Here is a 115343-nt window from a genome sequence, read left to right on the forward strand (position 1 = left end):
TTCCTCTGAGCAATCAAGGTGTTCAATCTTCGCCAGTACATGCTTGTGCAGCTTGCCAAACACTTCAGCCACCTTGAGAGAGGTGGTACGCGGCTCATTGTTGATGATGGTGATGACGTCCTGCGGGACAAGAGAAAAAGAAGCAGCCATGATGGCCTCCTGTGTACGGATTTTGTTTTCCGCTTCCCGTCGCCAAACGGGTGGAGCGGAGCCGTGCAGGTTGGCGAACCGGACACAGGGCCGGCAGGTGCTCGCGCACCTCCCGCACGGCCCGCCCCATTGAGGACGCAGCCATGCTGCAGACACAAAAAAACCGCTCTCGCGGCGGTGTGTCCGCCTGTGAATCCGGGTCGCCAAACCCGGCCGCGCTATTGAACGCGACGGGGCAAAGATAGCCCGGAGCAGGGCAAACGTCAATTTCGAGGGGTGTGTAAGTGATGCCGTGACGCTGGATCAGGCATGGCATGGCTGTGCTGCTGCAGTCTATGTTGCAACAGAGGCGGTGGCTGTCATGAAATTGCGGAGCAAGCGCGATTTTGCGGAGCAAATGAAACGGGGCTTCCATTGCTGGAAGCCCCGTGCATACTGGTGCCGACTACCGGAATCGAACTGGTGACCTACTGATTACAAGGCAGTTGCTCTACCAACTGAGCTAAGTCGGCGATGAGTTGGAAATTATCACTCAAAAAACTCGTGGCGACAAATCATTTTTCGAATTTTGCCAAGAGTGCCAGAGGTAAGGGCTGGTATTTCAAGTGAATTCGTGAGAATGCATATGAATTGATGGCTGGATTGATTTCATGTACGTGTCCGAAGCATCTTGGAATGAAAAAGGCTGACGGTCACGTCAGCCTTTTTATCGGTAAATGCAGACGGCTCATCCTAGAAGCAAGGCATCGTCAGCAATTTTTTCACCCCGTGTCCGCTCGAACATGGCAAGGAGATCCGGTACGTCCATGCGTTGGCGCTCGTCACCTGAAACATCCAGCACGATCCGCCCTTGATGCAGCATGATGGTGCGTTCGCCGTGATCCAGGGCCTGGCGCATGGAGTGGGTCACCATCAGGGTGGTGAGTCCGTTTGCATTGACGATCTGGTCAGTCAGCTCCAGCACGAATGCTGCTGTCTTGGGATCCAGTGCTGCCGTGTGTTCGTCCAGCAGCAGTAACCGGGACGGGCGGAGCGAGGCCATCAGCAGGCTGACAGCCTGGCGTTGTCCTCCGGACAGCAGGCCCATGCGGTCGGTCAGGCGGTTTTCCAGACCCAGTTTCAGGATCGACAGCTTTTCACGGAAAATCTCGCGCAGGCCTGACGTAACCGCCGGGCGCAAATGCCGGCGTTCACCCCGCTGCCAGGCAAGGGCAAGGTTCTCCTCGATGCTGAGCCCTTCGCAGGTACCGGCCATCGGGTCCTGGAATACACGGGCCACCATGCCCGCACGTTGCCAGGCGCTCAGCCTGGTGACGTCTTTTCCATCGATGTGAATACTGCCGGTATCGACGATCAGGTCACCGGACAAGGCGTTCAGGAAAGTGGATTTCCCGGCGCCGTTACTGCCGATCACCGTCACGAACTGGCCGTTGGGAATGTGCAGGTCAATGCCGCGCAGGGCCGGGTTTTCGATCGGAGTACCTGGATTGAAAGTCTTGGTCAGACCCCGGGCCTTCATCATGATGCGGCTCCTTTGCGGGCTTTGAAACGTGCCTTGATCATCGGCAGCACCAAGGCGAAGCCGACCAGCAGCGCCGTAATCAGGTTCAGGTCCTGTGCGGCGAGAAAATCGGCCGACAAGGCCAGTGCGATCAGGAAACGGTAGAGCAGGGCACCGAATACGGTTGCCAGCGTAATGACCCACAGCGACCGGCTCGGCAAAAGCGTCTCGCCAATGATCACGGCAGCCAGGCCGATCACGATGGTTCCGATCCCCATGGAGATGTCGGCACCGCCCTGGGTCTGTACGTACAGGGCGCCACCAAGGGCAATCAGGGCATTGGACAGGGCCAGCCCGCTCAGGACAGCACGATTAGTGCTGACCCCTTGTGCACGTGCCATGCGCGGATTGGCGCCGGTGGCCCGCATGGCCAGTCCTGACTGGGAGGCAAAATAGGCGTCAAGCGCCAGTTTGGCTGCCACCACGATGGCGGCCAGTACGCCTGGCTGGATCCACATGGCGGCATCACTGGCCGGATCCATGAAAGGCTCGAATACCGTCGGTTCGCCCAGAAGAGGCACATTGGGTGCGCCCATGATGCGCAGGTTGATCGAGTACAGTGCCACCATCACCAGAATGCTGGCCAGAAGTTGCAGGATGTTCAGCCGCACGTTCAGCCAGGCCGTGACCCAACCGGCGGCAGCACCTGCCAGCATGGCTGCGATACAGGCAATCCAGGGATCGGTTCCGCCAACGATCAGTGTGGCCGCCACGGCACCACCCAGAGGAAAGCTGCCGTCTGCCGTCAGGTCGGGAAAATTCAGGATGCGGAAGGAAATCAGGACGCCCAAAGCAACCAGTGCAAAGATCAGGCCGATTTCCAGCGCCCCCAGGAGTGAAATCAGGGACATGTGAAACTACGCGTGAGGTGGGAGACGGACGGGCAGGCGCATGAAACGCCCTGCCCGCCGGGTAGGACAAGAATTACTTCAGGACCGTTTTGGCTTCCTGCTTGAGTGCATCGCTCAGCGGAGCACCCTGCTTCTGGGCTGAGGTCTGGTTCACGACCAGTGACAGCTTTTCACCCAGCTGCGGTGCAATGCTGTTGGTTTTTTCGCCCTTGAGGATGCGTACGACGATCTTGCCGGTCTGGCGGCCCATGTCGTAATAGCTCTGTCCCAGGGCTGCAATGGCGCCGCGCTCGACCGAATCGGTGTCCGAAGCGATCAGCGGGATACGGCTGACGTTGGCAACATTGGCCAGCGACTCATAGGTCGACACCACGTTGTTGTCAGTCGAGGTATACAGCGCATCCACCTTGCCGACGAGGCTCTTGGCGGCCGGGCCCACATCAACCGTACGCGGAGCCGGTGCTTCGACCAGCGTCATGCCTCGACGGCCCAGCTCGGCCTTGAGTTCCTTGGCAACCATCACCGAGTTGACTTCGCCCGGGCTGTAGACCATGCCGACCTTCTTGACGCCCGGCTTGACCTTCAGGATCAGGTCCACCTGCGGCGGAATCGCCAGCTTGTCGGACACACCGGTCACGTTGCCGTTGCCGGCATTCCAGCTCTTGACCAGCTTGGCTGCCACCGGATCTGTCACCGCAGCAAATACCACGGGAGTGGTGCCACGGCTGGCTGCAACCGCAGCCTGGGCGCTGGGTGTGGCGATGGCCACAATGGCATCAACCTTGTCGCCGACAAACTTGCGGGCAATCTGGCCGGCCGTGGCGGTATTGCCCTGGGCGCTCTGGAACTGGTACTTCAGGTTCTTGCCGGGGACGAAACCCTGGGCCTTGAGTTCGTCTTCCACGCCTTTGCGCACGTCATCAAGTGCCGGGTGGTCAACAATCGCCGTTACCCCGACGGATTTGACATCGTTGGCGTAACTAAGCGGAGCGAAAGCGGCCATCAGGCCGCAGGCGATAAGACTCAGAGCATTGCGTCGTTTCATAGCTGCCGTTCCAGAGATGTTTGTTGCTGAAATGTGCAAATAGACCGGATTTCATCTGGTTTAAGGTGATGTTATTGCAACAGGGTAAATCTTTTTGACAATCGATGGGTAAAAAATGTCCTGAAACTGGTCTTTTGTATTTTTCGATGCCTTTATCCTGATTGACGGGCCGAATTTGCAGCACAAATCGTTGCTGGAGTAATGGTTTCTACCAAATTGACCACCCTGCGATGCCTCGTTGCCTTTCTGCCAATAGAAGCAAAGGCCGGAATGGCATTCGGCCCGTACGAAGCGCGTGCTCCGTACGGGCCGAACATCCCGGGGCCGGGGTTGAAGGCGTCAGTCTGCCGGCGGGCAACGACCGGGCCCGGCGGTGCTGTCTCCGCCTTGCTGGCGGATGACCGACATGGCGGTGGCGACCAGGCCGGCGACGTCACCGGCATTGGCCGGCAGGATCAGGGTATTGCCCTTGCGGGCCAGTTGGGCGAAGGCATCGACGTACTGCTCGGCTACCTTGAGATTGACGGCCTCGATGCCTCCGGGCGTCTGTACCGCACCGGCTACGCGGGCGATGGCATCGGCCGTGGCATCTGCCACCAGCCGGATGGCTTCGGATTCGCCCTGGGCTGTGTTGATGCGGGCCTGTCGTTCGCCGGAGGACTGGTTGATGAGCGCCTGCATTTCACCTTCGGATTTCTTGATGGCAGCCTCACGCTCACCGGTGGCGATGTTGATCTGCTCCATCTTGCGGCCTTCGCTGGAAGCGATCAGGGCGCGCTTTTCCCGCTCGGCAGTGATTTGCTGCTGCATGGCATGCAGGATTTCCGTCGGGGGAACCAGGTCCTTGATTTCGTAGCGCAATACCTTGACACCCCAGGTCTGGGCTGCTTCGTCCAGTGCCGCCACGACGGCCCGGTTGATGTCGTCGCGCTCTTCGAAAGTCTTGTCCAGTTCCATCTTGCCGATCAGCGAGCGCAGGGTGGTCTGGGCCAGCTGGGAAATTGCCAGCACATAATCACTGGTGCCATAGCTGGCACGTTTGGCATCGGTCACGAGGAAATACAGGATGCCGTCGACCTTGAGCTGGGTATTGTCCTTGGTGATGCAGATCTGGCTTGGCACGTCGAGCGGGATTTCCTTGAGACTGTGGCGATAGGCTACGCGGTCAATGAACGGAATGATGACGTTCAGGCCCGGAGACAGGACGCTGTGAAAACGTCCCAGTCGTTCGACGACAAAGGCACTTTGCTGCGGTACCACGCGCAAGGCGCGGGCAACGACAATAAAGGCAAGGATCAGCAGGACAGCAGCGGTAGACAGCATGGGGGTCACTCCTCGACAGCACGGATGATCAGGGTATTGCCGTCCAGCCTGACTATCTCGAAATGACAGTCTGTTGCCGGACGGATTCTGGAGGAGAGCCGTGCATCCCATTCCGTGCCGCGATAGCGTACACGGGCGTGACGAGCATCCTGCCAGTAAAGTATTTCGACAGTGGCGCCTGCGTCGGCATCCAGCGGGGCCGGTGCTGAGGACAGCAGTTGCCGGCGACGGCGCAGCAGGAACAGCCAGCCGGCCAGCGTGATGGCGGCGGCACTGATGAAGTGCCATTCCGGCGCAAGACCCAGCCCGGCTGTGGCGGCAGCCGCCAGAAGCCCGATGGCCAGGACCAGAAGGTAAAAGGTTCCGCTGAACAGCTCGGCCACGAGGGCCAGCAATGCCAGAATCAGCCAGAGATAGGCATGGGACATGGCCGCTTTCCAATAGTCAGGCGCAACAGCACGCTGCATGATGGTACTGGCTGGGCCGGAAATCACAAAGGAACGTGCCCGCTGGTCGGAGCAGGTCTTGCCTTTGGTCAAACAGGGCAGGATCACCGCTTGGCTGCTGAAGCCATTTCAAGAAATGCTGCTTTTTTCGAGTCAAAGGATTTGACCATAAAATGTTGACTGTCTATTCCGATACTCATCACGAGCAGGCCGGCAAGGCGGAATTGATCAATGGCACCCTGATGCCGTGTTTTGAAAATCCTTCGCGGGCCGACATGGTGCGGGAGGCTGTGGATGCCGCAGGCTTTTCCCGCATCGGGCCAACCGACCATGGCAAGGAGCCGATCCTGGCCGTGCACCGCGAGAACTATGTCCGGTTCCTGGAAACCTTCTGGGAGCGCTGGAGTCGCCCAAGCCGCCGTTCGGCCACCGGTCGGGATTACGATGCCTTGCCGCTGATCTGGCCGACCCGCTGCTTCCGGCAGGTCGAACCGGAGGACATTGACGGGCAGCTCGGTTATTTCAGCATGGATGCCGGCACTCCGGTCACCAAGGGCACATGGACGGCCATCTATGGGTCGGCACAAACGGCCCTGACGGGAGCTGACCGGTTGCTGGCCGGTGAAAAGGGCGTGTTTGCCCTGTGCCGTCCGCCGGGACATCATGCCGCTGCGGATGTGTTTGGCGGCTACTGCTTCTTCAACAATGCGGCCATTGCTGCCCAGCACTTGCGTGACAAGGGGTGCAGCCGGGTCGCGGTTCTGGATGTCGACTATCACCACGGCAACGGTACCCAGAGCATTTTTTATGACCGTGCCGACGTGCTGTTTGCGTCCATTCATGGCGACCCGCGGACAGAGTTTCCGTTTTACCTCGGGTTTGCCGATGAAAGAGGAGAGGGCGCCGGGTTGGGTTTCAACCATAATTTTCCGCTGCCGGCCGGGAGCGATGTGCCTGCGTGGATGGGCGCACTGGCCGACGCATGCCGGGTGATCTCGGCATTCCGGCCTGATGCGCTGGTGGTGTCGCTCGGGCTTGATACATATCAGGGCGATCCGATTTCCACCTTCAAGCTGGATACCCCTGAGTTTGTGCGCATGGGCGAGCAACTGGGGCGGCTGGGGGTGCCAACCCTGTTCTGCCTGGAGGGCGGTTATGCCGTCGGGCCGATCGGCGCCAATGCGGTGGCGGTACTGTCCGGATATGACGGCACCGCGCACGGTTAGCGGTAAAAGCCGACCAGCTTGAGCAGGTAGATCAGGATGATGGCGCCCAGCACGCCGAAAATCAGCCCGGACAGTGAAAACCGGCCTGCGGCAAAGGCGCTGCCAATGCCCAGCAGGTCGGCAAAAATCCACTTGCCCAGTGCCGAACCCACAATGCCGACCAGTATGTTGGCGATGGTGCCCTGCTGGGCATCGGTTTTCATGATCAGGCTGGCGATCCAGCCGATCAGGGCGCCTACGATCAGGGTGATGATCCAGCCCATGGCATGCTCCTCCGGTGTGATGCTGGTGTGTAATGCGAGTCTAGTGCCTGCTGCCGGAGATTGCTGATCGTATGGTGGCGGGTGGTACAGGGATGGAGTCAGGTGGTACAAGCAACAAGGCCGGCGGAGATTTCTTGCCGGCCTTGTTGCTTGTACTGGCTGGCCGGGTCAGATCACGTTTTCCCAGATGATCCTGCAACCGGGGAACTGGAACGGTCGGACAGGTTCGCTGCTGTCACAGAACCTGACGCGCAGGATCGGCTCGTCAGCTTGCAGGTCGATGTCGAGAATCCGGCATCCGCTGCTGGCTAGCAGGGTGGCGGCCATGGCGGTCAATTTGCTGGCCTCGATAAAGGGCACAGCGCAACTTTCTATAGGCATATGGGACCTCTTTGAACTTCCTTGATTCAATAACCTAATATCTGCCAAAAGATGACAAAAAAATAGTATTGTCTGGCAAAAAAAATGATTTTTGCACAATATTATTTCTTTGGACAACAATTTTTACCTGGTTGGTTGTTATGACAATGTCTGCGCAGACAGTATTGGGCTCCGTGAATTACGGAAAAATCCATGACTTGTCGCTGGGGAAGTGACGCAAATCAAACCATAAGAATTAATAATGATAAATGCATTATTAAAGTTTGATTATTATTTCAAATAAATAAATTTCCGACCTTTTTTATTGCTGCCTCGCCATCCGCAAGCCAACAGTTAATGACAAGTATATTTACTTTGTTTCAATCGGAAACAATTTCCAAGGTTCCATTAACTGTTTTGCTTTCATAATCGCGCCGGCGCGGATGTTTGAAAAACTCGTTGCATCCGCTGAACCGGCGCTGGCAGAGGTCTCGTCGGCAGTCTGTATTGCTTTTGACGGAGAACCTGATGCGGTTTGTTCGCCCCCGGCGCCCTGAAACTGTCACCCTGTGGGTCACGCTGTACTTCTTGCTGTTCTGCAACATGGCGTTCTGGTCACGCCTGATCAGTATCCAGGCTCCCGACAGTGCAGGAGGATGGCTGTATATCGGTGCCGCCTTTGTCTTCATTGCACTGGTTTTCAACTTTGTCCTGACATTGCTGGCTGTCCGCTTCATCTTCAAGCCCGTGGTGACGGTCCTGCTGCTGATTACGCCGTTCGTGGTGTACTTCATGAACCAGTACGGGGTCTTCATCAACGATGACATGATCCGTAATACCTTCCAGACCGATCCACGGGAGGTGTTTGACCTGCTGTCTTTCAAACTGCTGCTTTATGTGCTGCTGCTGGGGGTGCTGCCGCTCTGGCTGCTGTGGCGTACGCCGGTCCGGTATCGTCCGTGGTTGCGTGAACTGGGCAGCAAGCTGGTCGTGATCCTGCTCAGCTTTGCCATCCTGGCCGGCATTGCCTACGGCTTTTACAAGGATTTTGCCTCGACGTTCCGCAACAATCGCGAGCTGGCGTATTTGCTGACGCCGATGAACTACATCAAGGCCAGTTCCAAATACCTGAAAGGGAACGCACGCCTGCAACCGGTGGTCATCCAGAAAATCGGTGAGGATGCACACCGGGAGGTTGGCCAGGGTGCCCGCAAGATGGTGACCGTGCTGGTGGTGGGTGAAACCGCGCGTGCAGCGAACTTCGGGCTGGACGGCTATGAACGTGACACCACGCCTGAGCTGGCCAAAGTGAAGGATCTGGTCAATTTCAGCCAGTTCACTTCGTGCGGAACCGATACGGCCGTTTCCGTGCCGTGCATGTTCTCGGGGCTGGAGCGCAAGAATTACGACGCCGATGCAGCCCGTCGGCATGAAGGGCTGCTGGATGTCGTGCAGCGTGCCGGGGTGCCCGTGTGGTGGCGTGACAACCAGTCGGGCTGCAAGGGCGCCTGCGACCGCGTGCCCAATGAAACCATGATCGCCACGCGTTTTGCCCAGGAAACTCCCGGACTGTGCGAGAGTGGTGAATGCCACGACGACATCCTGCTGGCCGGCCTGAAGGAATATATCGACGAACTCAAGGGGGACGGGCTGATCGTGCTGCACATGATGGGCAGCCACGGCCCGGCTTACTACAAGCGCTATCCCAAGGCGTTCGAGATTTACACGCCGGTGTGCAATACCAACCAGCTCGACAAGTGCGAGAGCCAGGCCATCGTCAATGTCTATGACAACACGATCCGTTATACCGACCATGTGCTGGCAAAGCTGATTGCCTTGCTGCAAAAAGAGGAAGGACGGGCGGATACGGCCATGTGGTATCTGTCTGATCATGGCGAATCGCTGGGAGAGCATGGCCTGTACCTGCATGGCACGCCATACATGCTGGCGCCCTCGGGCCAGACGCACGTACCGTCGGTCCTGTGGACGTCTGCCGGTTACCGGCAGCAGCTGGGGCTGGAGCAGCAGTGCCTGCAGGAAGTGGCCGGCAAGCCGGCAAGCCAGGACAACCTGTTCCATTCCATGCTCGGACTCTTGCAGGTCAAGACGAAGGTTTATAATCCGGCCCTTGATCTTTTCGCAGCTTGCCGGCGTCCGGGCTGACAGGCTGATGGGCCGGACTTGTTCCGGAGGGAGCGGGCGGTGGATCGAGGAGCCGTCCGCTTTTTGTTGTCGCAACAGAAGCTGACATGATGTCTACTGCCACCGCATCCGAATCCGAAATCAAGCGCCAGGCCGCCAAGCGCTCCACGATGGTCAGCGTATGGGTCAACCTGTTCCTGACCATCCTGCAAATCATCGTCGGCATCTTTGCCAAATCCCAGTCACTGGTCGCCGACGGCATCCACTCGCTCTCCGACCTGCTGGCGGATTTTGTCGTGCTGGCAGCGAACCGGATCAGCCACCGGGATGCCGATGATGATCACCCTTACGGGCATGCCCGCATCGAGACAGCGGCTTCACTGGTGCTGGGGATGCTGCTGCTGGCTGTCGGGGCCGGCATGCTCTGGAGTGCAGGGGTCAAGATCACCGAACCGGAAAGCATCCCCGATGTCAGTCCGATTGCCTTGTGGGTGGCGCTTTTTACGCTGGTGAGCAAGGAAGGGTTGTTCCGCTACATGCTGAAGATCGCCCAGCGCGTGAAGTCCAGCATGCTGGTCGCCAATGCCTGGCATGCGCGCTCTGATGCTGCCAGCTCGCTGGTGGTGGCGATGGGTATCGCCGGTAACCTGATGGGATACACCTTCCTTGATCCGCTGGCGGCTGCACTGGTGGGCTTCATGGTGATGCGCATGGGGGGCAAGTTCAGCTGGGACGCCATCTCCGACCTGATTGACCGGGGGCTGGAAGAACAGGAAGTGCAGGCGATCCGCGAAACGTTGAGCGCGATTCCCGGTGTGCGTGATGTCCACGACATGCGTACCCGCCGCATGGGTGACTATGCACTGGTGGATGTCCACTTGCTGGTGGACGGACGCATCAGCGTATCCGAGGGGCACCACATCGCGGCTACTGCCCGTCGACGGGTCATGGAGCAGCACCGGACGCTCGACGTGCTGGTGCACATCGACCCGGAAGACGACCATGGACACGCAACGCATACTTGCGCCCTGCCGCCGCGGGACCGGCTGATGACGGTATTGCAGGAGATGATGGGGCAGGACCTGTCGGCGCGTATCCAGGTACAGCTGCACTATCTCAACGGTTCGATCGAGCTTGAGGCCACTTTGGACCCTGCCAGTGCCCGCAGTCCCGAAGAGCGGCAGCTGATCGAGCAGCAACTGGTCGACATCATCGACCATGTACGTGAAATCCGGTCCGTACGCATTCTCGAATCCCGTTTGCTGGTCGAGCGCGAAGACCCGCGAGATTTGCCGCCACCGCACGCCTGATCCTGCTGCAAGTGGCGGTGGCGCCGGGCGGGACCGGATATGCCACCGTCCAGCAGGCGGATTGATATTTTTTGAGATGGATCGTTATTTTCTGATTGCAAAAATGCCGTGGGCATTGCTAAATCACGACTGCATTTCGGCTTGATGACATAACGTACCGCTGTGCCCAGGCTGCCCATACTGTATCCGCTGATTGAAAGATGGTCTTGCCTCCAGTCCTGTTTCGCCTTGTGCGGCAGCCGTGGCTGTTGCTTCTGCCTTTCGTGGTTCTGGCAGCGTTGACGCTTTACTGGGTCGATCTGCTCAAAAGCCATGAAGAGCTCCGGCACAATGCACATGCCCAGGCCGGACTGCGTGCAGTCCAGGTGGCCAACGCCATGTCACAGCAGGTCAGTACCCTGGTGCAGGGCATCGACTATGCGCTTCTGGACATGGGGGCAGACTACAGCCGCTCGGGCTACCAGACGTTTGAGGAGTCGGTCGAGCGTTTTGTCGGCAGTTATCCGCGGGACACCATCCTGCAAGTCTCGCTGACCGATGCTGCCGGGCGCGTCATCTACTCCAGCCTGACCGAGCGCCCCAAGGCCATTTCCATTGCCGATCGCGAGCATTTTCTGGTGCACCTCGACCAGGAAGTATCCAGCCTGTACATCAGCAAGCCGGTATTCGGACGCCTGTCCCAGGCCTGGAGCATCCAGTTTTCCCGCCAGGTCCGGCGGCATGGAAAATTTGCCGGTGTTCTGGTGGCATCGGTATCGCCCAGCTACTTTTCTTCGCTGTTCCACGAGGTCTCGGCCGGAGACAGGGACGTTGTATTCCTGTTCAACCAGAACCTGGACTATCTGGCCCGTACACGGATGCAGGACGAAGTCATGGGGCGGCAACTGCCGGAATCCTATCGCTGGATCACCGAGCTGACCTCCAACCGTTTTGACAGCCGGGCCGGTCCCGATGGTCTGGCCCGCGTCTACGGCATTCACTCCGTGGCCCGTTGGCCGCTGTATGTCGGGGTCGGCATCGAACTGCAATCCATCATGGCGCCGGTTGACGAGGCGATTGAAAGCAGCCTGTTCGGCAACCTGCTTGGTTCGTTGCTGATCCTCCTGGCGGTTGGCTGGATTTACTGGCTGCTTTACCGCCAGTGGCGGCAGCAAAGCCTGCTGAAGGCCATTTACGATGTCCTGCCGATCGGCATCCTCCAGGCCGATGAAAACGGTACGGTCCAGGAAGGCAATGCCAGTGCCGCCAGACTGCTGGGGCTGCCGGAAAGCGGACTGCGTGGCACCTCTTTGAAAAACAACCCGGCGACCGCACAGCCGCTGGTCCACATGCAGGCCATGCCCGCAGGCAAACAGTTGCCGCTGGCGGAAGCCTGGTCCCGGATTGCGGCCGGTGACAGCCTGCACAACCAGGAGATCCGGCTGCAACCGCGTCCCGGCCAGTTGCATTATCTGGTGGTCAATGCCGTACCGGCTCCCACGGCAGAAGGTGGTTCTGTTGCTGCACTGGTCGATGTCACGCAGCGCTGCGTAGCCGAGGCCCGGCTGGCCTTGCGTGAACAACAGCTGGACATGGCCCTGCGCGGAGCCGAGCTGGAACTGTGGGACTGGAACCTTGAAAGCGGCAACCTTGAGCTGCTGCATCCCCGCCAGGCCGATCCTGTTTGCCTGCCTTCCTGGCAGGCCCTGATCCACAGTGACGACTGGGCTCGGGTCAAACTGATTTTTGACATGCACCTGGTCGGCCACAGCCCGATGATCGAAGTTGAATACCGGGTGCGGGATGATGAACGCTGGCGCTGGGTACAGTGTCGTGGCCGGGTCATGGACCGGGACGAGCAGAATCGCCCAGTGCGGGCACTGGGAACGCACCTCGACGTAACCCAGCGCAAGCTCAGTGAATCCGAGCGGCGGGCCACGCAGCGCAAGCTGGAAAAACTGACGGCACAACTGCCCAGCGTGGTGTTCCAGCTGCGCCGCCGGGCCGACGGACTGTATGCCATGCCCTATGCCAATCCGGCCCTGGGTACCCTGTGCGGCGTGGACCCTCTGGCGGTCAGGGACCAGGCCGATGCCTTCTTTGCCGTCATCGTGCCGGCTGACCGGGAAGAGTGTCTGGCCTCGCTTGAGCACTCCTCCTGTCATCTGCAAAGCTGGCGCATGGAATTCCGCATCGTCAATCCGCTGGGGGAGATCCGCTGGATGCTGGGACATGCCAGCCCGGAAAAGGATCTGGATGGCAGCGTGCTCTGGCATGGCTACCTGAACGACATCAGCGAGCGCAAGGCACATGAAGATGACCTCGTGAAGCAGGCCAGTACTGACGGGTTGACCGGGCTGGCCAACCGCCGCAGCTGGCTGGTTCATGCCAACCGCGAGCTGACCCGTTGCCGGCGTTATCCTGACGAAGCTGATTGTGCGGTAGTGATGCTGGACATTGATCATTTCAAGCGGGTGAACGATTCGCACGGACATGCTGTCGGCGATCAGGTCCTGCAAGAGCTGGCGCGCCGCATGCAGGCAGGCCTGCGCGAAACCGACTGTCTGGGCCGCATGGGCGGGGAGGAGTTTGCCATCCTGTTGCCGCAAACCAGCCAGGACGGTGCCTGCCTGTTTGCCGAGCGCCTGTGCCGGAAGATTGCCGGCGTGCCCTTTGCGACCGAGGCCGGCGCACTGGTCGTGACCATCAGCCTGGGGGTCAGCCAGATGCAGTCCGACGATGCCAGCGTGGATTGCGCGCTGGCGCGGGCTGACGGAGCGCTGTATGCGGCAAAGTCCGGCGGGCGCAACCGGGTGGAGGCTGCGGTCAGGCCGGTTGTCGCCGGTTTGCAGCCTGCATGACGGAAGGCTCTGGTCAGAGACAACCCGGTGGTATTTCGTAGCGGTCAGTCCGGCCGTGAATGACAAGGCCATCGTGTACGGAGACGCTGTACTGGATAAGCTTGCACAGCAAAATGTGCTACCCGTCCACATCACTGGCAGGCATCAGACCTCGAAATACCCTGTTAGAGGGTACTGAGTGCGGTCAATCGTTACGGTCGTAGCCTGAGCGATGTGGAGTCGCTTGTATCGTTGCAAATCACGTCGGTTCCGGGGTGGTTGGCGAGCCGTGTACCTCATTGGAGAATGATCGGCTGCATCTTGGGATACCTGTCAGCCAGAAAAAACAGCAGCCCGCGAAGGGCTGCTGTCTTGTCGGCCAGAAGGAGGATCAGGCGCAGCGCGACTGGATATGCGCCAGGGCTTCTTCAACCTGATCCACCAGAATCAGGCACAAGTCTCCTGGAGTCAGGCGGGCCAGGGCCGTGTCGATGGCCAGGAACTCGCCCTGGATTTCATCAATCTGGCGGGTGCGCGGAGCGCCTTCCAGACCCTCGCGCAGCAAGGCCACCACTTCACCATCGGCCCGTCCACGCTGGCAGGCATCCTGGTACAGCACGACTTCGTCAAATGCCGTACCCAGAATCCGGGTCTGACGCCGGATGTCTTCGTCACGCCGGTCTCCTGCGCCGCTGATCACGACGATGCGGCGCTGACCGGGCAGGGTTTCCACAGCCTGTACCAGTGCCTGCATGGCGTCCGGATTGTGGCCGTAGTCGGCAATCAGGGTAGCCCCACGGTAATCGAACAGGTTGAAGCGGCCCGGTGCGGTAGCCGCGTCACTGACAAAAGAGGCCAGCCCGGCGGCGATCTGTTCCTGGGCAATGCCGAGCGCCCAGGCAGCACCGACAGCGCCCATGCTGTTTTCGATCTGGAAGGCAATCCGGCCGCCGGCCGTCAGCGGCACCTGCGCCAGATCAAACGTCATGCGCACGTCTCCGCCTTCGGCACACACGATCTGCCCGTCTTCGACATAGATCACGCGCCGGCCTTGTGCCCGGTGGGCGTTGATGACCGGATGGTGGCCGTCGTGGGCAAAGAAGGTCACGCTGCCCGGGCAGCTGGCAGCCATCCGCGCCACCATCGGGTCGGCAGCGTTCAGGACTGCCATGCCGGAAGGGGAAACATTCTGCACCACGATGCTTTTCAGTACCGCCAGCTCGTCAAGGGTGTAGATGTAGTTGAGGCCGAGATGGTCGCCTTCGCCGACATTGGTGACGACAGCCACATCACAGCGGTCAAATCCCAGCCCTTCGCGCAGCATGCCGCCGCGGGCAGTTTCAAAAACCGCTGCATCGACATCCGGATGCATCAGCACATTGCGCGCACTGCGCGGGCCCGAGCAGTCACCACTGTCGATCTGGCGGCCATTGACGTATACGCCGTCGGTTACGGTCATGCCCATGCGCTTGCCGGTCTGGGCGATCAGGTGGGCGCTCAGGCGCACCGTGGTCGTCTTGCCGTTGGTGCCGGAAACCGCCACCACCGGAATGCGGCCATTGTCGTCGCCGGCAAACATGTTGCCGATGATGGCTGCACCGACGTCCCGACCTTTGCCGAACGAAGGTTGCAGGTGCATGCGCAGGCCGGGGGCCGCGTTGACTTCCACGATGCCGCCGCCCTGGTCTTCCAGTGACCGGCGCACGGTTTCACACACGATGTCGACGCCGCAGATGTCCAGTCCGACCATCTGGGCGGCTGCCACGGCGCTGGCGGCGAGATCCGGGTGGACGTCATCGGTAACGTCGGTGGCTGAGCCACCGGTGCTGAGGTTGGCGTTGTTGCGCAGCACGACCCGCTGTCCGAGTACCGGCACCGTGCCGGCATCCAGCCCCTGGGCGGCCAGCGTGGCTTTGGCGATGTCGTCAAAGCGGATCTTGGTCAGCGAGGTGGCATGCCCTTCGCCGCGGCGTGGATCCCGGTTGACTTCTTCGACCAGTTCGCGGATGGAGTGCACGCCGTCGCCGATCACCAGAGGCGGTTCGCGCCGGGCGGCAGCGACCATTTTGTCGCCCACTACCAGCACGCGGTAATCCTGACCGGGCAGATAACGCTCGACGATGACGTCGGAACAGATGTCGCAGGCGACCGCAAATGCGGCCAGGACTTCGTCTCGCGAAGTCAGGTTGACTGCCACGCCCTTGCCCTGGTTGCCGTCGCGCGGCTTGATCACCACCGGCAGGCCGATGGCTTCGGCTGCGGTCCAGGCCGCGTCACCATCCGAGACGATGCGGCCTTCCGGTACCGGCACGCCGGCCGCGGCCAGCAGCTCCTTGGTCAGGTCCTTGTCCTGCGCAATGGCTTCGGCGATGGCGCTGGACATATCGGTTTCTGCCGCCTGGATGCGGCGCTGCTTGCTGCCCCAGCCGAACTGCACGAGGCTGCCGCCGGTCAGGCGGCGGAACGGAACATCACGCGCAACGGCGGCATCCACGATTGATCCGGTTGACGGTCCCAGACGGACGTCTTCATCTAGGTCGCGCAGCCGTGCCAGTGCAGCGGCGGCGTCAAACGGGGTGTCGTTGAGCGTGGCGGAGATGATCTCTTCGGCCAGTTCCAGTGCCAGCCGGCCGACGTCTTCTTCGCTGTATTGCGCCACGATCTGGTACACCCCGCGCTCAAGCGTCGGCACCGTGCGGCTGAATGTCACTGGGCAGCCGGCCTGGATCTGCAGGTGCAGGGCGACGCTTTCGAGGGCATGGGCCAGGGAAATGCGGCTGTCGCCACAGGCGGTGGGCAACAGGGCGCCGGCCATCGGGAAACGGGCTCGCAGGCGGGTTTCGAAACCGGGCAGGGCATGAATGTCTTCTTCATGGGGAAGGCAGCTGACAATGGCCTGGATGGCGGTCTGGCGACTCCAGAGATTGGGGCCACGCAATGCACGAACGCGGGAGACTTCCATGATGGGTTGAATCCTGTTTTTATCTTTTTGAATCAATTGCCTGGTTGCGAAGCAACACCTTGGCGAGCCTTGTGGAAAATGCCTTCTCGATGGCTGTACAGATGATGTTCACACGATGGTAACACGCACGTTTGATCGTATTGTTTGGGGTTGTACACGGAATGTACCAAGGTGGAACCGGGCTTCAGAAGCCTGTTTTTGCAGGGTTTTTTGCAACTGGCAGGCCACAAAAAAGCCCGTCCGGTTGAGGCCGGCGGGCTTTTCGGGATGTGTCGTCAGTGCTGGCCGTAGGCTTCCAGCCCGGCGCGGATCAGCTCCGGTGCCAGCCCCAGTGCCCAGGCGCCGGCCACGGTGGCCAGTACGCTCTCCAGCGGTTCGGCCAGCGGTGACAGCCGGTCCACTGCCATCAGCACTTCACGCTGCGTGCCGGTTGCCAGTTCGATCAGCCCGGCACGTACGATGACGGCCCGGCCGTTGCGGGCCAGATGGGCGGTCAGGACTTCCGGTTCGCCAAGGCTGTAGAACATGACCTCACCGTCAGCGAGCGATGCCATGTCGGCTACCAGCGGATCGTCGGCATTGAGTACGGCGACACCGCGCTTGAGGACGACATCGACCTGGGTGCGCATCACGCGGTAGAGCTGGTCACTGTTCAGGACCTCCAGGTCTTCGAGCGTGTAGTCAGGCTCAAGGGAGGTCACCACGCCGATCTGGCAGCGGTCGTACGGAAGGCCTTCGGCCGCCAGGGTGCGCGGAGGCGTTTCGAACACGCCGGCTTCTACCTGGCGGTTGAGCAGGATCTTGTGGCCCGAGGCAAAGTCGGTGGCATCGCGCGACTGGAAACGGCGACCGTTGTAATACAGGCCATCGGCGCAGGCGAGGCCGACATGGCGGCCGGAGAACTGCACCAGCTGGGCCAGCATGCGGGCCACCGGCGTGGTGTTGCGGGTGCCGGTAATGCCGATCAGGGGGATGCGGCCGTCAGCATCGTGCGGGAACAGGTGTTCGACGATGGCCCGGCCGACGGCTCGCGGCTTGCCCGAGGCCGGGCGCAGGTGCATGAGCAGGCCTGGGCCGGCGTTGACTTCGACGATGGCGCCACGCTGTTCTTCCAGCGGACGGGAGATGTCTTCGCATACGAGGTCGATGCCGGCGATGTCGAGGCCGACCACGCGGGCGGCGAGCGACACGGCGGCGGCAACATCCGGGTGGACTTCGTCAGTGCAGTCAAAGGCCACGTTGCCGTTGCGCTGGATCAGGACCGGTTCGCCGGCCGGTGGCACGGAGTCGCCGGTATAACCCTTGCGGGCCAGTTCAAGGCGGGCTGCGGTATCGAGGCGGGCGAAGTTGAGCGGGTGGTCTTCGGTGCTGCCGCGGCGCGGGTCGGTGTTGATCTGGCTGGCGATCAGTTCGTAGATCGTCGACTTGCCGTCGCCGGTCACCCAGGCTTCTTCGCCGCGGGCTGCTGCCACCAGCTTGCCACCGACCACCAGCAGGCGGTGTTCGATGCCGGTGACGAAGCGTTCGACGATGACGCCGCTGCCTTCTTCGATGGCTACGCCGTAGGCCTGCATGACTTCGTCGCGGGTATGCAGGTTGGTGAACACGCCGCGGCCGTGGTTGCCGTCGTAGGGTTTGACGACAACCGGCAGGCCGATGTCTTCAGCGGCTTCCCAGGCTTCTTCGGCGTTCTTGACGTAGCGGCCTTCCGGTACCGGAACGCCGCAGGCAGACAGCAGCTGTTTGGTCAGGTCCTTGTCACGCGAAATGCCTTCGGCAATGGCGCTGGTCTGGTCGGTTTCCGCTGTCCAGATGCGGCGCAGTGCGCGCCCGTAACCGAACTGCACCAGGTTGCCGGAGTTCAGGCGGATATAGGGGATGTCGCGGTCGTCTGCCGCATCGACGATGCTGGCGGTCGAAGGGCCGAGGCAGTGGTCGTCCACCATGTCGCGCAGGCGCTGGACCGTGGCAGCCACGTCAAACGGGCGGTCTTCCATGGCGGCGAGCACCAGCTCCCGGGCGGCAAACAGGGCTTCGCGGGTGACGTCTTCATGCCAGGCCCGCACGATGACCTTGTACTGGCCTCGTTTGGAGAGTTCACGGGCCTTGCCGAATCCACCCGGCATGCCAGCGAGGTTTTGCAGCTCGAGGGTGACGTGTTCGAGGATGTGCCCGGGCCAGGTGCCTTCTTTCAGGCGGCGCAGGAATCCGCCGCGCTCTTCATAGCTGCAACGGTGTTCGATGAGGGTCGGCAGCCATGACGACAGCCTTTCGTAGAAACCCGGGATGGTGTTGGACGGACAGTCTTCCAGATCGCCGATATCGATCCATGCTTCAAGAACCGGGCGATAGGTCCACATGTTCGGACCACGCAGCGACTGGATGCGAAGAAATTTGATGTCTTTCATGCTTTGAGATCTGACCGTCGCAATGGACGGAACATTCCTTTGCAGTGTTGGCCCGAAACCTGAAACGGCAAAGCCGGATTCCGGTTTTGAGGCGCGGGGTAAATGCCGGTCTGCAATAAATACCCGCTGTCAGTCTTTTGGAATTCCTGATTGCGGTTTTGTCGGGAAGGTCGTGAATTAAAGTGTCAGAACACTTGCCTGTATACCTGTCCGACGGGGGCTACTATACACGGCCTGTGCTAGCAATTAAACTGTGCGAACCTGATGGTCAGGTGAGTCTTTTCAGGCAACTAAACCCTTGTTTGGTCAAGCTCCAAATGGATTCCCCTGCCATCTGAAAACAATTCATTACAATTCATTGCAAATTGCTACGAGACAAGATGCCTGAATTGTAAGGACGTGCAACGATTGTCAGGTATTTTGTTCCGGCGGGGGTTTTATTCGTTCGCCCGGATTAAGCAATATGGTGTAAGTCAAGTCCAGAAAAACAAATTGCCATATCACAAAGACCCGGTTTAATCGCAAATTGACCGGGCGGGAATTGAGAAACGGATTTTCATGGCCGATTTAAAAGTGGATCCGAGCGATAACGGTCTGACGCAATTGCCGCCGGAATGGCGCGACCAGGTGCAGGCCCTGCTGGCGGCTGGTGAACAGGTCATCAGCTGGCTGCCGGTCGATCTGGACGAACGCCTGCGTTTTGCCCAAAGCCTGGTTTTTTTGAGCAATCAACGCCTTGTGGCTTTTGCCGGCACGGAAGGCTGGCAGTCATGGCCATTCCGGAGCGGGCTGGTCTTGCAGCTTTCCGATCATGCAGGTGCCGGCATGCTGGAACTGGTGGATGACCGGCACCGGCTGGGCGTCTGGCGTTTCACCCTCGGCCACAATCCCGTAGCCCAGCGCCTGATCGACACCTTCGTCCGGCAGCAAGACCGCGTGCTGCTGGGGGTCGAGCCCGAGGCTGACGAGCACGAGGCCGTTTGTCCCAGCTGCCACCTGCCATTGCCGGAAGGCGAAGACGAATGCCCGGTCTGCACGCACATCGAGGGCAAGCCGCCCTCCACCTGGACGCTGTTCCGGCTGTGGCGATTTGCCAGACCCTACTATCCGCAGCTGCTGCTGGGATTCATCCTGACCCTGGCCAGCACGGCTGCCACGCTGGTGCCGCCTTACCTCACCATGCCGCTGATGGACAAGGTGCTGATCCCTTACCAGAACGGCGTACCGATCGATACGCATCTGGTTTCCCTCTATCTGGGCGGGCTGCTGGCCTCTGCGGTCCTCGCCTGGATACTGGGCTGGGGACGTACCTATATCCTCGCACTGGTTTCCGAACGCATCGGTGCTGACCTGCGTACCACCACGTACGAGCACCTGCTCAAGCTGTCGCTGCAATACTTCGGCGGCAAGCGCACTGGTGACCTGATGGCGCGGATCGGCTCGGAAACCGACCGCATCAACGTGTTCCTCTCGCTGCACCTGCTGGATTTTGCCACCGACATCCTGATGATCGGCATGACGTCGCTGATCCTGTTCTCGATCAATCCGTGGCTGGCACTGGTGACCCTGCTGCCCTTGCCGTTCATCGGCTGGATGATCCATGCCGTACGTGACCACCTGCGCCACGGCTTTGAAAAAGTGGACCGCATCTGGTCCGAGGTCACCAACGTGCTGGCCGATACCATTCCCGGCATCCGGGTGGTCAAGGCCTTTGCGCAGGAAAAGCGCGAAGCCCAGCGTTTCCGCGAAGCCAACCGGCACAACCTCATGGTCAATGACCGGGTCAACCGGGTCTGGTCGCTGTTTTCACCCACGGTCACCCTGTTGACCGAGGTCGGCATTCTGGTGGTATGGGCCTTCGGCATCTGGCAGATTTCGCAAAACCAGATCACTGTCGGTGTGCTGACTGCTTTCCTGGCTTACATCGGCCGTTTTTATACGCGTCTGGATTCGATGAGCCGCATCGTATCGGTCACGCAAAAGGCTGCGGCGGGTGCCAAACGGATTTTCGACATCCTTGACCATGTGTCCAATGTACCGGAGCCGGCAAAGCCGGTAGCCATCCGCACGGTCAAGGGCGCCATCGAGCTGCGCCAGGTCGGCTTTCGCTACGGCAGCCGCCAGGTCAGCCGCGGCATTGACCTGACCATCCGGCCAGGCGAGATGATCGGCCTTGTCGGCCACAGCGGTTCGGGCAAGAGCACGCTGGTCAACCTGATCTGCCGTTTTTACGATGTGAGCGAGGGTGCCATCCTGCTCGACGGGGTGGACATCCGCTCGCTGGCCATCGCCGATTACCGCCAGCATATCGGACTGGTATTGCAGGAGCCGTTCCTGTTCTTTGGCACCATTGCCGACAACATTGCCTATGGCAAGCCCGGCGCCACCCGTGCCGAAATCATCGCGGCCGCCCGTGCCGCGCACGCGCACGAATTCATCCTGCGCCTGCCGCACGGTTACGACTCGCTGGTGGGAGAGCGCGGTCAGGCCCTGTCCGGTGGTGAACGCCAGCGCATCTCGATTGCGCGTGCACTTTTGATTGATCCGAAAATCCTGATTCTGGACGAAGCCACGGCATCGGTGGATACCGAGACGGAAAAGGAAATCCAGAAGGCACTCGACAACCTGGTCAAGGGCCGTACCACGATTGCCATTGCCCACCGGCTGTCGACCTTGCAAAAGGCCGACCGTCTGGTGGTGCTGGACCGTGGCCGTGTTGTCGAGGTGGGCAGTCATGACGAGCTGATGGAAGAAGAGGGCGCCTATTACCGGCTTTACCAGGCCCAGCAGCGTCTGAGTGACCACGAGTTGCCCAGCCCGACCAACCACGCCGTTGCCGCAGCCTGAATGGATACGCCAGCATGATGAATCCCGATCTGTCCCTGAATCCGTTTGGCCGGCTGGTGCTGGTGACGCCTGATGGTACCAGCCATGAGGGCGTGACGCCGGTCCGGGCTTTTCCCGTTGCCGCGCCGGAAGAAGGCATTGCCCTGGTGTCGCCCGACGGGCGCGAACTGGCCTGGATCGACAGGCTGGCCGACCTGCCGGCCGCCACGCGGCTACTGGTGGAGAACGCCCTAGCAGGCCGCGAGTTCATGCCTGAAATCCGGCGTATCGAAGCGGTCTCCGGTTACGTCTGTCCCTGCCAGTGGGAGGTGGAAACCGACCGCGGCATGACGCGCCTGACCCTCAAGGGCGAAGAAGACATCCGCCGGCTGGCTCCGCCGACGCTGCTGATTACCGACAGTCACGGTATCCATTTCCTGATCCGTGATCCGGAGGCGCTGGACCGCATCAGCCGCAAGATTCTCGACCGTTTCCTGTAATGTTTTCGCACTGGCCAGCGTGATGTTTCAGCGTTGGCAATGGTGGAAGTGCGAGCAGGTTGTCAGGTGTTTGCCGGATGGTTTGCAACAGCCTGTCATGAGCCGGAGCGGGCTCGTGACAGGCTGTTGGTCATGTGGCGCGGCGATGACTGACGAATCCGGTTTCAAGTGCACTGCCCCAGTCCTCCCGGCCATTTTGCCGGGCCATTGCCGCAGCGGCATGCCAGTCATAGGCAACCGCCAGCAGTCTGGCTGACCATCCCCGTGCCGTGCGTTCCAGCATGGCGTAGCGTGCATGCGGCGAGCCGGTTTCCATGCGGTGGAGAAAAGGGTGGCTGTCTTCGTATGCCTGCAATCCCGTACTGCCGGGGTTGACGATCAGGCGTCCGTCATCCAGCTGCATGACCCGTGGACAATGCGTGTGGCCACACAGGATCAGCGATGCCGGTGTGTTGCCAGCCAGCCGTGCAGCTTCGTCTTGCCGGGCCGGCCGGCTTCCCGAGGCGGTGATGACTTCGAGGAAGTATTCCAGGTCGCTGCCGGGAGTGCCGTGTACCAGAAGCACCTCGTCAGACAGCCATAGCTGTTCAGGCAGGCTGGCGATCCAGTGGCGCTGTTCTGCCGTGATGTTTGCGTCGGCAAATGCATCGGAGGCTCCCATGCTGCTGCGATCAGCCTCGAGGATCTGTCTTTCGTGATTGCCCCTGATGGTCGGCAGATCCAGTGCCATCAGGCGGCTGGCAGTCTCGCGCGGTTGCAGCGGGCCGGACAGGATGTCACCCAGATTGACGATGAGGTCCGCTCCGCGCTGGCGGATGTCGGCAAGCACGGCATCCAGTGCAGCAAGGTTGCCGTGGATATCGGAGATGGCTGCAATTTTCATGACTGCATCGTAATCCAAGGGTACGGGCCGCATCTGCTTTTCCGGTACCGGCTGACCCTGGTCTGGCATGCATCCGGTGGATGCATACGCATCCGCGTGCCCGGCCGCACACCGCGGGTATTGCGCAGCAGGCATGAAATGAAAAAGCCACTCCGGGAGGAGTGGCTTTATGAGGGCTGGAACGGGTTTACTGACCGCCACCCACCACGTCGGCGATTTCCCACTGGCCGTTGCGTACCTGGTAGATGGTCACGGCGCCGTTCTTGCGGTTGCCGGCTTCGTCGAATTCGACCAGACCGGTGGCACCGTTGAACTTCGATTGCTGCACGGCCGGCAGATACTTGGCCGGATCAACCGAGTCGGCGCGCTTCATGGCATCGACCAGCACACGGGCAGCGTCATAGGCATAGGTGGAGTACAGCACGACACCGGCACCGGTCTTGGCCTTCAGCTTTTCCTCAAACGAGGTGTAGCCCGGCAGCTTGTCGCGCGGAGCGCCCGGCTGGCTGGAGTACTGGCCTTCGCCGGCATCACCGGAAAGCTGGAGGAATACCGGCGTATAGAGGCCGTCGCTGCCGAAGAGCTTGGCCTTGATGCCGAGTTTCTGCATCTGGCGGGCCATCGGTCCGGCCTGGGCGTCCATGCCGCCGTAGTAGATGGCATCAGGGTTGGCGGCCTTGATGGCCGTCAGGATGGCGGTAAAGTCCGTGGCCTTGTCATTGGTGAATTCGCGTTTGACGATTTCGGCACCGGCAGCCTTGGCGGCTTTTTCGAATTCGTCAGCCACGCCCTGGCCATAGGCCGTGCGGTCGTCGACCACGGCGATCTTCTTGATGCCTTGCTTGTTGACCACGAATTCGGCCATGGCCTGGCCTTGCTGCACGTCATCGGCAATCATGCGGAAGACGTTTTTGTAACCTTGCGAAGTCACTTGCGGGCTGGTGGCCGACGGGGTGATCTGCGGGATGCCGGCTTCGGCGTAGATCTTCGATGCGGTGATGGTCGGACCCGAGGTCAGGTGGCCCACCAGGCCGACAATCTTGTCGTCGACAAAGCGCTGGGCAACCTGGGTAGCGGTTTTCGGATCGCCGGCATCGTCGGCGCTGACCAGTTCGAACTTGACCTTCTGGCCGCCGATGACCAGACCTTCTGCATTGGCTTCATCCAGGGCGATGGCCACCCCGTTATCTGCATCCTTGCCCATATGGGCAACCGGGCCCGACAGCGGTGCGGCATGACCGATCTTGACCACTACTTCACCCGGCTCGGCAGTGGCGGCCTGGGTCGGTGCGGCTTCTTTCTGGCCGCATGCAGCCAGGGCGAGGGTCACGGCAGAAACTAACAACAGCTTTTGGGCATGCATGGATAACGCTCCCTGGTTCACGGTTTTTCAGAAATGACATGACGGGGGCGGATGCCGGCAGAAAGAAAGTCCTCCTCAAGCATGGCATTCGCTCATGACTGGCGAGTATCGTGATGGTATTTATTTATGTCAAAGCGAATGACAGTAAAAAAATGTGCGCATTTAATTGTATGCGGATGTAAATGCTGACAATACCGGAAAAGGCGGGGGAAGCTGCCGGTTTTGGCAGGAAAGACGAATGGCCTCTGTCTTTTTTGCCAGATGCCGGAATGCACGCCTTGCGTCGGGCCGGAAAACACATGGCATGCACGCGCCGAGGCGGAGGGTATAATCAGGCACCTACTGCAAGGGACTGATCAAAAAGATGGAATTTTTAAGCCACATGACTGAAGAGCAGTTTACCAATCTGTCGATGATTGTGCTGCTTGGCGGTCTGATCTGCTTTATGGCATTCATTATCTGGGACCTGGGAAAAAAGTCCGGTGCAGGGCGTTTTGGCACGTTCGTGCTGTTTCTGGCCTTGTTTGTCGGTGTATTGGGATTTGTCCTGAAAAACGTGCTGGTGGAATTTTTCCTGCTCGGTTGAGTAGTCTGGCAGACACAAGAACACGGCTCCGGAAATCCGGAGCCGTGTTTTTTACGGACGGCAGGATCGGGTCGGCTGTTCAGATGGGCTCCACCCGGGCAGCTCCGGCGCCGGAAAGCACCTGGACGCGTTGCCCCGGCTGGATGTTGACGTTGGCGTTCTGCACGATGTTCACGAGACGGCCGCTGTCCAGACGCACGGTAATCGACAGGCCGGGCTGGGTACCGCCACTGGATTGCAGCGCATTGGCTGCCGTACCACCCAGCATGGCACCTGCCACGGCACCGGCCACCGAGCCGGTGCCACGACCGATGGTACTGCCGGCCAGTCCGCCCAGCACCGTGCCGCCCAGGGTGTAAAGCTCGTTGCTTTTGCCCTGGATCTGCACGCTGCGCACGGCCTCGACCGTTCCGAGCTCGACAGACTGGACCTGCTGGACCTGCCCGGCCTGATACACGTCAGGCGAGTAGGTTGCACAACCGGTCAAGGTGACGGCGCCCAGTACCAAAAGGGCGAGAGGACGGAGATAGGACATGGTAAAGCTCCGGAAAAACGATTAAGCACTTACCACCATACCGTGCGACCGGCCGGCTGGCCACCCGAAATCACCGGCCTCAGGGCTGCCTGGGCGAGGTATCGGACCGAAGGGCTGCGGGAGCGGCCTCTGCCGCACTGTCAGTGGCCTGTTCCGGTGCAACGCCCTGCGGCTGATCGGGTTCATCCAGCGAAATGGCCAACTCGCCCGGGGCGACGGTTGCCGGAGCGCCCTCTGCGGCTGCCGGGTCGCCGGCAGTCTCCGGAGCCTCTGCGGTAACCGGCACGACGCGCTTGAACACGCGCTTGTCCGGATTCTGTTCGTAGTAGTACTGGCAGGCATCGGCCACGTCGCCGATCAGTCCAGGTCCCCGGAAGACCAGTCCGCTGTAGACCTGTACCAGCGTGGCACCAGCTTCCAGCTTGTTCCAGGCATCGGTGCCGCGGGTGATGCCGCCCACGCCGATGACCGGCAGGCGACCGGCCAGTGCCGTCGACAGCTCCGTGATGACTTCGGTCGAGCGGCTGACCAGTGGCGCACCGGACAATCCCCCCAGCTCGACCGCGCCCGGCAGGTGCAACACGCCGTTGCGCGAGATGGTGGTGTTGGTGGCGATCACGGCATCCATGCGGTGATAGGCCAGGAGGTCGGCAATCTCGCCGATCATGCCCGGCTCAAGGTCCGGAGCAATCTTGATGGCAACCGGCACGTAGCGGTCATGCTGGTCGGCCAGCTCCAGTTGCCGCATGCGCAGCGCACTCAGCAAGGAATTCAGTGCATCGCCCGATTGCAGGTCGCGCAGGTTTTTGGTGTTGGGCGACGAAATGTTGACGGCGATATAGCTTGCGTGTTCGTAGACCCGGTTGAGGCAGTACAGATAATCATCAATCGCCTTGTCGTTGGGCGTGGTGGCATTCTTGCCGATATTGATGCCGAGGATGCCGCGATAGCGGGCGCGCCGTACATTGGCGACCAGCGTGTCCACGCCTTCGTTGTTGAAGCCCATGCGGTTGATCAGTGCCTCGGCCGCCGGCAGGCGGAACATCCGCGGTCTGGGATTGCCACCCTGCGGCCGGGGCGTGACGGTGCCGATTTCGATGAAACCGAAACCCATGGCCGCCAGTGCATCGATGTAATCACCGTTCTTGTCCAGACCGGCAGCCAGACCGACCGGATTGGGGAACTTGAGTCCCATGACCTCGACCGGGCACTCGGCCACGCGTTTGTGGATAAAGCCGTCCAGTCCCCAGTTGTTCAGCGTGCGCAGAGTGTTGAGAGTCAGGTGATGGGTGTTTTCAGGATCGAGCTTGAAAAGCAGCGGTCGCACGAGAGCGTAGGGCATGATGGACGGTGTCGCCGGCATGAATGAACAGGATGTGCATTATATCCTGTCATGCCGTCCGGCCGTTTTGGCGATCTTGCCAGGATGCGTCCCATTGTGCGGCGAATGCCTCGGGCTGGCTGACAGGCTGCATCCCGAGGCCCCGGCCCAGGGCCGGCAAGGTAGGCGCCGGCAGCTCGTCCAGCGATTGCAGGCGCGGATCGGCCAGCACCCGTTCCGGCGGGCCGTCCGCCACCAGCCGGTGCTCTGCCAGATGCAGCACGCGTGACGCATGGCGGGCCACGAAATCAAGGTCATGGCTGATCATCAGCACGGCCTGCCCCTGATGCCTGGCGTGCTCCAGCCAGCGCTCGAACCGGGCCAGCCAGACCGCATCCAGATCGCGGGTCGGCTCGTCCAGCAGCAAAAGTCCGGGCGCCTGTGCGATCAGGCTGGCCAGCGTCACCATGCGGCGCGCGCCGGCGTCCAGGTCCAGCGGATGTGCCCGGGCCATGGCTTCCAGTCCGGTCAGGGCCAGTGCCTCGTCCACCCGGCGGCGGATGTCTGCTGCCGTTCTACCGGCAAGACGCGGGGCAAAGCCGACTTCCAGATCCACCCGGGCGTGACAGATCTGCCGCTCCGGCTCCTGGAACATCAGCCCGGCCAGCCGGGCCAGTGCCGGCGGGCGGGCCTCGCGCGTATCCACACCCGCCAGGCGCACCCGGCCGGAACCAGGGCGCAGCAGGCCGCACGCCAGCCGGAGCAGGGTGGATTTGCCCGCGCCGTTGGCCCCGACCAGGGCCGCGCATTCACCGGCGGCCAGCGTAAGGGAAATGTCTTGCAGCTGCCGGCTGCCGTCCGGCCAGTCAAAGCCGGCCTGTTCCAATTCCAGCATGTGTCGGGACTTCCTTTCCGGTCCCCCGGCAGGGGGATGATCCATGACCTGCAAGCCAGGCCCGGCGATGATGACGGCAAGCCCGGGCTTGCCGGAGTTCATTTCTGGGCCGCAAATGCCTGCAAAGCTTCCAGTGGCGTGACGGGGGCCGGAATGTCCGGGCACCAGTGTCCGGCAGCGCGGGCAGCCTGTGCCGCACGCAGGGCATCGCAGGCGGTGACATGCTGCAAGGCCGTATCCATCACCTCGCGCGGCGTGCCGCTGGCCACCTGCCGGCCGGCCTGCAACACGACGGCCCGGTCAGCGTAGCGGGCGGCGAGGTCAAAGTGTGATTCCAGCAGCACCAGCGCCAAGCCTTGCCCGCGCACCTGCCGGTGCAAGGTATCGAGACAGCTGCGGGCAGCGGCCGGCGTCAGGCGGCTGAATGCCTGGTCCAGCACCAGCAGGCGCGGCTGCATCGCCAGCGCGGCGGCCAGCACCACCCGCTGGGTTTCCCCGCCCGAGAGGCTGGCCGGATGCCGGTGGGCCAGATGGCCGGCATCACAGAGCGCAAGGCTGGTGTTGACCACCTGGCGGATGGCGTCCGGTGACTGGCCCAGGTTCTCGGGGCCGAACGCTACTTCTTCGGCCACGCTGAAGGCACAGCCGGTCAGGTGGCTGGCCGGTGTGCTGCCGACATACTGGATGTCGGTCGCCCAGTCGGCCGGCCGCCGGCCGGTCAGCGGCATACCGTCAAAGGTGGCCGTTCCTTCGGTGCTGGCCGCCAGCAGTTCCGGCACCCAGCCGGCCAGCCAGTGCGCCAGTGTGGTCTTGCCGCTGCCGTTGCCGCCCCAGACCGCCAGTGTTTCTCCGGCAGGAACGGAAAACGCCAGTCCTGCCAGGGCTGGTGCGGAGGCACCGCTGCGGGTGAGAGAAGCGTCGGCCAGGTGGATCAGTGCCATAACCAGCTCCCGGCCAGAATGATGGTTGCCAGCCCAGCGGCCTGCTGCAAGCGGCGGTCGGCCAGCTTGCTGGCAGGAGCATCAAGCGTGGTGCGATGCCGTTGCCGGCGGAAGGCGCGCGACTCCAGTGCCGCGGCCCGGTGGCTGACATCGGCCAGCGTCCAGCTGATCAGCGGAGCGGCCAGCGAAACCAGATGCCCGAGGCGTCGCCACCAGCCCGCGCGCGGGTCAAGCCCGCGTGCAGTCTGGGCTTCAATGATGGCCGCCAGCCGGCTCTTGAGCTGCTCGGACAGCAGCAGCGGGCTGGCCAGCAGGTAGGCCAGACCGGCCGGCAAACGACTGGCCAGCAGGGCACGGGTCAGCCTGGCTGGTGTCGTACCGGACAGCCACAGCAGAGTGCCGGCCAGAACCGTGCCGACGCGCAGCCACAGCAGCAGCGCCGGTTGCAGAATGGCCATCCGGTCGCTGGCCGGCGGTTGGCCCAGCCAGCCGTTCAGCCATTGGCCATGCACCAGCAGCAGCCCCAGTCCCAGCGGCAGCATCACCCACAGCCAGGCCTTGCGGCGCGGTCGTGCCGCAGGCCACAGCAGCAGTGCTGCCAGCAGACCGGCCAGCAACAGGCCCAGCCACAGCGGGCCGGACAGGCGCAGCGTTGCCAGCAGCAGCGGCAACAGCCAGACCAGACCGGTAAACGGATGCATCAGCGTACCGCGGCGGCCAGCGGAAACTGGCTGCGGGTCCGCTCGGCCAGCCCGCGCACGATCAGCCAGGCGATCAGGGCGCTGATGACCTTGTCGGCCAGGTTGACGCCCAGCACGGTAATGGCGACCGATTCGAGCAGTTTGCTGCCCATGGCGTTGAAATAGGCCACCACGAAGTCGGCACCGCTGCCGGTGGCACCGCCAAAGAGGTAGGCGCGGATCGGCGTGGCCACCAGCACCACTGCCAAGGTGATGACGAGGCTGGACAGCAGGACGCGCGGCAGGCTGCGAAAGCCGCCCATGCGCGCCAGCACGCCGGCCACCAGACCGATCACGGCGGCTACCGGCGCAAAGGCCGCGGCCACCGGGCTGGTGATCAGGCCCCAGATCAGGTTGGTGACCAGACCGGTGGTCATGGCGGCCAGCGGTCCGGCCAGCAGGGCCACCAGCAGGGTGCCGATGGAATCGAGGAAAACCGGCAGCTTGAGCATGGATGCGAGCTGGCCGATGACCATGTTGATGGCGATGCCGGCCGACATCAGTGTCAGCGTGCGGGTAGAAAAGACAGGTTTCATGCGGTCAGGGTCGGTGAGGGGGAAAAGGCCGGCGCTTCGATCACCAGCTCGTCGTAGCCGGATTGCGGGCAGGGGCGGCGGGCAAAGGCCAGTCCGTCCAGTGCGCCGATCACCAGTTCGCAGGTGGTGCGGATGATCGAGCCCGGCATGGCGTGTCCTCCGGTCATGTGACCGTGGCGGTCGGATACGGCCAGATGCAGGTGGGCGCCACCCGGTTCCAGCGTGCCGGACAGCTGGATGATTTCAAACGCGCCGGTCAGCACCGTGGTGTCCGGCTCACCGGCAAAACGCAGGCTGGCCACCGACAGGCTGCCGACCGCGCCGGCGATCCAGGCGGCGCGCAACTGGTGATGGCAGACGATGCGGTCCAGTGTGGCGAGCAATTCTTCGCCTGGCAGCAGGCGCACCACCAGAAAACGGGCAGAAGTCAGCATGGGATGAAAAAACCGAATGCCCGCACAGGCGGGCATTAATGATCGAAACGGGCGGCGATTCTAATGAACATCCGTCCGTGAACTCAAGCCTGCCTGGCCGCAGTGCTGCCAGGCGGTGTGCGTCGGGCCGGCGGACCACGGCCGGTTTGCGGTCAGATGATGCGGCAGGTGTCCTGGAACGCCGGTCGCGGACTGCGCGGGTGCAGCAGCGCGGCGTCACCGTAACCGAGGTTGACGAGGAAATTGGAGCGGTAGCGGCTTTCGGCAAAAAACTCGGCATCGACAGCGGTATTGTCAAAGCCCGACATCGGACCGCAGTCCAGCCCCAGTGCCCGGGCGGCCATGATCAGGTAAGCACCTTGCAGGCTGCCGTTGCGGAATGCCGTGGCTTCGATCAGGGCCTCGTTGCCGGCAAACCAGCTGCGGGCATCGGTATGCGGAAACAGCAACGGCAACTGCTCGTAGAACTCGAGGTCGTAGGCCACGATCACCGTCACCGGCGCCTGCATGGTCTGCTCCACATTGCCGGGCGCAAGGCAGGAGCGCAGCCGGACCTTGGCCTCGGGTGACTTGACGAACACGAACCGGCCCGGCTGGCAGTTGGCGCTGGTGGGTGCCATGCGCAGCAGGTCGTAGAGCTGCTCGAGCACAAAATCCGGCACCTCGCGCGGCTGCCAGGCGTGATGGGTGCGGGCGGCGAGAAAGAGCTGTTCAAGGGCGCTTTCGGCAATCGGGGTCATGACCTTGTCTCCTCGGAGCGAACGGTGTGTCTGTTATAGCCCCCGCATCCAGTCGGCGTCATCGAGTTCACCGAATACCCGCCGCAGCCCCTCGCCCCATTGCCGGCGCAGCTGCCGGTAATACGGTTGTTCGGCGTCGATGCGCTGCTGGACCGGCTGCCGGCTGTCACGCGGCAGCACCAGCGTGTCGATCGGCAGGCCGACCGACAGGTTGCTGCGGATGGTCGAATCAAACGAGATCAGCACGCACTTGAGCGCTTCGGCCAGCGGGGTGGCGAGGGTGATGACCCGGTCAAGGATCGGCTTGCCGTACTTGGCTTCACCGATCTGGAAATAAGGCGTGTCAGGCGAGGATTCGATGAAGTTGCCCTGCGGATAGACATGGAAAAGCCGGGGAATGTCACCGGCAATCTGGCCGCCCACGATCAGGCTGGCGCCGAAATCAATACCGCTGCCGCAGTCCTGTCCCCCGCTTTCCTGCCGGATGACCTCGCGCAGCGTCTGGCCCAGCTCACCGGCAATGTCGTAAAAGCAGCTGTGGTTGCCGACATGCTGCCCGGCCTCGTCCTGGCGTCGCCGGGCGAGATTGAGCACCGACTGGGTGGTGGCCAGGTTGCCGGCGTTGAGTACCACCACCGTTCTTTCCTGCGTGGCAACCAGCACGGTCAGCTTGCGGAACGAGGCGATGTGGTCGACGCCGGCATTGGTGCGGGTATCGGCTGCGAATACCAGGCCAGCGTCAAGGTTGAGGGCAACGCAGTAGGTCATGGCGGGGCCTTGTCGTCATTGCTGCTGTTGCTGGAGGGACTGTCCGACCCATGCGTCGCTGTCGAGGCGCTCTCCGCCGCCCCCGATGCGCACACCGCGTACCGGGCAGGCGTCCAGATAATCCATGCCGACGGCGAGCTTGAGGTAGCGGCCGTCGGCCCGGCAACCATTGGACGGATCCAGACCGTGCCAGTCGTCGCCGATGCGGACTTCGGCCCAGGCGTGGCTGGCCACTTCCGGCTGGTCTTCGGCATAGAGATAGCCGCTGACATAGCGGGCCGGCACACCCAGCGAGCGGCAGGCGGCGACGTACACCTGCGCGTGGTCCTGGCAGACGCCGGCACCGGCTGCGAAGGCTGCGGCAGCCGGAGTGGTGGCATCGGTCCGGCCCGGCAGGTAGGGCATGGCATCCAGAAGGGCATGCAGCATGGCCTCCAGCCCGGTGGCAGGCTCCCTGCCGACCAGTTCGGCAAACGGAGCGGCAAACTGCCGGATGGCACGGTCCGGCATGGTCAGCGGCGTGTGGCGCAGGTAGGGCAGAGGCGAAGCCGGGTCGGTTTCGATGGCCGGTCCGTCGCGGGTTTCAACCGTGCCGTTGGCCTGGATCAGGATTTCGTGGTGCGGATGATCCAGCGTCAGGGTGTGCAGCCAGTTGCCGAAGGCATCCCGGCTGCGGACGGCGCGGGCCGGCAGGCCCAGCTGCCAGTCGAGCACATGCTGGCGGGCCGAGTCGGCCGGTGTCAGCCGCAGGTACTGGGTGCTGTGGGCGACGCGTTCGTCGTAACGGTAAACCGTGCGGTGCTGGACCAGCAGTTTCATAGCGCCTCCAGGTATGCGTGCTGGATGCCGGTGTCGAGCTGGTGCAGCTCGTCCAGAAATCCGGCCAGATAGTGTGGCAGTCCTTCTGCCAGTACGTCGTCGATGTCCCCCCACGTCAGCATGGCCTCCAGCTCGGCCACCCGCCGCCGGACCTGGGGCACCTGCCGTCCGCCTGCCGGCAGCAAGACGGAGATTTCGTCGAGACAGCTTTTGAGGCTGCGGGGCAGGTCGGGTCGCAGGACCAGCAGTTCAGCCGCCCGCCGCAGGGTCAGGCTGTCGCGGTAGCAGCTCTGGTATGCCTCGATGGCGCTGACCGAGCGCAGCAGCGCCAGCAGCGGGTAATAGGCGTCGGCACCCCGCTCGCGGACGGCGGCATGGGCGCACAGCAGGCGGGCGGTGTTGTCGGCCCGCTCGACGAATGTACCGAGCCGCAGGAAATTGAACGCGTCGTTGCGCAGGCTGGTGCCGAACACGATGCCGCGAAAGAGGTGCGAGCGGTCCTTGACCCAGTCGGAGAATGCTCCGGGATCAATGTCCGGTGCGGCCAGCCGCGCCCTCAGTTCCAGCCAGGTGGTGTTGAGGGTTTCCCAGGTATCGGCGGTGATGCTGCCCCGCACCGCATGGGCATTTTCGCGCGCCCGCTTCAGGCAGCAGGCGATCGAGGCCGGTTCGTCCAGCGAAAAGCCCAGGGTCTGCCACAGGCCGGCAGGGGTGATGTCGCGGTGAACGGCCAGAAAGGCTGCCCGTGTGCCGGTCAGGGCCAGCGGGATGGCGATGTCCTCCTTGAGGTCGCGTCCCTGCGGCAGCAGGGCCAGTTCGCGGCTGACGTCCAGTGCCCGCGCCAGGTTTTCGGCCCGCTCCAGATAGCGGCTCATCCAGTAGAGATGCGATGCGGTACGCGACAGCATGATTACTCCTCCAGAACCCAGGTGTCCTTGGTGCCGCCGCCTTGCGACGAGTTCACCACCAGCGATCCCTCTGCCAGCGCCACGCGGGTCAGGCCGCCGGCCACCATGCGCGTCTGGCGGCCGGACAGCACGAACGGGCGCAGGTCGATATGACGCGGGGCGATGCCGGCCTCGACAAAGGTAGGGCAGGACGACAGGCACAGCGTCGGCTGGGCGATGTAGTTGTCCGGCCGGGCCAGGATGCGGGCGCGGAAGTTTTCCAGCTCGGCTCCGCTGGCCGCCGGCCCGACCAGCATGCCGTAACCGCCGGCACCGTGGACTTCCTTGACCACCAGCTCGGGCAAGTGCGCCAGCACATGGGCCAGGTCTTCATCGCGGCGCAGCTGCCAGGTCGGTACGTTGTCCAGCAGCGGTTCTTCGCCGAGGTAAAAGCGGATCATGTCGGGCACGAAGGGATACACCGACTTGTCGTCGGCCACGCCGGTGCCGATGGCGTTGGACAGCACCACGTTGCCCTTGCGGTAGACCGACAGCAGGCCCGGCACGCCGAGAAGCGAGTCGCTGCGAAAGGCCAGCGGGTCGAGAAAGGCGTCGTCCACCCGGCGGTAGATCACGTCCACCCGCTGCGGCCCGGCGGTGGTGCGCATCCAGACATGCTCGTTCTTGACGAAAAGATCGGGGCCTTCGACCAGCTCCACGCCCATCTGGCGGGCCAGGAAGGCGTGCTCGAAATAGGCCGAGTTGTGCGGGCCGGGAGTCAGGACCACGATGGCGGGTTGTTCGACCTCGGTGGATTCGCGCAGGGTTTGCAGCAGCAGGTCGGGGTAGTGCTCGACCGGCGCGACCGGTTGCCGGGCAAACAGCTCCGGAAACAGCCGCATCATGATCTTGCGGTTTTCCAGCATGTACGACACCCCGGACGGCACGCGCAGGTTGTCCTCCAGCACGTAAAAACGCCCGTCGGCATGGCGGATGATGTCGATGCCGGCAATGTGGGCGTATGTCCGGTTGGGCAGGCCCACGCCCTGCATGGCCATCTGGAACTGGGTGTTGGTCAGCAGCAGCCCGGCCGGAATGATGCCGGCAGCAATGATGGCCTGCTCGTGGTAGAGGTCGTGCAGGAAGGCATTGAGGGCGGCCACGCGCTGCGTCAGCCCGCGTTCCAGCAGGCGCCAGTCTGCTGCGGGCAGGATGCGCGGAACGGCGTCGAACGGAATCAGCCGCTCGGCGCCGGCTTCGTCACCGTATACGGCGAAGGTGATGCCTCCGCGGAAGAACAGCCCGTCTGCTTCACGGCGACGCGCGGCCAGCCAGTCGTCGTCACGGCCGGCCAGCCAGGCCAGATAGGGCCGGTAGTGCTCACGGGCTTGTCCGTCTGCCAGCAGCATTTCGTCGAAATGCCCGGCTGGCGGCGAATGCAGGTTCGGCATGATGCACGGCTCCGTCAGGGATCATGCCGGATGCTGTTGCAAGCACCATGCCAGCCTTGCGGACCGGCACGCGGGGTATCCAGGAGCGGTTGCAGCCAGGGCAAGGCAACGATGCGCACCATGATGGTGCCCAGGCCGGCGGAGGGCATGCCGGCGGGCAACAGGCCGGGGCAGGTGCCTGGCACGGGCCTTTACCGTGTTGCGCCACGCGGTGTTTTGGGGCAGGCCAGCCGGAAGTGTTCATGCTGCTCCTGGGCATGTTTCCACGACCCGAAGGAGATACCGCGCGGCACAATGGAACCGGCAGGGCGTGATGGCGAGTACAGAAGCCGTCTGGCCGTGCAAGGCGGAGCCGGTAGCCGGCAGGGATGGCCGTTGCTGCCGTTACGCCGGACTGATATGGCGGGCAAGGCTGGCCCGACCGGACTGGCCATCATCGGGAATGCAGGTCCTGCTGCCAGCCGGGGCAGCGGGCCGGGTGAAGGTTTGTAGCGGAGCGGGCCGGTGGTGATTCAGGCAGTTACGGAAAAAGCCCGACCGGCCCCCGCTCGCTGACCGGTCCGGGCAGGCCCGATGCTGCGGTCCGGTGTACTGCCGGCGGCAGGATCAGTCGTCCCAGTCATGGTAGCGGCGATACCGGTGATGGCGTTTGCGGTACTGTTTTTCGTGGTAGTAATGGCGCGGAGCCGGCCGGTAGTGGCGCTCGCGCGGTACAGCGATGGCAGCCCCGGCGGCACCGCCGAGCGCGCCACCGATGACGGCTCCGTCACGACCGCCAAACTGGTGGCCGAGGGCAGCGCCGACACCGCCGCCAATGGCGCCTCCCAGGAGGGCGTCCCCCTGTCCGCTGGCAAAGGCCGCCGGCAGGGCCAACAGTCCGGCCAGGCCCAGAACGGAAAATGTGTGCAGGATTTTCATGGTCAGACACGTCAGCTGGAATGACTGCCAGTATGCGGCAAGCCTGGCTGCGCGCGTGTAAGCGCATGTCGCAAAATGTAGAGAACCCGGGTGATGCATGCCGCCGGTTGTCCGGCCGGAGGAGCGGGTTGCCCCGAAACTGCAACGGGGTTGATACTATCGATAAAAAATGCGTGGCATGTCGCCCCGTCACCTTGCGAATGTGCAGTCTTTACCCAGGGAGTGAAACCATGTCGACCGAATTGCTGGACCAGCTGGAAACCCGGATTGGCGCCCTGACCGACCAGGTCATGCTGATGAAAATGGAGATCGACGAACTCAAGGCCCAGCACACCATGCTGAACGAGGAAAACCAGAAGCTGCGTGATGAACGCAAGCAATGGTCCGAGCGTTTGCAATCCCTCCTGGGCAAGCTCGAACAGATCGAAGCCTGAGCGCCTGACGCAGTCCGGCCCCCGCCGCGCCTGTCCGGTGCCGCGGGGGTTTTGTCGTCAAAAAGGTCAGCCGGCTTGCAGGAATGGCCGAGTCGGACGACGATTGGCTCCTTGTTTGTTGCCAGCCCGGGCTGGCAGGTGTCAGGAGCCGATTCATGAAATTCAGTTTTGCCAACCCGTCCCGTATCGTTTTTGGCCAGGGGCAGATTGCTGCCCTGGCCGGTCTGGTGCCCGCCGGCGCCCGAGTCCTCCTGATGTACGGAGGCGGTTCCATCAAGCGCAACGGCGTCTGGGAGCAGGTGCGCACTGCCCTGGGCGAGCGTGTTGTGGTGGAGTTTGCCGGGGTGGAAGTCAATCCCGATGTCTCGACGCTGGACCGCGCAGTGGCCCTGGCCAAGGCCGAAGGTCTGGACTATGTGCTGGCCGTCGGTGGCGGTTCGGTGATTGACGGTGCCAAATACGTGGCCGCTGCCGCCTGCTACGACGGCGAAGGCTGGGACATCCTGACGCACCGCCACGTACCGCAGGCCGCGCTGCCGCTGGGCGTGGTGCTGACCCTGGCCGCCACCGGGTCGGAATCCAATGTCAATTCGGTCGTCAGCCGGCGCGCCACGGGCGAGAAACTGGCATTTGCCAGCGAGCATGTCTATCCGCACTTTGCCGTGCTTGACCCTTCGGTGCTGGCCAGTCTGCCGGACCGCCAGCTGGTCAACGGACTGGCCGATGCCTTTGTGCATGTCTGCGAGCAGTATCTGACCCGGCCCGGCCAGACCCCGGTACAGACCGGCTACGCCGAAGTGCTGCTGAATACGCTGCACGACCTGGCTCAGCGCTTTGACATGCGCCGCGAGCCTGAATGGCTGGAGTCGCTGATGTGGAGTGCCAACCAGGCGCTGAACGGGTTGATTGGCCAGGGCGTGGTCCAGGACTGGGCCACGCACCGGATCGGGCACGAATTCACCGCCCGCTACGGCCTTGACCACGCACGCACTCTTACCCTGGTGCAACCGGCCCTGCTGCGCGAAACCCTGCCGGAAAAGCAGGCGCGGCTGGAGCGGATGGGCGCCCGGGTGTTTGGCCTGACCGGTGAAGGCGAACAGCTGGCGCGCGGCACCATCGTGGCGCTGGAGGCGTTTTACCGTGCGCTGGGCCTGCCGGTGTGCCTGCGTGATACCGACATTGAAGATGTTGATTGCGCCAGCCACATTCTTGAGGCACTGAAACAGCACAATATGCTGCCATTGGGTGAATCCGGCTGTATTGATGCCGAACGCGCTGCCAGGATTCTGGCCGACGCCTGCCGCTGATCAGCTGCAAACCATTCGTCAGCCCCTGTGGTTCAGTCCGCAGGGGCTGTTTTCTCATGTGCCAGGACCCTCCTGTTAAAAACTTCACAATCCTGGCGTGTCTGGCCGGAAAAAACAGCGTTTTCAGGGAACGGTCCGGAAAAATCGCCAAAAAGCTGCCGAAATATGCCGATGTCAGGCAGATTGTGGCGCGCAGATATTTATCCTGCTGTTTTGTCAGGATAAAAACAGGGATTTATGGCTGCAATACCGAATATTTATTCTTAAAACCGATAATGACTTTGTATATAGTCTACGGAACTTCTCCGGGTCAGTGATTCATTCCGCAAAACGGAAGGCTTCCCGGAGGCGATCGGAGTTGGAACCGGAACCCAGAACGACCGCGCGTCACAAACGCGGCGGTCGCGGCAAGTTTCCGCTCACCCACAGTCGGGAGAGTTCCGTGCATGCAGGCCATGCGCTCAGCTCCACTTTCGCCGCACGGCCGCCAGCCTGAAGCTGGCTGTGGCCGTGCTCTGCCAATCCGATTGATTCAGACTGTTTACATGGCTCGTTCACAATGGGGCTCTCGCCTCGGTTTCATTCTTGCTGCTGCCGGCTCGGCCATCGGCCTTGGCGCCATCTGGAAATTTCCCTACGTCGCTGCCCAGAACGGTGGCGGTGCCTTCCTGCTGATTTTCCTTGCGTTCGTGTTCACGCTCGGGGTGACGCTGATGATGGCCGAGATGGCCATGGGCCGTGCTGCGCATGACAGCGCCGTCGGCACTTTCCGCAAGCTCGGCGGCAAGCCGTGGTCGGTGGTCGGCTATATCTGTGTGCTGGTCGGCTTCCTGATCCTGTCGTTCTACAGCGTGGTCGGTGGCTGGACCATCGCCTATCTGGTCAAGTCGATCGGCGGCACTGCGCTGTCGAGCGACCCGAAGGCGCTGGGCGAGGCATTCGGCCGGTTCATCGCCAACCCGACCGAACCCTTGTGGTATCACGCCGGCTTCATGGCGCTGACCGTCGGCGTGGTGCTGGGCGGTGTGCAGCACGGCATTGAAAAACTGTCCAAGTTCCTGATGCCGGCGCTGTTCATCCTCATGCTGGGCCTGATCGTGCGCGGCCTGACCCTGCCGGGCGCGATGGAAGGGGTGGCGTATTTCCTGACGCCGGATTTCTCGCGGGTGACGGCTTCGACCGTGATCGATGCACTGGGCCTAGCTTTCTTCTCGCTGTCCCTCGGCATGGGCGCCATGATCACCTACGGTTCGTACGTGCAGTCGAGCACGTCGATTCCAGGCTCAGCCATGTGGGTGGTGACGCTGACGACGCTGGTGTGCTTCCTCGCGGGCCTGATGGTCTTGCCGGCAGTGTTTGCCTTCGGTTTTGACCCGTCCGCCGGCCCGGGGCTGACCTTCATCACCATGCCTGCCGTGTTCTCGCACATGGTCGGCGGCCAGTTCTTTGCCATTGCCTTTTTCACCCTGCTGCTGGTGGCTGCGCTGACCTCGTCGGTGTCGCTGATGGAGGTGGTGACGAGCTTCATGATCGATGAATTCGGCATGAAGCGGGTGCCGGCTGCCATCGTGATGGCGCTGCTGATGTTTGCCCTCGGTGTGCCGGCCTCGCTGTCGCTGGGCATCTGGGCGGATTACACCGTGTTCGGCAAAGGCGTGTTCGACCTGCTGGACTATGCAACGTCCAATCTGCTGATGCCGCTGGGGGGCGTGTTTACCGCCATCCTGGCCGGCTGGAAGGTGTGGGACGTGGTCTCGGCCCAGCTGATCGCCAACAGCCGTTTTGCCCCGCTGCTGCCGGCCATGAAGATTACCTGCCGCTACTTCGCACCGGTCCTGATCGGCTGGGTGCTGGTCAAGAACCTCTGACCCGGTCCGCAGCAATGCAGTTTCCGACGCCCCGGCCTTGCCGGGGCGTTGTTTTTTCAGGCTGGCCGGTCCTGGGGCGGACGGGCCGGTGCGGCATACCAGTTGGCTGGCGGCACGACCTGCAATTCGGCCGGATCGCCCTCGTAGTGGGGCGAAGTGATCTGCACGCCGTATTCGTTGAAGACATCGAGAATATGGCTGTTGAGCTCGTCGAGGATCCGGGCGCGCTGGGCCGGTTCGTCCAGCGAGACGCGCAGGCTGTATTCAACGTAGAAATCGCTGAGGGCAGTCTGGAACACGAAGGGCGCCGGCTCCTGCCGCACGCCGCGGGTGCGGTGCGCAGCCTCCAGCAGCATGGCTTCCACCTGGCGCCAGGGGGTGGCGTAACCGATGGTGAGCTGGACGCTGCTGATGACGCCGCCGCCCGCTGCCAGCCGCGAGTAGTTCTTGACACTCTGGCTGACCAGCACCGAATTGGGGATGCTGATTTCTTCGCGCATGTTGGTGTGGATGCGGGTGGCAAAGAGGCCGATGGCCTGCACCGTGCCTTCCTCGCCGGCCACGCTGACGTATTCGCCGACCTTGAGCGAGCGCGAATAGATCAGGATCAACCCGCTGGCAAACTGGCTGACCACGCCGGATGCACCCAGCGACACCATCAGGCCCAGTACGACCGACAGACCCTTGAAAGCCTCGGTGTTGGACCCCGGCAGATACGGGTAAATCATGGCCAGGGCGAACAGCCAGAGCAGCACGGTCAGCAGCTTGCGGGTGGTGCCGGCCGTGTCCTGGTCGAAAAACGGCAGCTCCAGCTCGCCTTTTTCCACCCGGGACAGCACGTAGCCCAGCAGGCGGACCGTGATGCGGGTCAGGACCAGTATGGCGATGACCACGCCGAGGCCGGGCAGGGCTTCGACCAGTGCATCGCCAAACCGGAACAGCAGGTCCAGCAGGTACTGGTTCAGCGCCTCGCCCCAGGCGCGGGTCAGCGGGAACACCGACAGCAGCAGGCTGAGGCTGGTGTAGAGCAGTGCCAGCACCCACAGGGCATGGACCAGATGGGTAAAGCGGTAGGCCGAACGCAGCCAGAGTGGCCCGGCCAGCCAGCTCACTTCGCGTGGCCAGTGGTTGTCGATCCAGTGCACGCACCAGCGACGGATGCGGATGCCGAAATTGATCAGCAGGGCGGTGATCAGGATGATCAGTGCCGCTTTCAGCAGTGCCAGTGCCAGCTGGCCGGGACCGGCCAGCTCGTTTCGTTCGCGGATGATCAGGTTGAGGGTGTCGACTGCATGTTGTGCCACCTGCTCCTGGGTTTCTGCCGTCAGCGGGTTGGCATCACCAGGCTGGACGGTGAAGAGGTAGCGGCCGTCCATCTCGATGTAGTAATTCTGGCCGGCCCGCTGCATGGTGACCGGGCGGGTTGCACCGGCAGACAGCATGTTGCGGATGCGCTCGGTGGCAATGGAGGCCCGGTCGGCGGGCGGATAGCCGAGCAGCGGCACCCGGAAAGTCATCACGTCGCGCTGGTCGATCGTCAGGACAGCGCTGGCAGGTACGGCAGCCGGCACTGGCGGAGGTGTCTGCGCCCACGCCGGAGCAACCGTCCACCACAGACAAAACCACAGGATGCGCACGACAGACCACATGACAGGATTCCAGACCATTCAGGATGTATTCAATGTAGTGCCTGAATCGCCGGACCAGAAAAAACCCGCCGGAATGGCGGGTGGCGGGCAAGGTATCAATTGCGGGTTTTCAGAACACCAGCACGCCTTCGGCTTCCACCAGGGCGCCGCGCGGCAGCGAGGCCACGCCGACGGCTGCGCGGGCCGGGAACGGTTCGCTGACGTACTGGCTCATGATTTCGTTGACCCTGGCAAAGTGAGAGAGGTCCGTCAGGTAGACATTCAGCTTGACGAGGTCATTGAGCGATCCGCCGGCGGCTTCGCAGACTGCCGACAGGTTCTTGAACACCTGGTGGATCTGCGCTTCGATGCCGTCCACCAGCTGCATGGTGGCCGGATCAAGCGGGATCTGGCCCGACAGGTAGACGGTGTCGCCTGCGCGCACGGCTTGCGAATAGGCACCGATGGCTGCCGGGGCCCGGTCGGTGTGGATGATGGTTTTGGCCATGTCAAGTCTCCGTAGCATAAGGCGCGGCCTGGCCGGCATCGCGCAAGAACAGGGTCAGAAGGTCGTTGAGGAAGCGTTGCCCCTGGGGCGTGGGTGCCAGCCGGGCCGGATCGGCATCCAGCAGACCCTGCCGGACGGCCTCGGCCAGCTCGCGGCTGATGCGGGCCAGCGGTACGCCGGTGCGTTCGCTGAAAAGGGGCGTTGGCACGCCGCCGGTCAGGCGCAGCGCATTCATCATGAATTCGAACGGCCGGTCGACCACGGCAATTTCGTGCTCGTTTTGGACCGCCTGCCCACGGGCGACGGCCTCCAGGTAGGCCTGCGGCTGCTTGTGCTTCATCTGCCGCACGATGCGGTCGGCAAAGCTGATCTTGCCATGGGCACCGGCACCGATACCCAGGTAGTCGCCAAACGTCCAGTAATTGAGGTTGTGGCGGCTTTCGAATCCGGGGCGGGCAAAGGCCGAGGTTTCGTAGTGGCAAAAGCCGGCTTCGGCCAGCCTGGCTTCGATGGCTTCCTGCATGTCGGCCGAGGTGTCATCGTCCGGCAGCCCGGCCGGGGGCGCGGCAGCAAACAGCGTGTTCGGTTCCAGCGTCAGGTGATAGCAGGAAAGATGCGTGGGACGGTGCGCCACGGCCGCCGTGACGTCGGCCTGAGCCTCGGCCAGGGTCTGGCCGGGCAGGGCATACATCAGGTCAAGATTGAAGGTATCGAAAGTGTCGGCCGCCAGATCAGCCGCCAGGTGGGCCTCCTTGCCATCGTGGACGCGGCCGAGCGCATGCAGGAAGCGGTCGTCAAAACTCTGGATGCCGATCGACAGCCGGTTGATGCCGGCGGCCCGGTATTCGCGGAAGCGGCCCGCCTCGGCAGTGCTGGGGTTGGCTTCCAGCGTGATCTCGGCCTGCGGGTCGAGCTTCAGGCGCGCACGCACGCCTGACAACAGGCGGTCGAATGCTTCGGCAGACAGCAGGCTCGGCGTGCCGCCACCGATGAACACCGTTTTCAGTGACCGGCCCCAGACCAGCGGCAGTGACTGGTCCAGATCAGCGAGCAGGGCATCGATGTAGCCGGCCTCGTCCACCGGTCCGCGCACGCCGTGCGAATTGAAGTCGCAGTACGGGCATTTTTTCAGGCACCACGGCACATGCACGTAGAGCGACAACGGGGGCAGGACGGTCAGCTCCCCGGCTTTCTGCGGGGTGGCGATCAGACTGGGGCCCATGTCAGCGCAGGGCCTCAAGCTTGCTGACCAGCTGGCGCAGGGCCTGGCCGCGGTGGCTGTCACGGTTTTTGGTGGCCGGGTCCAGTTCGGCGACCGAGCACTGGTGGTCCGGCAGCCAGAACAGCGGGTCGTAGCCGAATCCGCCGTCACCGCGCGGGGCGGTCAGGATTTCGCCTGGCCACATGGCATCGGCCACGATCGGCTGCGGATCGTCCTCCGAGCGGACCAGCACCAGCACGCAGTAGTAATGTCCCCGGCGGCGGGTGTTGCCGGCCAGTCTTTCCAGCAGGTAGGCATTGTTGCGGGCATCCGATTTCGGCTCGCCGGCAAAGCGTGCCGACAGCACGCCTGGCGCACCGCCCAGGGTATCGACGCACAGGCCGGAATCATCGGCCAGTGCCGGCAGGCCGGTCAGGCGGCTGGCATGACGGGCCTTGGTCAGGGCATTTTCCAGAAAGGTGCCGTAGGGTTCTTCGGCCTCGGGAACATTCAGGGCGCGCTGCGGCAGGACTTCGTCAACGCCGAGCGGAGCCAGGAGCGCGCTGAATTCGCGCAGTTTGCCGGCGTTGTTGGAAGCCAGGACCAGACGGGAAAACATGGGGCAATCGCTTTGTCGGTAGTGAAGGTTGATTGCCGGCATTTTAACAGCGTGTTCCGGACGGCGACGCGGCAACTGCAACAGCCGGGGCTTTTCGGGTTGCAAATGCACGGCGGCAACAGGTGCCCCTCTATAATGGCGTCGTTATTGCCGGATGCGATGCCCAATGTCCTTGAAAAAACTGTTTAGTATGGCTCTGTGCAGTCTGGCCTGCGTGTTGCCGCTGGTGACCCAGGCCGCATCCGCCAATGCCGAGCGCCCGCGCATCGGTCTGGTACTGGGGGGCGGCGGCGCGCGAGGCTTTGCCCACCTGGGGGTGCTGGAGGAGCTGGAACGCCTGCGCATCCCGATCGACTGTCTGGCTGGTGCTTCGGCCGGTGCGCTGATCGGTGGTTTCTATGCTGCCGGGCGGCCGGTGGCCGAATTGCAGCAGCAGTTTGCTGATGCCGACTGGGATGCCATGCTGGCCGGGCGGGCTGCCCGCTCCAACGTGCCGTTTACCGTCAAGCGCGACGATTTCCTCAACTATTTCGATTTTGCCGTCGGCGTGCGCGATGGCAGTTTGCAACTGCCGCGAGGTGCGATCAATTCACAGGAAATCGACCTCTTCATCCGTGATCTGGCGCGCAACGTACACCGGGACAGCTTTGATGCCCTGCCGATCCCGTTTCAGGCCATGGCGACAGACCTGACCACCGGCGAGCCGGTGACCTTCCGTAGCGGAGACCTGGCCACGGCCTTGCGAGCCAGCATGGCGGTGCCGGGCCTGTTTGATCCGGTGCCCTACGGCGACAGCCTGCTGGTCGATGGTGGCCTGGCCCGCCAGCTGCCGATCCAGAACCTGAAAAACCAGTGTGCCGACATCCTGATCGTGGTGGATGTCGGTACGCCGTCGCTCAAGCCGGGCGCCATCCGCTCGGTGCTTGACGTGGTAGCGCAGGCCACCAACATCGGCGTGCAGCAGAACGTACGCCAGCAAATGCGCTATCTCGACAAGCGGGATATTTTCATCCGGCCGGATCTGGGTAACTACACCAGCGCCAGCTTCAGTGCCAGCCCGCAGCTGGCCGAGCTGGGGCGGAAGGCCATTCGCCAGCATGCCGAAGCCCTGTCGGCGTTGTCGCTGGACGAAGATGACTACCGGGCATGGCAACAGAGGCACCAGCAGGTCGAGGAACGCCAGCCGGAAGTCAGCCGGATTACGGTCGCCGAAACCCGCTACGTATCGCCCGAGGCGCTGCGTCAGCCACTGGAGCGGCTGGAAGGCCAGCCACTGGATACCGGAGAGCTGCACCGGACACTGCGCGAAGCCTATGCCAGCGGCGATTACGAGCGCTTGAATTACGGCTTGAGGGATGAGGCAGACGGCCGGGTGGCCATTGACGTACAGGCCGAGGATCGCTCCATCGCGCCCAACTATCTACGGTTCGGGATGACGTTTGCCTCGGAAACCAGCGGGGAATCCACCTTTAACCTGAATTTCGGCTACACCCGGCGCTGGCTGAATGCCGCCGGAGCCGAGTGGCGTAATGTAGTCCGCTTTGGGCAGAAGGATGCCTTCGGTACCGAGTGGTACCAGCCGCTGTCGGTCGGCAACCCGTGGTTTGGTTACGCCGCTGCCGGTTACAGCCAGCGCCCCTTTACCCTGTTCAACCGGGAGGGTGAACAGATTGCCCGTTTTGACATCAGCTCTCCGCGGCTGTCGGTCGGTGGCGGCCGGTCGCTGGGCAATTACGGTGAGGTCCGTGTTGGGCTGACGCACGGGCATGATGAAACCAGGCTGAGTCTTGGTGATCCGGGTGTATTCGGACGTGAAGGCCGGCGTAATCCGGTCGGCGGGATCGAGGCTTCACTGGTGGTCGACCAGTTCGACAGTCCCAGACTGCCGCGCAGCGGATATCTGGCGACGCTGCATGCTTACCAGGGCATCCGGGGGCTGGGGGATGACGATGAAACCCGGCGCTTGCTGATGAGTCTGGACAAGGCGTATCCCTTTGATGCCAATACCGTATTGCGTGTGACCTTCAAGGGCTCGGCACTGTTGCAGTCTGACAGCCTGCAAGTGGACGAGTTTTCGACCCTGGGCGGATTCCTGAACCTGTCGGGTTACAAGGCTGACCAGCTGGTTGGCGAAAAGGTTGCGCTGGTACGGCTGATGGGATACCGGCGGGTGGCCAGCCTGCCTTCGGCGCTGGGCAGCGGCCTGTATCTGGGCGGCTCGCTGGAGGCGGGGCGGGTCTGGGGTGTGCCGGACGGTTACGCGCAAAAAACCGGCTGGATTCCGGCAGGTTCGCTGTTTGCGGCAGCCGACAGTCTGCTGGGGCCGCTGTTTCTGGGTGTGGGCTATGCGGAGGGCGGCAAACTGACGGCTTATCTGACTTTGGGCATGGATTACTGAACCGGCTCACGTAAGATGGGCAGGCAACTGCGTCAGGTATTGAAAGGCTGGTCATGAATCCGTCAATTTGCCTCTTTTCCTATGTGTGCCCGATTCCGGTGTACGACGAGCCACGCGAGGATCGCCGGGTCAGCGGTCAGCCGCGCCGGACGACCTGGAACCATTACGACAGTGATGACGGCGTGGTGTCCGCTGGTGTGTGGGCCTGCGAAACCGGCCGCTGGCGCATTGCGTTTGCTGCGGACAAGGAGGAGTTCTTTGCCGTGCTGGAGGGCCGGGTACGGCTGTGGGACGCCGACGGTGTGGCTGTCGAAGTGCGGGCCGGGGACGCTGCCGTGATTCCGGCAGGTTTTCGTGGCGAGTTCGAAGTCTGCGAGCCGGTACGCAAGTTTTACGTGGTGGTATCGCGTAACGGCGGAAAGGCACGATGAAGACCGGCCGGCATGGCGGCATGCGCCGGCTGCTGGTGGCCGGGGTGGCGGTTGTCCTGCTTGCGGGCTGCGCCACTTCCCGGCTGACCAGCGCCAACTATGCCCGGATCAATGACGGCATGGACCGGGCTGATGTAGTGGCCATCCTGGGGGAGCCGGCTGAAATGGTCAGCGGCTCGCTGCTGGGGGAAGGCGGTGGTGGTGCCGTGTGGCGGCAGGGGGATACGGTGATCGTCATCCAGTTTGCCGGTGACCGGGTGGCCGGCAAGCAGATCGTCAAGGGGCGTGCCGTCGGCCTGCTGGACTGGCTGGAATGAGCTTTTCCTCCATGAACAAAGGCGACCCTGCGGGTCGCCTTTTTGCCGTCATGCCTCGCCGTGCCGGGCAGGCAGGGCCCGCTGGGCGCGTTCTTCGCGCGGCGTGATGCCGAAGTGGTTGCGGTAGGTGCTGGAAAAGTGCGGACCGCTGGAAAATCCGCACGACAGGCCGATCTGCACGATGGACTTGCTGGTCTGCTGCAACAGCTGTCGGGCGCGGTTAAGGCGCAGCTCCAGGTAATAGCGTGACGGCACCGTGTTGAGGTACTGCTTGAACAGGCGCTCGAGCTGCCGCCGCGATACCCCGACGTAGAACGCGATGTCGTCGGTCGACAACGGCTCTTCGATGTTGGCTTCCATCAGGCTGACAGCTTCGGTGAGCTTGGGCTGGCTGCCGCCGATGCGGGTGGCCAGCGGGATGCGCTGGCGCTCGCTGCCCGGACGGATGCGCTCAAGGCTGAAACGCTCGGAAATCTCGGCGGCAAACTCGTTGCCGTGCTGCTGGCCGATCAGCGTCAGCATGAAATCCAGCGTTGCAGCCCCGCCGGCGCAGCTGGCCCGCTGGCGGTCAATTTCGAAGAGGTTCGACGATACGATTACGTCATCAAATGCTTCGGAAAAGCGTGCCATTTCTTCCCAGTGGATGGTGGCGCGGTATCCCGACAACAGGCCGATCCGGGCCAGCAGGAAACTGGCGGTTTCCATGCCGGCAATCAGGCAGCCTTCCTGGGCAAACGGCATCAGTTGCTGGGCCAGCAGGTCGCAGTCGAAGTCGACGTTCAGGTCGTCGGCAAACACGAAAATGCCATCGAGCTTGGGAGCGAATTCGGGTGCCAGGTCGGCTGCCAGGTCAATGCCGTTGGCCGCACGCACCCGGCCACCGTCCAGCGACAGCGTCAGGGTGTCGTAGAGCTTGCGTTCGGCACGGTCGTTGGCCGCGGCAAGCACGTCCATTGCCAGTGCGTAGCTCGACAGCGAGAAACGCGGCAGCAGCAGGAAGCCATAACGCCTGAGCGTTGGCGGCGCAGAGTCGGCGTGGAGTCGTTTGCGGAGCGGAATGGGCACGATAAGCAGCCAATCAAGCGAACCTGCACAGCATTCGCCGGGTGAGAGTAAACGGGACGGCAACCTATAGAAGTTTAACCTGAAATACCGATTTATGCGGAATTGTTCACAATACTCTGTTATGGCGCAAATTCATCCTTAATGATTGAGCATCGGAAACAGCCGGTACAGCCCGTTGACAATGACTTCTACCGACACGGCCGCCAGCACCATGCCCATCACCCGGTTGACAATGTTGATGCCGGTCTGGCCAAGCATGCGGCTGATGGGTGTGGCGGCGCGCAAGGCTACGTAGCAGGTCACGGCGATCAGGCCGCAGGCCAGCAGCAGCATCACAAGTTCTATCCAGTCGTGCGAGGTGCTGGCATAGATGATGATGGTGGACATGGTGCCCGGACCGGTCATCAGCGGAATGGCCAGCGGCACGACGGCAATGTTGGTCTTGAACTCGGCTTCTTCCTGTTCCTGGCGCGTGGTCTTGGTCGGCGTCTGCTTGGCGTTCATCATGGCAATGGCGATCAGCATCATCAGGATGCCGCCGCCGACCTGGAACGACCCGACGCTGATGTTCAGGAATTTCAGGATGGTTTCGCCCAACAGGGCAAAGGTGACCGTGACGATGGCCACCGCTTTGGATGTGGTCAGCGCAATGCGCTGGCGCTCTTCTGCCGTCGAGTTGGGGGTCAGGCTGATGAAGATCGGAATGGCCCCGATCGGGTTGACCAGCACGAGAAGCGCAATGAATATCTTGAAGACTTCCATGGTTATCCGGAATTTCGCACAAACAAAAAAGCCCGCTGTCAGCGGGCCAGAAGGGATGCCAGTGTCCGCCGGTATATCTCTGACAGTTTTGGCACATCCTCCACTGCCACGCACTCGTTGACTTTGTGAATGGTGGCGTTGAGAGGGCCGAATTCAACGACTTCGCGGCACACATCCTTGATGAAGCGCCCGTCGGACGTGCCGCCGCTGGTATTGAGCTCCGGCATGATGCCGGTGACGTCTTTCACGGCTGTTTCAATGGCAGCAATCAGGTCACCGGTGGCGGTCAGGAACGGGTTGCCTGACAGGTTCCATTCAAGTTCGTAGTCCAGACCATGCCGGTCCAGCAAGGAATGAACTGCATTTTTCAGGCCGTCGGCAGTCTGTTCGGTCGAAAAGCGGAAATTGAACTGCACTTCGACCGTACCGGGGATGATGTTGGTGGCACCCGTGCCACCATGGATGTTGGATGCCTGCCAGCTGGTCGGCGGGAAATGGGCGTTGCCTTCGTCCCAGCGGATGGCCGCCAGCTCGGCCAGTGCCGGAGCCAGCAGGTGGACCGGGTTCCGGGCCAGATGCGGATAGGCGATATGGCCCTGCACGCCCTTGACAGTCAGCTTGCCGGACAGCGAGCCGCGACGGCCGTTCTTGATGGTGTCTCCGAACTGTCGGGCCGAAGTGGGTTCGCCCACGATGCACCAGTCGAAGGTTTCGCCACGGGCTGCCAGGGTTTCGACAACGGCACGTGTGCCGTGTACGGCCACGCCTTCTTCGTCGGAGGTCACCAGCAGGGCGATCGAACCTTTGTGGTCCGGATGTCCGGCAACAAAATCCTCGATGGCGGTCACGAATGCGGCCAGCGAGGCCTTCATGTCGGCTGCGCCCCGGCCGAACAGGTGGCCGTCCCGCTCGACGGGCTCGAACGGATCGGAATGCCAGGCGGTCAGCGGGCCGGTCGGTACCACGTCGGTATGGCCGGCAAAGCACAGTGTCGGGCTGTCGGAGCCGCGGCGGGCCCAGAAATTGTCCACTTCGCCAAAACGCATGCGCTCGACCGTGAAGCCGATGCGTTCCAGGCGCGCGATCATCAGCTCTTGGCAGCCGGCATCGTCCGGTGTGGTGGAGTTGCGGCGGATCAGCTCGCAGGCGAGTTCGAGAGTCGGGTTCATGCGCCGAAGCTTTCGGTGTAACGGGTTTCGTCAAAGCCGACCAGCAGGCTGCTGCCGGTTTCCACGACGGGACGCTTGATGAGCGAGGGATATTGCTGCATCAGGCCGATGGCACCGTCGCGGCTTGCTGCGCGAGCCTTGTCGGCATCGCTCAGGCCACGCCATGTGGTGCCTTTGCGGTTGACCAGCGTATCGACCGGTACCTGGTCAAGCCAGCTTTCCAGTCTGGCGGTGTCGATGCCGGTTTTTTTGAAGTCATGGAAGCGGTAGTCGATGCCGTGGTTTTCGAGCCAGAGGCGGGCTTTCTTGACGCTGCCGCAGTTGGGGATGCCGTAGAGGCTGAGCATGATCGGGTCGGTTCGGGTTGAGCTGCCGGGCGGCAGCGGAAAGTGGGCGACTATAGCATGCAGACTTGTCGTTGTTATGTCGCTACGGCGGCGTGACAGACAAGAAAACGGCCATGTGCAACACATGGCCGGGATGCCCGGAAATGCCGGAGGGCGCGGCTCAGGCGGTGGTTTCGTCCCTGAGGGCGCGGCGCAGGATCTTGCCGACGTTGGTCTTGGGCAGTTCGTTACGGAATTCTACGAATTTTGGAACTTTGTAACCGGTCAGGTTGGCCTTGCAGTGTTCGATGATGTCGCGCTCGGTCAGGTTCGGGTCCTTGCGGACGACGAATACCTTGACGACTTCGCCCGACTTGTCGTCCGGCAGGCCGATGCAGGCTACTTCGAGCACGCCCGGGTGCATGGCGACCACGTCCTCGATTTCGTTCGGGTAAACGTTGAAACCCGAAACCAGGATCATGTCCTTTTTGCGGTCGACCAGCTTGACGAAGCCGTCGGGAGTAATGACCGCCATGTCGCCGGTAGCCAGAAAGCCGTCCTGTCCCAGAACCTTGGCGGTTTCTTCCGGCCGGTTCCAGTAGCCTTTCATGACCTGCGGACCCTTGATGAACAGTTCACCGGCTTCGCCCATGGCAACTTCTCGGCCTTCTAGGTCACGTATCTGGATGTCGGTGGAAGGAACGGGCAGGCCGATGCAGCCGTTGTAGGCGGGCAGGGTCAGCGGGTTGATGCAGGCGGCCGGGCTGGTTTCGGTCAGGCCGTAGGCTTCGATCAGTGGAATGCCGGTGACCTGTTTCCATTTGTCTGCCACGGCTTTCTGGACCGCCATGCCGCCACCCAGCACGACCCTCCAGCTGGAAAAGTCGAGTCTGGAAAAGTCGGGGTGGTTGACCAAAGCGTTGAACAGGGTGTTGACGCCGGTCATGGCGGTGACCTTGTACTTGCCCATCTCCTTGATGAAGCCCGGAATGTCGCGCGGGTTGGTGATCAGGATGTTGAGGGCGCCGGAACGGGTGAAGACCATCAGGTTGGCCGTCAGCGAGAAGATGTGGTAGAGCGGCAGGGCCGTAACGATGATTTCCTGTCCGGGGCGGACCTGGTTTTTCACCCATTCGGCAGCCTGCTGCATGTTGGCCACGATATTGCCGTGGGTGAGCATGGCGCCTTTGGAGACGCCGGTGGTGCCGCCGGTGTACTGGAGGAAGGCAATGTCGTCGTGCGTCAGCGCAGCATCCTCGCAGCTGGCCTGCCGTCCGGCGGCCAGCGCATCAAGGAAGCGGACATGGCCCGGCAGCCGGTAGGGCGGTACCATCTTCTTCACCTTGCGCAGCACGAAGTTGACGATGGTCCGCTTGGGGAAGCCCAGCAGGTCGCCCACGCCGGTAACGATGACCTGCGTGACCGGGGTGCGGCGGATGACCTGCTCCAGCACGCTGGCAAAATTCTCGACGATCACGATGGCGTCGGTGCCTGCATCCTTGAGCTGGTGTTCGAGTTCGCGCGGAGTGTAGAGCGGGTTAACGTTGACCACGGTATAGCCGGCTCGCAGGATGCCGAACACCGCAACCGGATATTGCAGCAGGTTGGGCATCATGACGGCCACGCGGCTGCCGCGGGCAAGCCTGAGCGTGTTTTGCAGGTAGGAGCCGAATTCGCGGCTGAGGACATCCAGTTCGCCGTAGCTCAGCACCTTGTCCATGTTGGCCATGGCTGGCCGGTCACGGAACTGTCCGACGGCCTGACGGAAGACGTCCGGGATCGAGGCAAACTCGTTGGTGTCGACTTCATGACGCACGCCCGGCTCGTAGTTCTTGAACCAGATCTTTTCCATGGGTGTCTCTCCTCGGTTGGGCTGCTGTGGCGCAGGTCTTGTATGTCTGCCTGGTGTGGTCATGCAAAAAGGATGGTTGACATGACGAGCCAAACGGTCGTTTGATTTTGAGGGACTTTAGCCCAGTTATCTGCATGTCGTAAAGGGAGGCGCGCAAGCCGGAGTGCGTGCCCTCCGGCAAAGATAAGGCAGGCCGCGGTTTTCTTCCGGTGAAAAAGCGGGTAAAATCTGATTGTTTAGGGATGGGCGTTTCGCCCATTTTTTATTTGCGGAACGAAACTGAATGGATGTCCGTACGTTGTTGGAAACCACCCTGTCCGGGTTGGGTTATGAGCTGGTCGATTTCGAACTCGGGCATGGCGGCCTGATGCGCGTGTTCATCGACGCGCCGGCAGGAATTGCACTGGATGATTGCGTCAAGGTGAGCAACCACCTGACGCGGCTTTTTACTGTGGAAAACATCGATTATGACCGGCTGGAAGTCAGCTCGCCCGGTCTTGACCGTCCGTTGACGCGCGAAGCGGATTATGCGCGCTTTGCCGGGGAGCGGGTGCGCATCAAGACGCGCCTGCCGATCGGTGAACGCAAGAAATTTGCCGGCACGCTGGTCGGGCTGGCAGACGGACAGGTCGAACTCGATATCGATGGCGAGCGCGTGGCGATTCCGCTTGCCAGCATCGACAAGGCCCGGCTTGACCCGCAGTTTTAAGCGGGCAAACGGGGACAGCCGACTGCGGCGATAGCCCACAGGATGTGTGGGTGCAAGAATTCGGAGGAATCATGAGTCGCGAAATTCTGTTGCTGGTGGATGCACTGGCACGTGAAAAAAACGTCAGCAAGGACATTGTTTTCGGTGCCCTTGAGCTGGCTCTGGCTTCGGCCACCAAAAAGAAAATCAGCCAGGATACCAATCAGGACGAGATCGACGTGCGAGTGTCGATCGACCGGCATACTGGCGCCTATGAAACCTTCCGCCGCTGGACCGTGGTGGAAGACAACGACCATGAATTCCCCAGCCGCCAGATCGCCATGTCTGACGCAGCCGAACACGAAGTCGAAGCCGTTGTCGGGACCATCAAGGAAGAACCGGTCGAGGCCATCGAATTCGGCCGTATCGGCGCCCAGACGGCCAAGCAGGTCATCCTGCAGAAAATCCGTGATGCCGAGCGCGAGCAGGTGCTCAACGATTTTCTGGACCGTAATGAAAAGCTGGTGTCCGGGACCATCAAGCGCATCGAACGCGGCAACGTGATCATCGATCTTGGCAAGCTCGAAGCCTTGCTGCCGCGCGAACAGCAGATTCCCAAGGAAAACCTGCGTGTCGGTGACCGGGTCAAGGCCTACCTGCTGCGCGTGGACCGCATGGGCCGCGGGCCGCAGATCATCCTGTCGCGCATTGCGCCGCAGTTCATTACCGAGCTCTTCCGTCAGGAAGTGCCGGAAATCGACGACGGCATGCTTGAAATCAAGGGCTGCGCCCGTGATGCAGGCAGCCGCGCCAAGATTGCCGTCAAGGCCAATGACCCGCGTCTTGATCCGCAAGGCACCTGCATCGGTATGCGCGGTTCGCGCGTGCAGGCCGTGACCAACGAGCTGGGCGGCGAGCGTGTCGACATCGTGCTGTGGGCTGGTGACATCGTGCAGTACGTCATCAATGCCCTGTCGCCGGCCGAGGTGCAGCGCATCCTGATCGACGAAGACAAGCACGCCATGGATGTCGTCGTCGACGAAGACCAGCTGGCGCTGGCTATCGGCCGTGGCGGCCAGAACGTGCGTCTGGCTTCCGAGCTGACCGGTTGGGTGCTCAACATCATGACCGTGGCTGAAGCCGAGGAAAAGCACGAAGCCGAAGATGCTGCCATGAAACAGCTCTTCATGGATGCCCTGGATGTCGACCAGGACGTGGCCGACGTGTTGGCCAGCGAAGGCTTTACCACGCTGGAAGAAATTGCCTACGTACCGCTCGAGGAAATGCTGCAGATCAGCTATTTCGACGCTGAAACCGTCAACGAGCTGCGCAGCCGTGCCCGTGAAGCCCTGCTGACCCAGGCAATTGCATCAGAAGAAAAGATGAACAGCGTCGAAGATGCCCTGCGCGAACTGCCGGGCATGACGCAGGACGTCTTGGTCAAGCTGGCTGAAAACGGCGTCACCACCCGTGACGACCTGGCCGACCTCGCCGTCGATGAACTGGCCGACATGACCAACATCACCGAAGACGAGGCCCGCGCGCTGATCATGAAGGCGCGCGAGCACTGGTTTGAACAGAAGTAACGCCCGGCGAACCGGACGAGAAGCATGGAACAGGAAACCGCATGCAAGAAATGAATGTCAAACAGTTCGCCGGCGAGTTGAAGATGCAGCCCGAGCATTTGCTCGAACAGCTCAAATCCGCCGGTGTCAACAAAACCTCCATCAATGATGCATTGAGTCACGCTGACAAGGAACGCCTCCTTGACTTCCTGCGGCAAGGCCGCAACGAAGGCGGGCGTGTCACGCTCAAGCGCAAGGAAACCTCTGAAGTGCGTGCCAACGACGCTTCCGGTCGCTCGCGTACCATCCAGGTCGAAGTGCGCAAGAAGCGCGTGCTGGAGCGCCCGGCCGAAGCCGCCCGTCCGGCAGCAGCGCCTGCTGTAGCCCAGGAAGCTCCGGCTGCCGAAATGCGCGAACCGGAAGCCCGTCCGCAGGCTCCTGCCGCTGAACCGGCCCTCAAGCCGGCTGACCGTGTAGGTGCTCCGGCCGTGCGCACCGAACGCAAGCCGGAACCGAAACCCGAGCCTGCCAAGGCAGAACCCGCTCGTGCTGCCAAGCCGGAACCGAAGCCGGAGCCTGTCAAGGCTGAGCCGGCCAAGGCTGTTGCCGAGCCGGCTCCGGCTGCCGAAGCCACACAGCCGGCCGCTGCACCTGCACGTCCGGTGTCGATCCTGAGTGCCGAAGAAATCGCCTCACGTGAAGCCGAAGAGCGTCGCCAGGCCGAACTGCGTGCCCGTCAGGAAGCACTGATCCGCGAACGCCAGGAGCGTGAAGCCCGCCGCATGGCTGCCAAACTGGCTGCCCAGCAAAAGGCCCAGGAAGCCGCCAATCCGAAACCGGCAGCCGAAAAGCCCGCTGAATCGCGTCCGGCCAGGCCGGCCGAAGGTCGCAGTGGTGCCCGTCCGGCTCCGGCCGCCCGCCCGGCGGCCGGCGGTGCCCGTCCGGCTCCGGCAGCAGGTGCGCCGGCAGGCGCTGCCCGCCCGGCTGGCAGTGGTGCGGATGACCGTCGTGGTGCCGGCAAGAAAACCGGTGGCGGCAATACCGATCGCGATGGCGGCAAGAAGCGCGGCGGCCTGAAAACCCGCGGCGGTGATGCCTCCTCGGGCTGGAAGAGCGGCTCCCGCAAGGGCAAGCGTCAGCATCAGGACAACCAGCACGCCTTCCAGGCACCGGCCGAGCCGATCGTGCATGAAGTCATGGTGCCGGAAACCATCACGGTGGCCGATCTGGCCCACAAGATGGCCGTGAAGGCTGCCGAAGTGATCAAGGCGCTCATGAAGATGGGCATGATGGTCACCATCAACCAGGTGCTTGACCAGGAAACCGCCCTGATCGTGGTCGAAGAACTCGGCCACATCGGCAAGGCTGCCAAGACTGATGATCCGGAGGCCTATCTGGACGTCGAAGACGGCAATGTCGTCGAAGCCAAGCTGGAACACCGCGCGCCGGTCGTGACCGTGATGGGTCACGTCGACCACGGCAAGACCTCGCTGCTGGACCGCATCCGCAAGGCCAAGGTGGCAGCAGGTGAAGCCGGCGGCATTACCCAGCACATCGGTGCCTACCACGTGGATACCCCGCGCGGCATGATCACCTTCCTCGATACTCCGGGCCACGAAGCGTTTACTGCCATGCGTGCCCGTGGTGCCAAGGCGACCGACATCGTCGTGCTGGTGGTGGCTGCTGACGATGGCGTGATGCCGCAAACCATCGAGGCCATCCACCATGCCAAGGCAGCCGGTGTACCGATCGTGGTGGCCGTCAACAAGATTGACAAGCAGGGTGCCAACCCCGAGCGCATCCGTCAGGAACTGGTCGCCCAGGAAGTGGTGCCGGAAGACTGGGGTGGCGACACTCAGTTTGTCGAAGTATCGGCCAAGCAAGGCCTCAACATTGACGGACTGCTGGAAGCCATCCTGCTTCAGGCCGAAGTGCTGGAACTGACCGCTCCGGTCGATGCGCCGGCCAAGGGCATCATCGTCGAAGCCCGTCTGGACAAGGGTCGTGGCTCGGTGGCAACGCTGCTGGTGCAGTCGGGTACCCTGCGCAAGGGTGACGTGCTGCTGGCCGGTACCGCATTCGGCCGCGTGCGTGCCATGCTGGACGAAGACGGCAAGCAGATCGAAGAAGCCGGTCCGTCGATTCCGGTGGAAATCCTCGGCCTGTCGGATGTGCCGGGTGCCGGTGAAGACGCCATGGTGCTGGCTGACGAGAAGAAGGCGCGTGAAATCGCCAACTTCCGCGCCGGCAAGTACCGCGACGTTCGCCTTGCCAAGCAGCAGGCCGCCAAGCTGGAAAACATGTTTGCCCAGATGGCAGAAGGCGAAGTCCGTTCCCTGCCGCTGATCATCAAGGCCGACGTGCAAGGTTCGTACGAAGCCTTGGCCGGCAGCCTGCAAAAGCTGTCGACCGACGAAGTGCGCGTGCAGATCCTGCACTCGGGCGTCGGTGGCATTACCGAATCGGACGTCAACCTGGCAGCGGCTTCCAATGCGGTCATCATCGGCTTCAACACCCGTGCCGATGCCACTGCCCGCAAGGTGGCCGAAGCCAACGGCGTGGACATCCGTTACTACAACGTGATCTACGATGCAATCGACGAAGTGAAGTCGGCGCTGTCGGGCATGTTGGCACCGGAGAAGAAGGAAGAAATCACCGGTACTGCCGAAGTGCGTCAGCTCTTCGTGGTGTCCAAGGTTGGTACGATTGCCGGCTGCATGGTCATCGATGGCATGATCAAGCGGACCTCGCGCATTCGTGTCATCCGCAACCACGTGGTGGTGCACGACGGCGAGCTCGACTCCCTCAAGCGTTTCAAGGACGACGTCAAGGAAGTCAAACAGGGCTACGACTGCGGCATCATGCTCAAGGGGTTCAACGATCTGCTCGAAGGCGACCAGCTGGAAGCCTACGAAATCGTCGAAGTTGCCCGCTCGCTGTAACCGGGTTGCATGACAGGGCGGCGGGGCGATACCCGCCGCCTTTTTGTTTCAGGAGACAGAATCATGGCTCGCAAAAAGGGATTTTCCCGTGCCGACCGGGTGGCCGACCAGATCCAGCGTGATCTGGCCGAGCTGATCCGGGTCGAGCTGAAAGACCCGCGCATCGGTTTCATCACCCTGACCGGGGTGGAAGTCACGCGCGATTATTCGCATGCCAAAGTGTTTTATACCGTGCTGAACAGTGAAGACCTGTCGGAAACCCAGTCCACGCTGGAGAGGGCGTCTGGCTGGCTGCGCAGTGAAATTGCCCGTGGCATCCGGCTCTTTACCGTGCCGGAACTGCATTTCGTGTACGACGAATCGGTCGAGCGCGGCATGTACATGGACCGTCTGCTGGATCAGGTAGCAGAAGCTGACGCGCAATTGCCGCGTGACGACGACAAGCAGGACTGAAGCATCGGTATGGCGCAACAGAAACCCCGCATTGAGCGCCGTCCGCTGGATGGCGTGCTGTTACTGGACAAGCCGTGCGGCATGACCAGCAACACGGCCCTGCAACGGGCCCGCTGGATGTTCCGTGCGCAGAAGGGAGGACATACCGGTGTGCTGGATCCGCTGGCGACCGGTTTGCTGCCCCTGTGCTTTGGTGAAGCCACCAAGTTTTCGGCCTTTCTGCTGGATGCCGACAAAGGTTACCGGGCCACGCTGCGTTTCGGGGCGGTCAGCTCGACGCTGGACAGGGAAGGCGAGATTACTCCGGTGGCACCGCCGGCGTTTGACCGGGAGCAACTGGATGCGGTCATCCGGGATTTCACGGGTGTAATCGACCAGGTGCCGCCGATGTATTCCGCCCTCAAGTTCCAGGGCAAGGCGCTCTATGAGTATGCCCGTGCCGGGGTCGAGATCGAGCGCAAGGTGCGGCAGGTCACGATTCACCGGATTGACCTGCTGGCATTCGATGGCGAAACGGCGGTTATGGACGTGGCGTGCAGCAAGGGCACCTATATCCGTACGCTGGCCGCCGATATCGGCGAGCGTCTGGGGTGTGGTGCTTATCTGACCGACCTGCGGCGTACGACCACGGCGGGTTTCCGGCTGGAGCAGACCGTGACGCTGGAGCAGCTGGAGGCGCTGGACGAATCCGGTCGCGACGGGCTGTTGCTGCCGGCGGACATCCTGGTCAGCCACTTGCCCAAGGTCGTGGTGGACGAGGCAGATTTCCAGCGCATGACGCATGGCCAGCCGGCTGCCGTTGATCCGGAAAAAGCCGTGCAGAGGGATGAGAAAGCTGCGACAATCTCGCGCTTGCGCCTGTACGCAGAAGACGGGCGCTTTTTCGGCCTTGGCGAAATCCGTGCAGACGGCAGGCTGTGGCCGGATCGCATGCTGGCAAAAGCCCGCGAGGACTGATGCCGGTATTTGGGAGTACGGAAGGGTTGCGGCTCACCGTACTTGTCTCGGGACTCGCGTCCCTGCTTTTTGAAAATGGAAACAAAAAATGGCCATCTCGACCGAACTGAAAGCGGAAATCGTCAAGGATTACCAGCGCGCTGAAGGCGATACCGGTTCCCCGGAAGTGCAAGTTGCACTGCTGACCGCCCGCATCAATGACCTGACCCCGCACTTCAAGGCCAACACCAAGGACCACCACAGCCGTCGTGGCCTCCTGAAGATGGTGAGCCGTCGTCGCAAGCTGCTTGACTACCTCAAGCGCACCGACGCCGAAGCCTATCGCGCCCTGATCACCCGTCTGGGCCTGCGCAAGTAAGCTTCGTATCACGGAGAGGTCGCAGACTCAGGTTTGCGACCTCTTTGTTTATGGGTTGCAGCAGATTGTTTATGCTGTGACCGGCAGTACCGCAGCATCATACTGTTTCGCAACGGGGGGAGCCTCTACCTATCGTGGTCAGCTTGTCGCGACGATAGGTAGGGGTTCCCGTTGCAGCCCGCCACCCGCGGGGTGGCTCAAGCCTCAAGGAAAACCTCAGTGTTCAACAAATTCAGCAAGACCTTCCAGTACGGTCGTCACACCGTCAAGCTCGAAACCGGTGAAATCGCCCGCCAGGCCTCCGGTAGCGTGCTGGTAAGCATGGACGATACCGTCGTGCTGGTTGCCGTGACCGTCAACAAGGACGTGAAGCCGGGCCAGGACTTTTTCCCCCTGACCGTCGATTACTACGAACGCACCTACGCTGCCGGCAAGATCCCCGGCGGCTTCTTCAAGCGCGAAGGCAAGCAGAGCGAAAAGGAAATCCTGACCTGCCGCCTGATCGACCGTCCGATCCGCCCGCTGTTCCCGGCCGGCTTCTACCACGACGTGCAGGTTGTGGCGACCGTGATGTCGCTCAATCCTGAAGTCGACGCCGACATCCCGGCCATGATCGGTGCTTCGGCTGCCATGGTGCTGGCCGGCGTGCCGTTCATGGGCCCGATCGGTGCTGCCCGCGTGGGTTACGCCAACGGCGAATACATCCTCAACCCGACCAAGACCGAACTCACGACCAGCCAGCTGGATCTCGTGGTGGCCGGTACCGAGTCGGCCGTGCTGATGGTCGAATCCGAAGCCCAGCAACTGCCGGAAGCAGTCATGCTCGGCGCCGTAGTGTACGGCCACGAGCAGATGCAGGCCGCCATCAAGGCCATCAACGAACTGGCCGACGAAGTCAACCCGGTGATCTTCGAATGGGCTCCGGCCGCTGAAGACACCGAGCTGGTTGCCCAGGTCAAGGCGCTGGCTGAAGCCGATGTGGCAGCCGCATTCAAGATCCGCCAGAAGCAGGCCCGCAGCCAGGCGCTGGGTGAAGCATGGAGCAAGGTCAAGGCTGCACTGATCACCGAAGAAACCGAGACCCTGCGCGCCAACCACATCAAGAGCCTGTTCAAGGAACTGGAAGCCAACGTTGTGCGCGGCCAGATTCTTGCCGGCGAGCCGCGCATCGACGGCCGCGATACCCGTACCGTGCGCCCGATTGCCATCCGTACCGGCGTGCTGCCGCGTGCCCACGGCTCGGTGCTGTTCACCCGAGGCGAAACCCAGGCGCTGGTGTCCACCACGCTGGGTACCAAGCAGGACGAGCAGATCATTGATGCGCTGGCCGGCGAATACACCGACCGCTTCATGCTGCACTACAACTTCCCGCCGTACTCCACCGGTGAAACCGGCCGCATGGGTCCGCCCAAGCGCCGTGAGATCGGCCACGGCCGTCTGGCCAAGCGCGCGCTGATCGCCGTGCTGCCCAAGCAGGAAGACTTCAGCTACTCGATGCGCGTGGTTTCGGAAATCACCGAATCCAACGGCTCGTCGTCGATGGCCTCGGTCTGCGGTGGCTGCCTGAGCCTGATGAACGCCGGTGTGCCGCTGTCTGCCCACGTGGCCGGCATCGCCATGGGCCTGATCCTTGAAGACAACCGCTTTGCCGTCCTGACCGACATCCTGGGTGACGAAGACCACCTCGGCGACATGGACTTCAAGGTTGCCGGTACCGAAAACGGCGTGACTGCGTTGCAGATGGACATCAAGATCCAGGGCATCACCAAGGAAATCATGCAGGTGGCGCTGGACCAGGCCAAGGAAGGCCGTCTGCACATCCTCGGCATCATGAAGAGCGCCATCGACGCTCCGCAGGAACTGTCGACCCACGCTCCGCGCCTGTACACCCTGCGCATCAATCCGGACAAGATCCGTGACGTGATCGGCAAGGGTGGCTCGGTAATCCGTGCCCTGACCGAAGAAACCGGTACCAGCATCGATATCGCCGAAGACGGCCTGATCACCATCGCTTCGGTTTCGGCCGAAGGTGCGGAAGAAGCCAAGCGCCGTATCGAAGAGATCACGGCTGAAGTGGAAATCGGCAAGATCTACGAAGGTACCGTGGTCAAGATCCTCGACAAGAACGTCGGTGCGATCGTGCAGATCATGCCGGGTCGTGACGGTCTGGTGCACATCAGCCAGATTGCCAATGAACGGATTGCCAACGTGGCCGATCACCTCCAGGAAGGCCAGCAAGTGCGCGTCAAGGTGCTGGAAACCGACGAGCGCGGCCGCATCCGCCTGTCGATCAAGGCCGCTCTGGCTGACGCTCCGCAGGTCTGATCCTGTACTGATGCCAGTCATGTCCCGGTGGGCAGGCTGGATGAAAAAAGCCGGGCAGTTTGCCCGGCTTTTTGTTTGTCCTACTTGTCCATCGCTTTGCCCGGCAGAAACATGCAGCAACGTGACGGTCGTTCAGACGAAAGGATTTTACCGCATGGGGACCATCTGGACCGGCAGGCTCGGATGCGGCAGACGGGCCGGTGCTACCTGCGGAAGTGGCGTGCTGGCGAGGGGCTGGGTGATGGTGTGGGACAGGTACTGTTTGTGCTGGATGAAGAATATCCAGATGCAGAAAATGGTGGCGACCAGCATGGCACTGGCAATCGTGATGTTGAGTGTGCGTTGCATGCCGGTCAGTGCCGCGTTATAGCGCCGCGACCGGAACCACAGTTCCTTTTCAAGACTGTCGATCTTGTTTTCCAGCCGCTCGATGCGTTTGGTCAGTCCGGCATCTTCTCCATCCTGGAGGTTTTCTGCCGAGGGTCTCCGTTCCGGAGAGTGTTTTGAGGACAACATGCTTGATTCTGGAGGTCATAAAAAAATAGGCAGGTTGAATGATGAGCCAGTTCCGGAAGAAAGAAAATGCGCCAAGTCCATGATCCATCAACAAACACTGCAGATACTTTAAGTGCATTTGAGTCGTTGATGAGGATTGTTCATGGACAATGCATGGAAGCGGCTGCGGCCCTGCGCCTGATGGAACCCGCCAGCAATGGTTGTTGCCTGCCGGACGGGATTCTGGCTGTTTGCCGGCAGGGGTTTGCCCGACAGCAAAATCCTTGCTGGCCGGCTTGTCATGCCGCTTCATGATCAGGTCAACCAGTGATGTGGATTGGTGCACATGTTCCGAGTGACCTTTGAGTCGTTACATTTGCCGGCCCCGCGCACTTTGTCCGTGCCCGCAGGCACCCTGCTGATCGATGTCATCAGGAGCGAGGGATTGCCGCTCTGGTGGCGATGCGGTCACGGAACCTGTGGTGCCTGTGCCGTGACGCTTTGCCATGCCGGGCAGCCGGTGCCGGTGCAGCTGACCAAAAAAGAGCGCAATGTCCTGATCCGGCATGGATTCCTGCCGTCCTCTGCAGTGACCGGCTCGCTGTTTGAAGATGACCCGGCACAAGTCCGGCTCGCGTGCCATGTAGCCGTGATGCAGGATATGACCGTTCGTTTCTGAATTCCGTCAGGAAATGACTCGGCTGCTATAACAGGCGAGCAACATTTGATTGGAGACTGAAATGGAACTCGGCATGATCGGGCTGGGACGCATGGGCAGCAATATGACGCGCCGTCTGATTCGCGGCGGGCATCATGTGTATGTCAATGATGTGAACCTGGCCGCCAGCGATGCGCTGGCCGAGTGTGGTGCGCATGTCATGATCGATCCGGCCGACATGTGTGCCCGGCTGCCTTCGCCCAGGGTGATCTGGATGATGCTGCCGGTGGGGCGCATTGATCTGGTCCTGAGTGAAATCCTGCCATATCTCGACCCGGGCGACATCATCGTCGATGGCGGCAATGCCTTCTACCAGGACACCCAGGCCCGCGCGCGCCAGTGCGACGTACGGGGCGTGCATTATCTGGATGTCGGCGTATCTGGCGGTATCTGGGGGCTGGAACGTGGCTATTGCCTGATGATCGGTGGCGATCCGGTTGCCGCAAAACGTCTGGAGCCTGTCTTCATGGCGCTGGCACCCAGCACTCCTCCCGAAGCCGCAGGGGCCGAGCGCGGATTCCTGTTCTGCGGACAGTCCGGCTCGGGCCACTTTGTCAAAATGGTTCATAACGGCATCGAATACGGCATGATGGCCGCGCTGGCCGAAGGCTTCAACCTGCTGGAGCACGCCGACTTTGCCAGTCATTTTCCTCCGCAGCCGGGTGTGGACCCGGATCATTATTCCTACACGCTGCCCTTGGCAGACATTGCCGAGCTGTGGCGGCACGGCAGCGTGATTTCCAGCTGGCTGCTGGACCTGGCTTCCATGTCCCTGCTGCTTGACCCGGCGCTGGAGCAGTTTTCTCCGCAGGTCGCCGACTCGGGTGAAGGGCGCTGGACCGTGCGGGCGGCGGTGGATTCCGGTGTGCCGTGTCCTGTGCTGACAGCTGCCCTGTTCGGGCGTTACAGCTCGCGCGGTCAGGATGATTTTGCCAACCGCCTGCTGTCAGCATTGCGCTACCAGTTCGGTGGTCACATGAATCCTGCACCTGCCACATCCAGGGCATGACTCCGGTCCGTTGTGATGCGCTGGTGCTGTTCGGCATCAGCGGGGATCTGGCCTTCCGCAAGATCCTGCCAGCGGTCTACAGCCTGTTTGCCCGGCAGCAGCTTGACCTGCCGGTCATCGGTGTTGCCCGCGGTGAATTTGATCTGCCGCGACTGATCGCCCGGTTGCGCGAATCATTGCAACAGGCGCACCTGAAGGTTGATCCTGCGGCCTGCGCGCACCTGGAGGCGCGGCTGGCCTTCGTGCAGGGCGATTACCATGACAGTGCTGCTTATGTGCGCCTGCGGGAGACTCTGGCCGGCTGCCAGCACCCGCTGTACTACCTGGCCATCCCGCCTTCGCTGTTTCCGGTGGTGATTGGCGGACTGGATCATGCCGGGGCTGCGCGCGGGGCGCGCGTGGTTGTGGAAAAGCCGTTCGGAAGGGATCTGGCCGGCAGCCGGGCGCTCAACCGGGTCTTGCACGGGGTTTTCCGCGAGCGGGACGTGTTCAGGATCGATCATTATCTGGGCAAGGAAGCTGTCCAGAACCTGCTGTATTTCCGGTTTGCCAACAGTTTTCTGGAGCCGGTCTGGAACCGTCATTACATCGACAATATCCAGGTCACGCTGGCCGAAAAATCCGGTGTCGGCAGTCGTGGACACTTCTATGAAGAGGCCGGCGCAATACGCGACGTGATCCAGAATCACCTGCTGCAAGTACTGGCATGCCTGACCATGGAAGCGCCGACAGGCGATGACATCGAGGCCGTGCGGGACGAAAAGGCCAAGCTGTTGCGGGCCGTGCGACCGCTGGAAGCCAGAAATGTCGTATGCGGACAGTACCGTGGTTACCGGCAGGAGGCCGGGGTGGCACCTGAATCCCGTGTGGAAACCTATGCCGCTGTCCGGCTGGAAATCCACAACTGGCGCTGGGCTGGCGTGCCGGTCTACCTGCGATCGGGTAAAAACCTGCCCATGTCGGCTACTGAAGTGATGGTGGAGTTCCGGCGTCCGCCACAGGCCATGTTTAGCGAGCATCATCTGGGCTACAGCAATTACCTGCGTTTTCGGCTGTCGCCGGATGTTGCCATTGCCATGGGGGCGCGGGTCAAGGCTCCTGGGGAGGGCATGCGCGGAGAAACCGTCGAGCTGTTTGCCATGCATCAGCATCCGGAGGAAGCTGGGCCGTACGAACGCCTGCTGCTGGATGCGGTGCACGGTGACCCGGGGCTGTTCGCCCGGGAGGACGAGGTAGATGCGGCCTGGCGCATTGTTGATCCGGTGCTGGCCGAGTCCATGCCGGTATACGACTATGTCGCTGGCAGCTGGGGTCCGGAGGAGGCGGGCTATTTCGTCAACCGGCCGGGAGGATGGCATCCATTGCGCATGGATAGCGTAAATAGAGCCATTTTTTAGCGGTTTGTGCCATCGGTGTTTTCCTACTGTCGCCGGAAGTGATAAGTTCGGGCTGATATGCCATTTCATGTGGCAAAGACAAGGGTTCCAGAGGCTTAACCAGAATTTCAATCATCAAAGCCATGGATGCCGGAGAATTGTTTTCAGGGGAATACAAGATGTCGCTGACTGTTACGCGTGCCACATTTGATGAAGTGATGGTGCCGAATTACGCACCCGCCGGATTTGTTCCGGTCAAAGGGCTGGGTGCCCGGCTCTGGGATCAGGATGGCCGGGAATATCTGGATTTTGCCGGTGGCATCGCAGTCAATTCCCTGGGGCATTGCCATCCGCAGCTTGTCGAGGCCTTGACCGAACAGGCCGGGAAACTCTGGCATGTTTCCAATGCCATGACCAACGAACCGGTATTGCGGCTGGCCATAAAGCTGACGGCCGCCACATTCGCCGAGCGGGTGTTTTTCTGCAATTCCGGCGCAGAAGCCAATGAAGCCAGCTTCAAGCTGGCCCGCAAATACGCCATGGATAACCATGGTGCAGGCAAGAACGTCATCGTGGCGACCCGCAACAGCTTTCATGGCCGGACGCTGTTTACGGTCTCGGTCGGCGGGCAGCCGAAATACGTGGAAGGTTTTGCGCCGGCACCGGCCGGTATCCGCCATTGCGATTACAACGACATTGCCTCGCTGGAAGCCGCCATGGGCGAGGACGTGGCCGCCATCGTGCTGGAGCCTATCCAGGGGGAAGGCGGGGTCTTCCCGGCTGATCCGGAGTTTTTGCGTGCAGCACGCGAACTGGCCGACCGCTACCATGCCTTGCTCATTTTTGATGAGGTGCAGACCGGCGCCGGCCGTACGGGCTCCCTGTATGCCTACATGCACTACGGTGTGGTGCCGGACATCCTGTCCAGCGCCAAATCGCTGGGCGGCGGTTTCCCGATCGGCGCGATGCTGACCACGGCCAAAGTCGCCGCCAGTTTCTCGGTAGGCACGCATGGTTCGACCTACGGCGGCAACCCGCTGGCGACGGCAGTAGCCGAGCGCGTGATCGATATTGTCAATACACCGGCTGTGCTGGATGGCGTAAAAGCCAAGGGCGAGCGGCTGGCCGCAGGGTTGCGGGCCATCGGTGAAGAGTTCGGGCTTTTTTCCGAAGTGCGCGGCATGGGGCTGTTGCTCGGAGCCGTCATGGCGCCGGCCTATGGCGGTCGGGCCAAGGATGTGGTCAAGGCTGCCGAGCAGCAGGGGCTGATGGTGCTGGTGGCCGGGGCCAACGTGGTGCGGCTGGCACCGAGCCTGGTCATTGATGATGCAGACCTCGACGAGGGTCTGGCCCGCTTGCGCCAGGCTGCCGTCCAGATGGCCCGACTGTAATCACGACTCAGGAGAAACGCATGCTACAGGTTCGTCCTGTCCGGGTGTCCGATTTGCCGGCACTGGAATGTTTTGCCGAGCAGAGCGGGGTCGGGATGACGAGCCTGCCAAGTGACCGGGAGCGGCTGTTCGGCCGCATCCGGCGCTCGATGGCTTCGTTTGCCAGTGATGCTGGCCGGCAGGGAGACGAAATTTATGTCTTCATGCTGGAGGATGAAGGTGAGGCCCTGGGGACTGCTGCCATTGTGGCAAGTGCCGGCCTGAACGAGCCGTTTTACAACTACCGCAACGAAACCCTGGTCCACGCAAGCCCGAGCCTGCAGGTCAATAACCGCATTCACGCACTCAACATGTGCCATGACCTGACCGGAGCGACCCAGCTGGATGGCTGCTTCGTGCCGTTTCCGGTTGCGGCCACGGTGAATTTCCTGTCCCGGGCCCGTCTTTTGTTCATTGCCTGCCAGCCCGAGCGGTTTGCGCCGCAAATGGTGGCTGAATTTCCCGGCTGGTGTGACGAGCAGGACCAGTCGCCGTTCTGGGAGGCGATCGGTCGCCGCTTCTTCAAGATGAGTTATGTGGAAGCCGAACACCTGATTTCCACCAAGAGCAAGACTTTCGTCGCCGAACTGATGCCGACGTATCCGGTTTACGTTCCGCTGCTGCCGGGGGCGGCCCAGCAGGTCATGGGACAGATCCACCCCCAGAGCGAGCTGCCGTTTGCAGCCCTGCTGCACGAGGGGTTTGAAGCCGAACGCTATATCGACATCTTTGATGGCGGTGCCGTGCTGACCGCTGATGCCCGCAATGTGGCCACGATTGCCGGCAGCCGGCGCTGGCCGGTGGTGATCTCTGCCAGCATGCCGACCAATCCGCATGTCTGGCTGGTCGCCAATGGCAAATCAGTGGATTTCCGGGTCGTGCAGACTCCGGCCTGCCTGTGGCATGGCCAGTTGTGGATTACGCCTGAGGTGGCAGAAACCTTGCTGGTCAGTACGTCTGACCTGGTATGTGCCATCCGTGAGGAGGTTGCAGCATGATGCTGATTCGTCCGGTCGAGCCTGGCGATCTTGATGCGCTGGTCGAGCTGTCCCGGGTCGCTGATGCCGGGCGCAGCATGTTGCAATCCAACATTGAACAGCTGTTTGTCCTGATCCAGCGTTCATGCCAGTCATTCGCCGGTGAGCTGGAGCTGGCTGACCGCCGCTATGTCTTTGCGCTTGAAGATGGCCAGACCGGCAAGCTGGCCGGTATTTCCGGGATCGAGGCTGCCCTGGGTCTGCGCGAACCTTGGTACAACTACCGGGTCGGTACCATCGTGCATGCTTCGAAGGAACTGGGAATCTATTCCCGACACGCCACGCTGTTTCTGTCCAACGATCACACCGGCTACAGCGAGCTGACGTCCCTGTTCCTGCATCCGGATTATCTGTCGGCGGACAGTAACAACCTGCTGTCAAAAGCCCGCTTTTTGTTCATTGCCCAATATCCGGAGCTGTTTGGCCCGGTGGTAACCGCTGAAATGCGGGGGTATCTGGACGCTGATGGGCGCTCCCCTTTCTGGGAGGCGCTGGGCCGGCATTTCTTCGGGCTGGATTTTGCGTACGCAGATTCTCTGACCAATGCCGGAGAAAAGGCTTTCGTGGCGGAACTGATGCCCAAGTATCCGGTGTATACCGATTTCCTGCCGCCCGAAGCCCAGTCCGTGATTGCCCGTACGCACGAAAACAGCCGGGCGGCCCGGGCCCAGTTTGAAAGTGAAGGGCTGCGGTTTGAAGGATATGTCGACATTTTTGATGCCGGCCCGACGGTACAGGCTCATGTCCAGGAGATTCGCGCAGTGCGTGAAAGCCGGGAGGTAAAAGTTAAATTTGTTGACTCTTTACCGGCCGGTGCCGTGTGCGACAAATGGCTGGTTGCCAATCATTTGCGGGAACAGTTCCGGGCAATCCTGATTGAAGCGCCGTTACCGGACTTCGGAGAGCTTCTGCTGTTGCCGGAGCAGGCTGCCCGCTTGCAGGTCAATGAAGGAAATCCGGTACGGATCGTGGCCTGCCAGCCTCGCTGGCCCTGATTTTTCGTCATTCCGGATTTTCGGTTTGCCGGCTGTTTGCATGTTCATGCCCTTTACGGGCATGTCTGTAAATACGCCGGCATTTTCATGTCCGCCACCCCTGTCTTTATTGCGGTGAAAATGCTTTTTTAGGTAAATATACTCATTGGTGGCAACCGTCCTTTGGGCAATATAATTGTCGGTCAATTTGTGGACATGCAGAATATCCACCTGACTCATCAGGTAAGTAGATATTTCATGCGCTAAATTGGTGCGTTTACGGCATGTCTATGCACGAAAACAGTTCATGTATTGGATTAAAGCACTTTAAAAGCGTTGTTATTTGGTAAATAGTGCTGTGAATAGTGTCATAATCCACAAAAATGCGCATAAAATCATCTTTGTTTCGTTGACAGTCAAGTATGGCCTCGGGATAATTCGCGGCGTTTCTGTCTGCAATAGACAGTAATCGCATATAACAAACGGTAGCGTTAATGGTTACGGCATCGCTATCGCGTCAGAGGAGAATCCTGTGGACATTCTGCTGCAACAAATACTGAACGGCCTCGTGCTGGGCAGTATCTATGCACTGATCGCCCTGGGCTACACGATGGTTTACGGCATCATGGGCCTGATTAACTTCGCCCACGGTGAAGTGACCATGATCGGAGCCATGGTCACCATCAGTGTGCTGGGTGTTTTTTCAAGCATGGGGCTGGCCTTGCCTGGTCCGGTGCTGGTGCTGATGGCATTGATGGTGGCGGTGCCCACCTGCATGCTGGTCGGTTTCCTGATCGAACGGGTTGCTTACCGGCCCTTGCGCAATGCGCCGCGTCTGGCACCGCTGATCACGGCCATCGGCCTGTCGATCGTGCTGCAAAACGTGGCCATCCTGATCTGGGGCCGGAACTACATCCCGTTCCCGTCGCTGCTGCCGCACAACCCGATTGATGTATTCGGTGCCAGCATCACCGACCTCCAGGTCGTCATCATCGTGCTGGCCATTGCCATCATGGCCGGCTTGCTGCTCATGACCGAAAAAACCAAGCTTGGCCGCGCCATGCGTGCGACCAGCCAGAATCCGGCCGTGGCCGGACTGATGGGTGTCAACGTCAACTCGGTCATTTCCGCCACCTTCGTGATCGGTGCCGGGCTGGGCGCGATTGCCGGCGTGATGGTGGCTGCCAACTATGACCAGGCGCACTCGCACATGGGCTTCATCATCGGCCTCAAAGCCTTTACCGCTGCCGTACTCGGCGGTATCGGCAACCTCGGTGGTGCAGTGGTCGGCGGCATCCTGCTCGGCGTGATCGAATCACTGGGTGCGGGCTATATCGGCAGCCTGACCGGTGGCTTCCTCGGATCGCACTATCAGGACATCTTTGCCTTTGCCGTGCTCATCCTGGTTCTGGTGTTCCGCCCGTCCGGCCTGATGGGCGAGCGTGTCGCCGAGCGCGCCTGATTCCGGAGACCCTTTCATGATGACTCTTTCCCGCAAGGCGCAGATCGCGCTGTTCATCCTCTGCGGCATCCTGCTGGCGGTCCTGCCGTTCCTGGTCGGCAAGACGCTGGGCAACTCTTGGGTGCGCACGCTCGATTTCGCGCTGCTCTACATCATGCTGGCGCTGGGCCTCAACATCGTGGTGGGCTTTGCCGGCCTGCTTGACCTGGGCTACATCGCTTTTTATGCCGTGGGTGCCTACACCTATGCGCTGCTCAACTCCCCGCACTTCGACATTTTCTGGGCGTGGTGGATGATCCTGCCGGTCGGCGCATTCCTGGCTGCCGTTTTCGGCATCATGCTGGGGACACCGGTGCTCAAGCTGCGGGGCGACTATCTCGCCATCGTGACGCTGGGCTTTGGTGAAATCATCCGGATCTTCCTCAACAACCTGAACGCTCCGGTCAACATCACCAACGGGCCTCAGGGGATCAACATGATCCGCCCGGTCGAAGTGGCTGGCGTGTCGTTGGGCAAGTCGCTCACTGTCATGGGCGTGACAGTCAATAGCGTTTACCTCTATTACTACCTGTTCCTGATCCTGACCATCCTGACTGTCGTGGTGTGCTCGCGCCTGCAGCATTCCCGTATTGGTCGTGCCTGGGTGGCCCTGCGTGAAGACGACATCGCAGCCAGCGCCATGGGGCTCAACATCCGCAACATCAAGCTGCTGGCGTTTGCCCTCGGGGCCACGTTCGGCGGTGTGGCCGGCGGACTGTTCTCGAGCTTCCAGGGTTTCGTGTCGCCCGAATCGTTCGGCCTGCTCGAGTCGATCATGGTGCTGTCCATGGTAGTGCTGGGCGGGATGGGGCATATCCCGGGGGTGATCCTTGGGGCCGTGTTGCTGACCGTGACGCCGGAAATCCTGCGTGACGTCATCGGCCCGGTGCAGATGATGGCGTTCGGCAAGATGCTGATCGACCCTGAAAACGCCCGCATGCTGCTGTTCGGTCTTGCCCTGATCCTCGTCATGCTGTTGCGTCCGGAAGGCCTGTGGCCGAACAAGCGGCGCAAGGCAGAATTCCACGACGCGATCGATGATGAAGTGCCTGCGGTGGATTCGCAGGCCGCTGATGGACTCAAGGGGTAAGCCATGGCGGAAACGCTGCTCAAAATCGAAGGCATCACCAAACGCTTTGGCGGCCTCGTGGCCCTGAATGAAGTGGGCCTCACGATCAACAAAGGCGAGATTTACGGTCTGATCGGCCCGAACGGTGCCGGCAAGACCACGCTGTTCAACGTACTGACCGGCCTGTACCAGCCGGACGAGGGCTCATTCACCTTCAACGGCCGGGATCTCTTTCGCAAGAAACCGCACGTGGTGGTGGAGGCCGGTATTGCCCGTACGTTCCAGAACATCCGTCTGTTTGGCGAGATGACGGCACTGGAAAACGTCATGGTCGGCCGGCATGTCCGGACGAAGGCCGGTGCCTTGGGCGCCATCCTGCGCGACCGTCGGACCATGGCCGAAGAAAAGGCCATTCGCCAGCGCTCGATCGAGCTTCTGGACTTCGTCGGCATCCGCAATGTCGCCAGCGAGCGGGCCAAGAACCTCAGTTACGGTCACCAGCGCCGGCTGGAAATTGCCCGGGCGCTGGCCACTGATCCGACGCTCCTGGCGCTGGACGAGCCGGCAGCAGGGATGAACCCGAAAGAGACCGAGGCGTTGCAGTTCCTGATGGAAAAAATCCGTAATCAGGGTGTGACACTGTTGTTGATCGAGCATGACGTCAAATTGATGATGACGCTCTGTGACCGCATTGCGGTGCTGGATTATGGCAAGAAAATTGCCGAAGGCCTGCCGGCCGAGGTGAAGAGCAACCCGCGCGTTATCGAAGCGTATCTGGGAGCGGCCCACGCATGAGTCTCTTGGAAGTCAAGAATCTGGAAGTGGCCTACGGCGGCATTCAGGCAGTCAAGGGCATCGATTTTCACATCGACCGGGGCGAACTGGTGACGCTGATCGGCGCCAACGGCGCCGGCAAGACCACGACGCTGAAAACGCTGGTCGGCATGGTCAAGCCGCGCAGCGGATCGATCCATTACGATGGTCACGACATCGCCAAAGTGCCGGTGTACGAATTCGTCAAACGGGGCCTGTCGCTGGTGCCGGAAGGGCGCGGCGTGTTTTCCCGGCTGACGGTCGAGGAAAACCTGCTGATGGGGGCGTATTACCGCTCCAAGGAGCCGACCCTGCAAGCGGAAATGGATAACGTCTACCAGTTGTTCCCGCGGCTGAAAGAACGCTACAAGCAACTGGCCGGCACCTTGTCCGGTGGCGAGCAGCAGATGCTGGCCATCGGCCGCGCCATGCTGGCCAAGCCCAAACTGCTGTTGCTGGACGAACCCTCGATGGGTCTGGCGCCGATCGTGGTGCAGAAAATCTTTGAAATCATCCGCATGATTTCCGAGCAGGGAGTCACCATCCTGCTGGTCGAGCAAAACGCCAAACTGGCGCTGGAGCATTCCGACCGGGGCTATGTGATGGAGTCGGGCCGCATCACCATGTCCGGTCCGGCAGACGAGCTGCTGGCCAGTGACGCCGTACGGGCTGCCTATCTGGGCGAATAACTGCCAGAAAGCACCAAAGCCGACGCCGCCAGTCAAATGGCGGCGTCGGCTTTGGCATGTGGGTAAAGCCGGGTGGCTTACTGGCGGCCGGTAGAACCGAAGCCGCCACTGCCGCGGCTGCTGGAAGTGAAGTCATCCACCACGCGGAAATCCACCTGCACGACCGGTACGATCACCATCTGTGCAATGCGGTCCAGCGGAGCAAGGCGGAAGGTTTCGTGGCCACGGTTCCATACCGAGACAAAAACCTGTCCCTGGTAGTCCGAGTCGATCAGGCCCACGAGATTGCCCAGTACGATGCCGTGCTTGTGGCCGAGTCCTGAGCGCGGAAGGATCATGGCCGCGTATCTCGGATCTTCCAGGTGGAGTGCAATCCCGGTCGGGATCAGTCGGGTTTCTCCTGGCCGGATTTCGGTTTCGGCATCGATGGCTGCGCGCAGGTCGAGCCCGGCAGAGCCGGGGGTGGCGTAAGCAGGTTGCTGGTCGGCAAGACGGGCATCAAGGATTTTCAGGTCAACAGTAGGCATGCAGGACGGTCCGGAATCAAAAAGACGGCCAGTTGCTCAGGATCAGAGCAGACGGGCCAGATGGGAGACAATGGCACGGGCAACATCGGGTTTGCCCATGCGAGGAAGGGGATGCTGGCCGCTGTCATCCAGCAGCACGACTTCGTTGTCGTCTGCTCCCATGGCACTTTGTGCCAGGTTGGCAACCAGCAGCGGCACGTTCTTGCGGCGGCGTTTTTCGTCGGCATAGCCCAGTACATCACGGCTTTCTGCGGCAAAGCCGACGCAGAACGGCGCATCGGAGCGGGCAGCCACCGTGGCAAGGATGTCGGGGTTTTCGGTCAGTGCAATCGAGGGCAGTCCGCCTTCGGTTTTTTTCAGCTTGTGTTCGCTGGTCACTTGAGGGCGATAGTCGGCAACGGCCGCCACGCTGATGAACACGTCCGCCATGGCGACATGCGCTTCGACTGCGGCCAGCATGTCGCGGGCTGACCGGACATTGAGGCATTGCATGCCATACGGCGTGCGCAGGGCTGTCGGGCCGCTGACCAGCGTCACCTCGGCTCCGGCATCCCGGCAGGCACGAGCCAGTGCGTAACCCATTTTGCCGCTGGAGATGTTGGTCAGCCCCCGGACCGGATCAATGGCTTCGAAGGTGGGTCCGGCAGTCAAAAGCACCCGGCGTCCGGCCAGCAGCTTGCTGGCAAAAAATCCCTGCAACAGGTCGAACAGGTCTTCCGGCTCCAGCATCCGGCCATCCCCGGTTTCGCCACAGGCCTGGGCGCCACTGCCGGGGCCGAACACGGTAACGCCGTCAGCCTGCAAGCGGGTCACGTTCCGCTGGTTGGGCGGGTTGTCCCACATCTGCTTGTTCATGGCCGGCGCCACGATCAGCGGGCAGGTACGGGCGGCAGCCAGTGTACTGACCAGATCGTCACACAGGCCGTGGGCCAGTTTGGCCAGCATGTCTGCCGTGGCCGGGGCAATCAGGAACGCATCTGCCCGGCGTGTCAGCTCGATATGGGCCATGGCATTACTGGGGCGCTCATCCCACTGGCTGAGGAAAACCGGCCGCCCGGAGAGAGCCTGAAAGGTGGTCGGACCGACAAAGCGGGTGGCCGCTTCGGTCATGACCACGTCGACGGTATGACCTGCCTTGACCAGCAGGCGCACCAGTTCGCAGGTTTTGTAAGCGGCTACGCCGCCCGTGACGCCAACAAGAAAGTGTCGCTGCATGAGATCAAAAGGTCCTGTTGCATTTTCGGTCGCGAGTGTAGCAGCCTGCCGGTACATCCGGCGACCCGCTACGCCGGCCGTTTTTCAGATTAATGACAAATGAATTAATCTGTCGGCCACCATTGACTGCGGATCCATTCATGAAAATCACCGACTGGCCGGCCTCCGAGCGGCCACGCGAAAAACTGCTGGCGCGCGGTCCTGAGGCACTGTCGGATGCCGAGCTGCTGGCCATCCTGTTGCGTACCGGCATGGCCGGCAAGACGGTACTGGATGTGGCCCGGCAATTGCTGCTGGAGGCCGGGTCGCTGGGCCGGCTGCTGTCGCGTCCGGTGACCGAGCTGGTGTCCAGTCCGGGGCTGGGGCCGGCCAAGGCTTGCGAGCTGGCTGTGGTGGCCGAACTGGCACGCCGGCTGCTCGCCGAAAAACTGCCGGTAGCCGATGCCCTGACCAGCCCGCAGGCCGTACATGACTACCTGCGGCTGGCATACGGCATGCGCGTGCAGGAGGTCGTGCTGTTGCTGTGTCTGGATGCCCGGAACCGCTTGCTGGCAGTAGAAGAAGTGGCGCACGGTACGCTGACCGAGTCCCGTGTCTATCCGCGTGAAGTCGTCAAGGCCGCGCTGCGCCAGCATGCCGTAGCGGTGATCCTGGCGCACAATCATCCGTCTGGCGACAGCGGTCCCAGTCTGGCAGACCGGGAGCTGACCGAAGCACTGGGCCGGGCACTGGCGCTGGTGGATGTGCGCCTGCTGGACCATTTGGTCATCAGCCGGCAGGGCTGCACTTCGTTTGCCGAGTGCGGCTGGCTGCCGGCCTGACGGCCGGATCTATTCCTGCTCGGTAACGTGGTCCATGCCCAGCTCCTGCACCTTGCGGGTAAGGGTATTGCGGCCGAGTCCCAGAAGATGTGCGGCTTCCACCCGGCGTCCCCCGGTGTGCGCCAGCGCCGTCCGGATCAGTGTGGTTTCGAATTCCCGTGTCAGGTCGTCAATGATGCCGGTTTCGCCCTGCCTGAGCCGCTGAGCAGCCACTTCGGCCAGCTGGCGGGTCCAGCTGCCGGTTCCGCTGGCCATGGACGGGGCGACCGTCCCTTGGGGAACGACCCCGGATTCGGCAGGAGGGATAGGGGTGACTGCGGTGTTGCGCCCGTGCAGCTCCGGCGGCAAGTCCACTGGCTCGACGGTCTGGCCGGGCGCCATGACCGTCAGCCAGTGACAGAGGTTTTCCAGTTCGCGTACATTGCCGGGAAAACCGTAGGCCACCAGTCCGCCCATGGCAGCCTCGGACAGGCGTTTGGCTTCGACGCCCAGGCTGGCCGCGCTTTTGGCGAGGAAATGCCGCATCAGCAGCGGAATGTCTTCGCGTCGCTCGCGCAGGGGGGGCAGGCGCAGGCGGATCACGTTCAGGCGGTGGAACAGGTCTTCACGGAACAGTCCCTGGCGCACCCGTTCTTCCAGGTTCTGGTGGGTGGCCGCAATCACGCGCACGTTGGCCTTGATCGGAGCATGGCCACCCACGCGGTAAAACTGTCCGTCGGACAAGACCCGCAGCAGGCGGGTCTGCAACTCGGTCGGCATGTCACCGATTTCGTCCAGGAACAGCGTGCCGCCCTCGGCCTCTTCAAACCGGCCGCGACGCTGGGCCTGGGCGCCGGTAAAAGATCCGCGCTCGTGGCCGAACAGCTCGCTTTCCAGCAGGTCGCGCGGAATGGCGGCGGTATTGATGGCGATAAAGGGTTTGGCCGCGCGGGACGAATGACGGTGCAGGGCCTGGGCAACCAGCTCTTTGCCCGAGCCCGATTCACCGGTGATCAGGACCGTGACGCTTGACTGGCTCAGGCGGCCGATGGCGCGAAAGACATCCTGCATGGCCGGAGCCTGCCCCAGCAATACCGGCAGGGGCTCGGGCGCATCGGGGGGCAGGTTGCCGCGGTTGGCTTCTTCGAGGGCGCGACGCACCAGCGTGACGGCCTGGTCGATGTCAAAGGGCTTGGGCAAATATTCAAAGGCACCGCCCTGAAAAGCCGATACGGCGCTGTCGAGGTCCGAATGGGCCGTCATGACGATGACCGGCAGCCCCGGATGCTGGCTTTTGATGCGGGCGAGGAACTTGAGCCCGTCGGTGCCCGGCATGCGGATGTCGCTGATCACCACCTGCGGCGTCACGTCATACATGGCGTTCAGGGCGTCGTCTGCGCTGACAAAGCTCTCGAATCCGATGCCGGCGCGCGACAGGGCTTTTTCCAGTACCCAGCGGATCGATTTGTCGTCGTCGATGATCCAGACGGGGGCATGGTTCATGGGGTTTTCTCCGCAAGGGGCTCCAGCGGCAGGCGGACGGTAAAGCAGGTCCGGCCCGGTCGGGAATCAAAATCAATGCTGCCTTGGTGTTGGTGAACGAATGTCTGGGCCAGCGTCAGTCCCAGTCCGGTGCCTTCGGCGCGGCCGGTGACCAGCGGATAGAACACATGGTCGCGGATGTCCGGCGGAATGCCGGGGCCGGTGTCGATGATTTGCAGTTCCAGCGCCAGTGCATGGCGGCGACGGGCCAGGGTGACCTGGCGTGCCACGCGGGTTTTCAGGGTGATTTCGCCCAGGCCGTGCATGGCCTGTACGGCATTGCGGGCAATGTTGAGCACGACCTGGATCAGTTGCTCGCGGTCGGCCGTCAGCAGCGGCAGGCTGATGTCGTAATCCCGGCGGATGACAAGTCCCTCGGGGTATTCGGCCTGCAGCACGCTGCGGACCCGCTCGAGGATCTCGTGGATGTTGACGTTGCTCTGGACATGACGCTGGTTGGGAGCCAGCAGGCGGTCAACCAGGTGTTGCAGCCGCAGGGCTTCATGCTTGATGACTTCAAGGTATTCGGCCAGTTCCGGCCGGTCGTCCAGTTCCAGGGCCAGCAACTGGGCTGCACCACGGATGCCGCCCAGCGGATTCTTGATCTCGTGGGCAAGGTTGCGGATCAGCTCGCGGTTGGCCTGCTGCTGGATCAGCAGGCGCTCTTCGTTGGCAATGCGGACCTGCTGGTCGATCGGCCGCAGTTCCAGCAGGGCGGCACAGCCGGCAACGTCAATCGGCGTAATGGCGCAGTACACATGCAGGTGCTGCTGGTTGACGGTGTCCAGGGACAGGTCGTGTTCGGCAAAACTGACATCCTGGCCGAGGGCTGCATCCAGTCCGCGCATCAGGGCTTCGGCCCGGCTGAACAGGCTCGGCAGCGTATGGCGCACCAGCTCGCGGCTGCCGAGTGCCAGCAGGTTTTCCGCTGCCGGATTGGCATAGCGTATGGCTCCCTGCCGGTCCACCGCCAGCAGGGCAGTATCAAGCAGGGCAAGACCGGCAAGAGCGGGATCGGACATGGGGTCGGAAACAGGGTTCAGGTGGCCATGACGGCAAGCAAGATGTTTGCCACCTTTGACTTTAACTGCCAAGTTCCTGGCGCAGCGCATGCAGGTTTTTCTCCCGTTCGGTGACTTGTGCTTCCAGCTCCCGCAGTTCGGCCGCAGGCAGTCCGGTACGCTGGCGTGCCTGTTGCAACTGCTGGCGGGCGTTGTCCAGTGCCCGGCTTTCATTGGCGAATTCTTCATTGAGGATGCGCCGGCGCTGCTGGTCCCGTGTCGACAGCGTCTGTTGCTGGCTGACCGGGCGGGATGCTGCTGCCGTGCCGTCGCCCCTGGGTGTGACCGGTGTCCGCGCCCTGGGCGCTGCGGGTGCCAGCCGGATGATCTGGCGGTCATTGGCCGGCGTGTTGGTATAGGTGACCTGTCCGTCAGTGTCGATATGCTTGTAGATCGGTGCCGCATGGGTGGTCCATGTCATGGTCATCAAAAGCAGGACGGGAAGGGCGGAATGCAACATGGCTGACAAGGCGGGCGATGGCAATGCCGGGATGATACGTGAGCCGCTGGTGCTGCGCCCATGCATCCATATGGTGCATGCCACAGGGGGGGCCCGGCTGGCAACGGTCACGCGGCTGGGCTAACACGGGAATCAGTCATACCGAAAATGCGTCTGCCGGCAAATCGTCATGTCCGACCCCTCTGCTTTTGTTGCGCCTGCCTCCATTCCCGTGCGGGAAGCCCCGCACGGTATCCGTTTTGATTTCAACCACGGCGCCCGGGTGCATCTGCCTCCCGGAGACTGGCAGGTGCGCCTGTCCGACGCCCGGACCCACAACACCCTGTTTGACACCCGGCTGGCCGAAGGCTGGGTCACCAGCAGCAAGCGCTATTTCGTACCGTTCCGGATCGAGGTGTGGCAGGCCGGACAGCTGGTATTCACGCACCGGCTCGATCTGGCCGGACAGGACGTACTGGTGCAGTTTCCGGTCGGTACGCTCGGAGACGTGCTGGGCTGGTTTCCTTATGCCGCGCGTTTTGCCGGCCAGCACGGTTGCCGGCTGACCTGCTCGATGGCTCCCGGACTGATCGGCCTGCTGGCAGACAGTTACCCGGACATCCGCTTTGTGCCGCCGGACGAACTGGATACCTCGGTTTTTTATGCCAGCTACTATCTCGGCCTGTTTTTTGGCGACGACGAAGGCTGCTACCAGCCGGCCGATTTCCGGCTGGTGGGCCTGCACCGTACGGCAGCGCATATCCTGGGTGTGGACGACCAGGAAGAGCCGGCGCGGATCAGGCTGCCGGATGACAGCCGTCCGATTGCCGAACCCTATGCCTGTATCGCGGTACAAAGCACCACGCAATGCAAGTACTGGAACCATCCCACCGGTTGGCTGGAGGTAGTCCGGCATTTGCGCAATCAAGGGCTACGGGTGGTGTGCATCGACCAGAAGGCCTGTCATGGCGCCGGCCTGACGTGGACCACCCTGCCGCATGGCTGCGAAGACCTCACCGGAGACCGCCCGCTGCCTGAGCGGGCCCGCTATCTGCGGCATGCCGCCTGTTTTGTCGGGCTTTCCAGCGGGCTGGCCTGGCTCGCCTGGACGATGGGCACTCCGGTCGTGATGATCAGCGGCTTTACGCATCCACAGAACGAATTCCGGACACCGTTCCGCATCTTCAACCATCACACCTGCAACAGCTGCTGGAACGATGGGCGCCTGACATTCGACCATTCGGATTTTTTCTGGTGTCCGCGCCACCGGGATACCCCGCGGCAGTTCGAGTGTTCGCGACTGATCCAGCCGGAGCAGGTGATTGATGCCCTGAACCGCATTCCCGTTGAGGCCACGATCCGGCCACAGGTCCGGAGGTTGGCATGAAACCGGTTGCCGTGCGTCCGCTGCGTCCATGCTGCCGCCCAGCGTGGTGGCTGCGACTTCTGGGAGGCGTGGTACCCCTGTTGCCGGCAATGCCGGCAGTGGCAGATTTCACGACTCCGGTTACCTCGGCCGTCAGTGGCCAGACTGTTCCGGCGGGCAGTGCGCAGAGCGTACTGGCCGGCGGCACGGCGACTGGCGGTCAGGTTGGCGGTACCCAGACCATTTTCAACGGCGGGCAGGCACGCGACGTCACCGTCCTGTCGACCGGGCTGCAAGTGGTGTCGTCTGGCGGGTTGGCCAGTGGCAGCGAAGTGCAGCAAGGACGGGTACGGGTGGAGTCAGGCGGCGTCGGCTCCGGCCTGCACATTGTCGGCGGCGTGCTGGATACTGCCGTGGGTGCACGCACCTACAACAGCGTGGTGGATGGCGGACGGGAAGACCTGTCGGGCGAGAGCTACTCGGCGCAGGTGAATGCCGATTCGATCCAGTTGCTGTATCCCGGCGGGCTGGCGGTATCGGCTACCGTCAACAGCGGAGGCGTCCAGTCGGTCCTGTCTGGCGCGCGGACCCGCCAAAGCATCATCAATGCAGGCGGACAGCAGCAGGTGCTGGGCGATGCCGATTCCACCCTGGTCAATGGTGGCGAGCAGACGGTGGGCTCCGGGGGCATTGTTTTCGGTACGACCGTGATCAATGGCGGACGGCAAACCGTGTCATCTGGCGGTACGGCCGGCAATACCCTGATTACCCTGGGCAGCCAGGACGTGCTGGCCGGAGGTTCGACCGGCTCGACCACCCTCGGCGCCGGGGCTGACCAGTCGGTAGCCGGCTTTGCCCGTACAACCGATATCCAGACCGGCGGGCGGCAGTTCATCCTTTCCGGTGGTGTGGCCGAATTTACCTCGGTGACGGGCGGTACCCAGCTGGTTTCCAGTGGCGGGGTGGCCAGCAACACGACTGTCAGCCGCGGTTTGCAGACCGTGCTCGGCGGTGGAATGGTGTCCAGCACGACGGTGGCAGGCGGCGCTGACCAGGTGGTGGAAGGGCAGGCGACGTCGACCACGATCCAGGGCGGCCGGCAGTTTGTGCAGTCTGGCGGTATTGCCAGCCACAACGTGCTGAATGGCGGCAGCCAGACCGTGTCGGCGGGTGGCCTGGCCGTGGACAACCAGATCACGCAGGGCAGCCAGTTTGTCCTGTCCGGGGGCGAAACGCGCAATACCACCGTGTTGTCCGGCGGGCGCCAGACCATTTCTGCCGGCGGGCTGGCGCAAGACGTGACCGTGGACGGCGGCCGGGTACTCAACAACGGCGGGGTGATCAACGGGCTGGACATCATTGGCTCCGGCGATCAGGTCACGCTGGCCGCCGGAACGCTGTCCGGTACCGTGACCCTGGCCGGCAGCGACAACGTGCTCAACCTGCAGGGTGGTACGCTGGCCGGCAATCTGGCTGTTACCGGCAGCGGCAACCGGCTGGGGCTGGGCAATGTTGCGTTGCCGGGGCTGACGGTGCGCGACAGTACGGGCAACAATGAGCTGGTGGTCCTGCAAGGCGCCCGGCTGCTGGCCGGTACGGCGTCACTCAATGGCGGCTCGCTGGCCAGCGGAGCGCAGGACTGGCAGAACTGGGGGCAGATACTGGTGCAAGGCGGGGGCGAGCTGACGCTGGCCGGGCGGCTCGGCTTTGCCGGTCCTGCCGGCACCATGACCGTGTCGGGTACGCTGATTGCACCGGCCGGCAGCGAAGTGGCAGGCAATCTGGTCAATGCCGGTACGGTCACCATGCAGGGTGCCGGACCGGCTTTTGGTTCCTTGCAGGTGGCGGGCCAGTATCACGGTGCCAACGGCGTGTTGCAGGGTGATGTATCGGCGCAAAGCGGGCTGGCCGACACGCTGGTCGTGCAGGGCAGCCTGTCGGGTACGACCGGGCTGTCGCTGGCCAATGACGGGTCGCGCGGACAGCTGGGGGAGTCCATCCTGTTTGCCCGGACCGGCGCCGGCAGTACCGGCAGTTTTGTGGCGGCCAATCCGCTGGGGCGGGCCACACCGGGTGACCTGCGCCTGCGCGGCAGTCCGTATGTCTGGGAGATCGTCCGGCAGGGCAATGACTGGTATCTGCAATCGCCGGCAAAACCGGCACCCAGCGCGGTGCCCGACCGCCTGTTGCCGGAAATTCCGGCATACGGCACCTTGCCGGCCCTGTCCGGCCTGATCTGGCAGGGTAATCTGGCCTCTCTGGGGCAGCGGCTGGATCATGCCCCCTCGCCGGAGCGGGACGTCTGGCTGAAGGTGGACGGCTTTCACTGGCAGCAGGATGCCCGCTACGGTTTCTCCTTTGACGGTGAAGCAGCTTCACTCACCGGAGGAATCGGGCGCAGTGGCGAGCTGGGGCAGGGCCTTCGCTGGCGGGCCGGTGGCATGCTGGCCTGGAATCGCGGCTGGCTGGAGGCCAACGGGCAGGGGCTGGTGACTCCGTCGATGGCGCGCTCGTACATTCATCTCGACAGCCTGCAGCTCGGTGCATACGGCCAGCTGGAAGACGAGGCCGGGCGTTTTGTCCGGGGCGTGCTGCTGGCCGGGCGGGAACGTGCCCGGATTTCAACCGAAGACCACTATTTCAATGCCTTGTATGCCACCGTGGCAGGCGTGCACCTGGCCGTGGGGCAGCGCTGGCAACTGGCACCGGGCTGGGTGGTCAGTCCCCAGTTGAGCGGCGGGTATGTCAACTTCAACTGGAGCCTGGTGGACGACAGCATTACCGGCCGGTATGTCGATACCGGCCATGCCTACGGTGCGGCAGCCGTCCGGCTGGAACGGAACCTGACTCCTCAAAGCCAGATATGGCTGCGGATTGGTGCCACTCATGAGTTCGGCAGCCGGCCCGCGCTGGAGTTGACGGCACCGGCTGTCTATCTGCCGGCAGCCGGCCCGCGTAACAGCTGGCAGGGGCAACTTGGCTACCAGCATGATTTCCGTCAGGGCAGCCTGTATGTGCAGGCTGGCGGCTCGTACGCACCCGGACAACAACTGTGGCGGGCCGAGGCGGGCTGGCAGTGGCACTGGTAAAGGTCTGGGTAGCCCGCTTTGGCCCAAGCCTGGTTGTACGGAGCGTTTGCTATGGTCCGAAGCAGGGCGTTGTGACGCGAGGAAGCGGCCGATGTTGCGGCAGCAAGGGCTCAAAGGATGTCTGGCCTGTGCGACACATGGCCGGTACTGGATAGTCCTGATGACCAGGCAGGGAATCAAGGAAAGCAATATTGATCTTGATGGGGTGCAGCCGGTTTTGGCAGCCAGGCAGGAACCGGTATCGGCAGGGAGCTGCGCGCCAGTATCAAAACTGCATGGCAGGCCGCAGGTAATCCGGCCGGGTATTCCGGGAAACACCATACGCCAGCACGAATAAATGCCAAAGGATTTAAAGTGTTTGTATGGTTATGTCTGCTGACCGGTGGATTTTATGTTTTTAAATAAATCGTATCGAAGGTAACGATCAATAACATCAATTGGCAGGTTTTTCTGCTCCGGTATTTATGACGTAAAAATTAAAATATCCGGCCATTCATGTATTACATACGATTTCTGGTTCATGGCCGTATTTTTGTGGATGTTTTTTGCAATGTATATGCGATTTTTATACATAAAATACATGCCCATCATATTGATATACATTGCGAGTAACAATGGCGACTCCTTGTAAATCCATGGCGATTCTTTATATTGACTTGCATGCACCCCGTAACTATATTGCCTCTCTCTTGTAGGTTCAGAATCACTTCCCGGCATTTGCAATGCCTGCACTTGCACAGATTCAATATCTGTTGCCCGGATAGAATCGCGACAATCGCAGCTGAATGAAATTCAATGGCCTTTTGTCGCGCAACCCTCGAATTCCAGCAAAAAAGGTGAGTATTACTATGAGTGGCTATAACGCAGTTCTGGCACGCAATACGCAAAACGCCCCTAAAGCAATCGGCCCGTATTCGCAAACCGTGGCTTTTTCGCATTACAACAATCTTTCGGCCCAACTGCCGGTTGATCCGGCATCCGGCAAGCTGGTGGCTGGTGGCGTGAAAGAGCAGGCCGAGCAGTGCTTCAAGAACATCAAGGCCGTGGTTGAAAGCATCAACCACGTCATGGACGATGTTGTCCGCATCACCATTTTTGTCAAGAACATTGCCGATCTTGACGCTGTCAGCGCAGTCTACAAGACGTTCTTCACCACCGGATACGTGCCGGCCCTGACCACGGTTGCCGTGGCTGCCCTGCCGATGAATGCCCTGGTCCAGGTCGAAGCCCTGCTGTCGAACGGCGAAGGCACCATCCCCAACGCACCGCAAGCCGGCGACCTGATCAAGATCGCAAGAAACACCGCTGCTGCACCGCAAAGCCCGCTGTCCACCCAGACCGTGGCCTTCTCGCACTACAACAACATTTCCGCCCAGCTGCCGATCGATCCGAAGACCGGCAAACTGGTTGCCGGTGGCGTGAAAGAACAGGCTGCCCAGTGCCTGCGCAACATCAAGAATGTCCTGGAAGGCATTGATGTTCCGTTTGACGACATCGTCAAGATCAACATCTTCCTGATGAACCTGTCGGACCTCGAAGCCGTCAACGAAGTCTATACGACCTTCTTCCCGGATTCGGCCATCGCCCGTACCGTGGCTTATGTCCCGGCACGTACCGCCGTGGAAGTTGCCGGCCTGCCGATGAACGCCCTGGTGCAGATCGAAGCCGTGGTTTCGCATGGCGACGGTACTCCTCCGCAAGCCGTTGAAGACCGTCACGGCATCGTCATCAAGCCGAACAACACCGACAAGGCTCCGAAGTGCGCACTGTCCACCCAGACCGTGGCTTTCTCGCACTACAACCACATCTCGGCCCAGCTGCCGGTGGATGCCAAAACCGGTGAACTGGTTGCCGGTGGCGTGAAGGAACAGGCCGCCCAGTGCCTGAGCCACATCAAGGCCATCGTGGAAAGCATCGGCCACAAGATGGATGACGTGGTCAAGGTCAACGTGTTCGTGAAGAACATCGACGACATGGCTGCCGTGGACGAAGCTTACGCTACGTTCTTCCCGGGCTATGTGCCGGCACGCCGTACCGTTGGTGTGGCCAACCTGCCGAAGGGCGCCCTGGTCCAGATCGACGCCGTGGTTTCCCACGCCGAAGGCACCCCGCCGAAAAAGGCCTGAGCCGCATCGGGCAAGTGACCGTCATGGTTGCTTGCTGATCCGGTGGCCTGCCTGAGCGCAGCCCGCCGCAGACGAAAAAGAAGCTGAAATCCTTTCAGCTTCTTTTTTTGTTTTTGGGCGTCTGCTAGTCATGCGCATTTTCGTCCGGCATCCGGTGGAAATGGGCCGCGTCTGTTGCAATTCGCTGCGCGTGTCGCGGGCTCCGGATCAGCCAGGATCCATGCAGAACACCGGACAAAGGGCCGGTCAGGTCAGGTTTCCTGAGCCGGACAGGAAAAGGGCCAATCCGGAAGGCTGCGGCAGTGATCCGGCAAGACAGCCATGGCGACAAGCTTCCGGAGTACCGTCCGAAGCCAGCGATACGCATGATGCCGTTTTGACCGGAACCCTGGCTGATCAGGGGCTGGTCTGCCTGGCGGGTAATCCATCTTCATTTCAGATTCACTCCACAATGCTTTCATAGTTGCCGCTTAGATTAGTCAATGAAGTTGTTCAATTGAGCATGAATCAGGGGCATAACATGAAAATCAAAAATCACCCGTTAATCTGGGGCGGAGCTGTCATCGTGCTGGCCTATGTGGTCAGCCGGGCCATGGTCGTGAGCTGGCCGAACGATTTCTGGGCCTGGCGGAAAGAGGTCGTGCTGCTGAGCGGCGTCATCATGCTGGCAGCCATGGCGACGGCCGGTGTGCTGGCTTTGCGTACGCCATGGCTGGAACAGCAGCTGGGCGGGCTTGACCGGACTTACCGTCTGCACAAATACCTCGGCATCACGGCCGGTGTCATGCTGGCCGTACACTGGCTCACCGAACTTTCTCCGGGCACGCTGATCGACTGGGGCTGGCTGGCGCCACGCGTGAAGGGGCCGAAAGGTCCTCAAGCCACCGACCTGCTCAGCACCCTCAAGGGGCCGGCCAAGGATTTTGGCGAATGGGCTGCCTGGGCCATGCTGGCGCTGGTACCGCTTGCCTTGTGGAAGGCGCCGTACAAGCCGTGGCGGCTGGTGCACAAGGCCATGGCCGTGATTCTTGCCATGGGTGTATTCCACGGTCTGGTGCTGTTGCCACGCAATCACTGGTTGACCCCGGTGGGGGGGCTGATGCTGGTGATCGTGGTGGCTGGTGCCGTTGCGGCAGTCTGGTCACTGACCGGCCGGATCGGCCGCCAACGGCAGAGTGCAGGCGTGATCAGTGCCATTGACCGTCCGGCTCCGGATACCTTGCAGCTGACCTGTCGCCTGGATCATGACTGGGCCGGACATGCCGCAGGACAGTTTGCTTTCCTTACGCTGGACGCCGGCGAAGGAGCCCACCCCTTCACCATTGCTTCGGCCGATCATGGCGATGGCGAAATCCGCTTCGTGATCAAGGCGCTGGGTGATTACACCCGCAAGCTGGCCCAGAAGGTCCAGGTCGGGCAGAAAGTACGTGTCGAAGGTCCGTACGGTGCCTTCCATCTGCCGGAGGCTGATGGTCACCGTCAGGTCTGGGTAGCAGGGGGTGTGGGAGTGACGCCGTTCATGGCATGGCTGGATGCGCTGGCGGCGCGTGGCGAAAAGCGGACCGATGTGGATTTTTGCTACTGTGTGCCGAACCGGCGTGATGCCGTGGCGCTGGACGAGCTGCAACGCAATGCCGAGCGTGTCGGGGTCCGGCTGCATGTGTTTGCTTCCAGGGAAGGTGAGCGGCTGGGGGTGCAACATCCGGTGTTTTCCGAGCGGGACCAGGTCCGGCCGCGCGTGTGGTTCTGTGGCCCGGCCCGGCTGGGGGATGCCTTGAAAACCGGTCTTATGCAAAAGGGATTTGCGGCTGACAGTTTTCACCACGAGGCATTTGATTTCCGTTAACCGGTCCTGATGCCGCTTTTTCCGGAAATGCCGGCATTCATCAAAACTTCATGACTCAAGGGGCCGTGCTGGCTGGTCAGCACGGCCCCTTGAGCGTTACAATCCGCGCCTTCGGTGTAATTGCCGGGCGCCTGAAACCGTCCGACACGACCATGGACTTACCCAGTACCCCATCCCTCCCGCTTTTGAGAATCCTATCCCCGCACTAACGTGCTCCCGGCGTCATCGCCCACGGGGCACGGGAGATGACGCGCAATGACGATTGATACCAGACAAGACTACCTCCAGGCCAGCCTGGCACAAGTGGTGCAGCTGCTGAACCGCATGCGCCTTGTGGAAGACCTCGTGCACAAGCAGAACATGCCGCGCCACGAACTGGTCGAAAACCTGGTCCACAAGCAGCACCGCAACGAGCTGGCCAAAAAGCTCGACCAGCTGCACCCGGCCGACGTGGCCTACATCCTTGAAGCACTGCCGCTCAACGACCGTTTACTGGTCTGGGACCTCGTCAAGGCCGACCGCGACGGTGAAATCCTGCTGGAAGTCTCCGACGCCGTCCGCGAAACCCTGATCGAGTCGATGGATCGTGAAGAGCTGGTGGCTGCGGCCGAACAGCTGGACACGGACGAACTGGCCGACCTGGCGCCGGACCTGCCGTCGCAGGTGGTGTACGAAGTGATGGGCGGGCTCGATGTCAAGGAGCGTGCCCAGCTGGAAAGCGTCCTCTCCTACGAAGAGGACCAGGTCGGCAGCGTGATGGATTTTGATCTGGTCAAGATCCGTGCCGATGTGTCGCTGGAAGTGGTATTGCGCTACCTGCGCCGCTTTGAAGAGCTGCCGGACCACACCGACAAGATTTTCGTGGTGGACGAGGCCGAAACCCTCGTAGGCGTGCTGCCCCTCAACAAGCTGCTGATTTCCGATCCGGAAACCGAAGTCGCCGAAGTGATGGCGCGCGATGTCGTGACCTTCCTGCCGGAGGACGATGTCGGCGATGCCGCCCAGGCATTCGAACGCTATGACCTGGTATCTGCTCCGGTGGTCAACCTCAACCACACCCTGATCGGCCGCCTGACCGTGGACGACATGGTCGACTACATTCGCGAAGAATCCGAAAGCGAAGTGTTGAGCATGGCCGGTCTCAAAGAGGAAGAAGACCTGTTTGCCAGCGTGTGGGATTCAGTGCGCAACCGCTGGGCGTGGCTGGCCATCAACCTGTGCACGGCCTTTGTCGCCAGCCGGGTGATCGGCGCATTCGAAGGTGCCATCCAGAACCTGGTGGCGCTGGCAGCCCTGATGCCGATCGTGGCCGGTATCGGCGGCAATTCAGGCAACCAGACCATCACCATGATCGTGCGTGCACTGGCCATGGGGCAGATGCAGCTGACCCAGGCCTGGCGCCTGTGGCGCAAGGAGCTCGGGGTCAGCATCATCAACGGTCTGGTCTGGGGCGGCATCCTTGGCGTCGTGGCTTGGCTGTTGTATGACAGCCTGCCGCTGGGACTGGTGATGACGGCTGCCATGACCCTCAACCTGATGTTGTCGGCCACCATGGGGGTGATGATTCCGACCCTGATGCAGAAATTCGGCCGTGATCCGGCCCTGGGGTCCAGTGTGCTGATTACGGCCTGTACGGACTCGGGGGGCTTCTTCATTTTCCTGGGACTGGCCAGCGTATTCCTGATGCGATGAAGGTTCATACCATTGGCGGCCTGCTGGCCGGTTGCGGGCTCGACAGGCTCGATGCCCATCTGCTGCTGGAGCAGGCCAGCGGCCTGTCGCGTACCCGGCAGATCACCTGGCCCGAACAGGAAGTTCCGGAAGAAACGGCGCAGCGTTTTCTGGCGCTGGCAGCCCGCCGGCTGGCCGGCGAGCCGGTGGCGTATCTTCTGGGTGTGCGGGAATTTTTCGGACGTGATTTCCGGGTGACACCGGACACGCTGATTCCCCGTCCGGAAACGGAACATCTGGTCGAATTTGCCCTGACGCACCTGCCGCCGGCCGGGCGCATGCTGGACCTGGGAACCGGCAGCGGCGCCATTGCCGTGACGGTGGCGTGCGAGCGCCCGGATGCCCGGGTCACGGCGCTGGACGTGTCTGCTGCGGCCCTGGCGGTTGCACGCAGTAACGGACAGCACTTGCAAGCGCAGGTCCGCTGGCTGGAGTCCGACTGGTTTTCGGCATTGCCGGCCGAAGAGCGTTTCGAGCTGATCGTTTCCAATCCACCCTATATCGCTGCCGGTGATCCGCATCTGGAGCAGGGAGACCTGCGCTTCGAGCCGGCCAGTGCCCTGACCGATTTTGCCGACGGCCTGGAGGCCTTGCAGGTTCTGGCAACACAGGCGTGCCACTTTGTGACGCCAGGCGGCTGGCTGGCGGTCGAGCATGGCTACGACCAAGGAAAAGCCTGCCGGGCACTGTTTGCCGGGGCAGGCTGGCTGTCGGTCTCTACCTTGCCGGATCTGGCCGGGCTTGACCGCGTGACGGTGGGCCAGTGGATGGCCACGACCGCTGTTTGAGCTTACTTGACCTTGTTGCCGATCAGGCCGCCGATGGCGGCGCCGCCGACCGTGCCAAGTGCGCTGCCGTCGGTCAGGACCGAGCCGGCTACCCCGCCGATGGCGGCACCGGCCACGGTGTTGCGTTCGCTGCGGCTCATGCCTGCACACCCGGCAAGTGACCCCATCAGGGTCAGCAGAAGCAGGGAAGTAGTCAGTTTACGGGACATGGTGATCTCCTGGTCGAGGGATTCGCGGCACACGACCGGGCCGCTTTCCGTGGGTGGATCTGTTGCTTGGATTGATGCTAGGCCGTAAAAGTTCATCCGTCACGGCCGTCGTCTTGACCGTGACATGATTCCATTCATAACGAGTTAAACTTATTGCCATATTATGTTGGATGGAGATCAAGGCCCCGCCTGTCGTGACCTTGATGCCGTGTCATGTGCCGGTGCCATCACATTCAACAACAAGAGGAACCACATCGATGAAAATGCGCGTTTTTGTCTGGGATTTGCCCACCCGGCTGTTTCACTGGACGCTGGTGCTCACGTTTGCCGGACTGTGGTACTCGGGTACCCAGGGGGGCGAGATGCTGCAATACCATATCTGGCTGGGCTATGGCATGGCGACCTTGCTGCTGTTCCGGCTGATATGGGGTGTGCTGGGCAGCCAGACCGCCCGGTTTGTCCAGTTCGTGCGCGGTCCGGCCAGCATGCTGGACTACGCCCGTGGACAGCTGCCAGAGGAGAAGATCCCCGGCCACAATCCGATGGGCGGCATGATGGTGATGTTGCTGCTGGCCCTGCTGATTGCCCAGGTGCTGACCGGGCTGTTTGCAGCCGATATCGACAGCTATGCCTATGACGGCCCGCTGGTTCACCTGGTGGATACGGAACAGGCCGAGGCCATTACCCTGTGGCACAAGGCACTGGTCAATGTCCTCCTGGGCGCGGTGGCCCTGCACCTCAGCGCAATCGTGTTTTATGCGCTGGTCAAGCGCCAGAATCTGGTTGGCCCGATGCTGACCGGCTACAAAAGCTTTGAGCACGAAGTCGGCAAGCTCGACTTCACTCCCGGCATCATCGCGCTGGTCTCGCTGATCGTGTCTGCGGGCGCCATCTACACCCTGGTGACCCGCCTGTAAGCCTTTGTCGCAGCGCTTCTGTTGCGGAAGCCTTGCCACCCAGCTGCCTCCCGTTGCCGGTATTTCCCGGTGCGGGAGGCAGTGTCGTTCCGGGCTGCTGTTTGCGTCCGGGCAAACAGCAGCCTGATTGGGCTGTTGTCCTGCCGGAGGGCAAGGTAGCCTCGTTCGCATTAACCGGCTTCCGGAAGAAAGACATGCTGAAATCCTTGCTGATCGGCGGGCCGCTCAACGGCCAGTGGATAGAACAGGGGCGCGAGCAGGAAAAACTGCATCTCGAGCACGACGGGCAGACGTACGAATATTCACGCACCCTGTACCTCTGGCAGGCCCAAAACGCCATGTGGCTGTTTTACTGGCATGGCAAGCCTTCGAGTGCCGAGGTGCTGTCAACGATCGAGGCAGCCGGACTGGCGCCGGTCTGCAACATTTCCGACGCGTTTTCGTTCGGTGGCCTGGACGTCAGTCCGCACGAGTGACTTGGGCTGCCACTTGTCACGCCGATATTGGAGCAGCGCCGAACCTCTGACCTAGGATGCAAGGATTGCAACAGGCTTCCCGGGTTCGAAAATGAACTACTCCATCAGTGTTTTGTTCCGCTTGATTCCATTGGCAATGGGGGCGATCTGCCTCGGCCTCGGACTGTACGTACTCGACGGCCCGCCGGATGCCAACCATTTCGTGGCCGGGCATGTACTCGTTTCGCTGGCGGCCATCTGCTTTGCCCTGTTCACCACGGCGGCCACCATCATCCGCCAGCTGACCAAAACCTATAACACGTTCTGGCTGGTCATGCTGCCGCTGCTGGGCTATATCGTCGGCCTGCTGACGATCGTCTGGGGGCTGGACATCATCGCGCGTGGCGACCTGCCGCCTTATGTTGTCGCGGGTCATGTGGTGTTCGGCGTCGGGCTGATTACCCTGTGTGTCACCACGGTGGCCGCTTCGTCCTCCCGGTTCACGCTGATTCCGCTCAACAGCGGCCGGCCGGACGGGGAGCCCGGCGCTCCGGGTGCCTATCCGGCCTCCGTGGGCTGGCTCCTGATCGCCGTGCCGGTGGTCTGTTCACTGACAGGCTACGTCTGGGCCCTCGGCCTGCTGGCCAGAGGGGCTGATGATCCGGGCTTTTATGTGGCCGGACACGTCCTGTTCGGGCTATCGACCATCTGCACCTGCCTGATTGCCCTGGTGGCTACCGTGGTGCGCCAGGTCCGGAACCAGTACCGCAAAAGCGAGCGCAGCTTCTGGATCTGGCTGGTCATCGTCCTTGGGCTGGCTGACATCATTTTCGGCATTGCCGTGCTGGTTGACTCTCCCGCCAGTTTTCATGTGGCACCGGGGCTCATCCTGATCGGCATCGGCATGATCTGTTTCAGCATCCTGTCCAAGGTGCTGCTGCTGGGACTGGTATGGCGTGCCAGATTCGCCCTCGCCAACCGGGTGCCGATCCTGCCGGTGATGACGGCGCTGGCCTGCCTGTTCCTGTCGGCGTTTGTTTTTGAGGCCGGCGACCTGTCTGCGGCCTACTTCATCCCGGCGCGGGTGCTGGTCGGCCTCGGGGCAGTGTGCTTTACCCTGTTCTCGATCGTGTCGATCCTTGAGGCCGGTACTTCCGGTGACTAGCGGGCAGGGGGAACCGGCTTGCCGTAGATGTCGTGACTGAAGTACTTCTTCCGGATGCTGTCATAGCGACCGTCGGCGCGGATCTGTCCGATGGCTGCATTGAGGGCAGTCTGCAATGCCGCATTGCCCTTGCGTACCGCGATGCCGGCTCCCTCGCCAAAATAGGCCGGATCGTCAAAAGCCGGGCCGACGAAGGTGAACTTCGGAGTCGTGCCCGGCCGGGACAGATAAGCCTCTCCGGCCAGGGCATCAACGAAAACGCCGGCCAGCCGGCCTGCGGCCAGGTCATCCAGGGCCGAGGTGATGCGGGGATAGGCGACTATCTCGGCACCGCAGCTGCCCCAGTAACTGCGCGCAAAGCGCTGCTGGGTGGAACCGAGCAGGGTGCCGATGCGCTTGCCCCGGAAGCTGCCGACGGCGGTATCGGTGCCGGGTGCTGCCAGCATGCGCGACGGCAGCCGGTAATACCTGTCGGTAAAGTCCACGGCCTTGCGGCGCTCGGCCGTGATCGACATGGATGACAGGATGGCGTCGAACTTGTTGGCATTCAGGGCCGGGATCAGGCCGTCCCAGTCCTGTGGCACGATCAGGCACTGGCGTTGCATGGCATCACACAGGGCATTGGCAATGTCGACGTCGAATCCCTGCAACTGGCCATCGCGGCCGAACGAGGCAAACGGTGGGTAATTGCCGTCAATACCGAAGCGAAGCCACTCTGCGGCAGCGGTCTGGCTGCCGCACCACAGCCCGAGCAGCAGCAGAAAACGGCAAAGGAGGCGGGCAGCGGGTGTCATGGCAGGACTCATCGGTCGGGACGTGGATAACAGGCAGTATCCTGGCATGAGGCGCTGCAATCGAACACCCCGACACCTGTTTATGCAAAAAGCAGTTTATAGCAACAAAGAATATGCATTATGTGCCATTGAATAACCGGTTTTTGGCAATAGATACTAAAGAATGATTGTCTCGTGAAACGAGATACAGGCAACATCCACAATTGACGGTTATGTAATGCTGCGTCGCAAACACGGATTAAGCGTGTCAGGGCAGCGTCTAGAATCATCCGTTTGCCGGCCACAAGCCGGCAGGCAATTCACACTTGCAAGCCACTGCATCCCACGAGGAGATCATGTCTCTGAACAAACAGCATGAGCTGGCCGCCCTGATTGCGGCAATCGACGATGTTGCACGCCAGACCCTGCCGGCCGCAGAAGCCGACCGGATGGCGACCATCTTTGCCGCCTATTTCGAAGAGGCAGAGGCTGCCGATCTCAAGCGTGCTGCCGCACCGGACCTGTACGGTGCCGTCATGGCCCATCTGGATTTCGGCCGTGTGCGCCAGCCCGGTATTGCCAAAGTGCGGCTGTACAACCCGGATCTCGAACGTCACGGATGGCATTCCACCCATACCGTCATCGAGATCGTCAACGACGACATGCCGTTCCTGATCGACTCGCTGGCCATGCTGCTGGCGCGTCACAACCTGGCCCTGCACCTGCTGGTGCATCCGGTACTGGCTGTCAGCCGCAACGCTGCGGGTGAGGCCGTTGACATCCACCGTGGCACCGACCGCTCCCTGCCGCTTGAATCCTTCATCCATGCCCAGATCGACCGCATCAGCGATCCGGCCCAGCTGGCCGCTCTCGAGGCCGAGCTGAACGCCGTGCTCAAGGCCATCCGGGCCACCGTCAGCGACGAACCGTCGATGCGCGCCGAGCTGGCCGGGCTGCAAGCAGAGCTCGCCCGCCGTCCGGGCTGCGAAGAAGAGTCCGCCTTCCTCGGCTGGCTGGGTGAAGGCAACTTCCTGCTGATGGGCTTTTGCGATTACGACCTGACCGAACGCGATGGCCAGGACGCCCTGCGCATCATCCGGGAAAGCGGGCTGGGCATCCTGCGCGACCAGGGCGACAAGCAGTTTTCCGAGAGCTTCTCGGGCCTGCCCGAAAGCATGAAGCAGCGCGCACGCGAGCCGCAGCCGCTGGTGCTGAACAAGTCGCAGTCCCTGTCGCGCATCCACCGCTCGGCCCACCTCGACTTCATCGCGGTCAAAAAGTTTGACGCTGCCGGCCAGGTGGTGGGCGAGCGCCGCCTGCTCGGCCTTTACACCGCCCGCGCCTATCATGCCTCGCCCAAGGACATTCCGATCCTGCGGCAGAAGATTGCCGAAGTGGTGCGCCTGTGCGATTTCGTCGAGGGTGGCTACAAGGCCAAGACCCTCAACTTCGTGCTGGAAACTTATCCGCGCGACGAGCTCTTCGAAATCCCGGTCGAGGCGCTTTACGACACGGCGCTGGGCCTCGTCAACCTGCAAGAGCGGCCGCGCGTGCGGCTCTTTGCCCGCACCGACATCTTCCATCGCTACGTCAGCTGCCTCGTTTTCCTGCCGCGCGACAGTTTCAATACCGAGCTGCGGGTCAAGGTCGAGCAGCTGCTGCTCAAGGCCTTCAACGGCTCGGCCTGCGAATTTTCCGTTGCCGTGGCCGATGCCAACCTGGCGCGGGTGCACTACATCGTGACCACGCAAAGCGCCACGCTGCCGGCCTATGATGCCGACGCCATTGAAGCCGACGTGGCCCGTCTGGCCCGTGGCTGGACCGACGAACTGCGCCAGCAACTGGTCGAGGCGCACGGTGAAGAAGGCGGCAACCACCTGTTCAGCCAGTACCAGGCTGCGTTCCCGGTGGCCTATCGCGACGAGTTTTCGCCGCGCGCCGCCGCACCGGACGTACGCAAGCTGGAAACCCTGACCGAAGCCGAGCCGCTGGCCGTCAAGCTTTACCGCCCGCTGTCCCGTTCGCGTGGTGCTGCCAGCTGGCACCTGAAAGCCTTCCGCCTTGGCGAGCCGGTCAGCCTGTCGCGCAGCCTGCCGGTGCTGGAAAACCTTGGCGTCAGCGTGCAGGACGAGCATCCGTACCGGATCGTCCGCGCTGACGGCACGCATCTGTGGATCAACGACTTCGGACTGGAAGTGTCGGCCGATGCGCTGGAAAACGATGCCGTGCGGGAAAACCTGCAAGACGTGCTGATGGCCATCCATCGCGGCCAGAGTGAAAACGACGGCTTCAACCGCCTGGCCATCGCCTGCGGGCTTGACTGGCGTGAAATCACCCTCGTCCGGGCGCTGGCCAAGTACCTGCGCCAGGCCGGGCTGACCTTCAGCCAGCAGTATGTCGAGCAGTGTGTCGCCGGCTATCCGTCCATTACCGCCCGGCTGGTGGCGTTGTTCCATGCCCGCCTGAACCCGGCCCGTGCCAATCCGGCCGAAGCCGAGCGCCTGCTGGCGGAAATCCGCGAAGCGCTGGCGACGGTGGCCAACCTCGACGAAGACCGCATCCTCAACGGCTTCCTGACCGTGGTGCTGGCGATCCGCCGTACCAACTACTTCCAGCAGAAGGACGGCGTGGTCAAACCATACATGTCGTTCAAGCTGGAATCGCACGCCATTCCTTTCCTGCCGGAACCGAAGCCGCTGTTTGAAATCTGGGTGTACGGTACCCGCGTCGAGGGCGTCCACCTGCGCGGCAGCAAGGTCGCCCGTGGCGGCCTGCGCTGGTCTGACCGCATGGAGGATTTCCGTACCGAAGTGCTGGGGCTGGTGAAGGCCCAGATGGTCAAGAACTCGGTCATCGTGCCGCAGGGTTCCAAGGGTGGTTTCGTCTGCAAGCAGCTGCCACCGGCCTCCGACCGCGAAGCCTGGCTGGCTGAAGGCATTGCCTGCTACAAGACCTTCATTTCCGGCCTGCTGGACGTGACCGACAACCTGGTGAACGGCAAGATCGTGCCGCCGGTGGACGTGGTGCGTCTGGACGAGGATGACCCGTACCTGGTGGTGGCGGCCGACAAGGGCACGGCCAGTTTCTCCGACATCGCCAACGGTGTGTCGGCCGAATACGGCTTCTGGCTCGGTGATGCCTTTGCTTCCGGTGGCTCGCAAGGCTACGACCACAAGAAAATGGGCATTACCGCCCGTGGTGCCTGGGAGTCGGTCAAGCGTCACTTCCGTCATCTGGGCCGTGACATCCAGCGCGAGGACTTTACCGTCATCGGCATCGGCGACATGTCCGGCGACGTGTTCGGCAACGGCATGTTGCTTTCCGAACATATCCGCCTGATTGCTGCCTTCGACCACCGCCACATTTTCATTGATCCGGCTCCGGATGCTGCCGTGAGCTTTGCCGAACGCGCCCGCCTGTTTGCCTTGCCGCGTTCCAGCTGGGCCGATTACAACCCGGAGCTGATCTCGGCCGGCGGCGGCGTGTTCCCGCGCAGCGCCAAGTCGATCGAACTGTCGCCGCAAGTGCGGGCCTGGCTCAAGACCGAGCGCGACAGCATGGCGCCGCTGGAGCTGATCCATGCCATCCTCAAGGCCGAAGCAGACCTGCTGTACAACGGTGGCATCGGCACCTACATCAAGGCCAGCACCGAAACCCATGCCGACGCGCGCGACCGCGCCAACGACGGTCTGCGGGTGGATGGCTGCGACCTGAACGTGCGGGTGGTGGGCGAGGGCGGCAACCTGGGTTGCACCCAGCGCGGTCGCATCGAGTTTGCCCGCAAGGGCGGCCTGATCTGCACCGATGCCATCGACAACTCGGCCGGCGTCGACTGCTCGGACCACGAGGTCAACATCAAGATCCTGCTGGGTTCGGTCATCCAGTCCGGCGACATGACGCTCAAGCAGCGCAATGACCTGCTGGCGGAAATGACGGATGAAGTCGGGCAGCTGGTGTTGCGCAACAACTACCTGCAAACCGAGATCCTGGCGGTCAATCGCGCCAACGCGATGAACATGCTCAACGCCCAGCAGCGCATGATCGGCCACCTGGAAAAAACCGGTGAGCTCAACCGCCAGATCGAGTTCCTGCCATCCGATGACGAGATCAACGAACGGCGCCTGGCCAAGTGCGGCCTGACCACGCCGGAAGTTGCCGTCCTGCTGGCCTACAGCAAGATTTCGCTCGACAAGGCACTGCTGGCTTCGGACCTGCCGGACGATACCGACTTTACACCGGTGCTGGTGGACTACTTCCCGCACCCCTTGCAGACCCGCTTTGGCGAAGCGATGAAATCGCATCACCTGCGGCGCGAAATCATTGCCAACCAGCTGGCCAACCGGGTGGTCAACCGCATGGGCGCGACTTTCGTGTTCCGCATGCAGGAAGAAACCAACCTGCCGGTTGACGTGATCTGCCGTGCCTTCTGGGCGGCTGACCGGATTTTCGGTGCCGAAACTGTCTGGCGCGAAATCGAAGCGCTGGACAACGTGGTGCCGGCTGACCTTCAGGTCGAACTGATGGTCGAGCTGCGGACCCTGGTCGAGCGTGCCGTCCGCTGGCTGCTGCGCAACCGCAAGGGACATGCCAGTGTGGCCGAGGCCGTGGCGCTGTATCAGGATGCGGCCCGGACCCTGCTGGCCTCCTTGCCGGAGCTGGTGCCGTCGCACCTCTATACCCGTGCGACTGCCCGCCAGCTGGCCTGGATCGAGGACAGCGTGCCGGAGCGGCTGGCGATGATGCTGGCGCGGCTGGAATACGTGCCGGCCTTCTTCGATGTGACCGAACTGTCACGCAAGACCGGCATCGAACTGGCGGTAGCAGCCCGTGCCTATTACACGCTGGGCCGCGAGCTGGATCTGGACTGGCTGGCGCAGGCGATTACCCGCCTGCCGCGGGACAACCGCTGGCAGTCTCTGGCCCGTACGGCATTGCGTGACGATCTTTATCGCTTGCACAGTGACCTGGCGACGGCTGCCCTGGGGTGCCCGACGTGCGATGCGGCGGATTACGTGACGCCGTGGCTGGCCGGACGTGATGTTGCGCTGGCTGCGGTCCGGCAGACGCTGGCCGAGCTGCGCGGTTATGCGCAGCTTGATCTGGCCATGCTGTCGGCCGGCATGCGGGAAATTGCCAACCAGTTGATGAACTAACACCTGACAGTGTGAAAACCCCCGGCAGACAAGGCTGCCGGGGGTTTTGTTTTACCTGGCGGAACCGTTTGTTAAGACAATTACCTTGATTTTTTGTAAGTATGTACACTTACTGACCTGGATCAATATTCCTGACAAATAATGAACCCTAACATCCACGCCAACTGACGATGTCATTATCGCGGCTTGTGCACCATTGAATGCAGGTCTGGCGCCAGGTGTCGGGTCATTGTCGCCCCGGTTTTTTCCTTTGCCGCTTCGGCGGCAGCCTTTATCTGTCACTATCTTCAGGAGTAATTTCATGACCCGACTGGCCTCGGTAGAGCATTTTCTGCAACCTTTGCACCAGCGTTACCAGTACGAACCGGAATACATGCAGGCCGTGCGCGAGGTGCTGACCTCACTGTGGCCCTTCCTTGACGCCAATCCGCGTTATACCGAACAAGGCCTGCTGGAACGCCTGGTCGAACCCGAGCGCGTGATCCAGTTCCGCGTTTCGTGGGTGGATGACGCCGGCCGCGTGCAGGTCAACCGTGCCTGGCGCGTACAGTTCAATTCGGCCATCGGCCCCTTCAAGGGCGGCATGCGCTTTCACCCCTCGGTCAACCTGTCCATCCTCAAGTTCCTCGGTTTCGAGCAGACCTTCAAGAATGCGCTGACCACGCTGCCGATGGGCGGTGGCAAGGGCGGGGCGGATTTTGATCCCAAGGGCAAGAGCGACGGCGAGATCATGCGCTTCTGCCAGGCGCTGATCACCGAGCTGTACCGTCATCTGGGCCCGGACACTGACGTTCCGGCCGGTGACATCGGCGTGGGAGGCCGCGAAGTCGGCTTCATGGCCGGCATGATGAAAAAGCTGTCGAACCAGACCGGCTGTGTGTTTACCGGCAAGGGCCTGTCGTTCGGCGGCAGCCTGATGCGTCCGGAAGCCACCGGTTACGGCCTGATCTACTTCACTGATGCCATGCTGGCCCGCCACGGCATGTCGCTGGATGGCATGACGGTATCGGTGTCCGGCTCGGGCAACGTGGCACAGTTTGCCATCGACAAGGCCATGCAGCGCGGCGCCCGGGTGGTGACGGCGTCTGACAGCAACGGTACCGTGGTTGATCCGCAAGGCTTTACCCCGGAAAAACTGGCTGCGCTGGCCGAAGTGAAAAACCATCGCTATGGCCGGATCGAGGATTACGCCAACCAGCTGGGTCTGGACTACCTGCCGGGTTGCCAGCCGTGGGTCGTGCCGGTGGACGTGGCCCTGCCGTGCGCCACCCAGAACGAACTGGATCTCGATGCCGCCCGTACCCTGATTGCCAATGGCGTGCGTGCCGTGGCCGAAGGCGCCAACATGCCGACGACCCTGGCTGCAACCGGGGCTTTCCTGGATGCCGGCGTGCTGTTTGCACCGGGCAAGGCCGCCAATGCCGGCGGGGTGGCGACTTCGGGTCTGGAAATGGCGCAGAACGCGGCCCGTCTGGGCTGGAAGGCCGAAGATGTCGACCAGCGCCTGAACAACATCATGCTGGACATTCACGCTTCGTGTGAACGCTTTGGCAGCGGTGGTGACCAGGTCAACTACGTGACGGGCGCCAACATTGCCGGCTTCGTCAAGGTGGCCGATGCCATGCTGGCACAAGGGGTTCTGTAACCATCACAAAACAGGTAAGTATTTTTTCCGTTTATACCTTTCATTGTGAATAGAATGCCGCCGCCGGATTGAGGGTCGGAGTGGTCAGACCTAAAACCAGAGAATCATCACGTTCGTGGTGATGTTTATGGAAGGTGCTGATCATGAAGACTTGCAGATTCTGGCGGCGGACAGCTGGTGCCGCTGTCGTGTTGGGTTTGTCCACACTGGCGTTGACGGCAACGGCTGACGGGCTGCCGGTCAACCAGCAGGCGTGGCAGGAACAGGCTGCCGAATACTACGGCCCGCTGCATTCATCGTTTGGTTCACCGCACAACCTGATCGAAGCAGACCAGATTTACGATGTGACCATCGGTCCGAACGGCATGGCGGCAACTTCTGGCCTGACCGGTACGCTGGATGTGGTCAAGGGATCGAAAGTTTACGGTTTCCGGATCACCAACCAGAGCAACCAGCCGGTGCCGGTGATGCTGAAGGGAATGGATAAACCGATCGTGGTTGCCATGCCCGGGCAGAATACTTATTTTGCCTGGTCGTTTGATACTTGGAACACCAATCCCAACGCTCTTGTGCTGGGTAGCTCGTCCGTACCGATCTATATCGCTCCCGAACCGTACAACACATGATGTGCCTGCGCCTGTCCGGGCATGCCCATCCGGATTTGCGGACCACCGTTGCCCCGGTGGTCTTTTTTCATGGATGTATTCCGGCAGGCATCACGATTTACATGTGATTCGGCGCACGCTCATAATCCGCGCTTTGGTTGTCGCAGGAGAAAGCCTTCATGCAGATTCAGGACGCAACGATTACCCGGCTGGTGGTGCACCGGGTGGGCAATGCTACCCGTGGAGAGCCGCTGCTGCTGTCCGGGCGGGCAACGGAAATCGACGAGGCGGTATCCGGCCTGCTGCTGGAGGGCTATCTCAAGGGCATCGTGTCCGAGCGACGCAAGTACCAGTTTTTTCACGAGTCCGACCTGAAGCTCAACGAGATGTACCAGTACTCGCGCGAATGTTTTCGCGGCGAGCTGGATTTCCTGGCGTACTCGCAGCGGGTGGCCAAGCACCTGTATGCACGTTCGCAGCATCCCAACATCAGTGCCGGTGACGTGTTCGTGATCGAGTTTGCCGGCCTGCATGACGGTGAGCGCGAAATGCGGGCGCTGGGCATTTTCAAGTCGGAGATCCGTGACGATTTCCTGACCCTGACCGAGTCAGGTCAGGAGTTTGCCATCGGTCACGCCAGCGGAATCAATCCCCGGCTGATCGACAAGGGGGCTCTGGTTCTGGAGTACGGGCCTTATGCCTATGCCGTGGACCGGCTGGGGCAGCAGGCAAAATTCTGGACCGAGGATTTCCTGCAAGCCATGCGGTTGCCGGATCCGGCAGCCACGACCCGGGTTGTGGCAAAAGTGGTGGAAGAGCTGTCCGGTACGCTGGATGACCCGCTGACGCAGTCGCGTTTCAAGGATGACATGCTTACGCTGTGCCAGGAGAGCGAACAGCTGTCTGCCAGCGACTTTTCCAGAGCAGCCGAACAATACCTGCCGCGCGAAACCGTGCACCAGGCATTCGACTCGGCTGTTGAGGCAAGTGGATATACCTTTGAAGCAGCGCCTGCCGTACCGGCCGAGAGCATGGCGAGGCGACTGGAGAGAACGCTGTCACGTTATGGTGTGGGGCATGGGATCAGTGTCTTGCTGCCGCACGGAACCACTTTGCGAGCAGTTGAATCCAGTGCAGGTACGGATGGTGGATTGACCTTGATATTGCAGCTTGTGCAGCGCGACATGAACTGAATATGCAGATCACCTCAAGGCATGCGACAGGTCCGCAATCGTGATAATCTGTCTTCGTAAAAAGAAAAATTCTGGCATTGCCACTTTTCGGCCCATCTGCAATCTGGAGGTGATGTGTATGTTCCCTGAATACCGCGACCTGATTCACAAGCTTAAGATCGAAGACGAGCATTTCCGTACGGTGTTCAATCGCCACAATGAACTTGATCACAAGATCAAGAACATGGAAGACAGCATCACGCTGGCAACACCGGCCGAAGTGGAAGTGCTGAAAAAGGAAAAGCTCCGCCTCAAGGACGAGCTGTATGTCATGCTGAAGACTGCCAGCGCATAGTCCTGACGGATTGACAGCACAAATGAAACGCCCTGCCATCCGGCAGGGCGTTTTGTTGTTGTAGTTTCTCCTGGCAGTATCAGCTCAGGGTGCGCGACACTTCGCGGGTCAGGTGCGGCGCTTCCACCTTCAGGCCGTGGGCAAGCGGGGTCGGATTGTGCAGTTCGGCTGCCAGCTTGTCGCTGTCGAGGGCGTTTTCCCATTTTGCAACGACTACTGTCGCCACGGTATTGCCCACCAGGTTGGTCAGGGCACGGGCTTCGGACATGAAGCGGTCAATACCCAGGATCAGGGCCAGACCGGCAACCGGAATGTCCGGTACCGTCGCCAGCGTGGCGGCCAGGGTGATGAAGCCCGATCCGGTGACTCCGGCAGCACCTTTTGAAGTCAGCAGCAACACGCCAATGATGGTGAGCTCCTGGGTCAGGGTCAGCTCGATGCCGCAAGCTTGGGCAATGAAGATCGCAGCCATTGTCAGGTAGATCGACGTACCGTCCAGGTTGAACGAATAGCCGGTCGGGACCACAAGACCCACCACCGATTTCTGGCAGCCCAGCTGTTCCAGTTTGGCCATCAGACGCGGCAGGGCCGACTCACTCGAACTGGTTCCCAGCACGATCAGCAGTTCTTCCTTGATGTAACGGACCAGTTTCCAGATGCTGAATCCGCAGAAACGGGTGATCGTTCCCAGTACCAGGCCGATGAACAACAGGCAGGTCAGGTAGAAGCTGCCCATCAGCGCAGCCAGCGAGCTCAGGCTCGACACCCCGTATTTGCCGATGGTGAATGCCATGGCACCGAAGGCACCGATCGGAGCCAGTTTCATGATGAAGCCGATGGCGGCAAACAGGGCATGCGAGATGTCCTCGACCAGTTTGACGACCGGCTTGCCGGACTGTCCCATCATCGACAGGGCAAAGCCGAACAGTACCGAAAACAGCAGCACCTGCAGGATTTCGCCTTCGGCGAATGCACCCACCACACTGTTCGGAATGATGTGCAGGACAAAGTCGACCACCGATTGTTCGCCAGCCTTGGCGGTGTATTTGGCAATGGCGCCCGTGTCCAGCGTGGCCGGGTCCACATTCATGCCTGCACCCGGCTTGAGCACATTGACAACGACCAGGCCGATGATCAGCGCCAGCGTCGTGACGACCTCAAAGTAGAGCAGGGCCTTGCCGCCGACCCGTCCGACCTTCTTCATGTCTTCCATGCCGGCAATGCCCACCACAACTGTGCAGAAGATGATCGGCGTGATCATCATCTTGACCAGTTTGATAAAGCCGTCGCCAAGCGGTTTCATGGCCGTACCGCTGTCCGGCATGAAATGGCCGAGCAGCACGCCGCATATGATGGCAACAATCACCTGAAAATACAGGCTTTTATACAGCTTTCTGGATTGCATGATGAAGATCTCCCGCAGTATTCATACATTCGACCGTGCACGGTGCTCCACGTCTTGCTGATGGAATCACCGGAACTTATGGTCAATGGTGAAGACTTTTTTACCCGAACGGGATTGGGGCTTTCCCGATTAGGGAAAACCCGCACGCCAAGTGGCCTGCTTGACCGCGTAATTGGGCATTGGCATGCTGGAGTCCCAACTTAAAACGATCGTTTCAACGAGAGGAGAACACCATGAAACTGAAACCCGCACTGTGCGCCGTGGCGACGTTGCTGGCGTGTAGTCTTGCCCAGGCCGAAGGCATTGCTGGTACCTGGAAAACCATTGATGACGAAACCAGACAGCCCAAGGCGCTGGTACAGATCACGGAAAACGGCAACGAATACCAGGGCAAGATTATCAAGCTGTTTGCCAACCCGGATGTCAAATGCAGCAAATGTGAAGGTGACCGCAAGGACAAGCCGGTTGATGGCATGACGATCCTGTGGGGGCTGAAGAAAACCGGAGAGACATACGAAGGCGGCAAGATTCTTGACCCGAAGAACGGGAAAATCTACGACAGCAAGGCCAAGCTGGTTGATGGCGGACAAAAGCTGGAAGTGCGTGGTTTCATGGGGGTTTCGCTTCTGGGGCGCACCCAGACCTGGGATCGCCAGTAACGTTTGCATGCTGTTGTGCCCGATATGGGCAGGAGTTGTCTGAATCAGCAAAAAGGCAGGCCTGATGTATTTCAGCCTACCTTTTTGTTGTTCTGAAACACTGTATTTAATACCCCAATGGCATGCTGTCTGCAAAATTCGATTTATGTCATACGTTAATTGATTAACAAAGTGAATCAAGGGAATTGGCTACCGGTTGGCAGGAGGATTTCCTGTTTTTTGACATGGCTCCATCATCCGTATCCAGGCTCTTGAAAAACGAAATCTGCATCCCTACTATTAGCACTCGTGAAGCGGGAGTGCTAAATCGGCATGTCCCGTATTCCTGTCGAATTTCAAACGTGCAGTGCCTCGTATCGAGAGCAGGAGAGTTTTCATGACCATTCGCCCTTTGCATGACCGTGTTGTGATCAAGCGTCTTGAAGCTGAAGAAAAAACCGCTTCCGGTATCGTGTTGCCGGGTACCGCCACTGAAAAGCCTGACATGGGTGAAGTCGTTGCCGTGGGCAACGGCAAGGTGCTGGACAACGGCGAGCGCCGTGCGCTGGAACTGAAAACCGGCGACAAGGTGATCTTTGGCAAGTACAGCGGCCAGGCCGTCAAGATTGACGGTGAAGAGCTGCTGGTGATGCGCGAAGAAGACATCATGGGCATCGTCGAGTAATTGCAGCACGCTCTCGCGTGAAATGTTTCAGACAGATACGGATTTGAGGTAACAAAATGGCAGCAAAAGACGTCAAGTTTGGTGATTCCGCCCGTTCCAAGATGGTTGACGGGGTAAACATTCTGGCTGATGCCGTCAAGGTCACCCTTGGCCCGAAAGGCCGCAATGTCGTGCTGGAGCGCAGCTACGGCGCTCCGACCATCACCAAGGATGGTGTGTCCGTTGCCAAGGAAATCACCCTGAAGGACAAGTTCGAGAACATGGGCGCCCAGATGGTCAAGGAAGTGGCTTCCAAGACCAACGACGTCGCTGGTGACGGCACCACCACCGCTACTGTGCTGGCCCAGGCCATCATGCAGGAAGGCATGAAGTACGTCGCCGCCGGCATGAACCCGATCGACCTCAAGCGCGGCATCGACAAGGCCGTCGTGGCGCTGGTGGCTGAAATCAAGAACATCGCCAAGCCGTGCGCCACCACCAAGGAAATCGCCCAGGTCGGCGCCATCTCCGCCAACAGCGACACCGTGATCGGTGACAAGATCGCTGCGGCCATGGAAAAGGTCGGCAAGGAAGGCGTGATCACTGTTGAAGACGGTTCAGGCCTGGAAGACGAGCTGGAAGTGGTCGAAGGCATGCAGTTCGACCGTGGCTACCTCAGCCCGTACTTCATCAACCAGCCGGAAAAGCAGATCGCCCAGCTCGACAATCCGTTCATCCTGCTGTGTGACAAGAAAATCACCAACATCCGCGAACTGTTGCCGGTTCTGGAACAAGTCTCCAAGGCTGGCCGCCCGTTGCTGGTGATTGCTGCCGAAGATGTGGAAGGCGAAGCGCTGGCCACGCTGGTGGTCAACAACATGCGCGGTATCCTCAAGACCGTGGCCGTCAAGGCTCCGGGCTTCGGCGATCGGCGCAAGGCCATGCTGGAAGACATCGCCATCCTGACCGGCGGCACCGTAATCAGCGAGGAAATCGGTCTGCCGCTGGAAAAGGCCACTATTGACATGCTGGGCCAGGCCAAGCGCATCGAGGTCAGCAAGGACACCACCACCATCATTGATGGCGTGGGCACTGCCGAAGCCATCAAGGCCCGTGTCGAACAGATCCGCGCTCACATCGAAACGGCCAGCAGCGACTACGACCGCGAAAAGATGCAGGAACGTCTGGCCAAGCTGGCCGGTGGTGTGGCCGTGATCAAGGTCGGTGCTGCGACCGAAGTCGAAATGAAGGAAAAGAAGGCCCGCGTCGAAGACGCCCTGCACGCAACCCGCGCTGCCGTGGAAGAAGGCATCGTGGCCGGTGGCGGTGTGGCCCTGCTGCGCGCCCGTGCCAACCTGAAGGAAGTGGCCACCATCAACGCCGAGCAGGCAGCCGGTGTGCAGATCGTGATGCGCGCGATCGAATCGCCGCTGCGCCAGATCGTGGCCAACGCCGGTGACGAGCCGAGCGTGGTGGTCAACAAGGTGTACGAAGGCAGCGGCAACTTCGGTTACAACGCTGCAACCGGTGAGTACGGCGACCTGGTGGAAATGGGCGTGCTCGACCCGGCCAAGGTGACCCGTTCGGCCCTGCAACACGCTGCTTCGGTGGCTGGCCTGATGCTGACCACTGATTGCATGGTGGCCGAGCTGCCGGAAGACAAGCCTGCCATGCCGGCCGGCGGAATGGGCGGCATGGGTGGAATGGGCGGCATGATGTAATCTGCCGAAGTTCCTCCGGCCATCTGCCGGTGCCTTCCAAAAGGCATCAACCTGACAAGGGTTGATGCCTTTTTTTGATGGGCAGCCCTGTTGAGCGCGGATCTGTCCGATGCGGGCCTTGATGTCTGATGTTGGCAATGCCCACGTCATCCAGGAGGGAGCTTTCCCAGTCTCCTGCATGACAAGTCCAAGGTGATGGTCGGCAGTTCACCAGCAGGTGATCAATCGCAATGCAGCGGACCAGTAACAGGTGTGTCTGGTCGAGGCAGGCAGGCGGGAACGGAGCCGGCGTAAGTTCATCATGAATCGCCCCGGTTCCAGCAATGAATTCTCGCCGGCAGATTACGAGCGACAGTATTTCCAACGGCTCGCCGATCTGGGCCGGGCGATTCACCGGCATCATGTCCTCAGACTGTCCCGGGTAATCAGGGATGGCGATCTCGCCTTGCCGGTCTGCGGTCAGTCGCCACGCATGGATATGTCTGAGGGGTACAAGGAAAAACCCCTGGAGCCAATGGCAACAGGGGTTTGGGGCAGTCCGAAACGGTATAAATCTAACGTTACAGGCTGTAGTACTCGTCGAATTCGACCGGGTGCGGAGTCATGCGGATACGGCTGACTTCCTGCATCTTGAGGTCGATGAAGGCATCAATCCATTCGTTGCTGAACACGCCGCCGCGGGTCAGGAACTCGCGGTCTGCATCCAGCGAAGCCAAGGCTTCTTCGAGCGAGGCGCAGACGGTCGGGATTAGCTTGTCCTCTTCCGGCGGCAGGTCGTAGAGGTTCTTGCTGGCCGGTTCGCCCGGGTGGATCTTGTTCTGCACACCGTCCAGACCGGCCATCATCAGTGCAGCGAAGCACAGGTACGGGTTGGCGGAAGGATCCGGGAAGCGGGCTTCGATGCGGCGGGCCTTCGGGCTGGCTACGTGCGGAATGCGGATCGAGGCCGAGCGGTTCTTGGCCGAGTAGGCCAGCTTCACCGGGGCTTCGTAGTGCGGAACCAGGCGCTTGTAGGAGTTGGTGCCCGGATTGGTGATGGCATTCAGGGCCTTGGCGTGCTTGATGATGCCGCCGATGTAGTAGAGGGCGAACTCGGACAGGCCGGCGTAGCCGTCACCTGCAAACAGGTTCACGCCGTCTTTCCAGATCGACTGGTGCACGTGCATGCCGCTGCCGTTGTCGCCACAGATCGGCTTGGGCATGAAGGTGGCGGTCTTGCCGTAGCTGTGGGCGACGTTCTGGATCACGTATTTCATGATCTGGGTCCAGTCGGCACGCTGGGTCAGGGTGCTGAAGCGGGTGCCGATTTCCATCTGGCCGGCGGTGGCTACTTCGTGGTGGTGCACTTCGACCGGCACGCCGAGCTCTTCCATCAGCAGGACCATTTGCGAGCGCATGTCCTGGAAGCTGTCGACCGGCGGAACCGGGAAGTAGCCGCCCTTGACGCGCGGACGATGGCCGGTGTTGGCACCGTTCATCGGGTCAGCGGAGGACCATGCGGCTTCTTCGGAGTTGATCTTGACGTGGCAGCCGGACATGTCGGCGTGCCAGGTGATGCTGTCGAACACGAAGAATTCGGGCTCCGGACCAAAGTAGGCGACATCACCGATGCCCGAGGCCTTCAGGTAGGCTTCAGCGCGCTTGGCGATCGAGCGCGGGCAGCGGTCATAGCCCTTGCCGTCGGCCGGATCCACCACATCGCAGGACATGAACAGGGTCGGTTCGTCGAAGAACGGATCAATGTTGGCCGTGGCCGGATCAGCGATCAGCAGCATGTCGGAAGCCTGGATGCCCTTCCAGCCAGCGATGGAGGAACCGTCAAATGCGTGGCCGTGCTCAAACCAGCTTTCGATGTCTTCGGTCACCACATGGGCCGGCACCGTGACGTGCTGTTCCTTGCCCTTGGTGTCGGTAAAACGCAGATCAACGAATTTGACGTCGTTGTCTTCAATCAGTTTCTTTACGTTAGCGACAGCCGCCATTGCATTTCTCCAGTCAGATCAGCGGGTGATTCATTGATGCGGAATTCGGTCCGGCATGTGCCGGTGGTGTACCTAAATTAAAGCAAGGTGCGTGCCATGTTTTCCTGTGGTGTCAGGCTTGTCGGCAAGCGGGTGGTATTGTGCCACGAGCCATTCTTTTTATGGTTTTGGGCTATGTAGTTCAAACTGGTGCATTCGCATGGATTGCATGCACCAAAATGGTGAATATCGAGTTTCGTGCACATCAATGGTGCATCGCTGCCAAGGGTTGCCAGATTGGCCTTCTTCGCTGCTACTATTGTGTTGACATAATTTGATATCCGGGATGTCAATATGCATGAGCATTGTTCACAAGTCCTTGCCGCAGCAGCGGCCAGAGGCAAGGAACTGGGGTTGCCGTATGCCGGGGCCGTCATGCCGGCAGAAGCCTGGGAACTGGTTAAGGCTTTGCAAGCGACACTGCTGGATGTACGCACCATCGCGGAGCGGCAGTTTGTCGGAGCGCCTCCCGAGTCCATCAGCATTGAATGGCGCATGTGGCCCGGTATGGAGATCAATCCTGATTTCGCCCGCGAAGCTGTGGCACAAATACCAACTGACCGCCCGGTGGTGCTGTTGTGCCGCAGCGGGGTACGTTCCCATGCTGCCGCAGAGTGTCTGGCCGGACTCGGATACACTGCGTTCAACATCCTTGAGGGATTTGAAGGCGACCGCGATGCCGCTGGCCAGCGCGGGCAACTTGGCGGCTGGCGTCGGCACGGCCTGCCGTGGAGTCAGGGATAGGCTGTTTTTTTACGATCTGAGAGCTTGAGACAATGACCGAACTGTATGCCGTTATCGGCCACCCGATTGACCATAGTCAGTCGCCTTTCATCCATCAGGAATTTGCCCGCCAGACCGGTCTCGGACTTGATTACGAGCGTCTGCTGTCACCACTGGACGGTTTTGAGGCAACAGTCCGGCAGTTCATCGGCCGGGGAGGCAAGGGGCTGAATGTCACACTGCCTTTCAAGCTGGAGGCCTGCCAGCTGTCCGGAGCACTGACCGAACGCGCGCGCGCTGCCGATGCAGTCAATACCCTGACTTTCAGGGATGGCCAGATCCAGGGAGACAATACCGATGGTGTCGGGCTGGTACGTGACATCGTCGATAATCTGGATGTCCGGATACAGGGCAAGCGTCTGCTGCTGCTCGGGGCCGGTGGTGCGGTGCGCGGAGTCTTGCAGCCCTTGCTCGCACAACATCCTGCCAGTCTGACCGTAGCCAACCGGACCGTCACCAAGGCGGAAGCACTGGTCACGCATTTTGCCCAGTGGGGCGAGGTCGATGCGGCCGGGTACGATGACCTTGCGGGTCAGCAGTTTGATATCGTCATCAATGGCACCTCCACCGGCCTGTCCGGCAATGACCTGCCACTGCCTGCCGGCCTGCTGGCAGGCAGCGAGCTGGTTTACGACATGGTGTATGGCAAGGGCCTGACGCCGTTTCTGGCTCGCGGGCAGGCCGAGCGCGCCGGCATGCTGTCGGACGGGCTGGGCATGCTGGTCGAGCAGGCGGCCGAATCCTGGCATATCTGGCATGGCGGACGACCGAACACTCGTCCGGTCATGAACAGCCTGCGCGAGCGTCTGGCATAATTTTGTTGCATTTGTAGTTACACGAGGCGGGGACAGGTCGCTATCCTTGCCTCTCTTTCATCCTGGAGCGATAGCGTGCTGAAGTGGATTGTCCGTGGGGTTGCAGCACTGCTTGCCCTGTTTTTGTTGTACCAGCTGTGGATTTTCGGGCACATCGTCTACTGGAAATGGAACAATCCGGCGACAACGGCCTTCATGGATGAACAGCAGGCGCGGCTGGCCGAAACCAACCCGGATGCCGAGTTGCGTTATCGCTGGGTGGACTACGGACGGATTTCACTGCAGCTCAAACGGGCCATCGTTGCCAGCGAGGATGCCAAGTTCCTTCAGCATGAAGGGTTTGACTGGGAAGGTATCCAGACCGCCTGGGAAAAAAACCTGCAAAAAGGCCGGATTGTTGCCGGCGGATCGACCATCAGCCAGCAATTGGCCAAAAACCTTTTCCTGTCCTCCAGACGCACCCCTTGGCGCAAGGCCGAAGAGGCACTGATCACCGTCATGCTGGAGGCGGTCATGGACAAACGCCGGATTTTTGAGATCTACCTGAACGTGATCGAATGGGGTGACGGCGTCTTTGGTGCTGAGTCTGCGGCAAGGCACTACTACCGGGTGCCCGCATCCCGGTTGTCTGCCGGGCAGGCAGCCAAGCTTGCTGCCATGGTGCCCAATCCACGTTATTACGACACCCACCGCAATGACAGGACCCTGCTGCGCAAGACCAGGATCATCCAGCGCCGCATGAATTTCGTCGCCATTCCCTGAGTACAGTCCATTCCCCCTGCCGGATTTGTTGCCGGCAACCGTGCGGGTGCAACAAGACTATCCGTCACCGAAGTTGCTGTCTGTCTTGACAGGCTTGCATGTCTTGCTGCGGTGGTTGCACTAACCGGCAGGCAGCGCAGTCCCTGTCTTGGGTCATTATGACGTGCATTCCATCTGGCTGGCAGCACACCTGCTGCTGCATTCCCTGTGCAAGGGATGTGCATGCAGCGAGGGGCGGGCGTGCTGTCTGGCGACGTGCAGCATGCCTTCCCCGGAGACTTGCCGGCTTTTGGCCTGCATGGCGATGGGTTCCTCGCTCGCATGACGCCGGTAAATGATGCCTGGCTGCCACCTTCGTCGCAGGCATTCATCAATGCCGGCTGTGCTCAGCCGTAAACCTTCTGTCGCCAGACCAGCAGCAAGACCAGCAGGGCCGTAATGGTGAGGGCGTGGTGGTAATCAGCGCAGGCCAGCAGCATTGCCTGCATTTCCGTTCCGTGCAGAAGCGGTTGCAAGGTGCTGGTCAGCAGGCCGTCGCTGTGGGCAAACATGTTCGGGCGGTCATCGGTAGCGAGCTGCTGGTAGTGGGCACTGCTGCGCAACTGCAAAAACAGCGTGGCAAGGGTGATGCCGGTCGAGCCGGCAATTTCACGGATGATGTTTTTGGTTTGATAGGCATGCGAAAACGTGCGCGCATCCATGTTCTGGAAGGCGCCACGGGCGACCGGACCCATGAAGAAGGACATGAATACGCCGCCGGTCAATGCATTCAGTGCCAGCAGTTCCCACGGCGTCTGGCCTGAAAAACCGGCGCTCAACAGTCCGTACAAGATCAGCAGGACCAGTCCGGCCATCATGTAGATCTTGTGTCCTTGCCGGCGCGGCATCATCCGGATCAGAACGAACTCACCGCCCAGGCTGCCAAGGGAGGCCAGGGCCAGCAGATAACCGCTGACCAGTACGCTCATGCCGAGTGCCTGTTGCAACAGGTGCGGCATCAGATAGCCGTTGGCGTTCATGACCACGTAACCGAAACCGTAACAGAGCATGCCGACCAGAAAACGTGCATGTGCCAGCTGGCGGTAGTCGATCAACGGAGTCGGACGGCGTTGCTGGTGATTGCTGAACCACAGCACGGCAAGCAGGCCGATGATGGCCATGGCAACAATCGGCAGCGGATGGCTGAACAGGTCGAAGCGCACGCGCTGGATGGCGAACTGTATGGCTCCGACGCCCAGCACCAGACCGATCATGATTTTCCACTGGAAGGGTTCTTTGCCGTCGCGGCGGCCTTCGACGTCCTTGGGCATGTGCCGGCTGGCCAGCAAGGCCACGATCATGACCAGTGGCAGCATGCCCCAGAAAATGGCTCGCCAGCTGATGTGGGTGATGCTCCAGGCGCTGAGCAGTGGTGCCAGAGATGCACTGCCCATCAGGGCAATAATGAAGGTAATCAGCGCCTTGGCGCGCAATTCTGTCTTGACTGAATTGCAGATGATGCGTCCGGCGCAAAAGAACGTGGCGCCACCGGCCCCTTGCAGCAGGCGCCCGGCCCAGAACATGGCGATGGAGTCTGCCTCGGCGCAGAGCAGGGCACCGGCACCAAACAGTGCCAGTGACAGCAAGGTAAAGCGGCGGTATCCCAGCCTTTCTGCCAGCCAGCGGTGTTGCAGCAGCATGGCGATGGCTGCGACCGAATAAATGGTGGCTGCGAGACTGAAACCCTGTGGCGAACCGTGTACCCCGGCGATCAGCGGCCGGGCAGCAAAGTTGATCATGCCGGTCTGCAAAAACTCCAGACTGGTCATTGAGGCGAGGAACAGCAGGAATCCCGGCGTGGGGTGCAAGGCAGGTGTTTCAGGGATTGGGGCGAGGGCCGGAGTGGCGGACATTGAACGCTTGGCAAATGAATAAACACCATGCGTATTGTAAAAATCGCGCTAACATCATCAAAATCAATTGGATTGATCTGAAGTATCGACATGAATGATATCTTGCACGGCAAGTTTCGCCAGATTGACCTCAATTTGCTGGTTGCACTGGATGCACTGGTGCAGGAGCGCAGTGTCAGTGGTGCTGCGAAACGCCTTTTCATCGGTCAGCCGGCCATGAGTCATGCACTGGCGCGCCTGCGTGAACTTCTGGGGGATGAAATCCTGTTCCGCAGCCACGGGCGGATGGAACCGACTTGCCGGGCCCTGACCATTGCCGCTGAAATCCGGCCGTTTCTGCTGAGGATTGATGCGCTGACCCGTGGACAGCCGGAGTTTGATCCGGCAACCGTGGTGCAGGAAATGCGGATTGCCTTGTCGGCCTCGCTTGAGTCCTGCTTGCTGCCGTCTTTGGTAGAGCACTTGCGTACGCATGCACCGGGACTGCAATTGTCCGTACAGTCTGGCGGTCCGCTAAGACAGCTTGAATTGTTGCAGCATGGCGAAGTCCGGCTGGCCATCGATCATTTTCCCGCGCTGGAGAACGACTTTATCGGCGAGCTTCTGGGGCATGTCCCTTACGACTGCGTATTCAACCCGGAGCGGGTGCCGCTGGGAGAAAATCCCGGCATCCATGAGATCCTGGCGCAACCGCACATTCATTCCACTTATGCCGGTGCGACCCTGAGCCGTTTTGACCAGATGCTGGCCGAGCGCAGCTTGCCTCCGCGACGTATCGTGGTACGCAGTGCCAGCTTGCTGTCCATTCCTTTTGTGGTCAGCGAATCTCCGCTGGTAGCGGTCCTGCCCCAAACCTCGACCCGGCTATTCCGTTATCACCAGCAATTGCGGATTTGCCCGGTACCGCTTGAAGGTATCAGCCTGTCCCTGCATATCGTGCGCCACCGGCGGGACAGGAATGACCCGCTGCTGGATTACCTGGGGTCCTGCTTTCATGCCAGCTGGAAGCAACTGGATATCCAGCCTTTGGCTTGAGGAGCGGATTTGTTCGCAGGTAATCAGCCGGATGGCCGGTGCCAGATCGATATTAGGTTAAATTTATTGACTAAATTGTGCTGGTAATAATTCACTCCTTGCTCCTGCGCCGCCTGTACGGGTAATAATTCCTGCAACTTCAATTGGTTGTATGTTTTTTGCAGGTGAGGGGCATGAAAAAAATCCATCTGGTATTGTCGGTGTTGACCCTGCTGGTAGTGGGCGGGCTGGCATATTGTGAATGGACTGAGGAGTCGCACTGGAGTGAGGGGCGCTGGCAATCCGTCCGCCATCAGGACCGTTTCTTGACGGTTGAGCGGCATCAGGACCAGTTTCGTGTCTGGCATGTGCGTGTGATGCCATTGAGCGGAGAAGTCCAGACTTCGGTCTGTCCGGCAGTTCTCAAAGGTGAGCACCAGTTGCTGGCCACTTGTCCGGAAGGTGCTTCACCTGTCGCTAGAAACCGGACGCATACCATCTGGCTGGATGCCGGCTCGTCGCGCATCGGCTATGGCAGCCATGTCTTTGTACCGCACGAGGGTATGCTGGGATAACGGCGACCCTGAGACAAGCGCGAAGTCAGTACTTCTGTTCAGGGCAGGGTAGATGACCGGGCTATTTACTCCCGCTCCGTGTTTCCCAGTGAAAACGGTGAAGAACCCGATGTACCACGGGTGTCAGGACAATGCCCATGACTGCGATGAATACCAGGCCGGCATAGAGTGCGTAAAGACCGGCAAACAGTTTGCCGGCATCTGTCAGCCCGTCGGTTTTGACCGGGCCCATGCCACCCAGCAGCATGGCTGAATTGAGAAAGGCATCCAGCCAGGACATGCTTTCAAAATGCCTGTAGCCAGTCATGCCGATCAACAGCGACAGCATGACCAGCATCAGGGCAATGGCGATATGCCGGGCCAAGCGCAGCGTAAACTGGCGAGCCGGAAGAGGGGGCGTCTGCTGAGATTCGTACATGAAGTCCCTGGCTGCGATGAGGGGCAGATATCCCCGGAGGATGGTTGCTGGTGGTTCACGGTGCTCCGTGTAACACGCATCGTACAGGGTTCGGCTTCATGCGCGCTGCCTGGTGTGCGCTTCTCTCTGTCTGGCTGTCTGGGATGAGACGGCTGCTCCAAAGCGCGCAGCAGAAATATCCAGACACATCAAAAATCTGGGAGTGGCTGTCGCGGACTGGTTGATCTCTTCTGTGGGATGGACGACTGCGGGGTCATGCGTGGCTCTGGCCGGAGCCAGAACCTGGGCGTCTTGTCGAATGACGGCCTGATTCCGCTGTTTGCCGCATCCCTGATGCTCATCTGAGCAAACGCGTCTGGAGACTGCCCCTTGTCCAAGAGGAGTAGGTTGGCCTCTGTAAAAGTTACGAACCCCGATGATCGCCAAGTGCCACAAACAGGCGTGATCCACATCTGCCAAACAGCCCGACGCAAGGTCCGGTTTGTCTGTGCAGGGTGATTGCCACCCGGACCTTGTTGCTGTATTGGGTCTGGCCAGTCATTCAAGGCAGGACTGCAAGTACAGGCCTGTTTTTGCCTTCAGAAAGACCGGTGCCAATCATTTTGCATCAATCGCGTCCATGACCCGGGCTGAATACACCATGGCTGCACCGGCATTCATGGCCACAGCGACTCCGAGTGCTTCGGCAATCTCTTCGCGGCTGGCTCCTTGTTCCAGCGCTGCTGCACTGTGGAAACTGATGCAGCCATCGCAACGTGTGGTCACCGCCACTGCCAGAGAGATCAGTTCACGCGTTTTTCCATCCAGACGGGCCGTTTTCTGGCCGGCTCCAGCCAGAGTCTGGTATCCGCGTACAGTATCCGGGCTCAGGCGACCGATTTCACCAATGCGTCCGGTCAGTTCCTGCCGGTAGTTTTTCCAGTCGATCATGATGCATTCCTTTCGTAACGATGGGGTATCTGAGGTGCTGCTTGACGCAGTATCCCGCCGGTACGGTTATGATTGAATGCGTTAAAACCTCAATTTTTAGCGTGATCGTCTCATGGATGGATTGAGCAGTCTGGTGCGGCAGGCAAACCTGCTGGCGAGTCTGGATGTGCGTTGCCAGTTGGCCGGAGGGTTTCATCTTCCGCATGATGACGAGGCCGCGGGAACGGTACCGTTTCATCTGGTGCTGTCCGGTGAGTGCCAGGTACAAACTGCTGCCGGGATTTTTCCGGTCAGGGGAGGGGATTTTGTCCTGCTTCCTCGTGGGAGTGCTCATGCCGTGCATAACGGTCCAGACCGGTTTCCGGTCTTGCCGGTATCCAGTCGTACTAATGGCTGGCTGCCGTTACGTCAGTCTGGTGATGGATCCTTGGTT

At 61.3% G+C, this 115343-nt stretch carries 100 protein-coding genes, 1 tRNA gene and 1 pseudogene (1 of these 102 running past the window's edge); 54 read left to right on the forward strand and 48 right to left on the reverse strand.

Annotation, left to right across the window (positions count from 1 at the left end; all coding sequences use genetic code 11):
• Positions 1 to 586: 586 nt before the first annotated feature.
• From G542_RS0102955 to G542_RS0102980, 6 genes are all read right to left on the reverse strand, one after another.
• Positions 587 to 662, reverse strand: a tRNA-Thr gene (locus G542_RS0102955).
• A gap of 215 nt (positions 663 to 877) precedes the next feature.
• Entirely contained in the window at positions 878 to 1672 is a 795-nt protein-coding gene (locus tag G542_RS0102960) for an ABC transporter ATP-binding protein (protein ID WP_027823340.1), read from the reverse strand.
• Entirely contained in the window at positions 1669 to 2562 is an 894-nt protein-coding gene (locus tag G542_RS0102965; RefSeq protein ID WP_012697453.1) for an ABC transporter permease, read from the reverse strand. The genes G542_RS0102960 and G542_RS0102965 overlap by 4 nt, the downstream gene beginning before the upstream one ends.
• A gap of 73 nt (positions 2563 to 2635) precedes the next feature.
• Positions 2636 to 3607, reverse strand: a complete 972-nt coding sequence (locus tag G542_RS0102970; protein WP_012697452.1) for an ABC transporter substrate-binding protein — start codon at positions 3605 to 3607, stop codon at positions 2636 to 2638.
• Between the two features lie 339 nt (positions 3608 to 3946).
• Positions 3947 to 4930 (reverse strand): SPFH domain-containing protein, encoded by a 984-nt coding sequence (locus tag G542_RS0102975; RefSeq protein WP_012697450.1) that lies wholly within the window; start codon positions 4928 to 4930, stop codon positions 3947 to 3949.
• A gap of 5 nt (positions 4931 to 4935) precedes the next feature.
• Positions 4936 to 5358 (reverse strand): NfeD family protein, encoded by a 423-nt coding sequence (locus G542_RS0102980; protein WP_012697449.1) that lies wholly within the window; start codon positions 5356 to 5358, stop codon positions 4936 to 4938.
• Between the two features lie 191 nt (positions 5359 to 5549).
• On the opposite strand from G542_RS0102980, the gene G542_RS0102990 reads away from it, so the two are divergent.
• The gene (locus G542_RS0102990; RefSeq protein ID WP_012697447.1) at positions 5550 to 6602 is read left to right on the forward strand and encodes a histone deacetylase family protein; all 1053 of its coding nucleotides are present in this window, start codon (positions 5550 to 5552) and stop codon (positions 6600 to 6602) included.
• Here the strand turns inward: G542_RS0102990 and G542_RS0102995 are convergent.
• Complete coding sequence (locus G542_RS0102995) at positions 6599 to 6865, reverse strand: GlsB/YeaQ/YmgE family stress response membrane protein (protein WP_012697446.1); 267 nt, start codon at positions 6863 to 6865, stop codon at positions 6599 to 6601. The genes G542_RS0102990 and G542_RS0102995 overlap by 4 nt on opposite strands.
• Positions 6866 to 7033: 168 nt before the next feature.
• Positions 7034 to 7246 (reverse strand): hypothetical protein, encoded by a 213-nt coding sequence (locus G542_RS0103000; RefSeq protein ID WP_012697445.1) that lies wholly within the window; start codon positions 7244 to 7246, stop codon positions 7034 to 7036.
• A gap of 507 nt (positions 7247 to 7753) precedes the next feature.
• Between G542_RS0103000 and G542_RS0103005 the strand changes: the two genes are divergently transcribed.
• From G542_RS0103005 to G542_RS17325, 3 genes are all read left to right on the forward strand, one after another.
• Complete coding sequence (locus G542_RS0103005) at positions 7754 to 9388, forward strand: phosphoethanolamine transferase (protein ID WP_027823341.1); 1635 nt, start codon at positions 7754 to 7756, stop codon at positions 9386 to 9388.
• A gap of 86 nt (positions 9389 to 9474) precedes the next feature.
• Positions 9475 to 10677: a cation diffusion facilitator family transporter gene (locus G542_RS15720; RefSeq protein WP_012697442.1), complete on the forward strand. Its 1203-nt coding sequence runs from the start codon at positions 9475 to 9477 to the stop codon at positions 10675 to 10677.
• Between the two features lie 248 nt (positions 10678 to 10925).
• A complete protein-coding gene (locus tag G542_RS17325) occupies positions 10926 to 13517 on the forward strand; it encodes a diguanylate cyclase (RefSeq protein ID WP_162142322.1) in 2592 nt (863 codons plus the stop codon).
• A 370-nt stretch (positions 13518 to 13887) separates the two neighbouring features.
• Here G542_RS17325 and cphA read toward each other — a convergent pair whose 3' ends face one another.
• On the reverse strand, positions 13888 to 16458 hold the full coding sequence (gene cphA, locus G542_RS0103020; protein ID WP_027823342.1) for a cyanophycin synthetase: 2571 nt from the start codon (positions 16456 to 16458) through the stop codon (positions 13888 to 13890).
• A gap of 275 nt (positions 16459 to 16733) precedes the next feature.
• A complete protein-coding gene (locus tag G542_RS0103030) occupies positions 16734 to 18866 on the reverse strand; it encodes a cyanophycin synthetase (protein ID WP_027823343.1) in 2133 nt (710 codons plus the stop codon).
• A 558-nt stretch (positions 18867 to 19424) separates the two neighbouring features.
• Here G542_RS0103030 and G542_RS0103035 point away from each other — a divergent pair.
• The gene (locus G542_RS0103035) at positions 19425 to 21713 is read left to right on the forward strand and encodes a cyanophycin metabolism-associated ABC transporter (protein WP_027823344.1); all 2289 of its coding nucleotides are present in this window, start codon (positions 19425 to 19427) and stop codon (positions 21711 to 21713) included.
• 14 nt (positions 21714 to 21727) lie between these two features.
• On the forward strand, positions 21728 to 22192 hold the full coding sequence (locus tag G542_RS0103040) for a cyanophycin metabolism-associated DUF1854 family protein (protein WP_027823345.1): 465 nt from the start codon (positions 21728 to 21730) through the stop codon (positions 22190 to 22192).
• Positions 22193 to 22322: 130 nt separating this feature from the next.
• On the opposite strand, the gene G542_RS0103045 is transcribed toward G542_RS0103040, so the two are convergent.
• Together G542_RS0103045 and G542_RS0103050 are read right to left on the reverse strand one after the other, a co-directional pair.
• On the reverse strand, positions 22323 to 23075 hold the full coding sequence (locus tag G542_RS0103045) for a metallophosphoesterase family protein (protein WP_027823346.1): 753 nt from the start codon (positions 23073 to 23075) through the stop codon (positions 22323 to 22325).
• Between the two features lie 187 nt (positions 23076 to 23262).
• Positions 23263 to 24438, reverse strand: coding sequence for a branched-chain amino acid ABC transporter substrate-binding protein (locus G542_RS0103050; RefSeq protein ID WP_027823347.1), 1176 nt, complete (start codon positions 24436 to 24438; stop codon positions 23263 to 23265).
• 382 nt (positions 24439 to 24820) lie between these two features.
• On the opposite strand from G542_RS0103050, the gene G542_RS0103055 reads away from it, so the two are divergent.
• Positions 24821 to 25024: a DUF2788 domain-containing protein gene (locus G542_RS0103055; protein WP_027823348.1), complete on the forward strand. Its 204-nt coding sequence runs from the start codon at positions 24821 to 24823 to the stop codon at positions 25022 to 25024.
• A gap of 79 nt (positions 25025 to 25103) precedes the next feature.
• Here the strand turns inward: G542_RS0103055 and G542_RS0103060 are convergent, their stop codons facing one another.
• The 14 genes and pseudogenes from G542_RS0103060 to G542_RS0103130 all read right to left on the reverse strand — a co-directional run bounded on the left by G542_RS0103060 (position 25104) and on the right by G542_RS0103130 (position 36009).
• Positions 25104 to 25559 carry an outer membrane lipoprotein gene (locus G542_RS0103060; RefSeq protein WP_012697430.1) on the reverse strand — a complete coding sequence of 152 codons (456 nt, stop codon included), beginning with the start codon at positions 25557 to 25559 and terminating at the stop codon, positions 25104 to 25106.
• A 337-nt stretch (positions 25560 to 25896) separates the two neighbouring features.
• Positions 25897 to 26901: pseudogene (locus G542_RS15730) on the reverse strand (quinone-dependent dihydroorotate dehydrogenase); the annotation flags it as partial.
• Between the two features lie 49 nt (positions 26902 to 26950).
• Complete coding sequence (locus G542_RS15735) at positions 26951 to 27775, reverse strand: energy-coupling factor ABC transporter ATP-binding protein (RefSeq protein ID WP_081666736.1); 825 nt, start codon at positions 27773 to 27775, stop codon at positions 26951 to 26953.
• A 98-nt stretch (positions 27776 to 27873) separates the two neighbouring features.
• Positions 27874 to 28716: an energy-coupling factor ABC transporter ATP-binding protein gene (locus tag G542_RS15740; RefSeq protein ID WP_051189875.1), complete on the reverse strand. Its 843-nt coding sequence runs from the start codon at positions 28714 to 28716 to the stop codon at positions 27874 to 27876.
• Positions 28707 to 29417, reverse strand: a complete 711-nt coding sequence (locus tag G542_RS0103080) for an energy-coupling factor transporter transmembrane component T (RefSeq protein WP_027823349.1) — start codon at positions 29415 to 29417, stop codon at positions 28707 to 28709. Before G542_RS0103080 ends, G542_RS15740 begins: the two co-directional genes overlap by 10 nt.
• Positions 29417 to 29992, reverse strand: coding sequence for an ECF transporter S component (locus G542_RS0103085; RefSeq protein ID WP_027823350.1), 576 nt, complete (start codon positions 29990 to 29992; stop codon positions 29417 to 29419). The genes G542_RS0103080 and G542_RS0103085 overlap by 1 nt, the downstream gene beginning before the upstream one ends.
• On the reverse strand, positions 29989 to 30426 hold the full coding sequence (locus G542_RS0103090; RefSeq protein WP_027823351.1) for a PPC domain-containing DNA-binding protein: 438 nt from the start codon (positions 30424 to 30426) through the stop codon (positions 29989 to 29991). The genes G542_RS0103085 and G542_RS0103090 overlap by 4 nt, the downstream gene beginning before the upstream one ends.
• 152 nt (positions 30427 to 30578) lie before the next feature.
• The gene (locus G542_RS0103095; protein WP_012697423.1) at positions 30579 to 31166 is read right to left on the reverse strand and encodes a malonic semialdehyde reductase; all 588 of its coding nucleotides are present in this window, start codon (positions 31164 to 31166) and stop codon (positions 30579 to 30581) included.
• A 33-nt stretch (positions 31167 to 31199) separates the two neighbouring features.
• On the reverse strand, positions 31200 to 31934 hold the full coding sequence (locus tag G542_RS0103100; RefSeq protein WP_012697422.1) for a proteasome-type protease: 735 nt from the start codon (positions 31932 to 31934) through the stop codon (positions 31200 to 31202).
• Positions 31935 to 31949: 15 nt separating this feature from the next.
• The gene (locus G542_RS0103105; RefSeq protein WP_027823352.1) at positions 31950 to 32753 is read right to left on the reverse strand and encodes a transglutaminase family protein; all 804 of its coding nucleotides are present in this window, start codon (positions 32751 to 32753) and stop codon (positions 31950 to 31952) included.
• Complete coding sequence (locus tag G542_RS0103110; protein ID WP_012697420.1) at positions 32750 to 33661, reverse strand: alpha-E domain-containing protein; 912 nt, start codon at positions 33659 to 33661, stop codon at positions 32750 to 32752. Before G542_RS0103110 ends, G542_RS0103105 begins: the two co-directional genes overlap by 4 nt.
• A gap of 2 nt (positions 33662 to 33663) precedes the next feature.
• Positions 33664 to 35091, reverse strand: a complete 1428-nt coding sequence (locus G542_RS0103115) for a circularly permuted type 2 ATP-grasp protein (protein ID WP_012697418.1) — start codon at positions 35089 to 35091, stop codon at positions 33664 to 33666.
• Between the two features lie 14 nt (positions 35092 to 35105).
• A complete protein-coding gene (locus tag G542_RS18380) occupies positions 35106 to 35276 on the reverse strand; it encodes a hypothetical protein (protein WP_012697417.1) in 171 nt (56 codons plus the stop codon).
• A gap of 421 nt (positions 35277 to 35697) precedes the next feature.
• Positions 35698 to 36009: a hypothetical protein gene (locus G542_RS0103130; RefSeq protein WP_012697416.1), complete on the reverse strand. Its 312-nt coding sequence runs from the start codon at positions 36007 to 36009 to the stop codon at positions 35698 to 35700.
• Between the two features lie 230 nt (positions 36010 to 36239).
• Here G542_RS0103130 and G542_RS0103135 point away from each other — a divergent pair, with 230 nt between their 5' ends.
• From G542_RS0103135 to G542_RS0103145, 3 genes are all read left to right on the forward strand, one after another.
• Positions 36240 to 36443: a cell division protein ZapB gene (locus G542_RS0103135; RefSeq protein ID WP_012697415.1), complete on the forward strand. Its 204-nt coding sequence runs from the start codon at positions 36240 to 36242 to the stop codon at positions 36441 to 36443.
• Between the two features lie 155 nt (positions 36444 to 36598).
• Positions 36599 to 37750, forward strand: a complete 1152-nt coding sequence (locus tag G542_RS0103140) for an iron-containing alcohol dehydrogenase (protein ID WP_012697414.1) — start codon at positions 36599 to 36601, stop codon at positions 37748 to 37750.
• A 545-nt stretch (positions 37751 to 38295) separates the two neighbouring features.
• A complete protein-coding gene (locus G542_RS0103145) occupies positions 38296 to 39618 on the forward strand; it encodes a sodium-dependent transporter (protein ID WP_027823353.1) in 1323 nt (440 codons plus the stop codon).
• A 56-nt stretch (positions 39619 to 39674) separates the two neighbouring features.
• Here G542_RS0103145 and G542_RS15745 read toward each other — a convergent pair whose 3' ends face one another.
• From G542_RS15745 to rdgB, 4 genes are all read right to left on the reverse strand, one after another.
• Positions 39675 to 41267: a mechanosensitive ion channel family protein gene (locus G542_RS15745; protein ID WP_012697412.1), complete on the reverse strand. Its 1593-nt coding sequence runs from the start codon at positions 41265 to 41267 to the stop codon at positions 39675 to 39677.
• A gap of 109 nt (positions 41268 to 41376) precedes the next feature.
• Entirely contained in the window at positions 41377 to 41754 is a 378-nt protein-coding gene (ridA, locus tag G542_RS0103155; RefSeq protein ID WP_027823354.1) for a deaminase RidA, read from the reverse strand.
• A 1-nt stretch (position 41755) separates the two neighbouring features.
• The gene (gene hemW, locus G542_RS0103160) at positions 41756 to 42976 is read right to left on the reverse strand and encodes a radical SAM family heme chaperone HemW (protein ID WP_027823355.1); all 1221 of its coding nucleotides are present in this window, start codon (positions 42974 to 42976) and stop codon (positions 41756 to 41758) included.
• A 1-nt stretch (position 42977) separates the two neighbouring features.
• The gene (gene rdgB, locus G542_RS0103165) at positions 42978 to 43574 is read right to left on the reverse strand and encodes an RdgB/HAM1 family non-canonical purine NTP pyrophosphatase (protein ID WP_012697409.1); all 597 of its coding nucleotides are present in this window, start codon (positions 43572 to 43574) and stop codon (positions 42978 to 42980) included.
• Positions 43575 to 43764: 190 nt separating this feature from the next.
• Here rdgB and G542_RS0103170 point away from each other — a divergent pair, with 190 nt between their 5' ends.
• From G542_RS0103170 to G542_RS15750, 3 genes are read left to right on the forward strand one after another with little or no spacing between them, the layout of a single operon-like run.
• The gene (locus tag G542_RS0103170; RefSeq protein WP_034984952.1) at positions 43765 to 45972 is read left to right on the forward strand and encodes a patatin-like phospholipase family protein; all 2208 of its coding nucleotides are present in this window, start codon (positions 43765 to 43767) and stop codon (positions 45970 to 45972) included.
• 53 nt (positions 45973 to 46025) lie between these two features.
• Entirely contained in the window at positions 46026 to 46403 is a 378-nt protein-coding gene (locus G542_RS0103175) for a cupin domain-containing protein (RefSeq protein ID WP_012697407.1), read from the forward strand.
• Positions 46400 to 46720 (forward strand): hypothetical protein, encoded by a 321-nt coding sequence (locus G542_RS15750; RefSeq protein ID WP_051189878.1) that lies wholly within the window; start codon positions 46400 to 46402, stop codon positions 46718 to 46720. Before G542_RS0103175 ends, G542_RS15750 begins: the two co-directional genes overlap by 4 nt.
• A gap of 48 nt (positions 46721 to 46768) precedes the next feature.
• Here the strand turns inward: G542_RS15750 and G542_RS0103185 are convergent, their stop codons facing one another.
• The 5 genes from G542_RS0103185 to G542_RS0103205 form a co-directional block, all read right to left on the reverse strand.
• On the reverse strand, positions 46769 to 47785 hold the full coding sequence (locus G542_RS0103185) for a GlxA family transcriptional regulator (protein WP_012697405.1): 1017 nt from the start codon (positions 47783 to 47785) through the stop codon (positions 46769 to 46771).
• A 138-nt stretch (positions 47786 to 47923) separates the two neighbouring features.
• Positions 47924 to 48547: a MarC family protein gene (locus tag G542_RS0103190; protein ID WP_012697404.1), complete on the reverse strand. Its 624-nt coding sequence runs from the start codon at positions 48545 to 48547 to the stop codon at positions 47924 to 47926.
• Between the two features lie 38 nt (positions 48548 to 48585).
• On the reverse strand, positions 48586 to 49716 hold the full coding sequence (dapE, locus tag G542_RS0103195) for a succinyl-diaminopimelate desuccinylase (protein WP_027823357.1): 1131 nt from the start codon (positions 49714 to 49716) through the stop codon (positions 48586 to 48588).
• Entirely contained in the window at positions 49713 to 50063 is a 351-nt protein-coding gene (locus tag G542_RS0103200) for an arsenate reductase (protein WP_012697402.1), read from the reverse strand. Before G542_RS0103200 ends, dapE begins: the two co-directional genes overlap by 4 nt.
• A 160-nt stretch (positions 50064 to 50223) precedes the next feature.
• A complete protein-coding gene (locus G542_RS0103205) occupies positions 50224 to 51894 on the reverse strand; it encodes a long-chain-fatty-acid--CoA ligase (protein ID WP_027823359.1) in 1671 nt (556 codons plus the stop codon).
• A gap of 283 nt (positions 51895 to 52177) precedes the next feature.
• On the opposite strand from G542_RS0103205, the gene rimP reads away from it, so the two are divergent.
• From rimP to pnp, 7 genes are all read left to right on the forward strand, one after another.
• Positions 52178 to 52603: a ribosome maturation factor RimP gene (gene rimP, locus G542_RS0103210; RefSeq protein ID WP_012697400.1), complete on the forward strand. Its 426-nt coding sequence runs from the start codon at positions 52178 to 52180 to the stop codon at positions 52601 to 52603.
• Positions 52604 to 52674: 71 nt separating this feature from the next.
• Positions 52675 to 54168, forward strand: a complete 1494-nt coding sequence (gene nusA, locus G542_RS0103215) for a transcription termination factor NusA (RefSeq protein WP_012697399.1) — start codon at positions 52675 to 52677, stop codon at positions 54166 to 54168.
• Positions 54169 to 54209: 41 nt separating this feature from the next.
• The gene (gene infB / locus G542_RS0103220) at positions 54210 to 57089 is read left to right on the forward strand and encodes a translation initiation factor IF-2 (RefSeq protein WP_027823360.1); all 2880 of its coding nucleotides are present in this window, start codon (positions 54210 to 54212) and stop codon (positions 57087 to 57089) included.
• A gap of 60 nt (positions 57090 to 57149) precedes the next feature.
• Entirely contained in the window at positions 57150 to 57542 is a 393-nt protein-coding gene (rbfA, locus tag G542_RS0103225; protein WP_162142332.1) for a 30S ribosome-binding factor RbfA, read from the forward strand.
• Between the two features lie 9 nt (positions 57543 to 57551).
• Positions 57552 to 58499 (forward strand): tRNA pseudouridine(55) synthase TruB, encoded by a 948-nt coding sequence (truB, locus tag G542_RS0103230; RefSeq protein ID WP_012697396.1) that lies wholly within the window; start codon positions 57552 to 57554, stop codon positions 58497 to 58499.
• Positions 58500 to 58587: 88 nt separating this feature from the next.
• Positions 58588 to 58857 (forward strand): 30S ribosomal protein S15, encoded by a 270-nt coding sequence (gene rpsO, locus G542_RS0103235; RefSeq protein WP_012697395.1) that lies wholly within the window; start codon positions 58588 to 58590, stop codon positions 58855 to 58857.
• A gap of 219 nt (positions 58858 to 59076) precedes the next feature.
• Positions 59077 to 61182, forward strand: coding sequence for a polyribonucleotide nucleotidyltransferase (pnp, locus tag G542_RS0103240; protein ID WP_012697394.1), 2106 nt, complete (start codon positions 59077 to 59079; stop codon positions 61180 to 61182).
• Positions 61183 to 61329: 147 nt separating this feature from the next.
• On the opposite strand, the gene G542_RS0103245 is transcribed toward pnp, so the two are convergent.
• Positions 61330 to 61698, reverse strand: coding sequence for a hypothetical protein (locus G542_RS0103245; protein ID WP_012697393.1), 369 nt, complete (start codon positions 61696 to 61698; stop codon positions 61330 to 61332).
• Between the two features lie 355 nt (positions 61699 to 62053).
• Between G542_RS0103245 and G542_RS17810 the strand changes: the two genes are divergently transcribed.
• The 10 genes from G542_RS17810 to G542_RS0103295 all read left to right on the forward strand — a co-directional run bounded on the left by G542_RS17810 (position 62054) and on the right by G542_RS0103295 (position 72293).
• Positions 62054 to 62356, forward strand: coding sequence for a 2Fe-2S iron-sulfur cluster-binding protein (locus G542_RS17810; RefSeq protein WP_041825626.1), 303 nt, complete (start codon positions 62054 to 62056; stop codon positions 62354 to 62356).
• Positions 62357 to 62417: 61 nt separating this feature from the next.
• Positions 62418 to 63404 (forward strand): phosphogluconate dehydrogenase (NAD(+)-dependent, decarboxylating), encoded by a 987-nt coding sequence (gene gnd / locus G542_RS0103255; RefSeq protein ID WP_027823361.1) that lies wholly within the window; start codon positions 62418 to 62420, stop codon positions 63402 to 63404.
• Positions 63401 to 64801: a glucose-6-phosphate dehydrogenase gene (zwf, locus tag G542_RS0103260; protein WP_012697389.1), complete on the forward strand. Its 1401-nt coding sequence runs from the start codon at positions 63401 to 63403 to the stop codon at positions 64799 to 64801. The genes gnd and zwf overlap by 4 nt, the downstream gene beginning before the upstream one ends.
• A gap of 158 nt (positions 64802 to 64959) precedes the next feature.
• Positions 64960 to 66171: an aspartate aminotransferase family protein gene (locus G542_RS0103265; protein ID WP_027823362.1), complete on the forward strand. Its 1212-nt coding sequence runs from the start codon at positions 64960 to 64962 to the stop codon at positions 66169 to 66171.
• 20 nt (positions 66172 to 66191) lie between these two features.
• A complete protein-coding gene (gene astA, locus G542_RS0103270; protein ID WP_012697387.1) occupies positions 66192 to 67208 on the forward strand; it encodes an arginine N-succinyltransferase in 1017 nt (338 codons plus the stop codon).
• Entirely contained in the window at positions 67205 to 68242 is a 1038-nt protein-coding gene (gene astA, locus G542_RS0103275) for an arginine N-succinyltransferase (RefSeq protein WP_012697386.1), read from the forward strand. Before astA (G542_RS0103270) ends, astA (G542_RS0103275) begins: the two co-directional genes overlap by 4 nt.
• Positions 68243 to 68753: 511 nt before the next feature.
• Positions 68754 to 69683, forward strand: coding sequence for a branched-chain amino acid ABC transporter permease (locus G542_RS0103280; protein ID WP_012697384.1), 930 nt, complete (start codon positions 68754 to 68756; stop codon positions 69681 to 69683).
• Between the two features lie 16 nt (positions 69684 to 69699).
• A complete protein-coding gene (locus tag G542_RS0103285) occupies positions 69700 to 70812 on the forward strand; it encodes an ABC transporter permease subunit (protein WP_012697383.1) in 1113 nt (370 codons plus the stop codon).
• A 3-nt stretch (positions 70813 to 70815) separates the two neighbouring features.
• Positions 70816 to 71586: an ABC transporter ATP-binding protein gene (locus G542_RS0103290; protein WP_012697382.1), complete on the forward strand. Its 771-nt coding sequence runs from the start codon at positions 70816 to 70818 to the stop codon at positions 71584 to 71586.
• Positions 71583 to 72293: an ABC transporter ATP-binding protein gene (locus G542_RS0103295; protein ID WP_027823363.1), complete on the forward strand. Its 711-nt coding sequence runs from the start codon at positions 71583 to 71585 to the stop codon at positions 72291 to 72293. Before G542_RS0103290 ends, G542_RS0103295 begins: the two co-directional genes overlap by 4 nt.
• Positions 72294 to 72370: 77 nt before the next feature.
• Here G542_RS0103295 and dut read toward each other — a convergent pair whose 3' ends face one another.
• Positions 72371 to 72820 (reverse strand): dUTP diphosphatase, encoded by a 450-nt coding sequence (gene dut / locus G542_RS0103300; protein WP_012697380.1) that lies wholly within the window; start codon positions 72818 to 72820, stop codon positions 72371 to 72373.
• Positions 72821 to 72862: 42 nt separating this feature from the next.
• Positions 72863 to 74035 (reverse strand): bifunctional phosphopantothenoylcysteine decarboxylase/phosphopantothenate--cysteine ligase CoaBC, encoded by a 1173-nt coding sequence (coaBC, locus tag G542_RS0103305; RefSeq protein ID WP_012697379.1) that lies wholly within the window; start codon positions 74033 to 74035, stop codon positions 72863 to 72865.
• A 140-nt stretch (positions 74036 to 74175) separates the two neighbouring features.
• Here coaBC and radC point away from each other — a divergent pair, with 140 nt between their 5' ends.
• Positions 74176 to 74856 (forward strand): RadC family protein, encoded by a 681-nt coding sequence (radC, locus tag G542_RS0103310; RefSeq protein WP_012697377.1) that lies wholly within the window; start codon positions 74176 to 74178, stop codon positions 74854 to 74856.
• Between the two features lie 9 nt (positions 74857 to 74865).
• Here radC and ntrC read toward each other — a convergent pair whose 3' ends face one another.
• From ntrC to G542_RS0103325, 3 genes are all read right to left on the reverse strand, one after another.
• Positions 74866 to 76338: a nitrogen regulation protein NR(I) gene (gene ntrC, locus G542_RS0103315; protein ID WP_012697376.1), complete on the reverse strand. Its 1473-nt coding sequence runs from the start codon at positions 76336 to 76338 to the stop codon at positions 74866 to 74868.
• Positions 76335 to 77399, reverse strand: coding sequence for a nitrogen regulation protein NR(II) (gene glnL, locus G542_RS0103320; protein WP_027823364.1), 1065 nt, complete (start codon positions 77397 to 77399; stop codon positions 76335 to 76337). Before glnL ends, ntrC begins: the two co-directional genes overlap by 4 nt.
• 61 nt (positions 77400 to 77460) lie before the next feature.
• Positions 77461 to 77859, reverse strand: a complete 399-nt coding sequence (locus tag G542_RS0103325; protein ID WP_162142323.1) for a DUF4124 domain-containing protein — start codon at positions 77857 to 77859, stop codon at positions 77461 to 77463.
• 208 nt (positions 77860 to 78067) lie between these two features.
• Here G542_RS0103325 and G542_RS15755 point away from each other — a divergent pair, with 208 nt between their 5' ends.
• The 6 genes from G542_RS15755 to prmC all read left to right on the forward strand — a co-directional run bounded on the left by G542_RS15755 (position 78068) and on the right by prmC (position 88823).
• On the forward strand, positions 78068 to 79264 hold the full coding sequence (locus G542_RS15755) for an autotransporter strand-loop-strand O-heptosyltransferase (RefSeq protein WP_034984957.1): 1197 nt from the start codon (positions 78068 to 78070) through the stop codon (positions 79262 to 79264).
• Positions 79261 to 82332: an autotransporter outer membrane beta-barrel domain-containing protein gene (locus tag G542_RS0103340; RefSeq protein WP_081666720.1), complete on the forward strand. Its 3072-nt coding sequence runs from the start codon at positions 79261 to 79263 to the stop codon at positions 82330 to 82332. Before G542_RS15755 ends, G542_RS0103340 begins: the two co-directional genes overlap by 4 nt.
• An 848-nt stretch (positions 82333 to 83180) precedes the next feature.
• The gene (locus tag G542_RS0103350) at positions 83181 to 84458 is read left to right on the forward strand and encodes a Rid family detoxifying hydrolase (RefSeq protein ID WP_027823367.1); all 1278 of its coding nucleotides are present in this window, start codon (positions 83181 to 83183) and stop codon (positions 84456 to 84458) included.
• Between the two features lie 520 nt (positions 84459 to 84978).
• A complete protein-coding gene (locus G542_RS0103355; RefSeq protein WP_034984959.1) occupies positions 84979 to 86304 on the forward strand; it encodes a ferredoxin reductase family protein in 1326 nt (441 codons plus the stop codon).
• 255 nt (positions 86305 to 86559) lie between these two features.
• Positions 86560 to 87996: a magnesium transporter gene (gene mgtE / locus G542_RS0103360; RefSeq protein ID WP_012697364.1), complete on the forward strand. Its 1437-nt coding sequence runs from the start codon at positions 86560 to 86562 to the stop codon at positions 87994 to 87996.
• Entirely contained in the window at positions 87993 to 88823 is an 831-nt protein-coding gene (gene prmC / locus G542_RS0103365) for a peptide chain release factor N(5)-glutamine methyltransferase (protein WP_012697363.1), read from the forward strand. The genes mgtE and prmC overlap by 4 nt, the downstream gene beginning before the upstream one ends.
• Before the next feature lie 2 nt (positions 88824 to 88825).
• Here the strand turns inward: prmC and G542_RS0103370 are convergent, their stop codons facing one another.
• Complete coding sequence (locus G542_RS0103370; RefSeq protein WP_034985009.1) at positions 88826 to 89032, reverse strand: glycine zipper 2TM domain-containing protein; 207 nt, start codon at positions 89030 to 89032, stop codon at positions 88826 to 88828.
• Positions 89033 to 89289: 257 nt separating this feature from the next.
• Here G542_RS0103370 and G542_RS0103375 point away from each other — a divergent pair, with 257 nt between their 5' ends.
• The 3 genes from G542_RS0103375 to G542_RS0103385 all read left to right on the forward strand — a co-directional run bounded on the left by G542_RS0103375 (position 89290) and on the right by G542_RS0103385 (position 91569).
• Positions 89290 to 89949, forward strand: coding sequence for a cytochrome b/b6 domain-containing protein (locus tag G542_RS0103375; protein ID WP_027823371.1), 660 nt, complete (start codon positions 89290 to 89292; stop codon positions 89947 to 89949).
• A 194-nt stretch (positions 89950 to 90143) separates the two neighbouring features.
• On the forward strand, positions 90144 to 90425 hold the full coding sequence (locus tag G542_RS0103380; protein ID WP_012697360.1) for a hypothetical protein: 282 nt from the start codon (positions 90144 to 90146) through the stop codon (positions 90423 to 90425).
• A 91-nt stretch (positions 90426 to 90516) separates the two neighbouring features.
• Positions 90517 to 91569, forward strand: coding sequence for a DUF2776 domain-containing protein (locus tag G542_RS0103385; protein WP_012697359.1), 1053 nt, complete (start codon positions 90517 to 90519; stop codon positions 91567 to 91569).
• Here the strand turns inward: G542_RS0103385 and G542_RS0103390 are convergent.
• Entirely contained in the window at positions 91566 to 92363 is a 798-nt protein-coding gene (locus G542_RS0103390; RefSeq protein ID WP_081666737.1) for a transporter substrate-binding domain-containing protein, read from the reverse strand. The genes G542_RS0103385 and G542_RS0103390 overlap by 4 nt on opposite strands.
• 335 nt (positions 92364 to 92698) lie before the next feature.
• On the opposite strand from G542_RS0103390, the gene G542_RS0103395 reads away from it, so the two are divergent.
• The 5 genes from G542_RS0103395 (at position 92699) to G542_RS0103415 (ending at position 101272) form a co-directional block, all read left to right on the forward strand.
• The gene (locus G542_RS0103395) at positions 92699 to 97495 is read left to right on the forward strand and encodes an NAD-glutamate dehydrogenase (protein WP_027823373.1); all 4797 of its coding nucleotides are present in this window, start codon (positions 92699 to 92701) and stop codon (positions 97493 to 97495) included.
• A gap of 301 nt (positions 97496 to 97796) precedes the next feature.
• Positions 97797 to 99140: an NADP-specific glutamate dehydrogenase gene (gdhA, locus tag G542_RS0103400; protein ID WP_012697356.1), complete on the forward strand. Its 1344-nt coding sequence runs from the start codon at positions 97797 to 97799 to the stop codon at positions 99138 to 99140.
• 134 nt (positions 99141 to 99274) lie between these two features.
• Positions 99275 to 99766 carry a hypothetical protein gene (locus G542_RS0103405; protein ID WP_143714475.1) on the forward strand — a complete coding sequence of 164 codons (492 nt, stop codon included), beginning with the start codon at positions 99275 to 99277 and terminating at the stop codon, positions 99764 to 99766.
• Between the two features lie 158 nt (positions 99767 to 99924).
• Positions 99925 to 100938, forward strand: a complete 1014-nt coding sequence (locus G542_RS0103410) for a nucleoid-associated protein (RefSeq protein ID WP_027823375.1) — start codon at positions 99925 to 99927, stop codon at positions 100936 to 100938.
• 118 nt (positions 100939 to 101056) lie between these two features.
• Entirely contained in the window at positions 101057 to 101272 is a 216-nt protein-coding gene (locus tag G542_RS0103415) for an HP1242/YdcH family protein (RefSeq protein WP_012697352.1), read from the forward strand.
• Positions 101273 to 101351: 79 nt separating this feature from the next.
• Here G542_RS0103415 and G542_RS0103420 read toward each other — a convergent pair whose 3' ends face one another.
• Positions 101352 to 102677, reverse strand: coding sequence for a dicarboxylate/amino acid:cation symporter (locus tag G542_RS0103420; RefSeq protein ID WP_012697351.1), 1326 nt, complete (start codon positions 102675 to 102677; stop codon positions 101352 to 101354).
• A 233-nt stretch (positions 102678 to 102910) separates the two neighbouring features.
• Here G542_RS0103420 and G542_RS0103425 point away from each other — a divergent pair, with 233 nt between their 5' ends.
• From G542_RS0103425 to groL, 3 genes are all read left to right on the forward strand, one after another.
• On the forward strand, positions 102911 to 103336 hold the full coding sequence (locus G542_RS0103425) for a DUF2147 domain-containing protein (RefSeq protein ID WP_012697349.1): 426 nt from the start codon (positions 102911 to 102913) through the stop codon (positions 103334 to 103336).
• A gap of 376 nt (positions 103337 to 103712) precedes the next feature.
• Positions 103713 to 104000, forward strand: a complete 288-nt coding sequence (gene groES, locus G542_RS0103430) for a co-chaperone GroES (protein WP_012697348.1) — start codon at positions 103713 to 103715, stop codon at positions 103998 to 104000.
• 56 nt (positions 104001 to 104056) lie between these two features.
• The gene (gene groL / locus G542_RS0103435) at positions 104057 to 105700 is read left to right on the forward strand and encodes a chaperonin GroEL (RefSeq protein WP_012697347.1); all 1644 of its coding nucleotides are present in this window, start codon (positions 104057 to 104059) and stop codon (positions 105698 to 105700) included.
• Positions 105701 to 106260: 560 nt separating this feature from the next.
• On the opposite strand, the gene glnA is transcribed toward groL, so the two are convergent.
• A complete protein-coding gene (gene glnA / locus G542_RS0103440) occupies positions 106261 to 107682 on the reverse strand; it encodes a type I glutamate--ammonia ligase (RefSeq protein WP_027823377.1) in 1422 nt (473 codons plus the stop codon).
• Between the two features lie 333 nt (positions 107683 to 108015).
• On the opposite strand from glnA, the gene G542_RS0103445 reads away from it, so the two are divergent.
• The 3 genes from G542_RS0103445 (at position 108016) to mtgA (ending at position 110081) form a co-directional block, all read left to right on the forward strand.
• Positions 108016 to 108465, forward strand: a complete 450-nt coding sequence (locus tag G542_RS0103445) for a rhodanese-like domain-containing protein (protein ID WP_211218775.1) — start codon at positions 108016 to 108018, stop codon at positions 108463 to 108465.
• A gap of 32 nt (positions 108466 to 108497) precedes the next feature.
• Positions 108498 to 109319: a shikimate dehydrogenase gene (aroE, locus tag G542_RS0103450; RefSeq protein ID WP_012697343.1), complete on the forward strand. Its 822-nt coding sequence runs from the start codon at positions 108498 to 108500 to the stop codon at positions 109317 to 109319.
• A 75-nt stretch (positions 109320 to 109394) separates the two neighbouring features.
• Positions 109395 to 110081: a monofunctional biosynthetic peptidoglycan transglycosylase gene (mtgA, locus tag G542_RS0103455; RefSeq protein WP_027823379.1), complete on the forward strand. Its 687-nt coding sequence runs from the start codon at positions 109395 to 109397 to the stop codon at positions 110079 to 110081.
• 386 nt (positions 110082 to 110467) lie between these two features.
• On the opposite strand, the gene G542_RS0103465 is transcribed toward mtgA, so the two are convergent.
• Entirely contained in the window at positions 110468 to 111928 is a 1461-nt protein-coding gene (locus G542_RS0103465) for an MFS transporter (RefSeq protein ID WP_162142324.1), read from the reverse strand.
• A 135-nt stretch (positions 111929 to 112063) separates the two neighbouring features.
• Between G542_RS0103465 and G542_RS0103470 the strand changes: the two genes are divergently transcribed.
• Together G542_RS0103470 and G542_RS0103475 are read left to right on the forward strand one after the other, a co-directional pair.
• On the forward strand, positions 112064 to 113008 hold the full coding sequence (locus G542_RS0103470; protein ID WP_027823382.1) for a LysR family transcriptional regulator: 945 nt from the start codon (positions 112064 to 112066) through the stop codon (positions 113006 to 113008).
• Positions 113009 to 113181: 173 nt separating this feature from the next.
• Complete coding sequence (locus tag G542_RS0103475; protein WP_012697337.1) at positions 113182 to 113562, forward strand: hypothetical protein; 381 nt, start codon at positions 113182 to 113184, stop codon at positions 113560 to 113562.
• 61 nt (positions 113563 to 113623) lie between these two features.
• On the opposite strand, the gene G542_RS0103480 is transcribed toward G542_RS0103475, so the two are convergent.
• Both G542_RS0103480 and G542_RS0103490 read right to left on the reverse strand, forming a co-directional pair.
• Positions 113624 to 113890, reverse strand: coding sequence for a hypothetical protein (locus G542_RS0103480; RefSeq protein WP_202971716.1), 267 nt, complete (start codon positions 113888 to 113890; stop codon positions 113624 to 113626).
• Between the two features lie 687 nt (positions 113891 to 114577).
• Positions 114578 to 114910: a carboxymuconolactone decarboxylase family protein gene (locus tag G542_RS0103490; protein WP_012697335.1), complete on the reverse strand. Its 333-nt coding sequence runs from the start codon at positions 114908 to 114910 to the stop codon at positions 114578 to 114580.
• Positions 114911 to 115022: 112 nt separating this feature from the next.
• Here G542_RS0103490 and G542_RS0103495 point away from each other — a divergent pair, with 112 nt between their 5' ends.
• Positions 115023 to 115343, forward strand: partial view of a cupin domain-containing protein gene (locus G542_RS0103495; RefSeq protein WP_027823384.1) — the 5' end (the start) only. The gene runs 612 nt beyond the window's last position; only the first 321 of its 933 coding nucleotides appear in the window; its start codon is at positions 115023 to 115025; the stop codon falls past the right edge of the window.

The organism is Laribacter hongkongensis DSM 14985 (assembly GCF_000423285.1).
GTDB classification, from domain to species: Bacteria; Pseudomonadota; Gammaproteobacteria; order Burkholderiales; family Aquaspirillaceae; genus Laribacter; species Laribacter hongkongensis.

Coding starts and splice junctions, on each gene's coding strand:
- G542_RS0102960 (WP_027823340.1), bottom strand. CDS start 1,672: ATGATGAAGGCCCGGGGTCTGACCAAGACTTTCAATCCAGGTACTCCG.
- G542_RS0102965 (WP_012697453.1), bottom strand. CDS start 2,562: ATGTCCCTGATTTCACTCCTGGGGGCGCTGGAAATCGGCCTGATCTTT.
- G542_RS0102970 (WP_012697452.1), bottom strand. CDS start 3,607: ATGAAACGACGCAATGCTCTGAGTCTTATCGCCTGCGGCCTGATGGCC.
- G542_RS0102975 (WP_012697450.1), bottom strand. CDS start 4,930: ATGCTGTCTACCGCTGCTGTCCTGCTGATCCTTGCCTTTATTGTCGTT.
- G542_RS0102980 (WP_012697449.1), bottom strand. CDS start 5,358: ATGTCCCATGCCTATCTCTGGCTGATTCTGGCATTGCTGGCCCTCGTG.
- G542_RS0102990 (WP_012697447.1), top strand. CDS start 5,550: ATGTTGACTGTCTATTCCGATACTCATCACGAGCAGGCCGGCAAGGCG.
- G542_RS0102995 (WP_012697446.1), bottom strand. CDS start 6,865: ATGGGCTGGATCATCACCCTGATCGTAGGCGCCCTGATCGGCTGGATC.
- G542_RS0103000 (WP_012697445.1), bottom strand. CDS start 7,246: ATGCCTATAGAAAGTTGCGCTGTGCCCTTTATCGAGGCCAGCAAATTG.
- G542_RS0103005 (WP_027823341.1), top strand. CDS start 7,754: ATGCGGTTTGTTCGCCCCCGGCGCCCTGAAACTGTCACCCTGTGGGTC.
- G542_RS15720 (WP_012697442.1), top strand. CDS start 9,475: ATGATGTCTACTGCCACCGCATCCGAATCCGAAATCAAGCGCCAGGCC.
- cphA (WP_027823342.1), bottom strand. CDS start 16,458: ATGGAAGTCTCCCGCGTTCGTGCATTGCGTGGCCCCAATCTCTGGAGT.
- G542_RS0103030 (WP_027823343.1), bottom strand. CDS start 18,866: ATGAAAGACATCAAATTTCTTCGCATCCAGTCGCTGCGTGGTCCGAAC.
- G542_RS0103035 (WP_027823344.1), top strand. CDS start 19,425: ATGGCCGATTTAAAAGTGGATCCGAGCGATAACGGTCTGACGCAATTG.
- G542_RS0103040 (WP_027823345.1), top strand. CDS start 21,728: ATGATGAATCCCGATCTGTCCCTGAATCCGTTTGGCCGGCTGGTGCTG.
- G542_RS0103045 (WP_027823346.1), bottom strand. CDS start 23,075: ATGAAAATTGCAGCCATCTCCGATATCCACGGCAACCTTGCTGCACTG.
- G542_RS0103050 (WP_027823347.1), bottom strand. CDS start 24,438: ATGCATGCCCAAAAGCTGTTGTTAGTTTCTGCCGTGACCCTCGCCCTG.
- G542_RS0103055 (WP_027823348.1), top strand. CDS start 24,821: ATGACTGAAGAGCAGTTTACCAATCTGTCGATGATTGTGCTGCTTGGC.
- G542_RS0103060 (WP_012697430.1), bottom strand. CDS start 25,559: ATGTCCTATCTCCGTCCTCTCGCCCTTTTGGTACTGGGCGCCGTCACC.
- G542_RS15735 (WP_081666736.1), bottom strand. CDS start 27,775: ATGCTGGAATTGGAACAGGCCGGCTTTGACTGGCCGGACGGCAGCCGG.
- G542_RS15740 (WP_051189875.1), bottom strand. CDS start 28,716: ATGGCACTGATCCACCTGGCCGACGCTTCTCTCACCCGCAGCGGTGCC.
- G542_RS0103080 (WP_027823349.1), bottom strand. CDS start 29,417: ATGCATCCGTTTACCGGTCTGGTCTGGCTGTTGCCGCTGCTGCTGGCA.
- G542_RS0103085 (WP_027823350.1), bottom strand. CDS start 29,992: ATGAAACCTGTCTTTTCTACCCGCACGCTGACACTGATGTCGGCCGGC.
- G542_RS0103090 (WP_027823351.1), bottom strand. CDS start 30,426: ATGCTGACTTCTGCCCGTTTTCTGGTGGTGCGCCTGCTGCCAGGCGAA.
- G542_RS0103095 (WP_012697423.1), bottom strand. CDS start 31,166: ATGACCCCGATTGCCGAAAGCGCCCTTGAACAGCTCTTTCTCGCCGCC.
- G542_RS0103100 (WP_012697422.1), bottom strand. CDS start 31,934: ATGACCTACTGCGTTGCCCTCAACCTTGACGCTGGCCTGGTATTCGCA.
- G542_RS0103105 (WP_027823352.1), bottom strand. CDS start 32,753: ATGAAACTGCTGGTCCAGCACCGCACGGTTTACCGTTACGACGAACGC.
- G542_RS0103110 (WP_012697420.1), bottom strand. CDS start 33,661: ATGCTGTCGCGTACCGCATCGCATCTCTACTGGATGAGCCGCTATCTG.
- G542_RS0103115 (WP_012697418.1), bottom strand. CDS start 35,091: ATGCCGAACCTGCATTCGCCGCCAGCCGGGCATTTCGACGAAATGCTG.
- G542_RS0103130 (WP_012697416.1), bottom strand. CDS start 36,009: ATGAAAATCCTGCACACATTTTCCGTTCTGGGCCTGGCCGGACTGTTG.
- G542_RS0103135 (WP_012697415.1), top strand. CDS start 36,240: ATGTCGACCGAATTGCTGGACCAGCTGGAAACCCGGATTGGCGCCCTG.
- G542_RS0103140 (WP_012697414.1), top strand. CDS start 36,599: ATGAAATTCAGTTTTGCCAACCCGTCCCGTATCGTTTTTGGCCAGGGG.
- G542_RS0103145 (WP_027823353.1), top strand. CDS start 38,296: ATGGCTCGTTCACAATGGGGCTCTCGCCTCGGTTTCATTCTTGCTGCT.
- G542_RS15745 (WP_012697412.1), bottom strand. CDS start 41,267: ATGTGGTCTGTCGTGCGCATCCTGTGGTTTTGTCTGTGGTGGACGGTT.
- ridA (WP_027823354.1), bottom strand. CDS start 41,754: ATGGCCAAAACCATCATCCACACCGACCGGGCCCCGGCAGCCATCGGT.
- hemW (WP_027823355.1), bottom strand. CDS start 42,976: ATGGGCCCCAGTCTGATCGCCACCCCGCAGAAAGCCGGGGAGCTGACC.
- rdgB (WP_012697409.1), bottom strand. CDS start 43,574: ATGTTTTCCCGTCTGGTCCTGGCTTCCAACAACGCCGGCAAACTGCGC.
- G542_RS0103170 (WP_034984952.1), top strand. CDS start 43,765: ATGGCTCTGTGCAGTCTGGCCTGCGTGTTGCCGCTGGTGACCCAGGCC.
- G542_RS0103175 (WP_012697407.1), top strand. CDS start 46,026: ATGAATCCGTCAATTTGCCTCTTTTCCTATGTGTGCCCGATTCCGGTG.
- G542_RS15750 (WP_051189878.1), top strand. CDS start 46,400: ATGAAGACCGGCCGGCATGGCGGCATGCGCCGGCTGCTGGTGGCCGGG.
- G542_RS0103190 (WP_012697404.1), bottom strand. CDS start 48,547: ATGGAAGTCTTCAAGATATTCATTGCGCTTCTCGTGCTGGTCAACCCG.
- dapE (WP_027823357.1), bottom strand. CDS start 49,716: ATGAACCCGACTCTCGAACTCGCCTGCGAGCTGATCCGCCGCAACTCC.
- G542_RS0103200 (WP_012697402.1), bottom strand. CDS start 50,063: ATGCTCAGCCTCTACGGCATCCCCAACTGCGGCAGCGTCAAGAAAGCC.
- G542_RS0103205 (WP_027823359.1), bottom strand. CDS start 51,894: ATGGAAAAGATCTGGTTCAAGAACTACGAGCCGGGCGTGCGTCATGAA.
- rimP (WP_012697400.1), top strand. CDS start 52,178: ATGGATGTCCGTACGTTGTTGGAAACCACCCTGTCCGGGTTGGGTTAT.
- nusA (WP_012697399.1), top strand. CDS start 52,675: ATGAGTCGCGAAATTCTGTTGCTGGTGGATGCACTGGCACGTGAAAAA.
- infB (WP_027823360.1), top strand. CDS start 54,210: ATGCAAGAAATGAATGTCAAACAGTTCGCCGGCGAGTTGAAGATGCAG.
- truB (WP_012697396.1), top strand. CDS start 57,552: ATGGCGCAACAGAAACCCCGCATTGAGCGCCGTCCGCTGGATGGCGTG.
- rpsO (WP_012697395.1), top strand. CDS start 58,588: ATGGCCATCTCGACCGAACTGAAAGCGGAAATCGTCAAGGATTACCAG.
- G542_RS0103245 (WP_012697393.1), bottom strand. CDS start 61,698: ATGTTGTCCTCAAAACACTCTCCGGAACGGAGACCCTCGGCAGAAAAC.
- gnd (WP_027823361.1), top strand. CDS start 62,418: ATGGAACTCGGCATGATCGGGCTGGGACGCATGGGCAGCAATATGACG.
- zwf (WP_012697389.1), top strand. CDS start 63,401: ATGACTCCGGTCCGTTGTGATGCGCTGGTGCTGTTCGGCATCAGCGGG.
- G542_RS0103265 (WP_027823362.1), top strand. CDS start 64,960: ATGTCGCTGACTGTTACGCGTGCCACATTTGATGAAGTGATGGTGCCG.
- astA (WP_012697387.1), top strand. CDS start 66,192: ATGCTACAGGTTCGTCCTGTCCGGGTGTCCGATTTGCCGGCACTGGAA.
- astA (WP_012697386.1), top strand. CDS start 67,205: ATGATGCTGATTCGTCCGGTCGAGCCTGGCGATCTTGATGCGCTGGTC.
- G542_RS0103285 (WP_012697383.1), top strand. CDS start 69,700: ATGATGACTCTTTCCCGCAAGGCGCAGATCGCGCTGTTCATCCTCTGC.
- G542_RS0103290 (WP_012697382.1), top strand. CDS start 70,816: ATGGCGGAAACGCTGCTCAAAATCGAAGGCATCACCAAACGCTTTGGC.
- G542_RS0103295 (WP_027823363.1), top strand. CDS start 71,583: ATGAGTCTCTTGGAAGTCAAGAATCTGGAAGTGGCCTACGGCGGCATT.
- dut (WP_012697380.1), bottom strand. CDS start 72,820: ATGCCTACTGTTGACCTGAAAATCCTTGATGCCCGTCTTGCCGACCAG.
- coaBC (WP_012697379.1), bottom strand. CDS start 74,035: ATGCAGCGACACTTTCTTGTTGGCGTCACGGGCGGCGTAGCCGCTTAC.
- radC (WP_012697377.1), top strand. CDS start 74,176: ATGAAAATCACCGACTGGCCGGCCTCCGAGCGGCCACGCGAAAAACTG.
- ntrC (WP_012697376.1), bottom strand. CDS start 76,338: ATGAACCATGCCCCCGTCTGGATCATCGACGACGACAAATCGATCCGC.
- glnL (WP_027823364.1), bottom strand. CDS start 77,399: ATGTCCGATCCCGCTCTTGCCGGTCTTGCCCTGCTTGATACTGCCCTG.
- G542_RS0103325 (WP_162142323.1), bottom strand. CDS start 77,859: ATGACATGGACCACCCATGCGGCACCGATCTACAAGCATATCGACACT.
- G542_RS15755 (WP_034984957.1), top strand. CDS start 78,068: ATGTCCGACCCCTCTGCTTTTGTTGCGCCTGCCTCCATTCCCGTGCGG.
- G542_RS0103340 (WP_081666720.1), top strand. CDS start 79,261: ATGAAACCGGTTGCCGTGCGTCCGCTGCGTCCATGCTGCCGCCCAGCG.
- G542_RS0103350 (WP_027823367.1), top strand. CDS start 83,181: ATGAGTGGCTATAACGCAGTTCTGGCACGCAATACGCAAAACGCCCCT.
- G542_RS0103355 (WP_034984959.1), top strand. CDS start 84,979: ATGAAAATCAAAAATCACCCGTTAATCTGGGGCGGAGCTGTCATCGTG.
- mgtE (WP_012697364.1), top strand. CDS start 86,560: ATGACGATTGATACCAGACAAGACTACCTCCAGGCCAGCCTGGCACAA.
- prmC (WP_012697363.1), top strand. CDS start 87,993: ATGAAGGTTCATACCATTGGCGGCCTGCTGGCCGGTTGCGGGCTCGAC.
- G542_RS0103370 (WP_034985009.1), bottom strand. CDS start 89,032: ATGTCCCGTAAACTGACTACTTCCCTGCTTCTGCTGACCCTGATGGGG.
- G542_RS0103375 (WP_027823371.1), top strand. CDS start 89,290: ATGAAAATGCGCGTTTTTGTCTGGGATTTGCCCACCCGGCTGTTTCAC.
- G542_RS0103380 (WP_012697360.1), top strand. CDS start 90,144: ATGCTGAAATCCTTGCTGATCGGCGGGCCGCTCAACGGCCAGTGGATA.
- G542_RS0103385 (WP_012697359.1), top strand. CDS start 90,517: ATGAACTACTCCATCAGTGTTTTGTTCCGCTTGATTCCATTGGCAATG.
- G542_RS0103390 (WP_081666737.1), bottom strand. CDS start 92,363: ATGACACCCGCTGCCCGCCTCCTTTGCCGTTTTCTGCTGCTGCTCGGG.
- G542_RS0103395 (WP_027823373.1), top strand. CDS start 92,699: ATGTCTCTGAACAAACAGCATGAGCTGGCCGCCCTGATTGCGGCAATC.
- gdhA (WP_012697356.1), top strand. CDS start 97,797: ATGACCCGACTGGCCTCGGTAGAGCATTTTCTGCAACCTTTGCACCAG.
- G542_RS0103410 (WP_027823375.1), top strand. CDS start 99,925: ATGCAGATTCAGGACGCAACGATTACCCGGCTGGTGGTGCACCGGGTG.
- G542_RS0103415 (WP_012697352.1), top strand. CDS start 101,057: ATGTTCCCTGAATACCGCGACCTGATTCACAAGCTTAAGATCGAAGAC.
- G542_RS0103420 (WP_012697351.1), bottom strand. CDS start 102,677: ATGCAATCCAGAAAGCTGTATAAAAGCCTGTATTTTCAGGTGATTGTT.
- G542_RS0103425 (WP_012697349.1), top strand. CDS start 102,911: ATGAAACTGAAACCCGCACTGTGCGCCGTGGCGACGTTGCTGGCGTGT.
- groES (WP_012697348.1), top strand. CDS start 103,713: ATGACCATTCGCCCTTTGCATGACCGTGTTGTGATCAAGCGTCTTGAA.
- groL (WP_012697347.1), top strand. CDS start 104,057: ATGGCAGCAAAAGACGTCAAGTTTGGTGATTCCGCCCGTTCCAAGATG.
- glnA (WP_027823377.1), bottom strand. CDS start 107,682: ATGGCGGCTGTCGCTAACGTAAAGAAACTGATTGAAGACAACGACGTC.
- G542_RS0103445 (WP_211218775.1), top strand. CDS start 108,016: ATGCATGAGCATTGTTCACAAGTCCTTGCCGCAGCAGCGGCCAGAGGC.
- aroE (WP_012697343.1), top strand. CDS start 108,498: ATGACCGAACTGTATGCCGTTATCGGCCACCCGATTGACCATAGTCAG.
- G542_RS0103470 (WP_027823382.1), top strand. CDS start 112,064: ATGAATGATATCTTGCACGGCAAGTTTCGCCAGATTGACCTCAATTTG.
- G542_RS0103475 (WP_012697337.1), top strand. CDS start 113,182: ATGAAAAAAATCCATCTGGTATTGTCGGTGTTGACCCTGCTGGTAGTG.
- G542_RS0103480 (WP_202971716.1), bottom strand. CDS start 113,890: ATGCTGTCGCTGTTGATCGGCATGACTGGCTACAGGCATTTTGAAAGC.
- G542_RS0103490 (WP_012697335.1), bottom strand. CDS start 114,910: ATGATCGACTGGAAAAACTACCGGCAGGAACTGACCGGACGCATTGGT.